Origin of the sequence: Flavobacterium sp. C3NV (assembly GCF_046825355.2) — a bacterium.
Lineage (GTDB): Bacteria > Bacteroidota > Bacteroidia > Flavobacteriales > Flavobacteriaceae > Flavobacterium.
The window spans coordinates 173,014-288,356 of the sequence record NZ_JBKQBJ020000005.1 but is presented as its reverse complement, the minus strand read 5'-3'; the positions used below and the strand labels follow the sequence as shown (position 1 = coordinate 288,356).

Sequence of the window (115,343 nt, the reverse complement as noted above, 5' to 3'; positions counted from 1 at the left end):
TGAGTACGACCCATCTAATGGAGAAGATTTCCAATCGATTAAAGTATTGGGTAAAATATTATTGAACGAATATATGGTTCCGTTTGAATTTGCTTCGATCTTGCTTTTAGTAGCGATGATTGGAACTGTACTATTGTCTAAAAAAGAAAAATTAAATAAATAATGGGTAATATATTAAATCAAATAGGTATTGAAAACTACATCTTTTTAAGTGTTGTACTTTTCTGTATTGGTATTTTTGGTGTATTGTACAGACGAAATGCTATTATCGTTTTCATGTCTATCGAAATCATGTTGAATGCTGTTAACCTTTTATTTGTTGCTTTTTCAACTTATCATCAAGATGCACAAGGGCAAGTCTTTGTATTCTTCTCGATGGCAGTTGCTGCGGCAGAAGTTGCAGTTGGATTGGCTATTTTAGTTTCGATCTTTAGAAATTTAGGTTCGATTAGTATCGATAATTTAAAAAATTTAAAAGGATAAATAGAAATGGATACCAATTTAGCTTTACTTTTAGTTTTATCTCCTTTTTTAGGATTTTTAATCAATGTTTTCTTTGGCAAGAGTCTGGGGAAAACAGTTTCAGGAATCATTGGGACTGCTGCTGTAGCAATTTCTTTTGTGGTTTCTCTTTTACTTTTTAATCAAATAACTTCAACTGGAAAAGGAATTGAAGTGACTTTATTTGATTGGATTCAAATTAGCAATTTAAAAATCAATCTTGGATTTTTATTAGATCAATTATCTGTTCTTTGGTTACTTTTTGTAACGGGAATTGGATCTTTGATTCACTTATATTCTATCAGTTACATGCATGATGACGAGAACATGCACAAATTCTTCTCTTACTTGAATTTGTTCGTTTTCTTTATGATTACGCTTGTAATTGGAAGTAACTTATTAGTTTTATTTATTGGTTGGGAAGGCGTTGGACTTTGTTCGTACTTATTAATTGGATTCTGGCATAAAAACCAGGATTACAATGATGCTGCGAAAAAAGCTTTCATCATGAACAGAATTGGAGATTTAGGTCTTTTGATCGGAATGTTTATTCTTGGTTCGATGTTCTCGACTTTAGATTATGCAACTTTAAAAACTGCAATTGCCGGAGCAACAAACTTAAATGTACCGTTGCTTTCGTTAGCAGCTTTATGTTTATTCATTGGAGCTTGTGGTAAATCGGCACAAATCCCATTATATACCTGGTTACCTGATGCGATGGCTGGACCAACTCCGGTTTCGGCATTGATTCACGCTGCAACAATGGTTACGGCTGGTATCTTTATGATCACCAGATTAAACTTTGTATTTGATCAGGCACCAGATGTTCAAACTATTATTGCTGTTATTGGAGCTATCACTTCATTAGTTGCTGCAACGATTGGTTTAGTTCAGACAGATATTAAAAAAGTATTGGCCTACTCTACTGTTTCTCAGTTAGGTTTAATGTTTTTAGCCTTAGGATTTGGCGCTTATGAAGTAGCCGTTTTCCACGTAATTACTCATGCTTTCTTCAAGGCTTGTTTGTTCTTAGGATCAGGTTCTGTTATTCACGGTTTACACGGAGAACAGGATATGCGTAAAATGGGTGGTTTGCGTAAAGCAATGCCAATCACTTTCTGGACGATGTTGATTTCTTCATTGGCAATATCAGGAGTTCCATTTTTCTCAGGATTCTTTTCTAAAGATGAAATTTTGTTAACGGCTTTCCACCACAGTATTCCATTATACGTTGTAGGATCGATTGCTTCAATCATGACAGCTTTCTATATGTTCAGATTAATGTTCCTTACTTTCTTCAAAGAATTTAGAGGAACTGAAGAACAAAAACATCACTTACATGAAAGTGGTTCATTAATTACTATCCCGCTTATCATTCTAGCAATCTTAGCTACTTTTGGCGGACTTATCAGTTTACCTGGAAATAGCTGGCTGAATGAATATTTAGCTCCCCTTTTCACGAAAGTGGCAGGAGAAGAACATCATTTAGGTACAACAGAATACACTTTGATGGGAGTTGCTGTTTTAGGAGGATTGTTAGGTATTTTGATTGCTTACATTAAATACTTTAAACAAGATAATGTTCCGGAAGCAGATGAAAACATTACAGGTTTAACCAAAGTTTTATACAACAAATATTATGTAGACGAAGCTTACGACGCTGTATTTGTTCGTTCTATTAACGGATTATCAAGATTTTTCAGAGACTATATTGAGACGGGTTTATCTGCTCTTGTTTTTGGATTAGGAAAAGTAACTAACGAATTAGCTTTTCAAGGCAAAAAATTACAAAACGGAAGTATCGGATTATATCTTTTTGCATTTGTTTTGGGGCTTTGCGCCATTGTTTCCTATATATTTTTAGCTAAATAATTTTACAACTATGAACGTTTCTCTTATATTAATTATTCTTCTAATTGGTGCATTTGTCACTTATTTTGCTGGCGACAAACTAGCATCTAAAGTAGCTTTGTTCTTTAGTTTGGCGGCTTTAGGTTGTTCAATTGTATTGCTAAATCATTTTTATGCAGGCGAAAATATCAGTTTAATCAACACCTGGATTACTAAACCTAATATTTCATTTGCTTTAAATGCTGATGGATTAGGAATTGCAATGTTATTATTGACTGCTGCTTTGACCCCAATTATTATATTCTCTTCTTTTGGGAATGAATATAAAAATGCAAAAGGTTTTTACGCTTTAATCTTATTTATGGCTTTTGCTATGACAGGAACTTTCCTTGCAGCAGATGGTCTATTATATTATATTTTCTGGGAGTTAGCTCTTATTCCTATTTACTTTATTGCTCTTATTTGGGGTAATGGTGATGCTGAAGAACGTAGAAAAGCAGTGGTTAAATTCTTTATTTATACACTTGCAGGTTCATTGTTCATGTTAATTGCTTTTATTTATTTATACCAAAAAGCAGGAAGCTTCTTAATCGAAGATTTGTACAAATTAAATCTATCGGCTAGTGAACAACTTTGGATTTTCTTAGCTTTCTTTTTAGCGTATGCGATTAAAATTCCAATTATTCCTTTCCATACATGGCAGGCAAACGTTTACCAAAAAGCACCAACTGTTGGAACAATGCTTTTATCTGGTATCATGCTAAAAATGGGATTATATAGTGTTATTCGTTGGCAATTGCCAATTGCACCATTGGCTGCAAAAGAATACATGAATATTTTCATTGCTTTAGGAATTGCCGGAGTAATTTACGGATCGATTGTAGCTTTAAGACAAAGAGATTTAAAGAAATTATTGGCTTATTCTTCTCTTGCACACGTTGGATTAATTGCTGCAGGAACTTACACTTTAACCATTGATGGTTTACGCGGAGCTGTTTTGCAAATGATTGCTCACGGTTTTGTTGTAGTAGGATTGTTCTTTGCGGGTGAAGTTATCTTTAGAAGATTCGAAACGAGAGAAATTGGTGAATTGGGCGGTATTCGTACTCAATCTCCAAAATTTACTTCTATGTTTTTAATTTTGGTATTGGCTTCTGTAGCTTTACCAGGAACTTTTAATTTCGTTGGAGAGTTTACTGTTTTGTATAGTCTTTCTCAAATTAATATTTGGTTTGCTATTTTAGGTGGAACCACTATTATTTTAGGAGCTTATTATATGCTTAAAATGTTTCAAAATGTAATGTTAGGAGAAACCAATACTAAAACTTTTGCAGATGTTTCTGTTAATGAAGGAATTTCATTTGTAGTAATTATTGCAGTTTTAATATTATTCGGATTTTATCCAAAACCAATTACAGACTTGATTACACCAAGTTTAGAAACTATTCTAAACGTTATCAATAAAAATTAATATTTTAAATAAAAATAAATTAGGGCATCATTAGTTTGAGATTTCCTAAATCAAAAAAACAAAAATGAATACATTAATAGCTATAACAGGATTGGGTATTTTCTGCCTATTGTTTGAAATTCTTAATTTAAGAAAGGCCATCGTTCCTATAACCATTATTGGTTTATTGGGTGTTTTGGCACTTAACTATTACGAATTTGGATCAACAGCAAGTTACTATAATAATATGATTACGGTGAGCAAGTTCTCTACTACGTTTTCATCATTGTTTATTATTCTAACTATTTTCTTAGTAGCATTAAGTCATAATTTTTACGAAAATCATCCAACGAAAATCTCTGATTTTGTGGCGATAAAAATATTTTTATTGGCTGGAGGAGTTGCAATGGTTTCTTTTGGAAACTTAGCGATGTTTTTCTTAGGAATCGAAATTTTATCAATTGCACTTTATGTATTGGCAGCAAGTGAAAGATTAAATCTAAAAAGCAACGAAGCTGGTATGAAATACTTTTTGATGGGATCTTTTGCATCAGGAATTATCTTATTCGGAATTTGCTTGATTTACGGAGCAATGGGAAGTTTTGATGTTGCAGAAATTCATGACAGTTCTTTATCTGCTGAGTTACCAATCTGGTTTCCAATTGGAATGATTTTAATGATTATTGGTATGTTGTTTAAAGTTGCTGCAGTTCCTTTTCACTTTTGGGCTCCGGATGTTTACGAAGGATCTCCTGCTTTAACTACCGCTTTAATGAGTACTTTGGCAAAAGTAGTAGCGATTGCAACTCTTTATAAATTGGTTTCGGCATTAAACTTTGTTCCTTCTTTAGACAATCAGGATCTTTTGGGAACATTTGAAACTATCGTAGTGATCATTTCAATTGCTTCTATGACTGTTGGTAATATAATGGCGTTACGTCAGGTAAATGTAAAACGTATGTTGGCTTTCTCAGGAATTTCGCATGCAGGTTTTATGTTGATGACTTTATTAACCGTTGCAACATCAGCAGGTGTTTTATTATATTATACAGCTGCTTATGCATTGGCAGGAATTGCTGCTTTTAGCGTAATCTTATATGTTTGCAAAAATCAGGACAATGAAGATATTACGAATTTTCATGGTTTAGGAAAAACAAATCCATTGTTAGCGGCAATCCTTACAGGTTCATTGTTATCCATGGCCGGTATTCCTATTTTCTCTGGATTCTTCGCTAAGTTATTTTTATTCAATCAAACTATTGAGGCCGGATATATTGCTTTAGTAATTGTTGCTGTTATCAACTCTATTATTAGTGTTGGTTATTATTTCAAATTAATATTGGCCATGTACTCTAAAGAGCCAAACCAGGAACGTACAGGAAAACCATTCCTTATTTATGCAGTTGCTGTAATTTCGATTACTTTAAATATAGTTTTAGGTTTGTTTCCTTCATTAGTTTTAGATTTGTTAAACTAAAATTTCAATCAAAATATAAAGAAATCCATTCGTTATCGCGAATGGATTTTTTATTTTATGGACATTCTATTTCAGAAGAGAAATTCATGTTAAAAATTTAACTTAAACAATACGGGCTTCAAAAAAACTCCATATATTTGGGTTCATTTAAATGTATTAGAAATATGAACTTCAACTCAAAAAATCCATTTTTAAGCAACAAGCGTTTTTCATCAAATGCTGTTTCAAAAGCTGAAGAAGTACACCAAGCTCAAATTATTGATTACAATCAGGAAATGACTTTGTCAGGTACTATCAATAAAACAGCTATTTTATTTTTAATATTATGCGGATCTGCAATGGTTACATGGTGGATGGCATTTAACGGAATGAATGCATTATTACCTGCAATTGGCGGAGCAATAATAGGTTTTATTTTGGTTTTAGTATCAGTATTCAAACCTCACCTTTCTCCATATCTGGCTCCAGGTTATGCCTTGTTTGAAGGTTTATTTATTGGAGGAATTTCTGCGGTTTTTGAAGCTAAATATCCGGGAATTGTAATAAATGCAGTTAGTGCAACATTAGTAACCTTTTTAGTTTGCTTAGGTTTATATAAATTTAAAATTGTAAAAGTTACAGAGCAATTTAAGTCAGTAGTTATTGCGGCTACTTTAGCAATTGCGACTTATTATTTGATTTCATGGATAGCTTCGTTGATTTTTAACTTTACTCCTGTTCATTACGGAAACGGAATGATGAGTATCGGAATTAGTGTTTTTGTTATCATTATCGCTGCTTTGAACTTATTTTTAGATTTTGATCAAATTGAAAAAGGAGTTCAGGAAAGAATGCCAAAATTCATGGAATGGTATGGCGCTATGGGATTAATGATCACTTTAGTTTGGTTATACATCGAATTCTTAAGATTATTATCGAAATTGTCAAGTAAAGATTAATTCTTTCTATTCTATAAATACAAAGCCTTTTTGAGAAATCAAAAGGGCTTTTTTTATGATCCAATATTCTTGTCCTCTATCTTTTATAGAATTTGTAAATAACTTTCGATAATAAAATACAAGCAATTTAAAACGTAAATTCTATAATAGCTTTTTACTTTCTTACTTCAATTTTTATCTGGATTAATACTTTAATTCTTTTATCTGATAAATTAAAAATAAATCTGCATTTAGACTTTCAAAATAGAGAATTGCATCCGTTTTTGCATCGAATATCTTCATGCATTTTTTATTTAAGAGCTAATTTTAAATAGAAAACACAACAATTTAATTCAAAATTGTAGCTTTTTACTTATTTAAATAGTATCGCATTCAAATACAATCGAATCTTTAATTTTGATATTAATTTGCTGCATTCTCTATCTCTACATTTTTACAAAATTCAACAAAACCTCACCCTGAGAAGCTATTTTATAATTATGCAATAAATTGCATTTAGTGTAATTTATTACATAATACTTATTAAAACTAAATAATTTTGTGTTTTATGTTTTTTTATAGGCGGTTAATTACACATTTAAAAAAATTAATATACTTTTGTGTAATCGATTACAATTACTTGAATAGTTTCGATACCCAAAAAACTTTATTAACAAAAAAACCACAATTATGAAAAAAAACCTACTTATCCTGACACTCTTTCTTGTCAGTATTCAAACATGGGCGCAACAAGTTCAAATTAACGAAGCTTCTGGCTGGTTGGAATCTGTTTTTGTAAAATGGCAACCTGTAAGTAATGCCCAAACATATAATGTTTATTACACTGGGAACGGTTTAGTTGACAAAAAAATAGACGATCAGCTTATAAGAAGTTATGGCTCCTATTTTCGTGCCGATATTCCGGGTCTAAAAGCAGGAACATATACTGTAAAAGTAAAACCCGTAATATCTGGAACTGAAGGAACTGGTGCTACAACAAGTACTCTAACTGTTTTAGCACATGATCGTAATGGTTTTGCATTTGACGGAGGACGTGTTCCTGGCGGTTACAACGCCGACGGAACGCCAAAAGCCGGCGCAGTAATTCTTTACATTACTCAAAACACTAAAAATACAATATCAATGGATATTACGGGTGCAAGTTCTAATCCGTGTGTTGGCTTACAAAATATTTTATATGCGATTAAAAAAGGAAAGGATACACGTCCGTTTATTATTCGATTAATCGGAAATATTACTGATATGACTGTAATGGAAGGCGGTGATGTTGTGATCGAAAACTCAAACAACGCTTCCAGCTATCTTACTCTTGAAGGAGTTGGAACCGATGCCGTTGCAAATGGTTGGGGAGTACGTCTTAAATCTGCATCTAATATTGAAATTAGCAATATAGGCGTTATGAATTGCAACAGTACAGCCGGCGATAATATTGGGATGCAGCAAGATAATGATCACGTTTGGGTTCATAATTGCGATTTATTTTATGGAAATGCGGGCAGCGATGCTGATCAAATAAAAGGAGATGGGGCATTAGACAATAAAACTTCAACTTATATTACACTGGCTTACAATCACTTTTGGGATAGTGGTAAAGCAAGTCTTTTAGGTTTAAGTGAAGGTACGACAAGCGGTTTGTATATTACTTATCATCATAACTGGTTTGATCATTCAGATTCACGTCATCCACGCGTTCGTTACTATTCGGCACACATTTACAACAATTATTTTGATGGAGTTTCAAAATACGGATCAGGCTCTACTTTAGGCTCTTCTTTATTTGTTGAAGGAAATTATTATAGAAATAGTAAATACCCAATGCTGACCTCTTTACAGGGAAGCGATATCTGGGACGAAGCCAATCAGGTAAATAATGCCGGAACTATGGGAACTTTTTCAGGCGAAGCAGGAGGTTCGATCAAAGCATTCAACAATACTTTCGACGCTGATATTGCCACAAACAATATGCGTTTTGTTGCTTATGGTGATACGAATCCTTTATACAACATTTCAGGAAAAATAAGCTCTACAACAGACTTTGATGCTTATGTAGCAACATCAAGAGGAGAAGTAGTGAGCAGTAACGTAAAATCTAAATCTGGAGCAAATACGTACAATAACTTTGATACCAACGCAGCTTTTTATGTAAAAAACTTAGTAATAGATCAACCGGCAGTTGCAAAAACAAAAACAACGCAATACGCCGGAAGAGTTTCCGGAGGAGATCTAAAATGGACTTTTGACAATAGTGTAGATGATAAATCGTCGCTGGTAATTACAGCATTGAAATCTGCACTTACTAATTATACCGGATCATTAGTAGCTGTACAAGGCGAAGGAACTTCGCCAGCAAACCCGCAAACCCTTACTTCGACAACAAACAATAATCAAACCGTAACAAGCGGAACAGCTATAGGTGCTATTGTTTTTACCTGGGGAGGAAGCGCAACAGATGCAACAGTAACCGGATTACCGGCATCGGGAATTAGTTTTGTAAAAAATACAACCGCTAAAACCATTACTATTACAGGAACTCCTACAGCTACATTATCTTATTCTATTGCTACAATAGGAACAGGGACAGTTGCAACAGGATCAGGTACAATTACAGTTTCGGCAACAAGTGGTCAAACCCTTGCTTCTACAGCTAATAACAATCAAACTGTAGCAAACGGAACATCCATTGCTTCGATTGTTTTTACCTGGGGAGGCAGCGCAACTGACGCAACAGTAACTGGATTACCTGCATCCGGAATTAGTTTTGTAAAAAATATATCGGCAAAAACGATCACTATTACCGGTACACCAACAGCAACTGTATCATATTCAATTGCTACAGTCGGGACAGGAACAGCCGCTACGGGATCAGGAACAATTACAGTAACAACAAATAATCCGGGTAATAATCAAATTCACAATTTTACTACTTCTGGAAAAACAAGTTCATTCTACAACATTACCGGAAACATGAATTCTACACCTGGGTCTGTAACCTATAACGGATTGACTCTGACTGAACGCTTAAAAATTGAATCAAGTACAACGATTACTTACACCACAACAAGTGCTTCAACATTGACTTTGGTTTTTGATTCGAACTTTACAGGAACAGTTAAAATAGACAATGTTTCTTATACTGCTTCTGCAGGAATCGTTACGGCCTCAGTTGCTTCGGGTTCGCACACCATCGCAAAAGGATCTGTTGCCAACTTATTCTATATAAGCACAGAATATGCGGGAAGTACTTTACGTGCAGCAAATTTTGAAGCAACACAAACAGTAGAAATTGCAAAACCGGTATTATATCCTAATCCTGTTACCAATTCATTATCAATCACAAGTGCTTCTCAAAATATAGAGAAAGTTTTGATCTATAATATTTCAGGTATGCTGATAAAAACAGCTGATAAAAACCTGGAAAATATAGATGTTAGTTATCTGGTTCCTGGAACTTATTTAGTAAAAATATATACTACAGATGGTTCATTTAATCAAACTATTTTGAAGAAATAAATCTAAAATCTAAAAAGCAAAAGGCTTCCGAAAATAGACGGAAGCCTTTTATTTTTTAAAAATTATCTGACCTTGGTAAATTTTCTAAAACGATGTTTGGATTGTCTTTTGTAAATAACATCTGTCGCTTTAATTCAAATTTTTTGATTTCATGCTTATCTGGCATACTATCATTTAAAGTATTTGTGACTTCATGTTCAGCCACTCCTTTTATTAAATTATAATCACTGGACAAATGAGAACCTGCTCCGGCATTAAAAGTATGCATCTCTATAAGAACAAAATCACTATTAACATATTTGTATAATGTTTCTCTTGTACCAGCTGGTCCTCCGCCACTTTGAAGCATAATGTGCAATACTTTATTCTCGATATAAATCTCCTCTGATGTATATATCTGGTAACCAATTTCTGTATATTCGGGATCAACAGCTTCCCAAGAAATATCCTGAAGTTTATACTCTCCGGTTTCTTGTTTTAAAAGTACCAACGTTGCACGTGAATCTGTATTATCATCTTTATTTTGTAAAACAATTACAATATCTTTAAGGTTATCATCATTTAGAAAACCTTCTGCCTTCATTTTTATTTCACAAGGTTCTAAAACGAAGGCTTCAACATCTTTTCCTGTTTGTGGAAATTTAAGTTCTTTTAACAACATTTCAGATTCATCTCCTTCATATTCTTCTTCCGGAATAGTCTGATTCAATGTCTCTTTATTTATAACTACAGTTTTTCCATCTGTTTTTTTACTACAACTCAGGATAGAAATTGCCAGTAACAACAAAAATATTTTTGGATTCATTTTAGTGCAATTTTTCAATCAAAAATAAGCAAACTACTATAAATTAAACATAAAAAAACCGCCAATTTCATTTATTTGAAATCAGCGGTTTAAATTGAATTTATTTACAATTACAAATCAAATTTAATTCCTTGTGCCAAAGGTAAACTCGTTGTATAGTTAATTGTATTAGTTTGACGGCGCATGTAGATTTTCCAGGCATCAGATCCTGATTCACGTCCGCCTCCGGTTTCTTTTTCTCCACCAAAAGCACCACCAATTTCAGCTCCTGAAGTTCCGATGTTTACGTTTGCAATTCCGCAATCTGAACCTACAACTGATAAAAATCTTTCGGCTTCACGTAAATTATTCGTCATAATTGCAGAGGATAATCCTTGTCCTACTCCATTTTGAATTTCGATTGCATTATCAACATCTCCAGAATATTTAACTAAGTATAAAACCGGAGCAAATGTTTCGTGTTGTACAATGGCGTATGAATTTTGAGCTTCAGCAATTGCCGGTTTTACATAACAGCCACTTTCATAACCTTCACCTGAAAGTACTCCGCCTTCTACTAGAATTTTTCCACCTTCGGCAACCACTTTGTTCAAAGCTACGGCATACATTTCGACAGCATGTGTGTCAATTAGCGGTCCAACGTGATTGTTTTCATCAAGCGGATTTCCTATTCGTAATTGTTTGTAGGCTGCTACCAAAGCATCTTTTACTTTATCATAAATGCTTTCGTGAATGATTAAGCGGCGTGTAGATGTACAACGTTGTCCGGCAGTTCCTACTGCACCAAAAACAGCACCAATAACTGTCATTTTTATATCAGCATCCGGAGTAACAATGATCGCATTATTTCCTCCAAGTTCTAATAATGATTTACCTAAACGTCCCGCAACAGCTTGTGCAACGATTTTTCCCATTCTAGTAGAACCAGTTGCAGAAACTAACGGAATACGGGTATCAGCCGTCATTAATTCTCCTATTTTATAATCGCCATTTATCAAACAAGAAATTCCTTCCGGCAAGTTATTTTCCTTAATAACCTGAGCAATAATATTTTGACAGGCAATTCCGCAAAGAGGTGTTTTTTCAGAAGGTTTCCAAACGCAAACATCACCGGAAATCCACGCTAAAGCAGTATTCCACGACCAAACTGCAACCGGAAAGTTGAATGCAGAGATAATCCCAACAACTCCCAATGAATGATATTGTTCGTACATACGATGTCCTGGTCTTTCTGAATGCATTGTTAATCCGTGCAATTGACGAGACAAACCAACTGCAAAATCACAGATATCGATCATTTCCTGCACTTCGCCATATCCTTCTTGTAAGGATTTGCCCATTTCGTAGGAAACCAGTTTACCAAGAGCTTCTTTATTTTCACGTAACTTTTGCCCAAACTGACGAACAATTTCTCCACGTTGTGGTGCAGGAATCAAACGGAAAGTTTTAAAAGCTTCTGTCGCTGAATGCATTACCTTTTCGTAATCCTCAGGTGTTGACATTTTTACTGAAGCAATTAATTTCCCGTCTACTGGTGAAAAACTGTCCAGAATTTCTCCTGAAGAAAAGTTTTGTATTCCTGTTGATGTTCCTTCATTGATCAGTTTGATGCCCAATTTTTCCAGAGCCTCATTCATTCCAAATTGTGATGCTATTGTTGTCATTGTAACTTTTTTAGTTAAAATTGTTATATTTTTATGTAAAGATATTATTTCGTGTTGAATTTTAATTGAATTAAACCAGAAATTGTAATAATGCTTCTTAATCAATTAATGTGTTTATTTCTCTTGATAAGAAAAACCAAAATTATTAAAAGAAGAGTAACGACTACACCAGATAAAAGATAGATTATTAAATTTTTACGTTTTAAACTTTCTTCAAAAGAATTCTTCACTAAATCAATTTGATATTCTGTATTATTTTGAAATTTAATAATTCGTATTTGCTTTCTATTCTTAAAATCTTCTTTTTGCAAATCTGCTATAGCATTCAATTCCTCTTTTGAAACATTATTTAATAAATCTGTTCTTGAGCAGAGAGAGCAATTAAGCACGAAATTATCCTGCTTAGCATAAATTAGATATTCACCACCTATGGCAAAAGGAAAATCACAAGCAGCAGTATCTACATATAAAATAGTTCTATAATCTCTGCCAGAATAAATATCTCCTTTAAACGATTTTTTTATTTTAATTGTGAATGAGTAGACTTTTTCTCCATAACCTCCATAAAGCAAACTATCTACTTTGATTACATTTCCAATAAAAACCTGATTTGCACTTTCCCAATTTTTTCTAATCGAAGGCTTCTCTAAACAATCACAACAATAAGCGCTTGAAGCCATTAGACTCAATAATAAAATCAAAAAGAACTGCTTCATATTTATAACTTTTTTATAGCTGAAAGTAAATTTAGGGTTAATTAACATCAATTAGAAAAAGATACGGCAATTTATTCGTCTTAATTCAGGAACTTTGCAGCAACAAAATTATTTAAATATGTCTGTTTTTAATCGCCTTTTGATTTGTTTCGTTTTAATCTCTGCAAATGCATTTTCTCAAAAAGAACAAAAATCTGCTTTTCAGGTTGTTCCGTTAGGAATAAAAGGTGGAATAGACGAAAAAAATCTTTCGGCTTATTTAGTCGCTCCAACAAATACGAATGATTTTATTGCTTTGGATGCGGGAACTATAAATGCCGGAATCGAAAAAGCGATCGAAAATAAAGTATTTAAAGTTTCGACAAGCGAAGTTTTACGAAAGTACATTAAAGGATATTTTATTTCACACGCACATTTAGATCACGTTTCGGGTTTGATTATTAATTCTCCTGCCGATTCTTCAAAAACGGTTTATGCTACTGATAAATGTATGGAAATGATGGAAAAGCATTATTTTAATGATGAAACCTGGGCCAATTTTGGTGATAAAGGTCCCGGAACTCCATTAAAAAAATATCATTTTCAGACTTTAAATATTGGTGAAGAAACTCCAATTACCAATACTACAATGACGGTAAAAGCATTTCCGTTAAGTCATGTGAATCCGTTTGAGAGCACTGCTTTTTTGATTAAAAACGGAGAATCTTATGTGCTTTATTTAGGAGATACGGGACCTGATGCCGTAGAAAAAAGCGATAAACTGAAATCACTTTGGACAGCGATTGCGCCTCTTGTAAAAAGTAAACAATTGAAAGGAATTTTTATTGAAGTTTCGTTCCCTAATGAACAGCCTGATCAATTTTTGTTTGGACATTTAACGCCAAATTATTTAATGAAAGAACTTCACACTTTAGAAGATTTATCAGGAAAAGGAACTTTAAAAGGTTTTAATATTATCGTGACACATTTGAAACCGCCCACTAAAAATATCATCAAACTGAAAGAACAATTGCAAAAGCAAAACGATCTTGGATTGAAAATTATTTATCCGGAACAAGGGAAAAAGCTTGAGTTGTAATTTTTTTTGCCACACACAAATATTTATTTGTAAGTTTATTTTTATAAATTAGCCAAATAAAAATTCAGTAAATGAAAATTGTTTGGTCAGTTCGAGCTAATTATACTTTTTATAACACACGAAATTATTTACTTCAATATCGAAGTAATGAAATTGCTCAAAAATTTGCAAACGAAGTGTTACATATTCTTGATTTAATTGCAATAAATCCTCATTTAGGAAAATTTAGACGCGATCTAGAATGCAACGAAATCTTAATTTCAAAGTATACTTCTTTATACTATATAATAAATCAGGATTTTATTCATTTAATCAGATTTTATGACAACCGTCAGAAGCCATTAACAATTTTAAATTTTTAAATTAAATAATATTTTTACTTTTTAGTTCAAGTAACATATCCTCATGAGTCATAAAATTACCTTCTTCATACTCACGTTTAGCTTGTTCAATTTCTGCTTTTAGTTCTAATCGAAAATTTTCTTCCGGAGAAAGTATTTTTGCAATAGAAAGCATCTCATCCGGAGTAAAAGACTGGGTTTTTAGTTTTCTATAAAAAGTAGGACTAGGTATGCCTGCTTTTTCAATAATATAAGCTTTTTTAAATGGAGACTTATCCATTAAATCTTCAATACTATTTAGTATATTTTTATATGTGATAATTTCTTGTATCATTTTTGATTTAATTTTATATCATTTATGATGCAAATATAGTAATATTCTTTCTTTAAAAGCACAATCATTCTTATGAAAACTAATGCCCTAGCCCCGATAGAAGTGGAAATCCTTTTTCTGGCTTCTTTAGCCAGGAAAAGATTGAAACGGATAGCGGGAAATAGCTCCTAACAAACTAAAATTTAAAAGACTTTTATTTCTATTGCTAATATTATAATACCTAACAGGTTTTAAAAACCTGTTAGGATATGTTTATTTCTTCGCGACAAATCTAGGATCAGATTCCATTACGGTTCCGCAATTATCACAAGTTCTTAATTCCTCTGAATTATAGAAATGCTCGAAATGCGGCAGGAAGTCTTTTTCGATATTGTGCAATTCAAAAAACACTTCGTAGAGTTTATGATTGCAATTGTCGCAATGCCAAAGCAATCCGTCAGTATATCCTTTTCCGGCACGTTTGCGTTCGATTACCAAACCTATAGAACCTTCTGAACGAACTGGAGAATGAGGAATTTTAGATGGATGAAGGTACATATCTCCGGCATTCAATTCCATTTCCTTACGTTCGCCATCTTCCTGAATCACAACTTTTATACTTCCTTCGAGTTGGTAAAAAAGCTCTTCGGTTTCGTTATAATGGTAATCTTTTCGGGCGTTTGGCCCTGCAACAACCATCACGATATAATCGCCGGAATCTACATAAAGATTTTTATTTCCTACTGGCGGTTTAAGTAAATGACGGTTTTCGTCGATCCATTTGGTTAGGTTGAAAGGTTTTGCTATTGACATTTTTAGTGGTGCTGGGTTTCTATGAAGCTAAGTTAGTAAAAAGTGATCAGTTTACAGTCCCAGTTTACAGTTACAATATTCTGAAAACTGGGACTGTAAACTGAAAACTATTTCATCTCTTTTATCAAATAAATATAAACGGGAAAATGATCGCTAAAACCTACTTCGGTCAAACTATGCCGAAGCGGATATCCTTTGTATTGTCCTGAAGTCGTAATGAGATAGGGTTTGCTAAAAATACCTGCTTTCCAAAATTTAAAGGTCGAAAAATCAGATTTTATAAGGGATTCTGTAATGATAATCTGGTCGAAAATATCCCATGAATCCCGAAAAGCGATCGTTCCCATACCTTTATTTGCCAGTTCTTCAAACGGGTTGTAAGTTCCAAATTCAGGAACTTCGCTCTTTTTTGCTTTTGCTCCCAAGGCTATTTTTACACTTCGGTTGAACGGGCCATCGTTTAAATCGCCCATTGTCATGACTTTTGCATTGGGATTTATTTGTTGCAGCGAATCGATAATTTTTCGGTTTAAACTTCCTGCCAATTCCCGAAACGGACTGCTCTTTTTTTCACCACCTGATCTCGATGGCCAGTGATTGACGATAATATGGATCTCCTCGCCTTCGAGAAAACCGGTTACTAAAAGCTGATCTCTTGTAAAAATTCGGTTATTGTTGGCTGTTTTTACTTCGATATCATCATCTGGTTCTTCTTTCTTTTCGTCTTTTACAATTGTATTATTTTTATAGATATATAAGGGAATATTAGAATAAGAAGTGGGTCTGAAATATTTCTTTTGATAAAGCAACGCAACATCAATTCCGCGTTTATCGGGAGAATCAAAATGAATGATTCCGTAGTCAAGATACTGTAATTTGGGTTGTTTTAGTAAATCTTCGAGAACGCCACGGTTTTCGATTTCAGAACCTCCAATTATTGTTGGTGCGTTGGGATTTTCAGGAGTTCCTATTTCAGATAAAACTCTGGAAAGATTTTTTAATTTCTGTTCGTATTTTTCTTTGGTCCAATGTTGCGCTCCATCGGGAGTCCATTCGTCATCATGGGTTGTAGGATCATTTATGGTGTCGAAAAGATTTTCGAAATTATAAAATGCAACAGTATGAATGGTATATTTTTTTGACTGTGCCTGTGAAACCGAAAGAAAAAACAGCGCAATAAGATATATCTTAGATATAATAATCTTCATCAACTAAATTTTTTAAAAAGTTCAATTTAAGGAAATTAATTTATTTGTAAGATTTTTCTAATTATTTTATTTTTTAAAATCTCTATATTTGTTTATCATTAATACTGAATTAGCAAAAGAACCATGAACATGAGCCCAAACCAATACTTAAAGAAACACTTTGCCAGTTGTAAATTCATATTTCTTATTTTTGCTTTGCATTCATTCACTTGTCAATCACAACAAAACATGATAACACCACCTTATTTACAAAAAGGAGATACTGTAGCCATTTTAGCAACTGCCAGAAAAAATATCGACGACAACTTAAAACCTACCATAGATTTATTAAAAAGCTGGGGATTAGAAGCTGTTGTGGGAACCTCAATTGGACTTGATTTTAATCAACTTGCCGGAACTGACGAACAACGTGCAGCAGATTTTCAACATCAATTAGACAATCCGAATATTAAAGCAATTTGGTGTGTTCGCGGCGGATATGGAACCGTGCGAATGATTGATCTTTTAGATTTTACCAAATTTAAACAACACCCAAAATGGGTTATTGGTTTTAGCGACGTAACGGTTTTGCACAATCATTTGAATACTATGGGTTATAAATCGATTCATGGTGTAATGCCGGTAACTATTCCGCGTGCTACTCCGGCTGCAATCAGTTCGATGAAATCGAGTTTGTTTGGCGAGCCATTATCTTATTCTGTAGCTCCGGATAAAATGAACCGTTTTGGTAAAGCAACCGGCGAATTGGTTGGCGGTAACTTATCTATTTTATATAGTTTGTTAGGATCTCCATCGGCTATTGACTGCAAGGACAAAATTTTATTTATCGAAGATCTTGATGAATACTTATATCACATCGATCGAATGATGATCAATTTAAGGCGTAATGGCTGTATTGAAAACCTAAAAGGAATCATCGTTGGCGGAATGACTAAAATGAAAGACAACGAAGTGCCATGGGGTAAAAATGCTGTCGAAATCATAGATGATGTTACTAAAAAATACAATATTCCGGTAATTTTCAATTTTCCGGCCGGGCACATTCAGGATAACAGAGCGCTTATTATGGGAAGTACGATATCGATCGACGTTAATGAAACCGGAAGTATTGTTACTTTTCAAAAATAATAATTTCTCGTTTTCTTTCAATTAAGAAGAATCCAAATACCACATAAAAATCTCGCAAAGACGCAAAGTCGCAAAGTTTTATTTAATTCTTTGCGACTTTGCGTCTTTGCGTGCAAAACAAACTCATAACTCATAACTTAAAACTCATAACATAAAAGTGGCTGAACACAATGAACTTGGAAAAAAAGGCGAAGAACTTGCTGTAGAATTTCTTCGGAAAGAAGGGTATAAAATTTTAGATCGAAATTGGACTTTTCAGAAGGCCGAAATTGATATTATTGCTCAAAAAGAATCTGTTTTGGCCATTGTTGAAGTAAAAACGAGATCGAGTTTAGATTTTGGTGCTCCGCAGGATTTTGTGAAACCGAAAAAGATCCAACTTCTGATAAAAGCAGTAAATGCCTACATAAACGATAGGGAAAAGGATTTTTGTGATGATTTAAGCATAAGATTTGACATCGTAGCCATACATAAAAAAGGCGAAACATTTGCAATTGAACATTTTACAGATGCTTTTTATCATTTTTAACATAATTTTTTATTGTTATATTTGTAACAAATTGTTTTTTTATTTATATTTGCAGGAATTTATAACATCCCCTATTAACTAAACCAACACAATTAAGTTACAAAAAAAAAGAAAAAAAACTATGAAAACTGTTTCTTCAATCGTCGAAAATTACATCAAAACAAAACCTTTTTTATTAAATGCGCTATCGCTTGGAATCATCAACCTGACGTCGCTTTCTCGGAACATTATGACCGAATTGGAAAGTGAATTTGGCAAAGAGGTGAAACAAGGTGCTGTTGTAATGTCGCTGAAACGACTCACGGAAGAATTAGATTTTAAACTGAACCATAAAATCAATAAAGTAATCAAGAATATTGGTGAAATCACGGTTCGTTCTGAATTGACAGATTACACTTTTGCAGCTTCTGAAACGGTTTTAAACAAACAAGCTGATTTAATTTCGGATATTAATGCTTTATCTGATATATTTTATACCTCATCTCGTGGTGTAAACGAGACTAATATCGTAGTTAGCAGCAGCGTAAATCATTTGGTTGAAAAGCATTTTATGCGCGAAAAACTAATTCAGAAATTAGATAATCTGGCTTCTATTACAGTAAAATTACCAAAAGAAAACATCGTAGTTCCGGGTATTTATTATTTCATTTTTCAACGTTTGGCCTGGGAAGGAATTATCATCAATGAGGTAATTTCGACTTCAAATGAATTCACCATTTTAGTTGGAGAAGATCAGGTTGATGTTGCTTTTAAGGTAATTAAAGACCTAAAAAACTAATAAATTTTTTAAATCACAAAATCATTACGATTCGTTATACTATCCTTTTATCTTTCTTCTCCAGAAAGATAAAAGGATTTTTTTTGCCCTTTAATTATCAAATCATCATTCTTCGTAGCCACAAATAAGAATATTCGCAATAAATAATTATCTGAATAATTAATTTTTAAGATATAAGTCAAAAACATATTGAACTGATAAAAAGCGCGTTACCATTGACTTTACTGGTATTCAGCATAAAATTTATTAAAAAATACAGAATTAAGTTTTTTTTAATAAAATTTGTTGCGAATAATATTTTTATATATTTGCTAACCCATCAGCAAATTAGAGTATCAATTTTGATAGTATCATAATATAATTAGATTTAAATACGGACTAATTAAATTAATGTTAGAAGCGAAGAACCATAGCGACAAATTATTGGTGAGTGAGCTCAGAAATGGCAACGAAAAAGCATTTCGTCAGCTTTTTGATTTATACCATCAGGATATTTATGGTTACAGCATTAGTTTATTAAAATCAAAAGAAGCTGCAGAAGAAAATGTTCAGGATGTTTTTATGAAAGTTTGGCAACATCGCGAAAACTTAAATCCGGAACAATCTTTTAAAGCCTATATTTTTACAATTGCCAGAAATCAGGCATTTAATTCTTTGAATAAAGCAGCAAATGATGCATTACTAAAAGAAGCCATTTTTTACGAAAGCCAGAAATCTCATGATTATGGCGATTATTCGATTCGTGAAGCCGATTGTAAGAAGTTACGAAAAGAAGCCATGGGGCAATTGCCACCAAAACGAAAGAAAATTTTTAAGATGTCAAGGAAAAAAGGAATGACTTACGAAGAAATCAGTCAGGAACTCGGCATCTCTATCAATACAGTCAGGAATCAAATGAGTAAAGCATTAGAATCGATGCGGGTCTTTTTTCAGGTTCATGACGAAATTATCTAAACCAAAAAACCACATTTAACCATTAAAATCACTCTTTCCGGGTGATTTTTTTTTGGTTTAACCGCAAAGATTTAGGCAATGTTGTCATCCTGACGCAGGAAGGATCACACGAGAAACTCCGCAAACAAAATCGCCAATCTTTGTCGAGCTACAAGTGTGATCCTTCCTGCGTCAGGATGACAAAACGGGTCGCTTCTCTAAAAAATTAAAAATATTTTTTTTATTAAACAACCTCAACAAAATCAATACTTCACAAGTTTTTTTTCTATCAACATGTTAAAATTGAAAAAATTACAACGTTTGAGTAGTACTCAACTTCCTTTCAACTGTATTATATAAAACCCGGACTTAAAAATCAATTCGTAATGAATTCAAATTCTGAAATGCAACCCCTTTTACAAAAGTTTGTTTTGAACCAATGTACACCCGAAGAAACAAACGAGGTAATTGCCTACTACAAAAAAAATAAGCTAACGGATGATTTTCCTTCTGTAGAGGATATTCAAAATCTTCTTGGCGAAATGCCTAAAATGGATCAACAAACGGCTGATTCTATTTTTGCTTCTATTTTAGCAAACACAAAAGAAGAGGAGACTGTAATAGAAATCAGTCCTAAGAAATCAAACTTTAGAAAATATATTGCAATCGCCGCTTCGGTTGTTGTTTTATTAGGAATTGGTTTTGCTTATCAAAAAAATGCTTTTAAAACTCAAACCGAACAAAAATTCGATTTTAAAAGCACAGATATCGTATTGCAACTAGAAAATGGAAATACGCAAATTATATCTGAAAACAATAAAGTTGAAGTTAGAGATGCAGATGGAAACATAGTAGGAAATCAGGATGGAGACAAAATTGTTTACGACAATAATTCAGATTTAGAGAAAATAACCTACAACACGATTAAGATTCCGTATGGCAAAAAATTCAGATTACAATTGTCTGACGGAACAATGGTGCATCTAAATGCCGGAACAACTCTAAAATATCCAGTGAAATTTATTGCCGGCGAAAACAGACAGGTTTTTCTGGATGGCGAAGCTTTTTTTGATGTTGCCAAGGATAAAAAACATCCTTTTATAGTAAATGCCGATGCTTTGAATATTCGTGTATTAGGAACTCATTTTAATGTTTCTAATTACCCTGAAGATGCTGCCACAGATGTTGTTTTGGTTGAAGGTTCTGTTGGAATGTATCGCTCAAACGAAGAATTTGATGCTACTACCAATACAATTTTAAAACCAGGATTCAGAGGAAGCTTCAATAGAGAAAATGCCCAGATTTCTACAAAACCTGTTATTACAGATATTTATACTTCATGGATCAATGGCGGTTTGACATTTAGAAATATGACTTTCAAAAATATCATTACAAAACTGGAAAGACGCTATAATGTTACGATTGTAAACAAAAACGAAAAACTGGCTAACGAAAAATTCAATGCGAGTTTTAGCGATGAATCGATAGAAAAAGTAATGAGTTATTTCAATGACATTCACGGCATCAATTACACCATAAAAAACAATCAAATACTAATTAAATAACCACTAAAACCAATGAAAAAATATGAGAGAATAAAAGTAAAGGAATAAAAAAATCGGAAAGAGCTGCGAACAATTTCCGATTAACTAAGTGATTGAATATAACGAATTAACTACAATCAATTAACAAAATTATGAAAAAAAAATCAAAGAATGTTGGGTTTAAATACCCAATGTTCCAATATGACCTAAAATTGAAACTAACTACACTACTTATTTTGGTCGCCATGTTTAATATTAGAGGGAATACTTATGCCCAAAAAACAAAAGTAACCCTTGAATTAAACAATTCAACAATCGAGAAGGTTATTGAGACCATAGAACAAAAAACTGATTTCAGGTTTATTTACAAACTGAACGATATCGACTTAGACCGAACGATTTCTATTTCTGTAAAAGACCAGCCGATAAATGTTGTTTTAGATAAACTTTTTAAAGGAACCCCAACAGAATTTAAAATTCGGGATACTCAGATTATCTTAAAAAAACCGGAACTAAAAACACAAAACATTCTCTATCAAAAACAAACTGTATCCGGAATTATTACGGACGAAAATGGTTTGCCTTTACCCGGAGCTTCGGTTAATGAAGAAGGAACAAAAAATGGTATGGTTACTGATTTTGACGGAAAATATAAACTTACTGTAGAAAGTCCATCTTCTGTAATCATTGTATCCTTTGTAGGTTATAAAGAGAAAAAAGTAGTGGCCAGTCAAAATGTGATCAACATTCAGCTTATGCCAGATGCTACAGATTTGCAGGAAATAGTGGTTGTAGGTTACGGCACAACCGTTAAAAAAGATATTACAGGAGCTGTTTCTTCAATTGCTTCAAAAGACATGAATCAAGGCGCTATTGTAAACCCATTACAATTAATTTCGGGCAAAGCTGCAGGTGTCAATATTACTCAAATTGGTAACGAACCGGGTTCAGGACCAAGTGTGCGTATTAGAGGAATTGGCTCTTTGATTGGAGGAAATGATCCCTTAGTAGTCGTAGACGGAATTCAGGGAAATCTGGATTTGTTAAATCAGGTTCCGCCAAGCGAAATAGAAAGTATCGATGTTCTTAAAGATGCTTCAGCAACTGCTGTTTATGGTTCAAGAGGAGCACCCGGAGTAATTATCGTAACCACTAAAAAAAATAAAGCAGGAAGAACAACATTGGAGTATACCGGATCTACTTCTTTAGATTTTATTCCAAAAAAGCTAAATATGCTGAGTGCTGACCAATGGTGGCAAACTGCTCAGACTGTTGGCGTTCCGGCATCTGCAAACCATGCTTCAGATACCGATTGGTATGGTCTTTTGACCCAAACCGGTGTAACACAAACACACAGTTTAGCATTTGGCGGAGGAACAGATAAATTTAGCTATAGAGCCTCTATAACAGCTATTTTACAAGACGGTGTAGTAATAAACACGGGAAATAAAAAATATATTGGCCGTGTTCAGGCAACACAAACAGCCCTTGATGATAAATTAAAATTGTCATTTAATTTAACTAACGGAATTAACAATACTGATAGCAGTATTGGGAATATTGGAACAGCTGCTTATATGTCAAATTTGATAACAAATGCTTATTTAATGCGACCAACAGATCCTGTTTTTAATCCTGATGGAAGTTATTTTACAGATCCAAATGTGTTTCAATACCTGAATCCTTATGCAGCTGCACAAACCGTTACTAATGAAAGACAAGAAGACAATTTATTTGGAAGCCTGAAGGCTGATCTGGATTTAGCTAAAGGCTTAACCTTTGGCTGGTTTGGCAGCTGGAGAAAAACAAACAGTTCTGTTGGATATTTCCTTCCGGTAGAATCGACAAATGCCTATGCAGTTAGTCAAAATGGATATGCTAACATTAAAAATGAAAAGCAAAACGAAAGATTGATGAATGCAAGTCTTACTTACAAGAGAACATTTGGCATTCACAGCATAAATGCATTGGCTTTATACGAATGGCAAAACCAAGCTTATCAGGGTAATTATACTCAGGCAAAAGGTTTTATAAGTGATAAAACTACTTACAATGCATTGCAGTTAGGTGATTTATCGAAAGTTACGTCTGGAGATATAGAATCATATAAAAATGACAGAACATTAGTATCCTTTTTAGGACGTGTAAATTATTCATTACTGAATCGTTATTTATTTACCGGAAGTTTTAGACGAGATGGTTCATCTGTATTTGGTGTAAATAACAAATGGGGAGATTTCCCGTCTGCATCTGTAGCGTGGCAAATAAACAAGGAGTCCTTTATGGGAACCCAAAATTTATTTAATGAACTTAAATTACGTGTTGGATACGGTGTTACAGGTAACCAACAAGGTCTTTACCCTCAAAACTCTCTTTCATTAGTAGGCAGACAGGGATCAGCTTATTTTGGAGGTTCCTTAATTACTAATTTCGGTATTAGTCAAAATGCGAATGCTGATTTACAATGGGAAACCAAAAAACAAACCAACATTGGTCTTGACTTCGCTCTTTTAGACAATAGATTAAGAGGAACTGTAGATGTTTATGATGCTACAACAGATAATTTATTACTTGATTACACAGTACCACAGCCACCTTATGCTTACAATACCATCAAAGCAAATGTTGGGAGTATCTCCAATAAAGGTTTAGAGGTGTCTTTGGCATATGATCTTATCAGAACCGAAAACAGTACACTTACATTAGGCGGTAACGTTTCGTTTATGAAAAATAAAGTACTTAATTTAAGCGGAAGTATTAATGGCGTTCCTTTAAATACAGATTATGTGGGATGGGGAGCTCCAAACTCTTTCCTTGTTGAAGGAAAACCTGTGGGTGCATTTTATCCTTTACAACACACAGGCGTAAATTCTAATGGAGTAGAAACTGTATTAGATCGTAACGCAGATGGTGCTATTGATCAGGGTGTTACAAGCGCCGATCGTTATTATGCAGGAACTGCGTTACCAACTTATACGTTTGCTTTCAACCCAACCTACAGATACAAAAATTTTGATGTTTCTATGTTATGGAGAGGTTCAGGAGGCAATAAAGTTTACAATCAGCTTAATCAAACCCTAAGCATGCTTGAAAATACAGGTAAATCAAATCTTTTACAAAGCGGTGTTGATAAAGGCATTCGTACTTCACCATACGCATCAGACATATGGTTAGAAGACGGTTCTTTCATACGATTAGAGAATGTTACAGCAGGTTACAGTTTCCGTTTTACAGATAAATATGTTGATTCGATCCGACTTTCACTTACTGGAAATAACTTATTACTAATTACTGATTATACAGGTATTGATCCGGAATTAAATATAAGCGGAAGCGGAAAATCTGAAGACAATTTTGGAGGTGATAAAGGAATTTATCCTCGTACCAGAAGTATTGCATTTGGTTTAAGTGTAAAATTTAAATAGTAAAAGAAATGAAAATTAAAAATATATTGTTGGCAGGTATCTCTTTACTTGCCTTATTTAGCTGTACTGACGTTGATGAAAATGTATACGACAAATATGCCGCAGATGACTTTTACTCCACTCCTGAAGGAGCCAATAGTGCCTTAGCAGGTATTTATGCACAGATTCCGGGAGAATTTACAAGAGATGGAGCTACCGGTGTTGGTTATGCGGGTGCAGATAACGGCTGGTATGATATGAACTGTATGGCATCTGATGAACAGGTTATCCCACACAGAACAGATGGTAACTGGCAGGAAGATTATGCCCGTTTGCATAAACACACATGGTTACCAACCGAAGGTATTATAAACAATACCTGGAATTGGTTGTACAAAGGTATTTTCAATGCCAATTTAGCTGTAGGATTATTAGAAAAATCAAATGCCGAAACAGCAAAAATTGCAGAAGCTAAAGTATTGCGTGCTTTTTTCTATTATTTATTAATAGATGATTTTGGAGACGTTCCTTTTTATACAGACAACAATGTTACTGTAGATAAAATTCCGCAAGCCAGCCGTAAAGAAGTATATAACTTTATTGTAAAAGAACTTACTGAAAATGTAGAATTACTTTATGGTACAAAAGGAGGTGATTTTTATGGCCGTTTCAACAAATGGGCAGGATATACCTTATTGGCGAAAGTGTATCTTAATGCAGAGGTTTATACTGGTGAAGCAAAATGGAGTGAGTGTTTAGCAGCTTGTAATAAAGTAAGTGATGGTGGATTTTCATTACACTCTGGCGAAGCAAGTGCCTCTAGTCCACTTGGAAATAAATACTACGAGTTATTTGGAGATGTATCGCCTCAGGACGAAACTATTTTATCCATTTTTGCTACTATTGATATTTTATCCCGTAATGTTTATGCGGTTAGAAGTCTATCCGGACCAAATGCAAAAGCTTTATTTGGATATGACGGTTGGAACGGGACTATTGTTCCCAAAGAATTTTACCTGAAATATGCTGACAATGATATTCGTAAAAAACAGTTTTTGGTAGGCGAACAGCCAGGTGGTGTTAATTATACATTAGATGTTCCGTCTTTAGATAATCCTGGAGCACCTCCACAAGCTGGTGTTCGTAATATTAAATTTTATCCGGCCGGATCAAATACAGGAGGCGGAGCTTCAAATGATTTTCCAATTTACAGATATGCCGATGTTATTTTAATGATGGCAGAATGTAATGTTCGTTTAGGAAATACAGGAGCTGCAAAACCTTTTATAGACCAAATTCGAGTACGTGCGGGATTAGATCCATTAAACGCAAATCCAACTCTTGATGATGTGTACAACGAAAGAGGTTTTGAACTAAACTGGGAAGGACACAGAAGACAGGATATGATTCGTTTTAACAAATTTTTACTGCCAAACCAGTTCAGAGGGGAATCTCCTGCTTTCAGAAAATTATTCCCTATTCCAACATCTGCTTTAAATGCTAACAGAGGGTTAAAACAAAATCCAGGCTATCCGGGATAATAAAAAATAAAACTATTATGAAAAAATATATAAATAAATTATTTGTATTGGGCACACTGCTTTTTTTAGGTGCCTCCTGTGAAAGTGATGCAGAATTAACGACCTTAAAAACGGTACCTTTTTCAAGTAATATTGAAGCTTCTTCTACCACATTGGTTCTAAATGAAGAGACAGAAGATCAATCTGTAGAATTAATTTCATGGCCTGCTGTCGCATTTCCTGTTGGTACGCCTGTTACTTATGCATTGCAAATTGATATAATTCCTGACATTACCGGACCAAAGGCGTGGTTAAAATCGAAACGAATAGAAGCCGGTGAAGATGTTTTAAGCAAAGCTTTAATAGGGAGAGACTTAAACAAAATTGCTATAGACTTAGGCCTTTTACCTAATGTAGCGGGGAAATTAGTGGTTCGTGTAGAAGCCAGTGTAGATCATAAAGTGTACTCAGATTACATCACATTAACGGTTACTCCTTATGAAAAAAGTGTCGTTTTTGGTGAAATTTATATGCCAGGATTTTATCAGGGAGAATTTAATGTAGGAACTGCTGCGGCTTTAACCGCTATTTCAAAAGGTGTTTATCAGGGTTACGTTACACTTCCTGCTGGTAATGGTACTGACTTTAAATTGAATACTGCCAGAAACTGGGATCAATATTACGGTGCAGGAAATAGCAATAATGATTTAAAAAACGGAAGCGAACCTAATTTTCATTTGCCTGGAGCAGGATCATACCAGATCAAAGTAAATTTAAATACACTAAAATGGACCTCTATTCCGTATGCTTGGGGAATTGCAGGAGATGCAACACATGCACCAACACCTGAAGATAAAGATTATGGTTGGAATAACGCTATTCCGATGTCATATGACCATCAAACCAAAACATGGAAAATTACTGCCAACTTATTACCCGGAAGTGTAAAGTTCAAATTAAATAATAATTGGTCAGTTAATTACGGACCTGCAGATTCATCTACAAATACCGTAAATCTTGACAATGGAGGTGCTTATGGTATCAGTGAAGCAGGAACATATGAAATCACTTTTAAAATCGATGAAGTTGATCCTGTCTCAAACGGTTATCCGGCAACTGCAACATGTACAATAGTTAAAAAATAATCTATATCAGTATTTAAAATTACAGTTTAGATTAGTTTGAGTTGATACCTGCCTTTTTTGAGCGAAAGGCAGGCTATCTTAAAATTTTTAGAGGTTATCATCTCAAAACAAACTCTGGACGTATTAAAAAAATTAAAATTATGAAATCAAATATAAACATCGTTTATGCACTACTGCTTACGTTAGCGTTTGTTTCCTGTAGTTCATCTGATAACGATTCAGATTCAAATACACCTCCTCCTTATCCGCAATACGGCGCCTCATTCGATAAAATGCCTAATAAAGAAGATGCCATTATTTATCAGGTAAATATCCGTTCTTTCAGTCAGGCCGGAACATTAAAAGGTGTTCAGGATCGCCTAACTCAAATTCAGGAATTGGGTGTAAATGTTATTTATTTAATGCCCGTTTTTCCGGTTGGAAAAGAAAAAGTTGCGGCAGGACTGGGTTCTCCTTATGCTGTAAAAGACTACAAAGCAATAAATCCGGATTTTGGAACTTTACAAGATCTTCAGGTGCTGGTTGAAGAAGCGCACAAAAAAAATATGGCTGTTATTTTAGACTGGGTTGCCAATCATACTGCATGGGACAATGCCTGGATTACCCAACATCCTGATTGGTATCAAAAGGGCCCTGACGGGAAAATCATTATTCCTCCGGGAACCAATTACAATGATGTTGCCCAATTGGATTTTACCAATAGACAAATGAAAGATGCCATGATTGATGCTATGGAGTACTGGATTTATACTGCAAATATTGATGGTTTCAGATGCGATTACGCTGATTTTGTCCCACAGGATTTTTGGACTGAAGCCGTTTCAAAACTAAGAAAAATTAAAAAAAATCAGAAAATATTAATGTTGGCAGAAGGTACAAACGTGAATCTATTTAGATCTGGTTTTGATTATACTTTTGGATTTAATTTTTTCAGCACTTTAGAAAAAGTATTTAAAGAAAATTTATCTGCAAGTACAATACAAAATGCAAATGCTGCAGAATATTCGACAAATTACAATGAAGATTATAGAATCGTAAGATATACCAGCAATCATGATGTCAACTTTGCCGAAGGAACTCCAATTGAGCTTTTCGGTGGTAAAAAAGGATCTATAGCGACATTTGTTGTTGCCGCTTACATGAAATCTGTTCCAATGATTTATAACGGACAGGAAATTGGATATGCACAAAGGATTAATTATTTCGAAAAAAATACAATTGACTGGTCAACTGCAGATCCGGAAATGCTGGCTCAATACAAAAAAATAATTGCTTTCAGAAACTCAAGTACTGCTATCAAAAAAGGAACTTATACCGGATACAGCAGCGATGCTGTAAGTGCTTTTACAATGGTAAAAGATGCTGAAAAAGTTTTAGTGCTTTCGAACTTAACTAATAATGATGCAAAATATCTTGTTGCAAATTCATTAAAAGGCACATGGAAAGATGCTTTTACAGGAAATGCAGTAACTCTTGGCACTGAAATCACATTACTTCCTTTTCAATACTTAGTATTGAAGAATTAATACTGCGCAACTTTAAAATTAAATTAGATTTGCAAAAAACTAAATAAACATGAATTTTCAATCCCAAAAATCCTTTTTCCAAATTCGTTTGGGCAAAAAAATCGCGCTGTTACTTTTTGTCTGTGCCAACTCATTATGGCTTCAGGCGCAGGAAATAACTTCGCCCAACAAAAATCTTTCTTTAAAATTTGAATTAAAAGAAGGCGGAATTCCGTCTTACCAATTATCATACAAGCAAAAAGCAGTTATAAAACCAAGTTCTTTGGGTTTAGAATTAAAAGATCTGCCTTCGTTTATGGATGGTTTTACCGTTACAAATACGGCACAATCTTCTGTAGATGAAAATTGGAATCCTGTTTTAGGCGAAGAAAAAACAATTCGTAACAATTACAACGAATTGGTTGTCACTTTGGCTCAAGCCAAAAATAACAACAGATACATTCGCATACGTTTCCGTTTATTCAACGACGGATTGGGTTTTAGATATGAATTTCCAAAGCAAAATGATCTGAATTATTTTGTAATAAAAGAAGAACGTTCTGAATTTAACCTGGCAGGAAATCATAAAATCTTCTGGATTCCGGGAGATTATGATACTAATGAATATGCGTATACGACTTCAAAGATTTCTGAAATTCCTTCGCTGATGAAAAAAGCAACGATCGAAATCAATTCGCAATGGCCTATCAAGGAATTATCAGTACAAACTCCTTCGATGATGAAATCTGATGACGGTTTGTACATCAACATTCACGAAGCTGCTTTGATCAATTATCCGGCAATGTATCTTGAAGTTGACGCTGTAAACAACAAAATGAAAAGTCATTTAGCACCTGATGCCGTTGGTGCAAAAGGTTATATGCAAACTGATGCACAATCGCCGTGGAGAACCATTGTGGTAAGCGATAAAGCAACAGAAATTTTGGCTTCAAAACTAATTCTGAATCTTAATGAACCAACAAGTTACAAAGATGTTTCGTGGATAAAACCGGTAAAATACATCGGGATTTGGTGGGAATATTTTGTTGCCGGAAAAAGTACCTGGGCTTTTGGAAAAGAAAACAACGTAAAACTAACGGATGATTTTACCAAACTTACGCCAAACGGAAAACACGGAGCGACAACAGAACGCGCAAAAGAATACATTGATTTTGCTTCTAAAAATGGTTTCGATGCAATTCTTATTGAAGGCTGGAACATTGGTTGGGAAGACTGGATTGGGAACTGGAAAGAAGAAGTTTTTGATTACGTAACTGCATATCCTGATTTTGATGTAAAAGCGGTTCATGCTTATGCCGCTTCAAAAGGGGTAAAAATTATTATGCACCACGAAACTTCAGGATCAGCAACCAATTACGAACGTCGTTTGGATCGTGCTTTCCAATTCATGAATGACAACGGTTACGACGCTGTAAAAACAGGTTATGTAGGTAAAATTATTCCGCGTGGCGAACATCATGACGGACAATGGATGGTGAATCATTACATCAATGTTGCCAAACGTGCCGCCGATTATAAAATCATGATCGATAGTCACGAAGCCGTTCGTCCAACAGGTTTAAACAGAACTTTTCCAAACTGGATTGCTCAGGAATCTGCTCGCGGAACAGAGTTTGAATCTATGGGAGGTTTAGCGCCGGATCACACAACCATTTTACCATTTACCCGTTTAATGGGTGGCCCAATGGATTATACTCCGGGGATTTTCCAAACTGATTTATCTTATTACGGAACCGGAAGTTCGCAACGTGTAAATACGACTTTGGTAAAACAATTGGCGTATTATGTTACGATGTACAGTCCGTTGCAAATGGCGGCTGATATTCCGGGTAATTACGAACGTTTTCCAGATGCTTTTCAGTTCATCAAAGATGTTGCTGTAGATTGGGATAACAGTTATATTCTCGAAGCTGAACCTGGAGATTATATCACGATTGCCCGTAAAGCAAAAGGCAAAAACGAATGGTTTATTGGCGGAATTACCGATGAAAACGCAAGAACAGCAAACATTACTTTTGATTATTTACCTGCCGGAAAGAACTTCATTGCTACTATTTATGCTGATGCAAAAGAAGCGAATTGGAACGTAAATCCACAAAAATATACCGTGACTAAAGTTGTAGTAAATTCTAAAACAATTCTAAAACAGTATTTAGCTCCGGGTGGTGGCGTTGCCATTAGCATTAAAGAAGGAAATCCTGCAGAATTAAAGGGATTGAAAAAGATATAGTTTTTTCGCCACGAATTTCACGAATTAGCACGAATTAATATTTTTTAAAAAGTAAATGCCGGATGAAAATTTCATCCGGCATTTTTATTTTGAAATAAGTTTTTTACCACAGATTAAAGGATTAAAATGATTTTCTAATCTTGGAGAATCTTATAATCTATGGCAAACTATATTTTTAAATTTTACCTCTTTTTTCTAAACCTGCAATAAAATCCTGTGCAAATTCTGCAGGATGTAATGCATATCCTAAATGTCCTCCGGGAACAGATAAAACTTCGGTCCCAAATTGTTTTGCCAGGTTTGTAACGGGCCAAGCCGGCATTGTATTTATCGAATCTCTTCCTACGCAAAAAAGGATTTTATCTTTGTTTTCTTCTAATTTATTAGTGTCAAAATCAGTTGATGGATATTGTCTCACTTCATATTTAAACCAATAAGTTGTATTTGGTGTTTCCGGTCCATTTCCTGCCTTCATGAATTCTCCGTCTTTTGTATTAGGAATAAGTTCATTTACAAATTTTTCTTTTGCAGGACCTTGACCTTCTTTAGTATAAATATCATAAATTTCCTGAACAGTAGTCTTCCATTTTTCGCCATCTGGTAAATATTTTAAAGCCGTTGGTTCATGCGGAACAAGCGCTTTAATTATTTCCGGATGAAGTGTCATCAACTGAAGCGAAACCAAAGCTCCTGAACTGCTTGCAAATACAAAAGCTGGCTCGCTTGTAAGATGTTTGATTAAACTTGCCGCATCATTGGCATCTGTATCGATACGATGGGTATAATCTTGTTCTCCAATAAGTTTAGAACCCGAAAATCCTCTACGGTCATATGTTACAACCGTAAACGTTTTTGCTACTATTTCGCGAATGGGTGTAAAAATAAAATGATCTCCATTTGCCCCCGGAATCATTAATAAAAGAGGTCCCTTTCCTTTTGTTTCATAATACAATTCTGCGCCTGAAACTTTTAATATTCCTGTTGTAACACCTTCTATGGGTTGTTTAGTATTTTCCATATTTATTTATTGTAATGTTTTATAAATTCAGTAATTTCTCTACATTCAAATGGCCTATTTTTGCTTTGTTTTCATCAGAAATTGAAGCATTTTTAAGGAAATCACCCGTGTCGTATTTTATTAAATAAGGATAATCTCCCGAGTAAATAATATGATCTGCACCCATTTGTATGATTGCAAATTGCAGTTGAGTTTCAGAAAAAATTCCGCTTGGTGTGATGTAAACATGTTCTTTGTAATATTCTGAAATGGCACGTTTCAAATTTGTCATTTCAGGATAAAGTGTTTCATCTAATCGTTCCAGAAAAACAGGCACAAATTCTCCCCAGTGTCCTGAGATTATTTTTAGATTCGGCAGCTTGTCAAAAACTCCAGAAAGAATCATTCGTAAAACATGAATTCCACTATCCATATGCCAGCCAAAACCCGCTGCGGGAAAAACTCCGTTTACCAAATTTGACCATCTTTTATCTTTAAAATAATGATCTGCTACTCCTTTATCAATAATTCCCGGATGCAAATAAACCGGTACATTTAATTCTGCCGCTTTTTCTAAAATGGGAAAAAATTCAGGAGCATCAAAAAATTTTCCCTGAAAAGTTCCTGCCAATAAAGCGCCTTTAAAACCAAGAGTTTTTACTGCACGTTCTAATTCTGCCGCAGCGGCAACAGGATCAACAACCGGCAAAGTTGCAAAACCGGCAAAACGAGTTGGATTTTGTTTTATTAAATATGCTAATTCATCATTGGCTTCTGCACAAAGTTCAACTGCAATTTTAGGATCTGCAATTCCCTGAGGGCTTCCGCTGCCGTATGAAATGACTTGCATGTCGATACCGGCTTCGTCCATAAATTTAATTCTGCGTGCGCCAACATCTTCAATATCATCATTGTTTGGCAAAAAATGTTTTATTAATTCTTGTATGCTTTTATCTTTTTCAACATCACCATTTTTTGGCTGAAACTGTTTCATTTTGGCACTTATTTTCGGTGAGCTAAAATGTTCTTCTATTGTGATAATTTTCATTTTGTCTAGTTTTTAAGAATTCAACCAATTTTCAGATTCCTGATACAATTTTTCTACCATTTCAGGTTTATCAATTCCCGGTAAATTAACATCAACATCATATCCGCTTTTGCTTAAAGCATAAGACATATTAGCATAACTGGATCTGAATTTGGCGATTTCTTCTTTTGGAATTACAATGCCATCGGCTGGAGAAACGGGAGTTAAAGAATCTTTTTCATAAATTCCTTCCATTGAAATTATCGACCAAAGCCCTTCAATCTTCTGCGTTTTATATAAAAGTTTTGCATCTGATTTTAACTCTAATAAATGGCCCTGAATTTCCATTCTCATTTGTATTGTTGCCATTGTAATGGAAACCGCTTTATCATTATTCAGCCAAATCAAAGTGTCGTATATTTTGTGAGGTGCATAGGTTTCCATTTTGCTTGAAGCGTCGATAAAACCATATCCCGAACCGTTGAACCATGAAATTGTTACGGTTGAATTTTTAGCAAAACATTTTTTCATTTCTTCCCATTGGGCATTGTCTCTGCAAAAACGTTCAAATTCTATTAGTTCTTTAATATTGAATTTATCGATTACATTTTGAGCTGTATTTACCGAAGGTTTTTTTAAAAGTATTTTCATATCGTGAAGTTTATTTTTATTTCTACAATTGTCAGTTTTTCATTTGATAATTATTTGAAACAAAATTAGGCCGATATAAAAACGGGTGCATTGACAAATGTCAAAATCGTTATTTTGATTTTAAGCGGCTCAAGGTTTCCTGAGAAATTCCTAAATAACTGGCGACAATTCTATTTGAAAGGCGTTGAATGTAATGCGGACGATCTTGCACTAATTTTTCGTAACGTTCTTTGGCTGATAAAGTTACAAGATCTTCAATTCTGTTATTTTGAAAATTAAAAGCTAATTCTAACATTCTTCTGTAAAACAAAGCCCAACTCGGAATTTCATTTAAAAGCATAAAAAAATCATCGTGAGAGATAGACAGTAATTCGGAATCTTCTAAAGCATCAATATATTCAACAGAAGGTTTTTGATTGATAAAACTCGTAAGTGCTGTAACCGGAGTATTATCAAAAGAAATTAATCTTGTTTTTTCCTGACCTTCTTTTGTGATGTAGTAAGTTCGCATGCATCCTTTTTCTAAAAAATAAAGATTATTACAAACTTGTCCCTGAGATAAAATGATGGTATTTCGTTTTACATTGTGAGTGGTTGTACAGGACATGATTTTATTCATATCCGGCTCACTAACTTGTGCAAGTTTGGTAATAAAATCTCTAAATATATCGGTCATAAGAGCAGTTTCTTTATTCGACTAAATAATAAATTGAATTAAGATTTAAGCGATTTAATGACTTCTAAATATATAACAAATTTAGATCGTAAAAAAATAAAATGTAGGAAAAAGAAAACAATATTATACACGAAAAGTATGTGTCGATTTAAAATGAATAATTCAAAGCTACTCCAAAATTATTTTCAGACGTTAAGGTATTTCTGTCGATAGCCGGTTTTAAAGCTAATTTCTCACTTACATTAAATTGAGACAAAGCGGCGTCGATATTAGCATCTATAATATTTAAAACATAAAAACCCACGATAAACAGCGCTGATAAATCTCTGTTTCTTTGAAATTGCTTTTGAGCAGCAATTAGTCTGCTGTCATCCAATCTGGCTAAAGTTGTAGAAGCCGGATTTCCTGCAAGTCTGTTTTTATATTCGTCTCTGTAAAGTTTGTAGTTTTTTTGACTATCTATATAAAAATAAGTACTTGTACCAATTGCGCCATAAACCAATGGAAGTTTCCAATATTTTTTATTGTAAATCTGACCTAATCCCGGCACAATAGCCGAATAGAAAGCCGCTTTTGCCGGACGAAGCGGATCAATGGTTTCAGATTTTAAAGAATCTATAGCTATAATTAGTGGTTTTTCCTGTGCAGAAATGGAGGTTAATCCAAAAAATAAAAACAAAAGAATAAAGTGGTATCGCATCGAAAAATTAGTTTGGAATTTTCATCCAAAGAAACCTTTTTAGCTCTAAGTTTTTTCTTAATTAAAAGATAAATAAAACTTAATTATTAACAATGAATAGGTTATGATTATACGTCGGATTAGAGCTGATAGTTAAATAATATTAATAATATTTTATTATTCAACATTTTAGAAGTTTCTTTGTAAAATGAAACCTACAATAGTAAATAAAGAGTCCGTAAAAAAATTAATCATCAAAATGAGAGATGATAAAGTAGCTGTACGCTCTTTTTTGCAAGGCAAAACTTCTATTGAAACCTTAACTTCAAAAGGTATCAAACTTGTTAAAACAATATAATTACACTTTTCATCCTAATTTTGGTTATTACAGTTTTCTTACAAAAAGACAAATTGAATATCGAGTTGCTTTTTATGAGGACTTTACACTTGCGTCTTGTGTAGGTAATGGTGTTGAAATTGGACAAGTCTATCAAATAACAATAGATAAAATAAGTAGTGAACCTGCTCCTTTTGATGCTAGTGTTTCTGAAACAATTAGAAATATTGTGTCAGCTTTTTTTAAAAACATTCAGGATGCATTAATTTATATTTGCGATGATAATGATAAAAAAGCTTATCAAAGATTTTATGCTTTTGATAGATGGTATAATAACAGTAAGATGACAAATTTCGTCACAAAACTTAATAATATTATCGAATTTGATAATGATGAAGGATTTCTTAAACTTCACACCTCTTTGATGTTTCACAATGATAATAACAATGTTGATAACATCAGATTAGCGTACGATAATTTAAAAAATGTAATGAACGGAGACAAACCGTAATTATCTTAAATTATTAAGATATTATTGAATATTTTCTCTAAATAATTATTAAAAGGTGAACTGAATTAATAAACTTCTTGCCTAGCCCCGATAGAACTGGAAATCCTTTTGTCCGCAGCGGCGGACAAAAGATTGTAGGGAATAGCGGGACTAATGTTCTTCTGAAACGTAATTTTTCTGCTTCTAAAAAATAAATTACTCCCCCAACATTTCCATCAATTCCAAAGCACGTTTGGTCGATTTTACATTCTCGAAAGTCAATAAAAGTCGTAAACCGTTTGGCGTTTGCTTTTCTTTCATTTGGCAAAGGTTGCTGTATTTTTGTACAAATTGTAAAACCTTTCTAAACTTAGACGACTGGTAATAATCAGATTGTTGATCTGAAACAAAATAGCCTATCATTTTACCTTTTTTCATCACCAGTTTCTCTATACCAACAGCTGTGGCAATCCATTTGATGCGAATACTATTCATCAAGGCATTGGCGCGCGGAGGCATTGGCCCGAAACGGTCAATTAGTTTATTTTGGAAAATAACAAGTTCCGCTTCATTTTTTACAGAACCTAACTCGTTGTATAAACTTAGACGTTCGGTAACATTATTAATATATTCATCAGAAAACAACAATTCAAAATCAGTATCGATTTGTAAATCTTTTACGTATTCTTTGGTTTCAATATCGTTCTCTTCAGGATATAAATCTTTGAATTCGTTTTCTTTTAATTCTTCGATAGCTTCGTTCATGATTTTTTGATACGTATCAAAACCAATTTCATTAATGAAACCGCTTTGTTCGCCACCTAATAAATCTCCTGCACCACGAATTTCAAGATCTTTCATGGCAATGTTAAAACCACTTCCGAGTTCGCTAAATTGTTCCAAAGCCTGAATACGCTTTCTGGCATCTTCGGTCATCGATGAATACGGCGGACAGATAAAATAACAGAATGCTTTTTTGTTGCTTCGCCCTACTCGACCACGCATTTGATGCAAATCTGACAATCCGAAGTTGTTGGCGTTGTTGATGAAAATCGTGTTGGCATTTGGTACATCCAAACCACTTTCGATGATTGTGGTTGCAACCAAAACATCAAAATCTCCGTTCATAAAACCTAACATCAATTCTTCCAATTTTGCGCCTTCCATTTGTCCGTGTCCAATTCCGACTCTGGCATTTGGCACCAAACGCTGAATCATTCCGGCAACTTCTTTTATGTTTTCAATTCTATTATTGATGAAGAAAACTTGTCCGTTACGCTGAATTTCATACGAAATTGCATCACGAATTACTTCTTCATTAAAACTAACCACATTTGTTTCTATCGGATAACGGTTTGGAGGAGGCGTTGTAATTACAGATAAATCTCGTGCTGCCATTAACGAAAACTGAAGCGTTCTCGGAATTGGCGTTGCGGTTAATGTCAGTGTATCAACATTTGCAGCAATCGTTTTTAATTTATCTTTTACGTTTACACCAAACTTTTGTTCTTCATCGACAATCAATAAACCAAGATCTTTAAAAACCACATTTTTGTTTACCAATTGATGTGTTCCAATGACGATATCCAGTTTTCCTTCGGCTAAATCTTTTAGGGTTTGTGCTTTTTGTTTCGCAGTTCTAAATCTGTTTAAATAGCCAATAGAAACTGGCATATCTTTTAATCGTTCTGTAAAAGTTCTATAATGTTGATACGCTAAAATAGTTGTAGGAACTAAAATCGCCACTTGTTTGCTATTATCAACGGCTTTAAAAGCGGCACGAATGGCAACCTCAGTTTTTCCGAAACCAACATCGCCACAAACCAAACGATCCATTGGGCGATCGCTTTCCATGTCGGCTTTTACTTCCTGTGTCGATTTGGTCTGATCCGGTGTATCTTCATAAATAAACGAACTTTCTAGTTCGTTTTGTAGATAACTGTCCGGCGCAAACTGAAAACCTTTTTCTAAACGACGTTTTGCATACAACTGAATCAGGTTGAAGGCAATATGTTTGACGCGCGCTTTGGTTTTTTGTTTTAAAATTTTCCAGGCGTTCGATCCTAATTTATATATTTTTGGAGGCGTTCCGTCTTTTCCGTTGTATTTGGAGATTTTATGCAGCGAATGTATGCTTACATAAACAATATCATTATCGGCATAAACCAGTTTTATGGCTTCCTGCGTTTTGCCTTCGACCTGAATTTTCTGCAATCCGCCAAACTTTCCAATTCCGTGGTCGATATGCGTTACATAATCACCAACCGAAAGTGCGGTTAATTCTTTCAGTGTAATATTTTGCTTTTTAGAATAACCGTTTTTGATATTGAATTTATGATAACGTTCAAAAATCTGGTGATCGGTATATGCTGTAATTTGATTTTCTTCGTCGATAAAACCCTGATATAAAGGCAGAACAATGGTATGATATTGCTTGCGGATATTCTCTGAATTGGCTTCGTCTAAAGTCTCGAAAATATCGTGAAAACGCTTCGCCTGCGTTTCATTCGAACAGAACAAATAATTCTTGTATCCGTTGAAATGATTGTCGCTTAAATTATTCAATAACAAATCAAATTGTTTGTTGAAAGATGGCTGCGGCTGAATATGAAATTCAAACTTTGAAGTAGTTTTAAAAATGGGTTTTGAAGACAGTTCTACTATCGAAAAATCTAATGCGCGTTTTATAAACGATTTCTGATTTAAGAATAATTGCTCTGGTTCAGCGTGTTTTATTTCTCCCGAAAGTTTTCCAAAAGCTTCTTCTGCCCTTGCGAATTGTTTGTCTAACTGACTGAAAAGTCCGTCGGTATTTTGAATAAAAAGAACGGTTTTCTCGGCAATATAATCTAAAAAGCTTTCTCGGTTTTCCTGAAATATCTTGTTCTCAACATTCGGGATAATCGTGATTTTTTTATGGGTTTCTACCGATAATTGTGTTTCGACATCAAAACTTCGGATGCTGTCTACTTCATTACCAAAAAACTCTATTCTATAAGGATGATCGTTTGAAAATGAAAATACATCGACAATACCTCCACGAACCGAAAATTCGCCCGGTTCTGTAATAAAATCGACTCTTTTAAACTCGTATTCAAATAAAACTTCGTTGATAAAATCTATTGAAATTTTATCGTTCAAAGCGACTTTCAATGTGTTTTTATCTAATTGCTGACGCGTAACCACTTTCTCGAATAGAGCTTCGGGATAGGTAACAATAATCGCTGGTTTTTTGCGGGAATTTATTCGGTTTAAAACCTCAGCGCGGAGTAATACATTAGCATTATCTGTTTCATCAACCTGATAAGGGCGGCGAAATGATGCGGGATAAAATAATACATCTTGTTCCCCGATCATTTGTTCGAGATCGTTCAGATAATAAGCGGCTTCTTCTTTATTGTCTAAAACAACTAGAAAAGGCAGCTCGGCTTTTTTGAAAACAGCTCGTAAAACAAATGAAACTGCAGATCCTAACAAGCCGTTAAGATGCATTTTTATCTGATTTTGTTCTAATAATTGTGTGGCAATCTGCTGATTTTTTGGCAGATTATCATACATTGTATATAAGGCGTTTTTACTCAACTCTTTGTATTTTTTTATCTAAATTTTGTGCCTGAACCGGAACGGGAACTGGATTCGAGTTCGGAATTGCACGTGTTGTATCTAACATTTTCAGGAAGTCTTCTTCTCCCTGTTCCTTTGGAATTTTACTTTTTACAAAAATATTATCCATTTGTCTTTGTAAAGACACTAATTCTTTATTGATGTCTCCAACTAAAAACGTCACTTTATCGGCCGGAATTTGATTGAGATGAATAAACAAATCCATCATTTTGATTTTAGTTATCAAAACAGAAATTCGGCTTTTTATAGCGGGAACATTCAATTCTGCTGGAATATTGCTGTTTAGCGCCATCGCTTTTTTTGAAATCGCAGTTGACTTTTTCTGGAATGCTCCAATTGTTTTTCTTGGCTTATCTCCAATTTCTTTTAAAAATTCACGCCATTCATTCCATGAACTAACTTTTTGTTCTGAAATTTCATTAATTGGCTCGTCAATAAACACCCAGCCTTTATTGATATTATTAAAAATAACTTCCTTTTTTTTAGCTTCTTTTTCGTTTTCAGCACGGCGTTTTTCATCTTCATTTTGACATGAATTTAATACAAAAACAAAAAGCAGAAAAAGAGATATTTTATATTTCATTTGGTAAAACATTAAGCTACAAAGTTACAAAGTAAATTTACAATTACGAATGCTGTTTTTTGCTAAAGATTCTATAAATCATGGTTGTTTTTTTGTCTGGAAAATTTAACCGCAAAGAGCGCAAAGTTTTATAATTTAATTTGTTTTATAAAAACACAAAGTTCGCAAAGCTTTGCATTGAACCAGCTTTGCGAACTTTGTGTTTTCTAAACTTACTCCTAGATAAAAAATCTTTGCGCTCTTTGCGGTAAAAATATTTACGTGCTTTTTTTAAAATAATTAAACACCTCAACGGAGAATAATCCAAAAAAGCATCTTCATCATTGTTAAATTTATAATTTGTTGTTGTGAAAAGTAAAAATATTTGCGAAAACGTTATATTTGTACATCTAAAAAAACATCACAAATGAATCCAAAAATATTGATCATTGGCGCTTGCGGTCAAATTGGGACAGAACTGACTCAAAAACTGCGTAAATTATACGGAACAGACAATGTAATTGCGTCTGACATTCGAAAATTAAATACAGACGTTGTTAATTCGGGTCCGTTTGAAGTGGTCAATGCTTTAGATTTTAACCAAATTGAGCATCTTGTCGAAGTACATCAAATTACTGATATTTATTTGATGGCGGCACTTTTATCGGCTACAGCCGAGAAAAATCCTGCGTTTGCCTGGGATTTGAATATGAATTCGTTATTTCACGTTTTGAATTTAGCGAAAGCAAAAAAAATAAAAAAGATTTTCTGGCCATCTAGTATTGCGGTTTTTGGACCTACAACTCCAAAAGAAAACACGCCTCAATACACGATAATGGAGCCTTCTACAGTTTACGGAATTAGCAAACAAGCGGGAGAAAGATGGTGCGAATATTATCATAATATTTATGGAGTTGATGTTCGAAGCATCCGTTATCCTGGTTTAATTAGCTGGTCTACGCCTCCGGGCGGTGGAACTACAGATTATGCTGTTGATATTTTTTATAAGGCTATTGCCGATAAAAAATACGAATGCTTTTTATCCTCTGAAACAAAAATGCCGATGATGTATATGGATGATGCAATTGAAGCTACTATCAATATCATGAAAGCTCCGGCTGAAGATATCAAAATACATTCATCTTATAATTTGGCTGCAATGAGTTTTACTCCTACTGAAATTGCTGCTGAAATTAAAAAACATATTCCTGAATTTACGATTACTTATGAGCCTGATTTCCGTCAGAAAATTGCGGATAGCTGGCCGGCAAGTATCGATGATTCATCTGCAAGAGAAGACTGGGGCTGGAATCATACTTTTGATCTTGAATCTATGACAAAAGATATGCTGGAGCATTTAGGATAAACGAATCTTAGCTTTTTATAAAGAACTTTTTTCGAGCTGAAAATTTTAAGCAAAAAAAATACCGAAGTGTTCATCTTCGGTATTTTTTTGTTTGTACTTTTTTCTAAAATTCAAATTCTCCAATCAGAATTTTGCTGTCGTTTTCGCGTTTATTTTCTTTCTGACTTTGGAAAACAGCAATTTTACGTTCTTGTCTTCCATCAGAATAGTACAAATATACTTCTGCCATCACTGTTGTTGGTCCGGAAAGTAAATTCTGTCTCTCGCCATAAAAATTGGTTTTAATTTTATATTTACCTTTTATGGCTTTTTTTAGTAAAAACTGTTCAGGACCAAAACCCTGAGTAAAATCATTACTTAATCTTCCTCCAATTTCTGTAGATTTATGAGAATACGAACACTCTTCTCCTCTTGGATCTGTAACCCAAAGATCTATATCTGTATTGTCTTTATTCCAGTTAATCACAACTCGAATGTCTACCGGTAGATTTGCTTTTAGACGATCATCAACTTTGCTTGCGTCAACATTTTTATTCTGACTCAGAATATTATTAATTTCCATAATCAAAATCTCTTCTATACCATTGTCTCTTACTGAAATTTCATCGGTATATTCCTGATAAAGCATCGATTTATAGACATTAAGAGCTTCCTGAGGTTTTTTATTATCAATCAGGGCCAATGCATAATCTCTGTGACTTTGAGAATCAAATGGTCTCCATTCCAGAATTTTCTGGGTAATCCATAATTCTTTTTCATAATTACCTCTCTGTTTCAATAGATAAGATATCGTTTTGTATAATTCTTCATTTTCCAGATCAAGCTCTGCTAATGTGCTTAAAACCTTTAGAGAAAGTGCTTTGTCTCCTTTTTTGAATAACAATTTAGATACATCAAAATAGTACGTTACCAGCTTTTCATATTTAGGACGATTTTCAAGATACTTCTGGTAGATTAACTCAGAGGACTGTAGATTCTGAAAATCTTTCATATACTCTTCGTTGCTTTCTACCTCTATCAAAGTTATTTTACCTGTGGATTTTGTTTTATCGGCGGAGCTACTTTCTGCAGAATATACAGCATTGTCGCTAACAATACTTTCTTGTCCTGACATTTTTTGTGACTGATTAGAAATCTTAGGGTACTGCTTTTTTTCAGTAGGTTTAAAATCGGTATTCCACCAGGCTACCAGTTCGCGCGTTATATCAAAAGATTTGGATAGAAGATTTTTTCTTTTTTCTAAAATTTCTTTTTTGTTTCTTGAAACTATTTTGTTGTATTCAGCTAACAATTCCTGGGGAGGTTTAATTCCGTAACGCACATAGTCATTTACGTCATCCAATACAATAAGGCTGGTGTTTTTACTTACTACGCCAAACTGCTCGCTCAGATTTCTGATTTCATCGCGGTTTTGAGTTGAATTGAGTTCAAGATCATTAATTTTTCTTTGTGCCCAAAACTGCGCAATTGGCCAGTTGTCAACTTGAACAGCATTATTGAAATCTACGGGAACTTCAAATTTTTTATTTCCTACAGAAAAAAGAGCGGTTAGTTTACTCAAATTTGGAGATACAATTCCAAATATATTGACTGGTTCATTTACTGCAGTTCCTACATTTGGAAATAGCTCCTGAATATTAGTATTTTCTTTAAATCCTAAAAATATAACAGGCTGTTTATTGTATGTTTTTAGAGCAGACTGAGTATCTAATTCATTCAGATTGATAAAATTTCCACCAGATTGTGATGCTAAAAGTTTAAGCAGGTTAAAATCTGAAGTAGGCGTGCTTACAATACTATTTACAGGTTTTTTGAATTTTAAAGTCAAATCACCAAAATTTGAAATTCCGTCAGAAAACAAAAGATATTCTTCTATTCCTGAAATCTCCTTTAATGCACCAAAGTCGGTTCCTCCATCATATTTTAAGTCAACAATTCTATTTTTTAATGCACTCCAGTTTCCGCCAGAAACAGTAAATTCTTCTGTTTTTTCCAGAACATTATTCAAAAGGACAAATGATACCGAAACATCTTTGTTTTCTAAAAAATAAGCATTTAGAAAGTCAAACTCTTTTTGACGGTTTCTCTTTGATCCGCTAAATGAATTATCCCATATAATGGCAATTTTATGAGATTTTGATTTTTCCTTTACAGGGAAGTCTGTCGAAACACTCGCTGCAAAATAAAATTTATCACCAGAAGTTTTTTGAAGCAATACATTTGACTCGTTTACTTTTGGAATAGTTATTTTAAGATTTTCATTTGGCGTAAAATTGGCTTTGTTTATTTCAGCAATCCATTGATTTCCTTGTTTTTGAAAAGTAAAACTTCCATCTGGATTTTCCGTAATTTTAGGAGTTGCCAGACTTTCATTCAGCAATACTTTCAAATTAAATTTTGGAATATTGACTGCATTGGCAAAACTTAAAAAATACTGATAATCTGTAGCGGAATTTTTCAGTTCCTGATTGTATGTAATCTTAATGAATCTGGTACCTCTGGCCGTAATTGGATAAATTCTGGTTCTAAAATTATTTCCGTCTACTTTTTCAATAATACCGGGATCTATATTTCTTTTTTCAATACTTTCAAATACTTCTTTAGCTCGTTCTTTAGGAACAGGAACTGCATCTCTTAAGGTTCCATTGATGTCTAAAGCATAGCCGCTTATACTTACTCCTTCTGGTAGCGGAAGTGTAAATTTTCCTTCTAAAATTCTGTCCCCAGGATTATAAAATACATAAGTTGCTGTAGTTGATGCAAGATTTCCTAAAATTTTAGTTTCAATTTTTACTTCCTGCAGGATTACTGAATTTTTTTTCTGATTTTCGACATCCAGAGTTGGAATCTGCGAAAACACGGCACTAAAGAACATTAGTGCACATATTGTAAAAACTTTATTCATATTATAAAAGCGATTATTTAATTATAAAGGAGAAAAAACAATAAATTATTAAGAGGTTCTAATTAGAAATTGCGAATGTGCTTGGCAACAATTCCAAAATTAAAACCCTGTACCTCATCTACTCCGCTAAAATTGACTGCGATTAACTGACCGCACTCATTGAATACTGGTGCGCCACTGGCACCATGCGTAGAAGTGATACTGTATTGAATTTTATTCCCGTCTGATTCTTTACTTATTTTACCATCGTACAGCTGCACTTTTATACCTGAATCTGTTTTTGCCAAATCCATTCCTAAAGGATAACCCACCATTATTGCTTTTTGTCCGGGATTTAAAGAGGCATCATCTTGAACGGCATTGTCAAGATTGATGACGTTTGCAACACTTTGTGGGGTTGTATGAGCTGCTAGTCGCAAAATACCTAAATCAATATTAGTATCTTCTGAAACTTTTTCGATCGCGCAACTAAGCCATTGGTCATCTGAATCATGAAGTGCAACCGAAATATCTACCGTTTTTACATATACTTCAATATCTTCTCTCGATACATATTCTTTAACCGGAATAGCAGCTGCAATATCTGTTGCGGCTGTATCAGTTTCTGTATCATTTGAACTCACAAATTCTTCACCAGCTGGCTCTTCACTTCTTTCTTCACCTTCACCTTCGTAGTCGCCTTCACCTTCGTCGTAAGCAGATGCAATTTTCCAGTTTCTTTCAATAAAACTTTGATACTCATCTTCTGAAACATCTGTAGTAAGAATTGAAGCAATTTTTAATCTTAGATTTCGTATAGTGGTATTTACTTTTTCCTGCTCTTCGTTTGATGAATTCCATGGCTGCAAAACGTGGCTGTTGGTCAATATTTTTCCTTCTCTGTCTACAAAAAAACCAGTTCCAAAAACCGTTTCTTCTTTTACATCTTGATTCGTAAGCTGAATCTCTGTTCCCTTAATTTTTGCAAAATAACCATAGCTGTGTTTTATCAGTACAACTGCGTCTTTGTATTCGTTATAAACTTTTGTATCTGAATCTAAACAAATAGCGACAGGTGGCTTTTTAAAATATTTAAAGCCGAAAAAAGCTGCTGTTGAGAGTATGATTACAGCAAAGAAGATAATATTATAAGGTTTTCTTTTTTTATTATTAATCTCATGCAAATCATTGTTGGGGCCGATTTTTCTAATTTTCATTTGTAAATAGGTAAGTTTTGTTCGTTTGGTTATAGATTGTCAATTCAAAAAAATATTTAACATTTGCTGTTTTAACGGCCCGAAGGTAGTAATTTAATTATTAAATTTTAACAGTAAATATCATCATATTTAGCATTGATGCTATTTATTAAGCAGCCCATTATTTTTTGATTCTTTTTTAAACAAAAAAAATCCAAAGCCATAACAGCTTTGGATTTTATCTTAATTGAAATTTAAATTCTTTACTTAACTTCAAAAACATTATTGGCAGGTTTTACATCCGCCATTAATCCGCTTGGATCTATGGTGATTTTTTTGATCGCCGTTTTGTTTTTGTCTATTGTAAAGCTATAGTTTTGTTGTGCCCAGGCCCAATCTTCTAAAACTGTTCTTTTTACTTTAGGATTTGGATTGGGTTTAATGAAATTCATCATTCTTAACGGAATGTAGAAACTTTCAGAAGTTCCATCAGTATATTCAACCGTTAGATCTATTGGCATTGGCATTCTTCCAATTCTTTCTAAACTTACAGTCGTTTTTCCCGCATTATCTGCAACGTCTTTGATACCGTAATCTATTGTATTTAATGTTTCTGTCCAATCGATTAAATACCAGTCTAATTCTGCTCCCGAAACTCTTTCTGCAGTTCTCTTGATATCGTTTGGAGTTGGATGTTTGAATTTGAAATCGTTAAAATATCTTTTCAAAGTCGCATCTACATTCTCTTTCCCAATTACATATTCTAATTGCGACAAAAAGATACTTCCTTTTATATAAGCCGAAATACTATAAGGTCTGTTTTCGTCGTAACGATCTCCATGAGTTCCTTGTGGTTGTTCTTTTCCTGAATTTACCAATTGATAGTAAGCGGCGTAATTTCCTTTAAACGGATTTACTTCTTTTTTATCTCCTTTTAATTCATTCAACGCGCCATCTTCTATATAAGTCGTGAAACCTTCATCCATCCATGGGTGTTTTGACTCGTTTGAAGCCAAAATATGCTGAAACCATGAATGTCCTAATTCATGTGTTGCAGTTCCCAAAATTCCCTGAAGTGTTCCGTTTCCTAACATCAAAGTACACATTGCATACTCCATTCCGCCATCTCCACCCTGAATAAACGAGTATTGTTTGTACGGATATGCGCCAACTCTTTGATTGTAATACTCCATTACTTTTACCATTAACGGCTCTAATTGTTTCCAATTTTCGGTCGTTTTTGGATTGTTTTTGTAAAAGAAATGCAAATCGACATCGTTTGGTCCTTTTACAATATCATGCGTATATTCTTTATCGGCAGCCCATGTAAAATCGTGAACATTTGGTGCGATAAAATGCCACGTTAATGTTTTTGCTTTCTTTGGATATACAACCGTTACACCTGCATCTTCATACCCATGACCAATGGCGTTTTTGTCTTGCAGATATCCTGAACCTCCAATCGTATAGTCTTTATCGATTGTAATTTTTACATCGAAATTACCCCAAACACCGTGAAATTCTCTCGCAATGTATGGATCTGCGTGCCAGCCTTCAAAATCAAATTCGGCTAATTTAGGATACCATTGTGACATTGAAAGTTCTACTCCTTCAGAATTATTACGTCCTGAACGACGAACTTGTACCGGAACTTGTCCGTCGAAATCTAAGGTAAAAGTAGTTTTCGAATTAGGTAAAATTGGTTTCGCCAAAGTTACTTCCAGGATTGTTCCTGAAACTCTGGTTTGAGCCGTTACACCATCCTGCTTTAAGTTGGTGATCTTTAGAAACCCTATTTCGTTTGGTTTTAAAGTTTCAATTCGGCTTTGTTTTGTTTCCTTTCCGTCGGCACCTTTTATCTTGGTTACCATTCTTCCGTCAGGATCTTTTATAAAATGCAAACGCGCATCCATTTCACTTCCTGGCTGAAATGCATTTGGAAATAAATGATAAAATACCTTTTTTAAAGTATCGGGAGAATTATTGGTATACACCAATTCTTGTTTTCCTTTGTACTGGTAGTTTTTTACATCCATAGCAACCTCCATTTTATAATCGGCGTGCTGTTGCCAATATGGAGCACTTTGTGCAAATGCTGAGTTTAAACCTAAACTCAAAAAGGAAAGTAGTATTATTTTTCGCATTGTTTTTTCAATAAAAATGGAAGAGTTGCCACTCTTCCATTAGGTTACTATTTTGTGTGTTTTTATTTTTTCGACATTTTTTCTGCCATCAGTAAAGCATTATAAGCATTTACCATTTTAGCAGATTTTGATGATTCTGCAGAAGAAACTGCCACCGGTTTTTGGTCGGGATTTGGATTTTCACCCAAAATGATCATTGACGGAAGTGCTACTCCTGAATCTATTAAAATTTGTTTTACCTGAGCTGCTTTCAATTTAGGATAGTAGGAACGAATTAATGCTGCGACTCCTGCTGCATTTGGAGACGCCATCGAAGTTCCCTGCAAATACTTGTATTTATTATTAGGAACAGTTGCATAAATCTCTTCACCCGGAGCAAACACATCAACATTTATTTTCCCGAAGTTTGAGAACGGAGCTACAACATTTTCTCCGTATGCTTTGTTGATTGCACCAATTGTGATTACGTTATTTGTAAATTCTTTTACGTTATCTTCAGAATCATTTGGGTAATTAATGTTTTCTGTTTTATCGATATTGTATCCGTCATTTCCTGCTGCGTGTACAATTAAAACATCTTTTTTAGCCGCATATTTTATGGCATCATAAACCCATTTTTTGTGCGGAGAAAAACTTTTACCGAAACTTCCGTTAATTACTTTTGCTCCGTTATCAACTGCATAACGAATCGCCAAAGCGATATCTTTATCATACTCATCTCCGTCAGGAACTGCTCTCACGGTTAATATTTCGACATTGTTTGAAACGCCGTCTCCGCCTAAATCATTACCACGAATTTGTGCAATAATTCCAGCAACGTGAGTTCCGTGCAATGCTTTTTCCTTATCTGGTCCAAAAACAACATTATTTCCGTAATGATTGTCTTTGATATCTTCCGGATTATCACCTACGATTTTTCTTCCGTCATACTCTTTGTTCAAATTATAATTGAACTGATCGTAAACTGATTCTCTATAATCTTCTAATTCTGCTTCAGGGTCAAAAGTTGGCCCTGCATTGGTCAAAATTTGAGTCATCACCATTTTACTTCTCGCTACTTTTGGATCTGTTGAAGTAACTTTGCTTAGATCTTCTAGTTTATAAGTCGTTTTATTTAACTCTTTTTTTATAGTATTATGCACATCTATCAAGAAGTCTACTTGTTCTTTGTCTTCTAAAACTTTTTTAGACTTTTCTTCGTATTGTGCTAAAGCTGCTTTGTATTGTGCTGATCCATCATCTCCTTTTTTGACAATACGTGTCAGTTCAAGATTTTCGTGAACGGCATCTCCAAGAAAATTCCATCCGTGAACATCATCAATAAAACCATTTTTATCATCATCGATTCCGTTACCCGGAATCTCTTTAGGATTGGTCCAGATCATTCCCTGTAAATCAGGATGCTCGATATCTACACCAGAATCTACAATCCCTACAATTACTTTCACGCCTTTTTTTCCTTGCAATAATTCGGCGTAAGCCCTGTCAACGCTCATTCCCGGAATCGAATCTTTGATTAAATCAAGATGACTCCATCTTTTTAGTTCATTTTCGCTAAGCGGCGCTTTTTTAACTACTGCCAGAGGAGCAGTAATCAATTCTTTATTCGAAGAAGTCTGTGCTTGCAAAGTAGCACTGCAACCTGCAAGTACAAGTAATGCAAAAGTCGATATGGTATTTATTTTTATAGGACTCATGTATCTATTTTTGATAAAAGTTAAAATATGGGCCTAAATTATGATTTTTTGTTACATAAAACTAACGATTAACACTGTGTTATGATTTTTATTTTAACGTTCAGGTAAGCTTAAGAGCATTATAAAAGGTACAAAAACAAGTAATTCTTTTAATTTGAAAGTAAAATTCTTACCTGATTTATTTTTATCCAAAATAGATTAAAAAAAAACATACTCGTTACGTGTTCCCGTAATAAAATCACGTATGTAATTTGTACACTTGCGCATGCTAATTATAAATTAAATCTATGAAAACAAAACTACTTTTATTTTTACTTCTACTTTCTTTAACCATTACCGCCCAGACCAATTTGGTGCCTAATGGTAACTTCGAAACCTGGTCTTCCTCTTCTCAACCTGACAATTGGTATCGTTTTTTTAGCGGTTATGTCTCTCAGAGCGCAACTGCCCAAAATGGCAAATCAAGTACAAACATGATGGTTGCCACGGGAACTTTTAATTATATTAATAGTGAATATTTTGCTGTACAAGCCAACAAAACGTATCGTGTAACCTTATATCACAGAGCGGTAAAAGGAACTTTTTCTTCTATAGATTTAAGTTTATATCACAAACCGAGCACTTTTAAAGAAGAAATAATCAAGAAATCTGATGTTACTTTTTCTACTACAGAATGGAGAAAAATTGAATTTGAATATACCTCAAAAGTTACTGAAAATATCGAAGTCGATATCTGGACAAACGGATCGCTTAATTCTGAAATTTTGATTGATAATGTGTCTGTTATAGATGTTGCAGATGTGCCAGTACAATATACCCTTATTCCTGATCCTGAATTCGAGAGACGTTTAATTTCTCTAGGATATGATAAAGACGGTGTTAACGGAAAAGTACTTACAAGCAACATTGCTAATGTAAAATCTTTCGAAGTTTCTTATTTACAAACCAACATTAAAGATTTAACCGGGATTGAAGATTTTGAAGCACTTGAAAACTTGATTTTTAGAGGCAATACAGGAAAGTTAACTTCTTTAGATGTTTCAAAAAATTTAAAGCTTAAAAGTTTAGACTGTAGCTCAAATGAATTAACATCTTTAAATCTTTCTAAAAATATTGTGTTAGAAAGTCTAAATTGTGGTTCTAATAAATTAACCTCCTTAGATATTTCTCAAAATACTGCCTTAAAAAGTTTAACATGTTCTTCTAATAAATTAACTTCATTAGATCCTACGAATAATATTAAACTTACTTTTATAAGCTTAGAGAATAATTTACTTGAATCGCTTAATTTATCAAACAATAAAGAATTAACTACCCTTACCTGTTACAGTAATAAAATAACAAGTCTGGATTTTTCCGGAAAACCTCTTTTATCTATTGTAGATTTCAGTTTTAACAAACTTACCAACTTAGACGTTACCGAAAATCCTGCTTTAAAAACTTTAATTTGTAAAAGCAATCAATTAACAGCATTAAATCTTTCTAAAAATATAATCTTAGAAAGGTTATCCTGTTCTCAAAACTCTTTGACAACACTGGATTTAATAAACAATGTAATTTTAAAATCTCTTGAATCTACTAATGATAAATTAGTAAGTTTAAATATTACCAAAAACCCTGCATTAGTTTATTTAGATTGCTCCGCAAATGCCTTAACAAAATTAGATGTTTCTAATAATAAGGAACTTTTAAGCCTAAACTGCTCATCGAATAGTTTACAAACTATAGATGTATCTAACAATTTATTACTAACAAGTTTACAAGCAGACCGCAATAGGTTGTCTAATATTGATATTTTAAAAAATACTAAAATTGAGGATTTAGATGTAGAAGCCAATAGCATTTCAGTATTAGATGTTTCTAAATTACCTAATTTAGGTGTTTTTTCGTTTGGTAATAACAACATAAAAAGTATCGATGTTAGCAATAATTTAAACTTACGATATTTCTACTCTTCAAACAATAAACTTGAAAGTATCGATCTTTCAAAAAACAAGGCTCTATTAGCTATTCAGCTTTCAAACAACAAACTGTACGATTTAAATTTAAAAAACGGGAATAATGCCAACTTCATAGCTTATTTAGATTTTACCCACAATTCTGGATTAACTTGTATATTGGTTGATGACGAAGCATATGCTAACCAAAATTGGAGAACATATAAAGATTCCTGGGCTAGTTTTTCTACAGATTGCAGAAAATATACCGCTATTCCGGATGCCAATTTTGAAAACAAACTAATTGATCTTAAAATTGATACTGATGGTAAGAATGGAAAAGTATTAACTTCAAGTATCGAAACTATCAAAACTTTAGATGTTTCCGGAAGTAATATTGCGAGCTTAGCAGGAATTCAGGATTTTAAAGTTCTGGAAGTTTTAAACGCTAAAAACAACCTGATTACTTATTTAGATTTATCTAAAAACCAATCTTTAAGTTCAATTGACTGTTCAGAAAACAAACTCGTAAGTTTAGATTTAAAAAACGGAAAAAACACTTTATTAAACAAGAATACTTCATTTTTTAGCAATAATCCAAGTTTAAAATGTATTCAGGTAGATGATGAAAATTATTCTAACACAAACTGGTCGGCTTTAAAAGATGCCACTGCAAATTACAACACACTTTGCAACTCTTTTACCGCAATACCTGATGCCAATTTTGAAAATAAATTAATCGCTTTAGGAATTGATATCGATGGTAAAAATGGAAAAGTGTTGACTTCAAGCATTTCTTCAATTACAACTTTAGATATTTCATCAAGTTCTATATCGAACTTAACAGGAATAGAAGGATTTACTACTTTAAAGCAATTGAATATTTCTTCAAACAACTTAAAAGCTATTGATTTGACTAAAAATATTTTACTAACTTCTGTAAATGCTAAATCAAATCAGTTACTAAATTTAGATCTCTCAAAAAATACTGCATTGCAGGAAGCAGATTTTTCTGCTAATAATTTGTTTAGCCTAAATTTAAAAAACGGAAAAAATGCCACTTTAACTGCTGGTAACTTTAAAAGTAATCCTAATTTAACTTGTATTCAGGTTGATGACAAAGGTTTCTCAGATGCCAACTGGTCAAATTTTAAAGAGACAACGGCTTCTTACAACTTAGTTTGTGACAATAATAATTTTACATTAATTCCAGATACTGTTTTTGAAAATAGATTAATTACCCTTGGTATTGATAAAGATGGCTTAAATGGCGGTGTTTTGACTTCAAGCATTTCATCTGTTAAAGAATTAAATATTTATATAAGTCAAGGATCAAAGGATCTTGCCATAAATGACCTGACAGGAATACAAGATTTTAAAGCTTTAGAAAAACTAAATGTTTCTAACAATCAATTGAACGAACTGGATCTTTCTGGAAATGCGAACTTAAAAGAATTAAATTGCAACTATAATCGTCTGGAAAAGATTAATTTATCTAAAAATATTTTGCTTACTAAGGTAGATTGTTCAAACAATATTTTTACACAAATAGATTTTTCTAAAAATGTGCAGCTTTTAACTGTTAATTGTCAGGACAACAAATTAACAGGATTGGATTTTTCTAAAAATCCACAATTCAATTATTTATATGCCAACAATAATAAACTTACCAGCTTAAATTTAACAGCTAACCCAAATATGGGATATTTAAACTGTGCTAATAGTTTGCTTGAAAATTTAGATCTATCAAACAATAAGTACATAAATTATCTTTTTTGCGAGGGCAACCGATTGAAAAGTTTAGACGTATCAAATGTTATCTCATTAAATCAGTTTGGGTGTGATGATAATTTATTAACTACAATTAATGTTTCTAAAAATGCTAATCTGTCACAATTTTCATGCAGCAAAAATCAGCTAACGAATTTGGATTTATCCAATAATGCAGAATTATGGACATTACGTTGTCATGAAAATAAATTAACGACTTTAAACATTTCAAAAAATAAAAAATTAGCGTCTGTTAATTGCAGCTCAAATAATTTAGTGAATCTAAATATTAAAAATGGCAATAACGCTAATTTTACAGGTTTCGACAATGATTATGCTCTTAATTTTAAAGGCAATCCTGATTTAACCTGTATTCAGGTTGATGACATAACTTACGCTAACACAAAGTTGGAATCTAGAAAAGATGCAACAGCTTCTTTTAACACAAACTGCGGAATTTCTCTTATTTTGCCAAATGACAATTTTACTATAGAAACTAAAGGAGAATCTTGTTTAGGCGAAAATAACGGAGAAATAAGCATAACTGCAAAAGCAGCTTATTCGTATCAAGCAGTCATTAATGGAAAAACGTATCCTTTTACCAACAATATTATCAAAATAGCAAGTTTGACTCCGGGAGCGTATAGCATTTCTATCTCTATTGTTGACGAGAGCTTTGAGCAGAACTTCAATTTTACGATTACTAAAGCAACAACAGTTTCAGGAAATTCAAATACCAGCGGTAAAAAAGTCAATCTTGAAATCACAGAAGGAACTGCACCATTTACCGTTTTTATTGACGGAACAGAGCAATTTCAAACCAATGAAGCGGCATTTTCTGTAGATGTTAACAAAGCGGCATTAGTCGAAGTGGCTACTGCAAAAGCCTGCGAAGGTATTTTTGCTAAGAAGGTTTCTGTTTCAGATTTTGATGCTAATTATCAAATTTTATCTGCTTACCCTAATCCTACTTCAGGAAGTTTTGAAATCGAAATTCCAACTGCTAAAAATGAAGTTACAATAGAATTGTATAATTTTTCAGGTCAATTAATTTCGGCTAAAACGTATGCTGTCGAAAGCGGAAAAGCACAATTGAATCTTGAAAATCAACCTTCAGGAATTTATGCTGCCAAAATTTATTTAGATACTCCGGAATACATTAAAATTATAAAAAAATAAAAATGAAGAATTTTATATACCTATCAATCGTTGGTTTTTTATTCGCAGCTTGCGGTGGCGGTGGCGGTGATGATTCAGAGCCAACTCCTGAAGCAAATGTAGCACCAACAGTACCTGCATTGGTTCTTCCGGCAGATAATAAACTATGTGTAGACAATACTGTTTCGTTTCAATGGAAACTTTCTACAGATGTCAATAAAGACCTTATAACATATCAAATTCAGGTAGCAAAAGATAATACGTTTACTCAAATTGTAAAAACAAACGAAGTTACTGGCGACAATTCTTCGATAAGTTTAGATAAAAACACAGCGTATTACTGGAGAGTAAAAGCTACTGACAGCAAAGGATTATCTAGCGCTTATTCGCCTACTTACAAACTGTATACAACTGGTGAAGCCGTAGTAAATCATTTGCCATTTTCTCCGGAATTGGTGCATCCGTCAATAAATTCTGATTTGAATACAACAACTGCAAATTTAAAATGGATAGCAACAGATGTTGACGCAACAGACGTTCTTACATATGATGTTTATTTTGGAAAAACCAATCCGCCTACAGTAAAAGTAAGTGAGAATACAGGTGCAATTTCTTTTGATGTTACAGTAGAACCTGCAACACAATATTTCTGGAAAATTGTTGTAAAAGACAATAAAGGCGGAGAAACTGTTGGTCAGGTTTGGAAATTTAAAACCAACTAAAATTTTAGAATTATAATTTGTTAACTAAAAAATCCCATTGTTCATTTGTTTGAAAATGGGATTCTTTTAGTTTAAAAATTCCTGACCTAAACTCCTAAAAAACAATAAATAAACACTATTTATCAGATAAGAAAATAATTTATAATTTGTATACTTGTACTACCAAAATCTAAATATAATTTATGCGAACAAAACTACTCTTATTGCTGTTATTGAATTCTTTACTTTATGCACAAACCCCTAATGTTCCTACGTATGTATCTACAAATGGTTTAATAGCTTATTATCCATTTAATGGTAACACGAATGATCAAAGTGGAAACGGAATAAATGGAACTCCGACAAATTTAACATCTACAACTGATAGATCCGGAGTTATTAATTCTGCTTATAGCTTTAATGGTACAAGTAGCAATATTCAGGCAAATCTTTTTAATTTTCCTCAAAATACTAATTCGCGAACCATTACCGGATGGTTTAAAGCTGGTAGTCCTGTTAATTCTAGCGAAAATGATTTTTGTATTTTTAACTATGGCGATACTCCCACTTCTGGATTTAAAATAAGTCTTTACAGAAAAGGTTATTTAGATCTAAAATTCGGTTCTGAAACTTTTTCCACTCAGGAAAACTATTTTAATAATCAATGGACTTTTTTCGCATTGGTCTTCAATGGCAACAATCAAACATTTTCATTATACATAAATAATGTTCTGAAACTAAATGGATCTGCCAGTACATTTTCTAGTAATTTTGGAATTTTTAGAATAGGAAAAAATAATTCAGATAACTATTTTGAAGGATCTATTGATGATATTGGACTATGGAATCGCACACTAACAGTTCAAGAGATCAGCAGCCTATATTATTCAAACACAGCAACTCCAACAATCACTGCAGCAATTTTTGCTAATAACTCCACAACTGTATGCGGGGGGCAGCTTGTTTCATTAACAAGTACAATATCTCCTACGGGATCTTATACCTACAAATGGATGAAAAATGGAGTTATTATACCCGGACAAACATCTGCCTATTATTCAGCTATAGAAAGTGGAGATTATACTCTAGAAGTAAAAAACCAAAATAATACTACCGCAATATCTAATAAAATTACTGCTATTGTAACCGAAACTGCTCCTCCAACTGCTGTTGCACAAATTTTCGATAATAGTGCAACAATTGCTGACTTAAAAGCGACAGGAGTTGATATAAAATGGTACGGTAGTCCGGTAGGTTTAAATCCCTTGCTTTTATCAACACCACTTAAAACCGGATATTATTATGCTTCTCAAACTATTAATGGCTGTGAAAGTACAACAAGAATAACTGTAGGGGTAACTATTATAAATACCCCCCCTGAGTATACACTAATTCCCGATCTTAATTTTGAAAATGCGTTAATATCACTTGGTATAGACTCAGGTATTCCTGACGGAAAAGTTCTTACATCAAATATATCTACCGTTAAAGAGCTAAATGTCAATGCAAAATCTATCAGTGATTTAACTGGAATTCAGAATTTTAAATCTTTAACCAACTTAAGCTGTAGCAGTAACAAATTAACAGAGTTAGATGTTACTAATAATACCGCCTTGATCTTTTTATCTGTTGGATATAACAATATAACAAGTTTAAATGTTTCCAAAAACGGTGCATTAACAAGCCTACATTTTCCTTATAATCAAGTAACAAGTATAGATGTGTCTAACAATCCTATATTAGGGACATTGTACTTTTCCAGAAATTTTGTAACCAATTTAAATCTTTCTAAAAATAGTGCTTTAACAAATTTGCAATGTGATTACAATTTATTAAAAACAATAGATGTTTCTAAAAACACTGCTCTAATAGAACTAGTATGTGAAGGAAATCAGATAACAGATTTAGATATTTCTTCAAATACTTTATTAAAGGGGCTATATTTTAATCTTAATCAGTTAACAAATTTAAATGTTTCTAAAAATACAGAACTAACAACTTTGCAATGTGCTTCTAATAAACTTACAAGTTTAGACGTCTCTAATAATACTGCTTTGACCCTTTTGTATTGTGATTCTAACCAGTTAATAAATTTAGATGTTTCTAAAAATACTGCTTTAAAAAATATAAAATGTAGTTCTAATCAATTAACTAGTTTAAATTTAAAAAATGGGAATAATGCTAATTTTGGAAAAATTAATTTCATTAATAACCCCAATTTAACTTGCATCCTGGTTGACAATGTCAATTACTCAAATGAAAATTGGAATACTGCAAAAGACGCAACTGCAACTTTCAATATAAATTGCAGTCAGGAATATACCTTAATACCGGATCCAAATTTTGAAGAAAGATTAATCATGCTAGGCATAGATAAGGATGGTAAAAATGGAAAGGTATTGAATACTAGTATCTCTAAAATAGATCATTTATATGTTGGTAAATATTCCATAAAAGACTTAACGGGAATAAGTGGTTTTACTTCACTTAGAGGATTAACAGTTTCCGAAAATGAACTAACTTCTTTAGACTTATCAAAAAATACTCTTTTAGACACTTTAGATTGTTCTAAAAACAAACTTAGAACTTTGAATTTGAAAAATGGAAATAATAAAAATTTCTACAGCAACAGATCTAATTTTTCAGACAATCCAGATTTAACCTGTATTCAGGTTGATGATGTAGCATATTCTAATGCAAACTGGGCAACTATAAAAGATGCTTCAGCTACTTTCGATACTAATTGCCCAATTGAATATGTAACATTGCCAGACTCCAATTTCGAACAAAAATTAATTGATTTAGGAATTGACACTGACGGTTTAAACGGAAAAATTACCATTACAGATGTAAGTTTTATTACTTCTTTAGATCTCTCTAATACTAATATTAAAGATATAACGGGTATTGAAAACTTTACCGCATTAACAACTTTAGATCTTAGCAATAATCAAATAACAACTTTAGATCTTAGTAAAAATGTTTTATTAGAAACACTAAATGTGTCTTCAAACCAAATTACAACATTAGATTTATCTAAAAATGTAAACCTTAGAATCGTTTATGTTGTCAATAATCCGCTAATATCATTAAACCTGAAAAACGGAAATAATAAGAACTTTGTTTTACCTGTAGAAACAGGAAAAAAATCTGCTTCTTTATACACCAGCTTTTTAGGACTTACAACTCTTGGTTGCATACAAGTAGATGATGCAGATTATTCAAATGCTAACTGGTCAAAAATTAAAGAAGCAAACACAACGTATTCGAACACTTGTAAATCATTAGGCATTGAAGACAATACTTTCGACAAAGTTGCAATCTACCCAAACCCTACAAAAGGCGAAGTAAATATTAGCAATATTAAAGTAGAGAAAGCAACCGTTTATAATTCGTTAGGACAATTGGTAAGAACCTTTATACTTGATTCAAGTAATAGCAATAATACGATCAATTTATCTGGTTTACCAAAAGGAGTTTATTATATATATTTAATCAATCAGGATGCAGCTTCTGCGAAAAAAATCATAGTAGAATAACGACAATTAGTTAAACTAAAAATCCCGTTTTCATAAATATCTGAAAACGGGATTTTTTTATTTCAATTTCTTTGGCTTAAAGAATTTCTTCGCAAGTAAAAACTTCTTTCAATCGAACTCCTTTTTCAGTATGTTCAACCGTTATAATTTGATTATGTGCATCATGTTCTAAAAACAAATAATAATTATTGTCTGCTGCTGCATTCAAAAATTTTGATTTTTCCGGCATTGTCAATAAAGGTCTTGTGTCATAACCCATAACATAGGGCAACGGAATATGTCCGGCTGTCGCCAGTAAATCGGCACAAAAAATAATAGTTTTATCCTGATATTGAATGTGCGGAATCATTTGCTTTTCGGTATGACCGTCTACATAATAAATTCCGAAATTCATTTCTTCCGAAAAGCCAAAATCAGATTCAGGACGTTTTATAAAATTCAATTGTCCGCTTTCCTGCATGGGTAAAATATTCTCCGATAAAAATGATGCTTTTTCGCGGGCGTTGGGTTTTGTTGCCCAATTCCAATGATTTTCGTTCGTCCAAAATTTAGCATTTTTAAAAGCCGGCTCATAAAATGTTTTATCCGAGTTCCATTGTACACTTCCTCCACAATGGTCAAAATGCAAATGCGTCATAAAAACATCGGTAATATCATCCCGGCTAAAGCCATATTTTGCTAATGATTTATCTATCGAATGAGATCCCCAAAGCGAATAATAGCCAAAGAACTTTTCAGATTGCTTATCGCCCATTCCGGTATCGATCAAAATCAGTCGGTTTCCATCTTCGATAAGTAAACAACGTGCGGCAATATCAATTAAATTATTATCGTCTGCAGGATTGGTTTTGTTCCAGATTGTTTTTGGCACAACACCAAACATAGCGCCACCATCTAACTTAAAATTTCCGGATTCTATTGGGTAAAGTTTCATAAGAGTACATTTCTAGTATTGAAAACAAAGCTAGGAAATCCAATCTCTTTATACTAAGTATTCTTTAAATAATGTTTTTTATGTATATAAAGATTGCCCACTGGTTAAACTGATTATACTGATTTTTTAGTTTAATCAAATTTTCAAACTTTGGCACAAATAAAAAAATCTGTGTCAATCTGTTAGATCCGTAATCCCGATAGCTATCGGGAGTGGATTAAAAGTCATCCATTATTATTCCAGCGTAATCGAGGTGCTTCCCATTATTTCCTCTTTGTCGAAGAAGTTGACAAAATAAGTTCCTTTTTTAAAGGCACTTTCATCTGCATTTAAAATCCCGTAAACATTTGCCGCTTTCCCCTGAAAATCTACGGCCACAATAAAACTGTAAACCAAAGCTTTATCGTTTCCAAATTCGATTAATTTATTTTCACCCAGAACTTTATTTTTCTGATCTAAAACCTGAATATAAAAAACTTTCTTTCCCGTTTTTGCAACAGCATTTCCATTAACAGAAAAACTTACTTTCAGCTTTTTAGTATTTTTTGCTTTCTCTGTTTCCAGTTCCTGTCCGGATTTTTTCTCCTTAAGCGCTATTACATTAAAATTACTTGTTACCAGCTTCGAAGCATCTTTTAAGGTCGATTCTAATTTTTTTTGCTTAGAAACCAAAGTGTCATTCTCTGTCTTTTGTTTGTACATCACGACATTCTGACTTTCTATTTCACTCAGTAAATTTTTATTTTGAGATTTTAGTTTTTTAATTTCAACCACTTTAGATTCTAGTGCGGTTTTCATATCCGAAAACTGTTTTCGATATATTTGAATTTGCTTGGCAGAAGGATTTTTAGAAGCTTTGATAATTTCCATCAGGTTTTCGATGTTTTTCTTTTCAAGTTCTAATTGTTGCGACAAAGAAGTTTTCTCTAAAATAGCTACATCATAAGCTAATTTTAAAGTCGTTAAAGAATCTAAAATATTTTTTTGAGAAAGTGATTCAGGACTAGATTCACTAAATTTCTGATCATTTATTTCTTTGTTTTTATTATCAGTCTCATTTGATTCTTTACTAAAAATAAAGACTGTAGCACCTATTCCAAAAACAAAAAACACTGCTAAAAGTGCTTTAACCCACTTATTTTTGTATTGCTTCTTCATAATTACTGCCAATTTTCTGCAAAAGTAATAATAAAAAATTGGCTGCAACACGTATAAATACGCTTTTTTAACACTTAATTGCAACTATTTACAAGCAAACCCTACAAAAATAGCAGCTTTTTAAATTTTCGATAAAAAACGCTAATAAACAAATAAACGACATTAACAATGATATTTGGTTTAGTAATATAACTAATATCTATTTTAACATTTGTTATAATAATGTGAACCGTTATGGAAAAAGGTTTTTAAGTCGTATCTTTGCAGATAATTTCATTTCAACATTGAAAGACAGCACTTTAAAATGTAATAATTTGATTACTGTTTTGAATGCAAATTCGAATGAAAGCAAAAACAAATACCATAAACAATGATAAAAGTTTCTGATACAGCCAAAAAGAAAATCATCGACTTAATGAAAGATGATGGTTTTGATGCTGCACATGACTACGTAAGAGTAGGCGTGAAAAGTGGCGGATGCTCTGGTTTGTCTTATGATTTAAAATTTGACAAAGCCAAAGGCGACGACGATAAAATATTTGTAGACAACGACATAACAATTGCAGTTGAAAAAAAATCATTTCTATATTTAGCCGGAACAATTCTTGAATTTTCAGGCGGATTAAACGGAAAAGGTTTTGTGTTTAACAATCCAAATGCAAGTAGAACTTGTGGTTGCGGGGAATCATTTTCGCTATAAATTAAAGTCAAAAAGCAAAAATTTAAACGCTTAAGATCTTAAATTTTAAGCGTTTTAAAAAACTAAAAAATGTCAAAATACACTGAAGACGATTTAAAAATCGAACTCGAAACTAAAGAATACGAATACGGATTTTATACTGATATAGAATCGGAGACATTTCCTATTGGCTTAAACGAAGATATCGTAAGAGCTATTTCTCTTAAAAAAGAGGAGCCGGAATGGATGACCGAATGGCGCATCGAGGCTTTTCGTGCATGGAAAGAAATGATCGAACCGGAATGGGCAAATGTTCATTATCAAAAACCGGATTTTCAGGCAATTTCATACTATTCAGCTCCAAAACAGGTAGATCCAAACAAAACTTTGGATGATGTAGATCCGGAACTTCTTGAAATGTACAAAAAGTTAGGTATCTCTGTCGATGAACAAAAAATGATGAACAATGTCGCTATGGATATTGTTGTCGATTCTGTTTCTGTGGCGACTACTTTCAAAAAGACATTGGGAGAAAAAGGAATTATTTTCTGTCCGATTTCAGAAGCTATAAAAGAGCATCCGGAATTAGTTCGTAAATATTTAGGAACTGTTGTACCTCAAAAAGACAACTTCTACGCAGCATTAAACTCAGCAGTTTTCTCTGACGGAAGTTTCTGTTATATCCCAAAAGGCGTTCGTTGCCCAATGGAACTTTCAACTTATTTCAGAATCAACCAGGCAGGAACAGGACAATTCGAAAGAACGCTTGTAATTGCTGATGCCGGAAGTTATGTTTCATACCTTGAAGGTTGTACAGCGCCAAGTCGTGACGAAAACCAATTGCACGCTGCTGTAGTTGAATTAATCGCTTTGGATGATGCTGAAATTAAATATTCTACCGTTCAAAACTGGTTTCCTGGAAACAAAGAAGGAAAAGGTGGGGTTTATAATTTCGTAACCAAAAGAGGTTTATGCGAAACAAACGCTAAAATTTCATGGACACAAGTAGAAACAGGTTCTGCTGTAACCTGGAAATATCCTTCTTGTGTACTTAAAGGAGACAATTCGGTTGGTGAATTTTATTCAATCGCCGTTACCAATAATTACCAACAAGCAGATACGGGAACTAAAATGATCCATTTAGGTAAAAACACTAAATCGACTATTATTTCTAAAGGTATTTCGGCTGGTAAATCACAAAACAGTTACCGTGGATTGGTGCAAATTAGCCCAAGAGCTGAAAATGCAAGAAACTTTTCGCAATGTGATTCATTATTAATGGGGAACAATTGCGGGGCGCATACTTTCCCTTATATCGAAAGTAAAAATCCATCGGCTAAAATAGAGCACGAAGCAACTACAAGTAAAATTGGAGAAGATCAGGTTTTTTATTGTAACCAAAGAGGTATCCCGACTGAAAAAGCGATTGCCTTAATTGTAAACGGTTTCAGTAAAGATGTATTGAACAAATTACCAATGGAATTTGCTGTTGAAGCTCAAAAATTATTAGAGATTTCTTTAGAAGGATCTGTAGGTTAATTGTAAGATGGAAGGAAAGAAAGTCATTATTTTAGGTTCATCCAGAAAAAACGGAAATACAACAAAAATTGTAGACGAGATTTCTAAAGAACACGGAATAGAGGTAATTAATTTGAGTGATTTTAACATTTCCTATTATGATTACGAAAGCAAAAACAGAGAAGATGATTTTTTGCCTCTAATAAAAGGTATTATCGAAAATTACGACACTTTAATTTTTGCAACGCCCATATATTGGTACAATATGAGTGGAATCATGAAGGTTTTCTTTGATCGTATTTCGGATTTAATCCGAATTGAGAAAGAAACCGGACGAAAACTTAGAGGAAAGAAAATTGGCGTGATATCAAATTCACACGATAATGAAATCGAAGAAAGTTTTTACATTCCGTTCAAAAAATCAGCCGATTATTTAGGCATGGAATATTTAGGACACGCGCATTTTAATGCTAACATCTTAAACCAAACAACAAAAATAGAATTGACATTTATATAAAATAAAAAAACAATGTTATCAATAAAAAACCTTCACGCCTCAATTGGTGATAAAGAAATCCTAAAAGGAATTAATATAGAAGTTAAAGCTGGCGAAGTACACGCTATCATGGGACCAAACGGTTCTGGAAAAAGTACACTTTCGGCTGTAATTGCCGGAAACGAAAACTACGAAGTTACTGACGGACAAGTTTTCCTTGACGGAGAAGATCTTGCAGATCTTGCTCCTGAAGAAAGAGCACACAAAGGAGTTTTCCTTTCGTTTCAATATCCTGTAGAAATTCCCGGAGTAAGTGTAACAAACTTCATGAAAACTGCCATCAACGAAACTCGTAAAGCAAACGGTCAGGAAGAAATGCCGGCTAACGAAATGCTAAAAGTAATTCGCGAGAAATCTGAATTATTAGAAATCGATCGTAAATTTTTATCTCGTTCTTTAAACGAAGGTTTTTCCGGAGGAGAGAAAAAAAGAAACGAGATTTTTCAAATGGCAATGTTAGAACCAAAATTAGCTATCCTTGACGAAACCGATTCTGGTCTTGATATCGATGCTTTAAGAATTGTGGCTAACGGAGTTAACAAATTAAAAAGCGAGAAAAACGCAATTATCGTAATCACGCACTACCAACGTTTGTTAGATTATATCGTTCCTGATTTCGTTCACGTTTTATACAACGGAAGAATCGTAAAATCAGGAGGAAAAGAACTGGCTTACGAATTGGAAGAAAAAGGATACGACTGGATTAAAGCAGAAAACTAGTTTACAGTTACAGTTTACAGTTTACAAAACTCATAACTTATAACTCATAACTCATAACTACAGAAATGGATTTAAAAGAAAAATTAGTATCGTCTTTTATGGCTTTTGAAGAGCGTGTCGATGTACATTCAGATTTGCATGACATACGCACAAATGCCTTAAAGAACTTTGAAAATAAAGGTTTCCCAACCAAAAAAGAAGAAGCTTGGAAATACACATCGCTAAACGCCATCTTAAAAAATGACTTTACGGTTTTTCCTAAGCAGGAAAATGCAATCGAATTTAATCAGGTAAAAAAATACTTTTTACACGAAATCGACACTTATAAATTAGTGTTTATTGATGGTGTTTTCAGCTCGCATTTGTCTTCTACTACGCATGACGGAATCGATGTTTGCTTGATGTCATCGGCATTGACCAAACCAAAATATAAAATGGTTATTGATAAATACTTCAACCAAATTGCAAGCAAAGACGAAAGCTTGACTTCGTTGAATACTGCTTTTGCAAGTGAAGGCGCTTTTATCAATATTCCGCAAAAGAAAGTTGCTGACAAACCTATCGAAATCATGTATTTCTCGACAGGAAACGAAGCTGCATTGTTGGTTCAGCCTAGAAATTTGATTATTGTGGGAGAGAATTCTCATGTTCAGATTATCGAACGTCATCAGAGTTTGAATGAAAATCCAGTTTTGACCAATTCGGTTACAGAGATTTTCGCTCAAAAACGTGCGATTGTAGATCACTACAAAATTCAAAACGACAATATCGAAGCGAATTTAATTGACAACACTTACGTTTCGCAACAACAAGAAAGTCACGTTTATGTACATACTTTTTCGTTTGGAGGAAATTTAACCCGTAACAATTTGAACTTTTACCACTTTGGTGAAAGATTGACAAGTACGCTAAACGGAATCACCATTATTGGCGAAAAGCAACACGTAGATCATTATACTTTGGTAAACCACGCAACGCCAAATTGCGAAAGTTTCCAGGATTATAAAGGAATTTTCGCTGATCGCTCAACCGGAGTTTTCAACGGAAAAGTGTTGGTAGAAAAAGAAGCTCAAAAAACAAATGCTTTCCAAAAAAGCAACAATATTTTATTGAGCGACAAAGCTACAATCAATGCAAAACCACAATTAGAGATTTTTGCTGATGATGTAAAATGTTCTCACGGTTGTACCGTAGGACAACTTGACGAAACAGCTATGTTCTACATGCAATCTCGTGGAATTCCTAAAAAAGAAGCTAAAGCTTTATTGATGTACGCATTCTCGAATGCTGTTATCGAAAGCATTAAAATACCGGAATTGAAACAAAGAATTACTAAAATCATTGCCATGAAATTAGGTGTGAATTTAGGATTTGATTTGTAGATTTTCTTAACCGCAATCCCGATAGCTATCGGGAGCTATGATTTACGCAAGGTTCGCAAAGTTTTTATATAAGCTTTGCGAACTTTGCGGTTTTATATCCTTGCTCCCGATAGCTATCAGGATTGCGCATCAGTTTTCTTTTCTTACGTAAACCCATGAATCTAGATTATTAAGCTTAGCAATTATTTCATCAGAAAAAAAACATTTTTCTTCTACTTCAGAAAAATTAATATCTGCTAAAACCTCTGCTGTTACATCACTAATATTTTCAAAATCGTCACTACTAGGCTCTCTGTCCAGATAATAAATCACAGTTAGTTTTCGTAATCCTTCAAATCCAACCGCAATAGCTCTAATTTCAGGATATATCATTCCCAATAGTGCTTTTTGAATTGACAATAATACAATTCTTCTTATTTCAAGATATTCCATTAGATTATTTCTTCACACTATCAATTATCCCTTTCAAAAACCCATTAAAATCAAATCCCTGATCTTCTTCTTTTAATCCCATTCTCACGATTACCATATCTAAAGATGGAATAATCGCCACCATTTGTCCTTGATATCCGCTGCAATAAAACATATCACGAGGAACATCCGGAAATTTTCCTCCGGCGTTTAGCCAAAATTGTGCTCCGTATGCTCCTTTAGAAGTATTTGTTGGCGTTGCAGAATATTTTACCCAGCTTTCATCCAGAATTTGTTCTCCTTTCCAATTTCCTTTGTGCAGGTATAACAATCCAAATTTTGACCAATCTCGCGCCGTTGCCCAGGCATATGACGAACCAACAAATGTTCCTGCCATATCTTGCTCAACAATCATCGAATTCATTCCTATTTTATCAATTACGGCACTGTACCAGAAATCAAGATATTCCTGTTGTGTTTTAAACTGACTTTTTAAAATTCCGGATAATAAATTGGTTGTTCCTGACGAATAATTCCAATGTGTGTTGGGCTTAAACTGAGCCGGTTTTTCGCGCTGTACTTTTGCCATATCTCCAGATTGAAAAAGCATTATTGTCGCATCACAAATTTTGCTGTAATTCTCTTCCCATTCTAAACCCGAATTCATATGCAGCAAATCGTTTATAGTAATGATTTTACGCTCGTCATTTTGCCATTCTGCAATTGGCGCAGGTTTGTAAATATCAATTTTTCCTTGTTTGGCCAACACTCCAAAAGCAGAATTGGTAATACTTTTTGTCATCGACCAGCCTAAAATTTTACTATTTTTATTGAAACCCGTATCATATTGTTCCGCAATTAATTTGTCTTTGTATAAAACGACAACGGCGCGTGTTCTTTTTGCTTTTCCTCCGTTTTTATCGAAAGAATCATCAACTGCTTTTTTCAGTTTTGAATAGTCAATATTTGAGAACACCGTATCTTTCGGATCAATACTTCCGTAAGGAAAAGGCAAGGCCTTAGATTTTGCTCTTTTAGGCAATAAATACGGTTTCGAAATATCATAATCATCATCTATTAAAGTGGCTCCTAGACCTTCGCGGTAAATTGCTTTTCTTTCTTTTAAACCATAAACAGAAGATGTTGCAAATTTCCCGGCTTCATCAATTGTATTTGTTGCCAAATCCATTAACTTAATATCATTATCGCCTTTTTCAATCAATTCTTTCGATCGATGATCTAAAAAATGTCCCGAAGCAATACTTTTGGCCGAAAAGCCAGAGATCAATTCAAGCTTTGGATAAGTGGTAAATCCAAAATAAAAAATTACAATCAGTAAAACAAGTGCCAGCAACCTGATGATTTTTTTCATATTCTTAAAAGATATTTTTACTGCAATATAAATAATTTATGCTCACGATTTTAGCATCTAATTTACATTTTGAATTCACATTATTTACAAAACGCAACTTAATTTTACAGAATCAATATTCAAACCTTCGATTGATAGTGCCATAAAAGGAAATTATAGTTTTGATGGATAAACCAATTTAGTTTTAGTACTTTTGTAGATAGAATTTTTCTAAATAAGACATGTTAGACATCCAAAAAATAAGAGCTGATTTTCCGATCCTTTCGGAAAAAGTAAACGGAAAACCATTGGTATATTTCGATAACGGAGCAACCTCACAAAAACCACAAATTGTGATCGATGCGATCGCGACATATTATCAGGAAATAAATGCCAACATTCACCGTGGTGTTCACACACTAAGTCAATTGGCAACTGATGCTTACGAAATTTCAAGAGTAAAAATCCAACATCATATCAATGCTAAGTTTTCTCACGAAGTACTTTTTACTTCAGGAACAACACACGGAATCAATTTAGTAACCAACGGTTTTGCTTCAATTTTAAAACCTGGCGACGAAGTTGTGGTTTCTTCTTTAGAGCATCATAGTAATATTGTGCCTTGGCAAATGTTGTGTGAGAAAACCGGAGCAACGCTAAAAGTTATTCCGATGAATGAAAACGGTGAACTGATTATGGAAGCTTTTGATGCTTTACTTTCAGAAAAAACAAAAGTGGTAACCGTAAATCATATTTCGAACGCATTAGGAATCATCAATCCTATCAAATATATCATCGAAAAAGCACACGCTGTTGGTGCTGCTGTTTTGATCGATGGCGCGCAGGCTGTTCCGCATTTAAAACCGGATGTTCAGGATTTAGATTGTGATTTTTATGCTTTTTCCGGGCACAAAATGTGCGGTCCAACCGGAACCGGGATTTTATACGGAAAAGAAGAATGGCTAAACAAATTGCCTCCTTATCAGGGTGGCGGAGAAATGATCAAAGAAGTTACTTTCGAGAAAACGACTTATGCTGATCTTCCTCATAAATTTGAAGCCGGAACTCCAAATATCGCCGGCGGAATTGTTTTAGGAACCGCTGTTGATTATTTAAACAACATAGGTTTTGAAAATATTCAGAAACAAGAAGAAGCATTATTGGAACATGCTACAAAACGTCTTTTAGAAATTGAAGGTTTAAAAATTTACGGAACAGGAAAAAATAAGGCTTCTGTAGTTTCGTTTAATATAGATGGAATTCATCCTTACGATATTGGTTCTATTATCGATAAATTAGGAATTGCCGTTAGAACCGGACATCATTGTGCACAACCCATCATGAACTTTTTCTGCATTCCCGGAACGATCCGTGCTTCATTTTCTTTCTACAATACAATAGAAGAAATTGATGTAATGGTTGAAGCGGTGAAGAAAGCAAAAACCATGTTAAGCTAAAAAAATTATGCGAATATTATCTTTATTGCTCTTAACGATTTTCATCGGAACAAGTTGCTCAAGCCAAAAAACCAGCGATATGACATCAACACAAATGGAATATTCGGCTGTTTCGAGAGGCCTTTACAAATTGATAGTAGTTCAAAATAAAACAGTTTCTGTTACCAATGGTAAAAACACACAACCAGTAGTAACGAAAATAAGCGATGCTAAATGGAAAGAGATTTTAGCAGAGTTTTCAAAAATTAATTTAGAAAGTATTCCAGCATTAAAAGGACCTACTGAAAAACGTTTTTACGACGGTGCGGCAATTGGAAATTTAAAAATAGTTCAGAATCAGAAGATCTACGAAACGCCAGGTTTCGACAATGGTTATCCTCCAAAGGAAATAGAAAAATTGGTAAATTTGCTGGTAGATTTCACGAAAGAATAATTATGACAATAAAAGAAATACAAAACGAAATAATAGACGAATTCTCGATGTTCGACGATTGGATGCAACGTTATGAGTACATCATCGAATTAGGAAAAAGTCTTCCGTTGATCAAAGAAGAATACAAAACCGAAGAGAATTTAATCAAAGGCTGTCAATCGAAGGTTTGGTTACAAGGTGAACAAAAAGACGATAAAATTGTTTTCACTGCAGACAGTGATGCGATTTTAACCAAAGGAATTATCGCCATTTTAATCCGCGCTTTCTCTAATCAAAAAGCAGAAGATATTATAAAAGCTGATACTGAATTTATTGATGAAATTGGTTTAAAGGAACACTTATCTGCCACCCGCGCAAACGGATTGGTTTCGATGATAAAAAATATCAAAATGTACGCTTTGGCTTTTGATGCTAAAAACAGAAATTAATTAGCCGATTTTTAACCATATAAGTTATATAAGAAATTATAAGCTTGTTGGTTAATTATTAAAAGAGAAAAAAGCGATATTGAACTAAGAGAATATAAGCATAATATTTAAATGAACTTATATAGCTTATATTTTTAATGTAGGTTTTATCTTTCTTTTTTATTTGTTATTATTGCTAAAAAAAGTATAATGACAAAGAAATATTTGACTGATTTAATTTATAAGGTAAATGGCGCGGCAATTGAAGTTCATAAAAATATTGGAGCTGGACTTTTAGAAAATATTTATCATCAGTGTATGATTAAAGAATTATCTCTAAGAGGAATTAATTTTCAATCTGAAATGGTAATTCCGGTTGAGTATAAAGGTCTAGAACTTGAATCAGACTTAAGATGTGATTTATTCATTGAAAATTGCCTGGTTTTGGAATTAAAAGCTGTTGATCATATTATACCAGTCCATATTGCTAAACTGATGTCTTATATGAAACTTTTAAAGTCCCCAATAGGATTAATGATAAATTTTAACGTGACAAATATCTATCACGAAGGACAAAAAACATATGTCAACGAATTATATCGCTGGCTAGAAGATTAAAGGGTTAATAAAAATTAAACCATATAAGTTATATAAGAAATTATAAGCTTGTTGGTCAATATTACACAGAAGAAAAACCATATTGAACTGAGAAAATATAAGCACATTATTTAAATGAACTTATATAACTTATATGGTAGAAAAAAAACAAAAAACAGAAAAATGGAACAAGAAATAGACACAAACGAATTAGGAGAATCAATTGTAAAAGTTTTAAAAAGCATTTACGATCCGGAGATTCCTGTAGATATATATGAATTAGGATTAATTTATGATGTAATGGTAAACACAGATTACGAAGTAAAAATCCTGATGACATTAACATCTCCTAACTGCCCGGTTGCGGAAAGTTTACCAAGAGAAGTAGAAGAAAAAGTAAAAACAATCGAAAACATAAAAGATGTCGATGTTGAGATTACTTTTGATCCGCCTTGGAGTAAAGATTTAATGAGCGAAGAAGCAAAATTAGAATTAGGAATGCTTTAAAAAAGTATACAGTTTACAGTTTCAGTCACAGTTCTCAACTGCGACTGAAACTGTGACTGAAAACTAAAGAAAATGGAAGAAATCATCAATAAAGTTGCCAATAGTGCCTTAGAAGTTTTTGATCTTGAGGATTATTATCCAAAAGGAGCGCGTGTGCAAATTGACATTTCGCAATGGCTTTTAGAAGGTTTTTTATTAAAAGAAAAAGACTTTAGAGAACACTTAAAAAATCACGATTGGTCGCAATATCAAGATCAATATGTGGCTATAAACTGTAGTACAGATGCTATTGTTCCTGCCTGGTCGTCTATTTTGGTAGCGATTCAATTGGCACCTTATGCAAAAAAAGTAGTCAACGGAACTATCGAAGATTTAGACGCAAGTTTGTATGAAGAGATTTTAAGCAAACTTGATTATTCTGAATACAAAAACAAACCGGTAATTGTAAAAGGCTGTTCGAAAAAACCAGTTCCAACGCGTGCTTATATTTTAGCAGCAACTTACCTGCAACCTTTTGCAAGAAGTATTATGTATGGCGAAGCTTGTTCAGCAGTACCTTTATACAAAGAATCTAAGAAATAACTTTCTTTTACGGTCGATAATCCCGAAGCTTTTAACGGTTTTTTAGTATATTTGTTCTTACACATTTAAATTATATACCATGAGAAAGCTAACGTTATTACTTTTTATTTTAGCGAACTTAACTTTTGTTCAAGCCCAAAATTCTGAAAAAGAATTAATCCAAAACACTGAAAAAGCAGTAAAGAAAATAAATGATACTATCGAGGGAGAAGGCTGGAAAGCCAAAGGAACAGTTTCTCTTTTACTAAACCAATCAAGCTTTAATAACTGGATTGCAGGAGGTGAAGACAGCTTTTCGGGAACTCTGGGAATCAACTACGATTTCAATTACAAGAAAGACGATCTTACCTGGGATAATAAAGTTTTAGCTTCTTACGGACTTTTACAAACTAAAAATGCCGACTACGAAAAAAAGACTGATGACCGTCTTGAATTCAACTCAATAGTTGGAAAGAGAGCTTTTGGCGAATGGTACTATTCTTTTTTCCTGAATTTCAGGACTCAGTTTACAACCGGTTATTTGTATGGTAAGGATGAGAACGGAAAGGAAATTAGAACCGAAAATACCAAATTTATGTCTCCGGGTTATCTTACTACTGGTCCCGGTATTTACTGGACAAAAGATGATAATCTAAAAATTAACTTTGCACCTCTTACCTCTAAATTTACTTTTGTAGATGGAGCCTATACATCAGGAATCGATCAGGGAACTGGTTTACCATATGTTAGTGGTGATTATTTTGGTGTAGATGCCAACAAAACCATGCGTTACGAATTAGGTTTTTATGCATCTGTTTATTACAAATTGGCGATCATGACCAATGTAACTGCCGAAAACACTTTGAATTTATATTCTAATTATTTAGAAGATCCACAAAACGTAGATATCAATTACTCTTTGAATATTATCATGAAAGTAAATAAATTTTTATCTGCTAATTTATCCTTCCAGGCCATTTATGATGACAATGCTTTTCAGGGCTTTCAAACCAGAGAAGTATTTGGTTTAGGAGTTAATTTCGGATTTTAGTTTATATAAAATTTTACCGCAAAGAGCGCAAGTTTTTTTTCTGGGTTGAAATAATCGCGCAAAGACGCAAGGACGCAAAGATTATATTATGGATCACTTCTGCTTCTTAGCAAAATTAATCCCTACATTAAGAACATACGCTTAAAAAACTTTGCGACTCTGGTCTTTGCGAGATGAAAACATTTCAGCTTACAAATTAATTGTATAGATAGACATAAGAGCAAGCAAATACTTTTTTATATACGGATTTATAAAAAAAACAAAGTTCGCAAAGCTATATAGATTTAGCTTTGCGAACTTTTCATTTTTGAAGTTACTTTATATATAAAAATCTTAGCGCTCTTTGCGGTAAAATTTTTATTTATTATTCCTCATCTTGTTCTTCTTCTTCTTTCTCGATTGCATCTTTATAATCCGGATACAAAAATTTATTATAAGGAAATCTCGTGATATGTATTTGACGAACTGCTTCGTAAACTATTTCTCTAAATTCCTCAAAATTTTCTTTTTGTGTAGCCGAAATAAACAATGCTTTATTCTGACCAACATTACTCATCCAGGTTTGCTTCCATTCCTCAAGAGTATAATGTCGTCTTGTTTTCTCAGTAATCAAATCATCCTCATCAATTGTCAAATGTTTGTAGGCATCAATTTTATTAAAAACCATAATCGTTGGTTTATCATTACTCTTGATTTCTAACAAAGTTTGATTTACAGATTCTATATGATCTTCAAAATCAGGATGTGAAATGTCTACAACATGCAAAAGTAAATCCGCTTCGCGAACCTCATCCAATGTGCTTTTAAAAGAATCTACCAGTTGAGTCGGCAATTTTCTAATAAAACCTACTGTATCTGACAATAAGAAAGGTAAGTTTTTAATCACTACTTTTCGAACTGTGGTATCAAGGGTTGCGAATAATTTATTTTCAACAAAAACATCACTTTTACCTACTGCATTCATTAATGTCGATTTCCCAACATTGGTATATCCTACGAGAGCCACACGAACCATTGCACCACGATTACTGCGCTGCACGCCCATTTGCTTGTCGATTGTTTTTATTTTTTCTTTTAAGAGCGAAATACGATCACGAACAATACGTCTGTCTGTTTCAATCTCCGTTTCTCCAGGTCCACGCATTCCAATTCCTCCTTTTTGACGCTCAAGGTGAGTCCACATACCAGAAAGTCTAGGCAATAAATACTGACATTGCGCCAACTCTACCTGTGTTCTTGCATACGATGTTTCGGCTCTTTGCGCGAAAATATCCAGAATAAGATGGGTTCTGTCTAAGATTTTACAATCTATAATTTTAGAGATATTCTTTTGTTGTGATGGCGATAATTCATCATCAAAGATTAAAGTCGATATGTCGTTTTCTTTTACAAAAAGATTGATTTCTTCAATTTTCCCTGTTCCAACAAAAGTCTTGGGATTTGGGCGTTCCATTTTTTGCGAAAAGCGTTTAATAACTTCACCTCCTGCGGTAAAGGTCAAAAACTCTAATTCATCAAGATATTCGTTAAGTTTTTCTTCACTTTGATTTTGGGTCACAATACCAACAATGGCAGTTTTCTCAAAATTTATAATTTCTTTTTCTAACATAGCTTTGAATAAGGTGCAAATTTAATGATTTGTAAGGTACTAATGCTTATAGAATTCCGTTTTTAAGTTCTATTTGGGAAATTAGTGATGCTATCAAAAAGCAAACCACCTAAAAATTAAGAATAGACTTAATTTCCAGATGGTTTTTAACTAAATTGAGAAGTTGTATTTATTCGTAAATAAAAGTCTTTTCTGTTTTTACAATTCCGTTTTCTTCAATCTGAGAACAAGAGATTGGATAGTTTAATTTATTGTATTTGAATTTTCTGCTCACACCAACTAAAACTGCTGAAGATGGACTGAAATTCATTTCGTTGTTATAGGATATTGCTTCAAAACTAAACTCTTCTTCGTGATAGGAAATCATCGGTACAATTACTTTATAATTATCACCAAACAAATTTTGAACAATTAATTGATCTACTGATTTTTTATCATCAAAAGTATACGTTTTAGAGATTTTATCTCCCACAAGACCTTTATGTTTAGCAACATTATCATTGATATAAACATATTCAATTTTACCAATTATCGCTTTGTTTCTGTCTCTTGTAGTACGTCGTACAATAATACCGTTTTCTACAATATATTCGTTATCATCAACAATATTCTGGTGATTGGTACTTTTTTTGGTAATTACTTTTACTCTCGCTCCCTCGTAACCAAAAGTTACTGTTTTGGTAATATAGTCGTTACCTTCCTGATATTTTTTAACAAATTTTGTAATGTTATTATCTGCATCATAAGAGTAATTTATTACTTCTTTCCATTCGCTTCCAACTTTGTCTTTTACGGTCTTATCCAACAATCCTTTAGTGTTATAAAAAAAATGCTGAACAACATCTGAAGTTGTAATGGTTTGTATTTTACCGTCTTTAAAAACAACTGTTTTGTTTACAATTTCACCATCTTTCGAATTTTGGTAATTTGTTTTTACAATATTGATTTGTTTTAATCTAACAGGAGCATTTTGATCCTGACTGTGCAACAAGCATGGAAAAACCATCATCATGATGGCGATAAAGTAGGTTTTCATGTAGTATTTGTATTGATTTGGGATGACCAAAATACAAAATTCAATTAAATTTTAACAGTTTAAAACTTAAAAACAACATAGAATTAAATTATCACTTAAAAATCAGCACTTTAATTTCATTTTTAAAAATTGAACGCCTTACTTTTCTCCAAAAATTTTAACATCATCAACCATAAAAGCACCATTCAGCGTTTTGTCTTTTCCTGAACCTATGTATTTGAATGCAATATGAATATTTCCTGAATAAGCAGATAAATCTATTCCGCCGGAACTTATAAATTGTCTTGTTGGCGTTGACAATGAAGGTAAATTTGCCTCTAGTTTTGTCCATTTTGCTTTAGTAATACTGGAACCATCAAAATTAGTTGAGATATAAACTTCTAAAGAATTTAGGGGTGAATCTACTTTAAGGTCATGTTGGGCACTTCTAAAAGATAACACAGCATTTTTATATCCTGACATATTGATCTTTGGTGTAACTAACCATGCAATATTTTCTGCAGCTGTTGTACTGGTGGTATTAAATTCTGCATAACCATTTCCGGCATACAGCATACTTTTCCATATTTTTGACGCTTTTTCAACTATGTTGCTCCAACCCGGCAATGTAAAATTTACATTGTTTTTTACCGATTGAAAATCTTCTGAAAAAAACGGAACGGTTCTTTTTCCGTTCATTACCAAATCTTTTTCTGACCTGATCATCAACTGATAATCTGATCCAAATTTGGTCAAAATTCCTCTTACTTTTCCGCTTCCTTCAGGTACGATATGATCTGCAAAACTAGCATAACTGCTTGTTCTGAAAATAATCTGATTACCTGTTTTATCTCGTAAATTCCAATTGGTTGAACCTCCTACATTATTGGACTCTTCAAAATAATGGCGACCAATTGCTTCTTCGGTAAACTGGACATCCGTTAACTCTACCAAAGTATTGAGTTTATCATCGTTTAGTGCTTCTTCAATAGAAATAGACTTAACCAATAGGCTTTCATCAATTACTGTACACGAAGCATTAAGGACATTTTTATAATCATTTTGCGAAACTCTGCCAATAGTGGGATCACCAGCATTACTTACGTACAGACTTCCTATTCGCAATCCTCCAAAATATAAATCTGTAAACTGGTTTTTGGCTTTTATATACACTTTATTTCCAACTCGAAAATCAATATAAGTGTTCGAAACATCTACAGGAATGCTAAATCCTATTGCAGGTACTTTATCCGTGGCTAATGTTTGAAAAGAAATTGCTTTAAAAAAATTACCTCCTTCATCACTCGATACCACATACGCTTCAATGATATCATTGTAATTGTATTGTTTTGGAACTGAACCTGAAAGATCCTTCACTTTTTGAACCGATTGATTTACTGCTAAATCAGGCTGTGTACATTTTAGTTTTGGAATTTCAACTTCATTATTACAACCATAAAAAAAGAAGACTGACCACGCTAAAAAAGGAATTAAAAATCTATTTTTCATTTCGAATGTGTATTAAAATTTTATAAACTAATAGTAAGATTCACGAAATAAGTTCTTCCGTATCCGTAATAATATTTGGGGTCAAATGATGGTGTTCCGCTCGAAACATCCTGATTTAATGCTCTGAAATTCGCATTTCTTGCCTGCTCAAAACCTCCTGTTTTATAAGTCTTGTCAAGAACATTATTTATACTTGCAAAAAGTCCGACATATTTGCCAGAAACACGCCAGGATTTACCGCCTGTAATATTTAGTAACGAAATTGGATCGAATTTTTCTTGTTTTAATAAAGCGGCTGCACGCTCTTCTGTAGCTTCAGGAAAAACTAAACCGCTGATCGGATTTTTATAAAAACGGGCTGTTCTGGCAATTGGCGAAACATCAATATAACTTTCGGTCAAATAATTGATGTTGGCTCCCAACCACCAATATTTAGGATCTCGATATTCTAACCCAAAAGAGTAAGCTTGTTGTGGCATACCAGGTTGTTTGTAATTTTTGAGATATGATTCGCCAAAATCAAAAGTAGTTTGTATATCACCTTTCGCAGCGTTGGCATCATTTGTAACCGAAACATTTGGATTACTGTTATAAGTGTAATTACCGTAAGCTACAGATAATGTACTTTTTAATGTAGATGAAATTTGATATTCGAAACTCAGCTCTGCTCCAATATTTTTCTTGTCAAGATGCGTTAAGGTCTGACTCACAAACGCATCTGTATTATTGTAACTTGCGCCTCTGTCAAAAATTCCTTCGGCATAGAAAAAGGAAGTTTTAGTGGTGTTTTTGATTAAAGTATAATAAACCGTTGTGCGGATTTTAAGTTTTGGAGAACGGAAAACATAATTACCTTCGACACTACTGATATTTTCATTTTCGATTCCGTCTACAACTGAATTATTCAGGCGTGAATTCGCAAAAGTATTTCGAAGTGATGGCGCTCTTGTAAGATGCATTCCGTTAAAGAACAACCATTGTTTTCCTGAAATCTTATAAGTGAATCCGCCTTTGAAACCAAAATTTTCAAAATGTACTTTTTCACTTTTCCCCAGAGAAGTTGTTGGGTAAATTCCGTTTTGATACAAACCTTCTCTTTGATAATTGGAAATTGAATACGACTGCCCTACATAAAAATCGATCTTATTATAACTAAATTTAAACTGCGTAAAAGCATCAATTGTCGTAGCGAGAAGATTATAATTGTAACCATAAGTATCTCCTTTTTTTACCTGACGATTTGGATTCTGAAGATCTGATTGCGCCTGATCTCCAATGTAAAACGCATCGATATCTTCAAAATATTCACCTCCCAGCAGATCTAAAAGATATTGAAATTGATGTGATTTTAAATTCCGAAAAGTTATTCCGCCATCAAAAGAACTGTTTTCTGTAATTTGTATATTTAAGTTTGAATTGGCAGCAAACGTTTTATCATCTGCTCTGTCTTCATACAAAACATAATGACTCTGTGAAGGCTGATAACCTATAATCACGCCATCAGAATTTAATATTGGTTGCTGATTGGCCTGATACATTTCATCCCAATTGATTTGCTGATTCTCCAGAAATAGTTTTTTATTGAGTTCCGCATTTTCATAATCCGGTGTAAACTCTCCTGAAAATTCTCCGATATCTTTTCCGTAAAGTGAAGTGTAATAGCTGGGTAATTTTCGATAATAAACAGGATCCGGACTATTTGCATTTTGATAATCAATGGTACTGTTTCCTACTTTACCAAACTGATACATTACACTGGAATTCAGGTTTGCTTTTTCATTTATCTTGTAATAATGATTAAGCATCAATAAAGGTTCTTCTACTTTTTTTACCCTTGCATTTCGTTTTTCGCCATCCTGAAATCCCCAATACGAATTGTATTTTTCGTTGGTCAATTCGACTACTTCATTGGTATTGGCTGAGTTTTTTCCTCTTGAATTTGGCGTATAAAATCCTGTAAAATTCAGCGCATGCTTGTTACTTAATTTCTTTTCGACACTTATAAAAAACGATTCGGCATCGAAACTCGTTCCTTCAAAATAACCTTCATTACCAATGCGTTTTCCTGCCGATACTACATATGCCCAACCCGAAGAATTCATTCCGGAAGCATAGGTCGCATTGGCACGCCAATTATAAGTAGTATTACTTCCTGAAAAAGTAAGCCTTGCTCCTTTTCTATAAGTTGATGCGCGAGTCGATATTTGCTGCGTGCCCAGTATTCCTCCAAAAGTAAAATTTGAAGCTGCAGCGCCAACAGAAAATTCCTTATTTCTAAGTACATCATTCAAACCTCCCCAATTGCTCCATTGAGGTCTTCCGTCATAAATTTTATTCATGACCATGCCATTGAGCATCATTGTTCCGTTTTCGCTGTCCAGACCCCGAATTCTAAATCGGGCTTGTCCCCAATTGAAAGCGGAAGCTTGCATAAAAACATCTTTTGAAGATTGTAAAAGTCCTGATGTCATTTCTGACGAACTGTTATCATCTGATAATTCACTGTCTAATAAGGTGATTAACGTTGCAGGAACATCATCTGAAAAATTATCTTCTAATTGTAATATTCCGAGATTGACTGTTTGTTCCGGATTTGAGTTTATTTTTAAAAGTAAATCCTTATATCCCTGACTGTGCAGTAATAATAGTTGTTCTCCTTTTATAGCTGAATGCAATTCGAACTTTCCGTTTGTATTAGTAAGTTGTGTGATCGAAGAATTCTGGATACTTACAACAACATTTTCAAGAGGACTTTGCGTTTTTGCATCAATTACTATTCCTTCGAAAGTAGTTTCTTGTTGAGCAAAAGCAAAACTAAAAGACGATAAAATAAAAAGCAACATGTATTTCTTTCCCATGAAAAACCCAATTTACTTTGATAAATAGTTTTCAGATTAAATAGCTTTGATTTTCAAAACTTTCAACCCTTACATCAAAAGATAAAATTGGTCTTTGGAAAAGACTTTCGATAAATACGAAACTTAATTTTCAACCTCAAATATAAATAAAAAATAACAATAAAGTAATTTTCTTACAAATTTTTATTTTATAAATAAGATTGCTTTTTAAAAATCAGTAATTAATTTGGGCATTTGCTAGTTTTATTATAGCCACAGATTATAATGATTGAAATGATTTTTTCTCATTTAATGTTATTTTCGACAAAGGAGGCCTGAGCGATAGCCAACGTTCGCCACAAAAGATTGGAACGTATAGCGGGATTAGCTCCTGAAAAAAAATTATGCTTCGGTAGTTCTAATTTTCGAAACCATAAAGGCAATCAGAACACCAAAGATTCCGATAAAGGCAAAAGAAAACTGAAGTCCGAAAGCTTCCGCAATATGTCCAATAACCGGAGGTCCCATCAAGAAACCTAAGAAACTTACACTCGAAACAATGGTTAAGGCTTCTCCGGGAGGAACGGTAGGATTTTTTCCTGCCATACTATAAACGGTAGGCACAATGGTCGCAACTCCTAAACCAACAAGCATAAAAGCAAGGGTACAAGGAATAATATAAGGAAGAAAAACTGCGGTAAAAAGCCCAACAGAAATCATGACACCGCTAATTTGCATCACGCGTTCACGACCAAATTTGTTGATGAGTCCATCGCCTAAAAATCGTCCGCTGGCCATCATGATCATGAATGATGTATAACCTAAAATTACTAAAGGTCCGGGAGCTTGTACAATATCTTTAAAGTAAACTCCGCTCCAGTCGAACATTACACCTTCGCTGGCCATACTGCAAAAACCAATTACACCAAGCCAAAGCAAAGAGCTGTCGGGTTTTACAAATAGCTTTTTCTTTTCGGATGTTTTGTTTTTTATTTTTTCTTTGGCTTTGACCAAAAATTTAAAATTGAAAGCGACCATTAAAAGTACAATTGCGCCCACAACCAGAAAATGATGAAATGGTGTGAGTTTTAAAGTCAACATTCCTAAACCTACCAAAGCTCCGGTAAATCCGGCGAAACTCCACATGCCGTGAAAAGAGGACATGATTGTTTTTTTGAAAAGTACTTCGGTATAAACTCCTTGAGTATTTACGGCGATGTTGGCTAGATTTCCAAAAACTCCAAACAGAAATAATCCTAGTGATAATTGCAGTGCTGATGTTGCTAATCCTAAATTAGCCAAACACAAAACATACATTATTAAAGAGAAAATAAGGATGCGATGACTGCCAAATTTGGTTACCATTTTTCCTGAAAAAGGCATAATGATCAATTGTCCCATTGGCAAAGCAAAAAGAATCGAACCCAAATCGCCTTCGGTTAGATGTAAAGCAGTTTTTATGTCGGGAATTCTGCTCGCCCAGGTTGCAAAACTTAATCCCATTCCAAAATAAAACATTCCTACGGCAAAACGAATTCGGTTCAAATAAGAGGCCTTTGCTTCTCTATAAACTTTCTTGATTTTTCCTTTGGTTTGGAATAGCGATAATGGATTGAAACTGATCAAAGTGATTTATTTTTGGATTCTAGTATAAAAGTACTAAAAAGCTACTTTATAGACTATAAAACCCTACTAGTTCCTAAATTTATAACGTTATATGTTTATAAATTTATTTTTTAAGGGACTAAGGTTCTGAGGTGCAAAGGTTTTTTTGATGCCCACAGATTAGACGGATGAAACGGATTTACACAGATTATTTTTTGCTTTTATGTAGAGGCGCACTATAGTAGTAGTTGTTGCAAAAAAAAGACGCACTGCCGTGCGTCTACGATATAGTTTAAAAGATATAATTAGAATAAATCTGTGTTAATCCGTTTAGATCCGTAAAACCCGTGGGCAATTTTACGTTACAAATTAATTACCTTTTGTTGTGCATTACTTGCGATTGCGGCTTCTATAATTTGCATCACTTTTACACCATCTTGTGCTGTAACGGGTTCTATTTTATTATTTGCAATAGATTCGTAAACGCCATCAAAAAACGAAAAATAATTTCCCTGAAGTGTTGGGATTTTTTCTCTTATTTCTTTTCCGTCTATTTCGGTATGCAATAATCCTTGTAAGGTTTCTGATTCTGTTCCCCAAGCTTCTAAGTTTGGCTTTTTACCTAGTTTTAACTCATCTTCCTGAACATCTCCTCGAGGTTTTAAAAACGAACCTTTTTTTCCGTGAATGCTATATGCAGGATTGGCTTCGCGAACAAAAAAACTGGCTTTTAGTCGTACTCTGAAATCTTCATAAATCAACAATAAATCGATCCAGTCATCGACCAAAGAGTTTTCTCTTGTAAAGCGAATATCTGCAAAAACTGACTTTGGTGAACCAAATAGACAAACGGCCTGATCGATTAAATGCGGACCTAAATCTTTCAGGATTCCGGCTCCGTCATTTACAGTTTCTTTATGTGCTTTTGCACTCAATAAAGGATTATATCTGTCAAAATGAAATTCGGCTTCGACAATATCTCCCAAAGTTCCTTCTTTGATTATTTTTTGAACGGTTTTAAAATCACTATCCCATCTTCTGTTTTGAAAAACAGCCAATTTCAATCCTTTTTCTTTGGCTATTGCTGCTAATTCTTCGGCTTCGGCAACTGTTGTTGTAAATGCTTTTTCGACAACGGCGTGTTTTCCTGCCAATAAAACTTTTTTGGCATATTCGAAATGGGTTCCAACCGGTGTGTTTACAATTACCAAATCGACATCATCTGCTAATAAATCGTCTATCGAAGGATAACTTTTTACGCTTGGATAATCTTCCTGAATGAGTTTTTTGCTTCTTTCCCAAGATCCTAAAAGTTCAAATCCGGAGTGAATGTCTAAAAACGGAGCATGAAAAACTTTTCCTGACATTCCGTATGATAATAGTGCTGTTTTTATTTTTTGCATTTTGTATGTTTTTACAATTAAGTTTAAACATTTTATTTTTTTCTAACCATTAAGAGATTAAGATTATTAAGCATTCGAACTTAATTTTTCTTAATCTCTTAATGGTTCAAATCAAAAAAACTTATGTTTTTAAATTTTATTTAATCTTAGCGCGTTCGTATTGTTTTGGCCATTGAATATCATCATGTAATTCTTTGGCGAAATCTAAAGGTAAATTCGGATTTCTAAGAGATGCTCTGGCAAATAAAACCAAATCGGCCTGACCGCTTTCTAAAATTGCTTCGGCTTGTTTGGCTTCGGTAATTAAACCTACGGCACCTGTTGGAATATTTGCTTCTTTTTTGATTTGTTCTGCGAAAGCAACCTGATAACCCGGACCAACCGGAATTTTTTGGTGCGAAACCAATCCGCCTGATGAAACATCAATTAAATCTACTCCTTTTTCTTTTAAGATTTTAGAAAGTTGTACAGATTCTTCGGGATTCCATCCTCCTTCTGCCCAGTCTGTGGCTGAAATTCGCACGAATAAAGGTAAATTTGATGGCCATTCTGATTGTACTGCTTCAACAATTTCTAAGGTAAAACGGATTCTGTTTTCGAAACTTCCGCCGTATTCATCGATTCTGACATTCGTTAAAGGAGATAAAAACTGATGTAATAAATAACCGTGTGCTCCGTGAATTTCCATCACCTGATAACCGGCCTGAACCGCTCTTTTTGTCGCTGCTTTAAAATCTGAAACTACTTTCTGGATTCCGTTTTGGTCTAAAGCTTCCGGAAGAAATGGTTCATCATCATGATACGGAATGTTACTCGCAGAAACCGTTTGCCATCCGCCTTGAGCGAAATCTAATTTTTTATTCCCTTCCCAGGGAGCCGAAACACTTGCTTTTCGTCCGGCATGCGCCAATTGAATTCCGGGAATCGCATTTTGAGAAACTATAAATGCGTTGATCGTTTTTAATTTTTCGATGTGTTCGTCTTTCCAGATTCCAAGATCTGAAGGTGAAATTCGGGCTTCGGGAGAAACTGCTGTCGCTTCCTGAATAATTAGCCCTACTCCGCCACTGGCACGACTGCCTAAGTGAACCAAATGCCAATCGTTTGCAAATCCGTCGATTGCTGAATATTGACACATAGGCGAAATAACGATTCTATTTTTTAAAGTGATTTTTTTTATAGTAAGTGGAGAAAATAATAATGAAGCCATGTTGTAACTTTTTATGGTTTTACGCTACCTATTGAGTATGATAGTGTTTAAAAAAGTAAAGTTAAAGCTTCTTGATAAAAGGAGAAATCTAAATGTTTATTAATTAACAAACATTTAAAACCTTATGTATTATATTGCACTATCAAATTAAAATAGAAACGTTACTTTTGTGCGTTAAATTACGAACTAAAAATACAAAATGGATATAGTTATCAAACTCTCTCAATTTCTATTGAGTTTATCTTTACTTATTATTCTTCACGAATTAGGGCATTTTATCCCTGCAAAATTATTTAAAACAAGAGTCGAAAAATTTTACTTATTTTTTGATGTTAAATATTCTCTATTAAAAAAGAAAATTGGCGAAACCGAATATGGAATTGGTTGGTTACCACTTGGAGGTTATGTAAAAATCTCCGGAATGATCGATGAAAGTATGGACAAAGAACAAATGTCTTTGCCACCTCAACCGTGGGAATTTCGTTCTAAGCCAGCCTGGCAACGTTTGATTATTATGTTGGGTGGTGTTACTGTAAACTTTATACTGGCATTCATTATATATATAGGAATGGCGTTTGCTTATGGCGATACCTATGTAGCTAATGCTGACTTAAAAGATGGAGTTTTAATCGAAAACCCAGCAATGCTTAAAGCTGGTTTTAAAACTGGTGATAAACTTATTTCTATAGATGGAAAAAAAGTTGAAAATTTCGACAAAGAGTTAAACATGAATGTTATAATGGCGAAAGAAGTCCTGATCGAAAGAAATGGGCAACAACAAACCATAAAAATGCCAACTGATTTTGTTGATCAGTTATCAAAACAGGAAAAAGGACTTCTTGTAAGCATGAGGGTTCCTTTTGCAATTGCTGCTGTTACTCCTGAATCTGGAAACACGGCTTTAAAACCAAAAGATTTAATTATTAGCCTTAACGGACAAGATGCAAGATATTTTGATCAGGTTAAAACGATTTTAGAAAATAATAAAGGAAAAACAATCCCTGCTGTTGTTTTGCGTGATCTAAAGCAAGTACCTGTTACCGTTAAAGTTTCTGAAGCTGGTGTATTGGGTGTTAATGTTGGTGGCTTAAACATCGAATCTCTAGCAAAACTAGGCTACTATAAAGTAAGTACTAAAAACTATAGTTTCTTTGAATCAATTCCGGTTGGGTTAACAAAAGGGAAAGATCAATTAGTAGGATACGGAAAACAGCTTAAAATGATTTTTAATCCTGAAACAAAAGCTTACAAACAAGTAGGTGGTTTTGCAGCGATTTTTAACATTTTCCCTAGTACCTGGAGTTGGGAAACTTTCTGGTCGATTACCGCTTTATTATCGATTATGCTTGGAGTTATGAATTTATTGCCAATTCCGGCACTTGATGGTGGTCATGTGATGTTTTTATTATACGAAATAATTAGCGGCCGAAAACCAAGCGATAAATTCCTTGAAAATGCCCAAATAGTTGGTTTCGTTCTACTTATAACATTACTTTTGTTCGCTAACGGAAATGATATTTATAAGGCAATTGTTAAGTAGTAAAATATTTTAAAAAAAGTGCGAAAATGTTTTTGAGAAACTAAAAAATCCTTTATATTTGCACTCGCTAAAAAGAACAACAACTTCCTCCTTAGCTCAGTTGGTTAGAGCATCTGACTGTTAATCAGAGGGTCCTTGGTTCGAGCCCAAGAGGGGGAGCAACTTTTTTTAGCAAACATATTTACCTTTAAGGTGATTCCTTCTTAGCTCAGTTGGTTAGAGCATCTGACTGTTAATCAGAGGGTCCTTGGTTCGAGCCCAAGAGAGGGAGCTTAAAAAAAGACTTTACAGCAATGTAAGGTCTTTTCTTTTTTAACACCATAGCCAAATCAGTACTTCACGATAATTTATAAAAAAATGGAGATTTTGTCATTTGACAACTTTGACAGCTTTTTTAATAAAAAAGGTACCCATCGTAAATCTTGAGGTACCCATTTTAAAATTCCGAATTGTCATGCCAATTGTTTAACTCAAAATCAATTGAAAACATGCACCACGAAAAAATCACAAATCTGTTTGTAATTAGCACAAGCAAAAAGAATCAAAAAGGATTATGTCCTCTTAATTGCATCATTACTCTCAGTAAAAACAAAAACAATTCACTACAGGACTTTTTATAAATCCAAACTACTGGGAAAATAAACTTCAAAAAGTCAACATCCAAGCTTGCTATAAATCTGCATCGGAAGCATCAAGAATTACGGTAATATCTAAAACTTGTATAACTAGATGTTGTAGAGAAGAAAGAGAGAGTTCTGCAGGATTTATCTGGAAATATTTATAAAAATTAAGACGGCTCAAAAAGGCCGTCTTAATTTTTATAACATATCACGCAAAATTTTTGAAAACCATTTTTTAAGCCTTTCCCATCTTGAGATTTGATAGGTCACGGTTCGCTCCATTTCATCATAGTATTCCTTACGCTGTTGCTCTTCCGCCAATCTCCCAGCCTCAATTTCCTCATCTGACCACTTATTAGACCACAATATTTCTCCTCTACGAATCCAATAATGTGACTGACAAGGTAATTGCCAATTTCCAATTGATGGTTTTAACGTTGGCTTTTCTTCAATTACCGAAAGCGACCATTCATTTATTCCCAATGGGGTGATAATTTTACTTTCACAGCCACAAGGACATAAATGTCCAGCAATTTCAAACTCTTCTGATACATATAAAACATTAGCGTCCAATTTAATTGGTAAATGAGTAATCAACTTTAACGAAATTGTACTCATTCTCCCAGTGATTGAAAATTGTCTAATGTGAACAATATATTATAATAACTACTGTCGTCCACGTAAAATCCACGTAACTGTTTATATCGAACAACTGCCAGACAAGCATTTAATGCATTGAGTTCAGAGATTTGGATATTGTTTCGATAGACATCCTCAGGGATATTAGTAACAGGAACAACATTTTTTCCAAATATACTTTGTGCTTCATTCTCTGAAAAATAAGTTGTCCGTAAAGTTCCGCTAATTGCTCCAGCATTTCTGTCAAGCCCCATGCCCACATCGATGAATGGTATTTTCAACCTTATTAATAAATCAAAAATTTCCTTACGTGAAGATCCCTTGTCAACACATACAAACGCGAAAGTCACCCCAAACAGATCTTTGTCAGAATCTGACTGGATATACTTTGGATAAATGTTTATATTTTTTCGGAAATGACTATACCTTTTCCGATAAACTTCTGCCTTCTTTTTTCCAAACTCATTTGCAGAAGTTTTTCCCGGAGATCGATATGCATTATGCACATGAAAATCATCTAAGTCAAAAGCTTTAATTTCTTTCACAGGTGTATTTACCAAAAAGTCTAGAAGATATGAACCGGTTCCGCCCAATCCAATTATAGCTACAACATCATTATTTAATTTTGCCGAAAGATCTCCAATCCCTGCTCGACTTGTTAATGTATCATGAAACTTAAATACTGATTCGGAATTTGTCTCGACCAATCTAAAAGTAAAAGGCGTGATATCAAATAGAGACATAGCAGGACCAGAAAAAAGACTTACATAACTTTCTATTTTTTCAAAGAAATCCGTAAATCCACCATCCGGTTTATTTGAAAAACTACGTTGTACGACAATACCACCCTCTGACAAATATAGATTCGTTGCTCCCCCACCTAAATTTGCGATCGGCTTACCCGTTAGCTCATGTGGATGAGAACCACAGAAGAAAATCTGATGGTCCTCAAGTCGTACATGAACTTCATCTATGAAGATTACTTTTGAAACAATTTCGCCAATATGAAGATTTTTTTTATCATCTAAATACGGAATATCGCGAACGACCAAATAGTTATCAATCATTGAAACTGCGTATCCTTTGTCTACGAGTTTTTTAAGGTCTTCGTTATGACTGACCAGTGTGCTTAACTTTGAATTGGATTCCATCTTTTACTTTTATTGAAGCACCAGGTGACAAAATACCCTCAGGTTTGCCACTTTGACCATTCTTATAGGTTACTGAATAAGTTCTCTCGGGATGTTGCGGAAAATCTGGAAAGGCTAACGTTACAACTTCTTCGTATGTAATTCTATTATTTTTAAATTCGAAGGGCGTACTGTTGACATAAATTGTTACCTTAAAATCTACCGGAACACTGTAGAAATGTTCAATCGTTGGCCTTGCGAGATCAATCTCTTCATCATCTTCAATCATATTGTCTTTATAAGGCTTCTCATTGTCGAGATAAATAAGGTCGTCGGAATCGATGCCCGCAACATCTCGAATTTGTTTACCTGTAATAAATTGTTCAACCCATTGATATGATATTCCATTTACTGTAAATACCAATTTTTCGGTTGAATAGAATTTTTCAATTCCCTGACGCGCCAAATTTACTGTAGTAGAAGATAATATTAATTCATCCAACCACGGTTCTTCTACACTCAAGTAAAGCCTGTCACCTTCCTTAATTTCTCCAATTTCACGGATTTGTTCGCCACTGATATATTGGTCAAACCAATCATAGCTTTTTTTATTGACTGTTAGCTTCAGTACCGGCTTACCGGCATTTTTGTTGATGTCTTCCATCTTCTTTGTAATTCTCCCCGGATTATTTCAGTCAATTGCAGGGGATAGTAATACAATTGACTGTGCAGAATGTATTACAGTTGCATAATCCAAAAAGAATTATTACTTTCGTAGTACAGAACAAAGGGCTTGAGATATAAAAATACCTCAGAAAGATGTCGTCAACATTAACCCTTATAAGTTACCCAATTAACCACTGCAAATGGATAATTGGGTTTTTGTTTTTACACGAAAAACATATCGAATACAAATATAGTATTATTTTCAATATGTTTGCTATAAAAACATAAATAAAAATGTTTATTAGATAAACAGCCGATTTAATCGATGAAATGTTGATATAGCAAACAAAATTCTTATTTTGTTTACAAAACACACTTTATATGATTGTAATTAGGTAACTTTGTATTCATTTTAGAAATCTAAAAATTAGGTTATGTTAAATTTTAATTCAGTTTTATATAAAATTCTTGGAAATAGAATTAAAAATCGCCGTGAAGATCTTAAGATTAATCAAACTGATTTAGGAGAAAAAGTAGGTATTGGACGTAGTTCTATTACTAATATAGAAAACGGAAGACAAAAGCCTCCTTTATCAATAATTTACAAAATATGCAGAGAATTGGACATTGATGTTCATACAATATTACCTACTTATGGTGAAGTTGAAGAAATTATTAATTCGGATAACGACAAAAGCTCTTTGAAACCATATTATGAAAAATATGGATTAGATGAAAATTTACAACGTGAGATAGATAATTTATTTAATAAAAATACTGATGATATATAAACATATAGAAGAAAGTTCTGAAATTCTTTTAAAAGAAAATGGGTTTTATAAAGTTGGATTTGATATTGACAAGCTAGTAAAACATTTGAAAATTGAATTAGTTAAAAAGCACTTTGATTTTGAGAGTGATATTTCAGGATTATTAGCTATAAATAACAATATGACTGTTATTTCTGTAAACATAAACGAAAATACTCAACGTCAAAGGTTTACAATAGCTCATGAACTAGGACATTTTGTTTTGCATTCAAAAGATCAACCTTTTTTTATTAATAAGACTGCCAAAGTAATGTATAGGAATAATGCGTCAGCAAGTGGAGAAATACATAAAGAAAGAGAAGCAAATGCGTTTGCGGCTGCTCTCCTTATGCCTAGAGGTTTGATTTCCTTGGAAGTCGAAAATTGTCAACATGAAGGCGATGAAGCTGTGAAATACCTCGCGAAAAAATTCAAGGTTAGCGAACAAGCTCTGTCTTTTCGTTTATCAAATCTTGGATATTATATAGGTTAGTTCCCTAAATTTATAAATAATAAATAAACAGCATGCAATTCAGATGCCTAAATAATACTAGCACCCTTAAGGACTAGAAAGAGAATTGCATAGTGAGTTCACTGAAGAAAGAGCCCAAATGGGAGCACAGAGAATACTTAAAACCTTATATACATTTTGTTTGTAAGGCTTTCTTTTTTCTAGGGGACGAAATTATTTAAGTTATATTAAAAAAAAGAACCTCAGATAGAGATTCTTTTATATTTATATTGTTTTATTAAGCTGCGGAGACTGTTAAAAAGTGATTTTCTATAAGGCTAAGAATTTCATCTGTTTCAATTTTTCTGATAGGTGCTTTTGTATAAAATGAAGTTGAAAACATTTCAGAAGGCAATATTCTCTTTAGCTTATCTTTATTAAATAATTCGTCAATACTTATTCCTTCGGTAATTGATAAATTATGTAAATACGCTAAAAATCTATTTTTATTGTCTCCTAACGAGTCTAAAGAAGTTATATTCCAATCAGCGGTTTCTAAGTATGGAGTTTTTAAAAAGCCGGTAAGAACTTTTATACAGAATCCAACACAAGTCGTGATGTCAATTTTGGCATTTTTAAGGTAGTAATCTCCATTACTATCATAATATGATTCATCAAAAAAGAATCCATAGGTTGGATTTGCTTCAGTTGATAGTTTTTCACAATGCCATAAAAAAGAGCAGATTAATTCTTCATCTATTAAATCTATTTTTTTCAAGTATAGATTTGCTGGTAAAGTGTCTATTAGTTCAACTTTTTTTCCAGTATAGTGAAAGTATTTTAATTCGCCTTCAAAACATACTAATAGACCTGAATGATAACAATTTCCTTTTTCGTCAATTTCAGTAGTACAAGCTACAAAATCTTCTTCTTTGCTGATTTCTGTTGATTTAAGAACATTAGAAGCAATAGTTTTTTGAGTTATTTTTTTTGCCATTTTACTACTTTCTAATTTTTTTATTTAATAATTGTTCTAGCTCACTTAGAGAATCAATAAAAGATTTATTTAGAGCAGGGTCTGCATATTTTTCTACATTTTTAGATATAACTAAAATAGTTTTTAAGTAATTAGGATTGACTTCTTTATTTTTAAAAATTCTCAAAAACTTTGCAGCATTGTCAAAATCTTTGTTATTGTAAAAGGCTTCTAATTTTGAGCTTATTTTATGCAATGGGGCAGTTCCTTTTAAAGTAGCGATTTCCTTAAAGAAATTTTCAAATTCTAAAAAGTATTTTTTAGCACTATCGGTCATGTATGAATCGCAAAATCGGTATTCTCTTTTTCCTTTTTTCTTTTTGTCAACCCAAGCAGAAATGTAAATTTGTTTATACAGAAAATTTACTTTTTGAGCCTCTTCTTCAGTGCAGGCAATTGTTATAATTCCAGAGGGTATTTCTAGATGAAAATTTGGATTAGTTCCACCATTCTGCATTAATTTTCCCTTAATAAACTCAACTTCAAAATAATTTGGAGTCAAATCGCGTTCTCTCTTACTTTTGAAACCGTTATCGAAATAATCGGTTATTTCTATTCGTGAATTATTGTTTATGTAAAATATTTTGAAATCTTTTTTCTCGTGAATATTGTCTCGAATTATATTTAATTTTTTTACATAAAAATTGTCTCTTGTTGATTTGTTTTGAACAACATCTTCAATTTTTTTATGAACAACTCTTAAGTCATTATGCTGTCCACTTAATAATGGACAAGCACTTCCTTTTTTTACCCCAATTTTTAAATCAATGTTGTTAATCTCTTTTTCATAACGAGCAATTGAAATCATTGATTCTAAAATTTCTTTTAGGGACTCGGTTGCACCAATAGACATACCATCTAAATCAATATCTCTATTGTTGTTATCTTTTTTAAGAACAATTTCTATACTATCCATTGTTTGTGTTTTATGTTTTATAAAAACATAACACTGATAATCAATAATTTTATCAGTGTTTTTTGTGCGAATTTATGTTTCAAATATACCTTTAAAGTTTTAATTGAATTGTAAAATTTAATAAATTTCGAAATATTATTTAATTAATCGGCTAAGTCTCTAAACCAATTCCTTAATTTACTTTAAATATTATAGACTTAAAATTCCACTTATTGCAAAAAGACATTATTTAATTTAATAACCATTTATAATCTTAACTTAAGACATACAATTCGGCAACATAATAATGTAAGACAAGTTAAAGTATTATTATTACTAACATAACTGTCCTTGGTTCGAGCCCAAGAGAGGGAGCTTAAAAAAAAGACTATCAAATGATAGTCTTTTTTTTTGTTACAATAGGAAAGATTAATTCCTCACCAATTTATTATGCTTCACTACATTGTTGCCTGTATTTTTACTTTCAAATAAAAGCATTGCTTCATTTGCTTTACCCATTTGATTGATTCCTTTTAGAGATTCTGCGTAACGATAATAATACATAGCATCTAAATCTGTTTTCATAATAAAAAGCTCTTCGTAGTATTTAGCCGCCGTGGCCAAATCACCATCAAAATAAGCCCTGTCTGCGACTTTTGTAAGCATCTCTACAGATTTATAGCCTTTATCTAAAACTTTAGCATAGGTGTCGACTACATCAATGGTTACATATTTTAAATCTTCGGCTGGAGCGATTACCTCGACTTTGATGGGCTCAATATTTGTAACACCATTATCAACGACAGCTTTTGACTGTAATGCTATATCACCTCTTTTTACTCTGGGTTTTCTATATATTGGAGTTACAACCCTGGTGTTATTTGGCCCCAGATCATTTGTATAAACCATGTCTAATTTTGAAACTTCGTATTTGGTAATTCTTTTCCCGAAAGTCATATTGATGGTTTCCTCTACATAATAGCCTACAATTACCAGATTTTCTTTAGAGGAATTATCAGAACGCACTGTTGCATTTTCAATTGATGTAATGGCGGCAGCATTATCTTTGCTTTGACCAAAACAGTTAAAAGAAACAGCTAAAATGATTATAAAGTATTGTACATAAGCTTTCATAAAAAATCTATAAAAGTGAGACCATCTAAAAACATATAAATATACTGATTTTTAAATACTTACAATTTATTTTTACCGTAAATTACCCGAAAAACCGTTTAAATGTTAATTTTACTGATTAAAGCACAACAATCTCTCTTTGCAATAGATTTAGTTGCTAGATGTACGAAAAATTGTATTTTTGTTGTAAACATTGCAATTGAGCAATACAAATTATTGAAATCTTAAAATGTATCGTACAAAGGCAAACTTGTATTTTACTGTAAAGATAATTTCTCAAGAATTTTAAATATCTTTGAACTATGAGCACACTAACAAAACCAAATCATATAGGGCGAAAAATAAGCCGTATTCGTGAACTCCGTGATATGAAGCAGGAAGCATTAGCTCAGGCTTTAGGAACGAGCCAGCAAACCGTTTCTGCTATTGAAAACAGCGAAACCATAGATGAAGAAAAACTTCAGGAAATAGCTAAAATTCTTGGTGTTACCGTTGAAGGAATTAAAAATTTCTCTGAAGAGGCTGTTTTAAATATTATTGGTAATACCTTAAATGATAACAGCGTTATTAATGGAAATGCATATAACTGTAATTTCAACCCACTTGATAAAGTTATAGAACTTTATGAGCGTTTGGTTTTGGCTGAGAAAGAGAAAGTGGAATATTTGGAGAAGCTGTTGAAGGAAAAATAGATTACTTCTGTGGAAATATATAAAAAAAGAGATCTCGTTTGAGATCTCTTTTTTTAGAATCAGATTTTAGATTCTATCTTTTCAGATTTTTGCAAAAGCATATTTAATCTTGTTTGTTTTCTAATAATATCTAAAAACACTTTATTTCTTGCTTCTGCATCATAGATTAAAGTTTTTATACTTACAACATAAATAGAAATTCCCATCTTATCATAATATCTATGATAAATAGGAGCTTCAGAGGAAAAAAGAGGTGTATAGCCATCTCCTATTAATCTTTCAGAAAGTTTATCATCAATATCTGTAATAAGGTAACCGTAAACCTCTTGAATATTTTCTCGGGTCTTAAATGCATTAACGTAATCAATAAGCTGTTGCACTCCGTTAAATTTTTTTCGATCAGATTTTGACGCAAAATCAAATGGTTTTAACTCCACCAAGACGGATTTTAATCTTTCAGGATTTTTTGGATTGTGAGAAAAAAACAAAGACAAATCAGGCTTATCTTTTAATATATCGATATCTTCTATTGATTCTTTAATATCATTTAAAACATCTACAATTCTTTTATCACTTGCAGCGTAACTATATGTTGTAAACCTATCGTCTAACAACCATAAATTATTTTTACCAACACTAAAGTAATCGTCTTTAGTATACTTTTTCATAAACAAATTATGTATAACACTCTCTACACGCTCACTTCTATCTACTAAGGACTTTAATCTTTCAATAACTAGAACCCTATCATTTATATATGATACTAATTCATTTTGAGCTAATTGTATTGCTTCATTTAATTCATCATCTGAATACTCTTCTTTCCCTGCATTTATAAGTACTTTTTCTTTAGCAATGTCAAAACGTTTTTTAGCTTTTTCTATAATAATTCTTTTATCCAAAAAGCCAGCCATCTCTATATCTTCGGGTTCAATATACTGAACTAAATATGGTCTTTCTTCTTGAATTTGCTGTAACTTTTCCTTGTTAATTTTTTCTGTATCAGGAACTCCTTTCTTAACTAATTCTCCGATCTCTTTCTTTAATTTTGAATTGATCATTTCCCAAGACAAGCTAGAAACTAGATCCGTTCTTATTGGAAAGATATCAAAATCATTTCTTTCATTATTAACTTTTTCGTCAAAGTAATCTGATTCTAGTAGCATAAAACCAGAATAGCCGTAAGGCATTGAAATTTTTAAATCTTGTTTTTCAAAATCACAAACAGTTCTATTATTTGCACAATAATAAGCATACATATTACCACTCTGATTATAAATTATATGATGCAAATAAAATTTAAATACATTACCATCTCTATTTTGCACTTCAAAGTTTTTCTTCGTGAAACTAGGAATATCATCAGGTGTAATTTGCACCGAAAAATTATCATATTCGTTAACAAAATCAATAATTATATTTACACCCTTTTGCTTATAAAAAAATAAAGTTGGCACAAGATTCATAAGAACCTTTTCCTTTATTTTATGCAAGTCAAGTTCGATTCTTCTATCTAATTTCTTGTCACTATCAAAGTACTGTTTTGTTAGCTTTGTCAATAAAATTTCCGTTTCATTATTTTCAACTTTTCTTGATTCTTTTTTTAAATCTTCTGTATCAAAATTAATATCAAAATTAATAGTTCTTTGTTCTTGAGTTGATTTTATTTTACTATTATATTTAGCAAATTCATATAATTTTAAAAACACAAACCTACCAACACCTTTACACCCTAAAGCCTTTTTATATTCTGTTCTATATTTAGAAAATGAACTGTAATTTTCATCCGTTAGACCATCCCCATTATCTATAACTCTTATAGTATCAACTCTAATTGAACCTATTTCCCTTCCTTCATCATTTAACAAATTATCATTCGTATTTAAATAACATCTAATATTTGTTGCATTTGCATGAATAGCATTTGTTATTGCCTCAAATAAAACATCATATTGAGTTACTCTAGAACTTATATCTTCATTTACAATTCTACTAATTTCAGCTAACATTTGACTCATAAAAAGACTATTTAAATTTTTATTATCCGAATTTGATTAAAGCATAAATTCTAAACATTACAAGAAAACTATATATTTATTTTAAAATTTGCTAATCTTCAAAGATAATGTTTATTGTTAAAAAAATCAGTTAGAATTGGAAATACAACAATTAGAATTAAATAAAACTTTCTTGACTAGAAAAATAAAATTATTAAAAATCTTATAATTTTAATTACATCGAATTCAATGTAATTAAAACAAAAAAAAAAACGCCGCAATTACTTGCAGCGCTTTTTCAATATTATAAAAAACCTAAAAATAATTAAACCCCTAACTTCTTAGCAATTTCAGTAGGAATTCCTCCTTTGTTTAGTAACAAAGCAGTTGTTTTATATTTCACAAAGTTTTTAGTTACAAACAAGTATCCTTTGTAGTCGTTTGTTGCTCCCCATGAATTTTTTACGATGTAATATTCTTTTCCGGTTTGATCTTTTGCAATACCTATAATGTGCATTCCGTGATCGTCTGTTGTAGTGTAGTTATCAAATGCAGCCTGACGCATTTCTGGCGTGATTTCAGGTTCAGCTTTTGGTCCGTTGAACATGTCTGCTTTTTCTTCGGAAGTCATATCATCAAATTTCTTTGTTGGCACATACGCAACACCATTTTTCCAGCTAAAGCTTTTCTCGCTTACATCTGTTGCCCATGCTACCGTGTATCCTTTTTTCAAAGCATTGTCGATAACATCAGTCATGTCGTTTACTTTTACGTTATACACCTGATCAAATGACCAGTTGTCCGGTACCATCATGGTTGTTTTTTCGTAATACGGAGAGGTTGTAAACGATGAAATTTCTACATACTCATCAGGATTAATTCCTACTACTTCTTTAGCAAAAGTTTGTGGTGTGTAATTTTTCCCTTTGTAGGCAAAGTTTTCCGGCACGGTTCCTAAATACGAATCGATAACTGCAGCGTAGGCTTTTTTCCAGTTTGGGGTTAATTCTCCATTCGGGTTTTTAACTACAGCTGTCAAAACACCTTCGATCATTGCGGCCATTTCACCAAATTTATTTTTATCTGTTCCGTAGTTTAATCCTGTGTAAACTTCTCTTGGTACAGTTCCGTATTTTTTATACATATTAATTACATCGTGCAATGCTCCACCATCACCTAAAGTAACAGCTCCGTGCATACGTACATAATTAACTCCTTTTTCTACATAAACGTTTCTTGCAGAGTAAATCTGAGACAATTCTACCGGTTGTTTTCCTAAACGAATCATTTCTGACTCTAAGAAAGAGTTGGTAGAATAACTCCAACATGTTCCTGATGAACCCTGAAGTTTTACAGAAGTAGTTCCTAAATTGATTACGTCAGTGAATTTAAAGTTTTCTTTACTTTTTTCGCTTGCATTCAGTTTTAGTGAATTCACTAAAATGTCTTGTGCAAAACAGCCGATTGCTCCAACAAAAAAAACCGAAGCAGCAAGTACTGATTTGAATGAAAATGTATTCATAATTTATATTTAATGATTTGATAAATAGTTGCTTTAATTTACAATTTGTTACAAAACAATTAAATTTTAGTTAATAAAACTAACCTTGAACCGTTAATATTTACAAAATGTTTTTATTAAGCTATAAAAACTTACAAAATATGCAAAACCGTAACTTAAAGAGAATCAAAAACAAATGATTTTTAATTTTAGCAAATATGTAGTAATTTGGTTCCTGCAAAGCCACTCATAATCCTGAAAAATGTTCGAACTCGAAAAAGAAAAATATTTGGGCAATACCAAAAATATCTTCAACAACAAGCAAGGCATTGCGGTTGTCGAAACGGAGTATCAGCAAAAGGTTTACGAAGGATGGCATTCGCATAATAATGCGCACATAACGCTTTTCCTGAAAGGCGGAACGGCCGAAAAACGAAAAAACTCCAGTACGGTTGTAGGCCCGGGCTCTTTATTATTTTACCACAGCGACGAATTACATCTTAATCAGGATACTCTTTTCCCTTCTAAAAACATCAATATAGAAATAGAAGAAAACCTGCTGAAAGAACTTCAAATCTCTGAAGCTATTATCGAAAAATCTACCCGGAATACTACGCTTACTAAATTTTTGATCCTCAAGATTTTTAAAGAATCGATGGTGGCTGATCCTTTTTCCGGCGATACGATCAATATGTTATTTGCACAATTATCGAATGCTAACACGCATTTAGAAAAATATGAAAAAAGTCCGTTTTGGGTAAAGAGTTTAAACGAATTACTGAATGATTGCTGGAACGAAAATCCAAACCTGCAGGATCTCGCTCAGGTTTTAAACTTAAATCCTATCACGATATCCAAGCATTTTCCTAAATATTTTGGCTGTACTTTAGGCGAATATATGCGCCGCATAAAAATAGACCGTTCGCTTTCGCTGATAGAGTCTAACCAAACTAATCTGACCGAAATTGGTTTTCAATGCGGATTTGCAGATCAAAGTCATTTTATAAGAACCTTCAAAAATCAAACGGGATTTTTACCCAAACAATTTCAAAAATTATAAGAGAGGCAAATTTCATTCTATTTTTTGGTTTTGATGTCGCATACATTTGCTTCATCATAAATCATAAAACACAATCAGATGGAAACGCTTACTTTAAAACAAAGAACTTTTAATTCTCCTGTAACCAAAATTATTCTTGCCTTATTGACTTTTTTGGCGGTGGTTATTATTGGTCAGCAAATTGCCGTAAAATTACTGGATTTAACTTCGCTCGATAAAGATTATCGAAATCTTCTCAAAGGTCTTTTTGTGTCGGCATCATGCGTTTTGAGTTATATTCTATTCTTTAAAAAATATGATAAAAGAGCCGTAACCGAGTTTGCCGCAAAAGGTCTTGCAAAAAATCTTATCATTGGTGCTTCAATTGGTTTTATCCTGCAATCACTTACTATTTTAGTGATTTACCTTAACGGAAGTTACAGCGTTATCAGCATCAACCCTGTTTCGTTTATCCTGATTCCGTTTGCCCTTATGTTTACCGTTGCCATTATCGAAGAAATATTGGTAAGAGGTATTATATTTAGAATTATGGAAGAAAAATTGGGAAGTTATGTTTCTTTGATCATTTCGTCGGTACTATTTGGCGCTTTGCATTTGGCAAATCCTCACAGCACTTTGATTTCGAGTATCTGTATTACTACTGCGGGTTTTTTGATGGGTGCTGCTTTTATTTACAGCCGTAATTTATGGATGCCTATTGCTTTACATTTTGCATGGAATTTTACCCAATCAGGGATTTTTGGAGCGATCACTTCCGGAAACGACAAAACAAAGAGCTTATTAGAAGCCAAAATACAAGGTCCGGAATTTATTACCGGTGGAGCATTTGGTCCCGAAGGATCGATAGAGGCCATCGCTTTTTGTGCTATAGGAACGATTATAATATTGATTTTGAGCCGCAAACAAAACAAAATCATCAAACCATACTGGAAGCAATAAACATACTGAAAACCTTGTTAGTAACTCTTCTTTTTTTTTAAAATCTGCAAGCTGAAACTTTCATTTATCAACTAAAACAAAAAGTCTCAACAGATCATATCTATTGAGACTTTGGCTTTATAAACTAACTAATTGTAATGCTAATTATCGCAACCAATTGCTGCCAAATACTACATAATAAGCCCAATCTTCATTGCCTTTTGCAACGTCGACTCCCATACGGAGTTTGAATTTTCGGGCCAGTAAATATCTAAAACCTGTTCCGTAACTGTAAACGACGGGTTTGGCAAAAGCTTTATCCCAATCGTTAAAAGCACTTGCAACGCCGCCATATCCCATAAGACTCCATCTTCTGTATAAATCCCATCTTAATTCCCCTTCGGTAACAATACTGGTTTTACCCTGATATCTCGCAGCAGGAATTCCTCTTAGGTTAATTCCCGGTCGCAGATAAAAAGCCGGATTTCCAAATGCCTGTTCTCCTTCGATCCTGAGTCCTCCAATTAATTTTTTAGTAAGAGGATAATAACCTATGGCGGACAAATTTACGCGCCAGGCCTGGTAATCACTGCCTATTGCTTTATCTGACCAAAAAAAGTCTGACTGTAGTCGTATTCCTTTATCGGGAGTAAAAATATTATCCCGTCCGTCGAACTGAAGCGCTGCCCCTAACTGACTAACGGTACTGTTGACATCTTTGAGATTGGCAAATAGAGGAAGATTATTTAAATCCGGAAAATTAATTTTAGAATCTAATAAAAAATATTGTGGGCCAGCACTCCATTTTCCGTTTCGAAACTGCTTCATAACGCGGGAATAAAAAACAAACGATTTAAAATTAAGGTCGATTTCTTTATCATTACCATTGGGTAAATTTTCATAAAAAGACATGTTTACATCTCCGTAACCAGCTCCTACACGATACATTATTCTTGATTTTATGAAACTTCCTGCCCTAAATGCACCTGCAACCCAGCTCTTATTTCCGGTGTACATTCCCATTGCTCCGGTAATATCAGGATCTACAAATCTTTTCTTTCCGTTTTCATCAATAACGGGCGCATGTTTTTTAAGAAAAATAGGTACAACCGCGCCTCCAATTCCGCCTAATGCAGGTTCTGTAATTAATGTTGGAACCACAATAAAACCATGTGCATAAATAATATAATCGCTTAAATCGAATGCTCCATCGAGAGAATCTTTTACGCTAATATGTGGTTTTTGTCCCATCATGGTAGTACATGATAAGATAAAGAAAAGATTGGCGAGAATAATTTTCTGAAAGAGTTTCGTACTTTTCATAGTAGCATCTGAATATTTATTTCTCATTTAAAGTAATTTAGATTGTATGGCATTCATCAGAAAATATTCACTCAATAAAAAAACAGTTGCTTAGTATTTGCTCACTATTTTTTCTTGAAACTAAACACATGGGCGAGTGTGAGAAAAAAGGTATTTCCCTGAAATCTATTTACGGCTTCGACCTCAGCAATCCATCGAAATCCTGCAGAAGTACTACAGCCAATATGGTAGTAATTGATCTCGGCTCCAATACCTCCAACGCGATCTTTATCGGTTTCAATAGTTCCAAATACAGGAACCGGTATCTGATCGTTTGTCACTTTATATTGTAGGTAATAAATTAATCCTGCGTTTAATATTCCTTTAGGCGCTGTTTTTTCAGGATTCATCATATAAAATGTTTTTCCTAAACCTCCTTCAATACTTAAAAGGTCTCCCGTTTTAATATCGGTATCTTTCTTTTTTCCGTTGAGTTCATAAGAAGCCAAAGCTGAAAAATGTACTGTCTTTTTATCATTAAAAAATAAAGTTGTTCCGGCCGAAAATTCATTCATAAACATTCCTAAACCGCTATTATCCGAAGCTCCAATATCAAATTTACCTGTTGGCAAATAGATTTGATAGCTAAAAACAAAATCGGCTCTTTTATTGTGCCAGCCTAGTTGAACCGGTACTATATAAGTATCTGTTAAGGCAAAAGGACTTTTGGAGTCTACGGTATTTCCCTGAATTCTATTGGATGCAAATGCAAGCAAAACAGTTGCGCCATAATTGGCTCCTAAAATTTTAAAATCACTTACGTAGGATGCTCCAACACCTGTAATAAACATGTTCAGGTCAGGATTTGCAATAGATTTATCGCCATCGGCATTTCGTAAAGATGAAGCGCTGTAAATATATCCCGGTACATAAACACTTAAGGTATTTTCCGGAGTCTGCGTTCCGGATTGTAGCCCCATTGCGCCAAGAATATGACCTCCTTTAAGCTGTGCATGACTAAACAAAGAAATCAAAAGAAGTAAAAATGTAAAAGATAATTTTATGGCTTGTCTTTTGGTATTAAATTTTGTTTTCATAATTGCTATTTTAAAAATTAATGAGACTCCACAACTTCTTTTTACAAACTATCTGTTTTTAATTTGAAGCTTGTTTAAAATAATAAGCATTGTTTTCCTCAGGATTAATTTTAATTACTTTAAAATATTCAGAAGGTGATTTTCCGGTATGTTTTATAAAGGCTCTAAAACAGGTGGTTCTGGACTTAAAACCAGATCCCCAGGCCATACCTTCAAGCGAGAGATCTTTCCATTCGGGATCATTTATTTTATCTTTAAAATATTCTATTCTTTTAAGATTGACGTAGTCCTGAAAATGAAGATTAAATTCTGAATTGATTAAATTTGAAATATGATGTACTGACATTCCTGTTTCATCAGCAATATCGCGTATTACTAAATCTTTTTTCAAAAAGAGTTCTTTAGATTCAAAAATGCTTTCTAATTTATTGAGATATAATAATTTTTTTTCGGGAGTTAATTCTTTTACAATTGGTAAAACCGTTTTATTTTCAATTTTTTTTACTAGTGCTGATCTTGTTTCAGCAAACTCAATAGTTTCACTTGTATCATAAAAAATTTGAGGTTTAAAATAGAGCCATGCTCCTGTAAAAACTAAAACTGATGATATTAATATATAAGAAGAGAAATCAATTCTATCCACGCGTGCCATCAAAAAATAATGTACAAAGAGGGCTGAAAACAAAAACAGTATCATTAAATTATATACTCTGATCCAGCTTAAAATTTTTATTCTGTTAAAGTGATTTTCCTTAAATTTTTTCAAATCATAATTCAAAATCATCATGGTCTGACAAAAAGCATATAGAAGCCAAACACTAAGACTTAACATCGAAAAAGGGCTGTTGATTTTTATAGAAATATCGTCGATAATCTTAAGGTCAATAAAATTTCCTATCCAGACAAAAAGGGTTAAAGTAAAATATATCAGAAAAGGTAAAAAATGCACCCAATCGTATTTTTTAAACAATCTGCCCGAAAACAACATGCTTCTTACATACAAAAAGGCAGAAGGAGCAACCAAAAAAATAAATGATTTTGCAATCATAAATAAATCAGGAAATTCTTTGAAACTATTTGCTGATAAATAAAAATTATATACGCTAACAACCGCAAGACTGAACAAAAACAATCCTAGAAAAAAGCTTTTTGAATAATTTTTCTTTGAAAAAAGAACCATAAACGAAGTTGCAAAACCAACTATTGTCGCTATAAAAAAGAATAGCGAAAGTACTATATCTACCATGCTCTAATCTTGATTTGTTTGAATTATTCCGTTTTCTTTTTAAAATAAGTTTAAAAAGATGCGCGTAGTAAATTATGAAACACCATACTTATCGGGGGAGATAAGTATAGTATTTATAAATAATAAGTTATACGCTATTTTTTTGCTAAGCCAGGAGGGAAACCTTCCAGAATTTTTTTGATAGAAGCACTAACAAACTCTTCCGGATTGTCTGGTTTACTATCAATTTGAGCGTTGCCAACTCCCTGCCAAATCAGTTTTTCTGTTTTTGATGAGACAATATCAATGATCAGTGAGCCATCAACATAATCGTAAGAGTTAAATGTTGTATTGGCACCGCCCATCATTGCACCTCCGCCCCAATATCCGTAAGGGCGATACATACCGCCGTAACCGTAAAAATCAGTGTTTGCAGATACAGAGGTTTTGTTTTTTAAGATCGTAATCGCATTTACTTTTAAATCGGGATTAGCGGTTGTTTCAGTAAATCCTTTATTGATCAACTCTGCACGAATTGCTTTTGTGATACGATCTACATTTAACTGATTTATCTGGCCTTCCTGTGCTTTTAAATCATAAAATGTAAAAGTTTTATATTCGCTAAAATTAGCCGAATGGTCATAATCAGTTGTAACTTTTACAGTTGGAGAGCAGCTGAAAAATAAACCCAAAAGAAATATTGGGATTATACGAAGATTCTTTCTTTTAATATTCATCTTGTGGTATTTAAATTAATGATTAAATTAGTTTAACTTGAAATTCTTAAAATCTTTCTTAAATCCTGAATATGGGGGAAATCATGTTAAATAATTGCCTAAATCATCACAAACAACTACTAACCAATATCTTACTCTATACTCAAAGATAAATCATTTTATTTAATTAGCATTACTTAATATATAAAATTCTTACTTATTTAATCTTAATGCTTAGTTTAGTTTTAAAAATAGATTGTGCTGCTCTTTTTAAGTTCTTTTTTCTTAAATAGCGACAAAACTATCATTATGGTACATTGATTTAAACTTCTGCCGAAATTGGCAATCTTCCCTCTTTTATGGCTTCTAACATTTTATTATAATCTAATTCATTTTGGTTGGCATATGAAACAGAAAATCTCGAAATTGCACTGGCAAATTCATTACTTTTCCCCATATAACCGGACAATACTGATGGATCTCCTGTGCGTGCATGTGCTCTTGCAAGTGCCCATCCGCAGGCTTTTGCATAATCATTCATGTTTTTGGCTTTCATGATTTCAAGAACAGGTTTTACCTTGGCATCACGAAGCTGGCGGATATAAAAAAACTTATTCTTGTCGTCATTTGTCCATCCTAAAAACATGTCTGATGCAGATTGCATTAGCTTTTGTCCTCTTACAATGCGTTCGCCCTGATGCGAATATTTGCCTTTTGCTTTTACATTATCTTCGAGTACACTTTTTCGGGCTTCTTTAAATTGTAAAAAAATAGGTTCTCCTGTAGCCGACATCAATAAACTAATACCGCAAAGCGTTCCTACACTGCCTACACCCACTACTTTTATGGCCAGATCATGTAATGTATATCTACTTAACAATACTTTTTTTTCATCAGATAAGGTTTCCAGATAGCGATTATGTACGGTTTCTGCCTCCAGTAAAATTTGTTTTCCTTCATCTCCTGATGGATGATAAATCAAGGGCGGATCATCTTTTATTCTTGCCCTTGGTCCTTCCTGATAAGTCATTTTTGCAAATTCTTTTTCGTGAGCGGTATATTCTGCCGCTTTTTTAATTCGCTTTTGCTGAAATGATTTTATTTCTTCATCTTCACCCCTTTCAATAAGTTCGGCCAAATCTATATGTGCATACCATATTTGAAGTGCCGATAACTTACTGTATTCCAGCATATGTCTCTTGTAACTATCTGCAACGTTCAAGGCAAAATCTTTACAGGTTTTATCCGAAAATTTTCTCCATCGCCCTGCAATTACAAAACTTGCCGCAAGCCTTTTCAAATCCCATTCCCACGGTCCGGGAAATGTTTCATCAAAATCATTAATATCAAAAACCAACTGCCGTTCCGGTGTTGCAAATCCTCCAAAATTCATAAGATGACAATCTCCGCAAAGCTGAAGATCAACTCCCGTATTGGGCGTTTGTGCTAAATCAGCAGCCATAATTGCAGCAGCTCCCCTAAAAAATGCAAAAGGCGATTCCATCATTCGACTGTATCGAATGGGGAGTAAACTTTCTATTCTTCCAATACTTGTTTGAATTAAAATATCTACCGGATCTTCACGATTCGCTGACGGATTCCATTCTTGCTGTGTTGATCGGGGCGTAACTTTTCTTATTGCAACGCCTTTGTCAAAACGTTCCGCTTTTGATGCTACAGGATCAAAAATATTTTCGCTTTTATCGTTAAATTCGTCAGTCATAACTTTTAATTTTCTTTTCTTTTAAAAGGCAAATCGGTCGTTAGTGTAATCCGGATCGTATGATTCATTCGGCTAAGACCGCTTTCTGTATCCGGTGATTTCCAAAAAATCTGATTCATGTATCCCAATTCCATTCGAATTTCTCTACGTTTATCAAGACTATAAGCCGTTCCTAAATACAACCTGTTTTGATCCAGATAATTTTCGTTGCCACTTGCTGCATTTGTTCTTATGTGAACCTCATCATACACCACAGCTGCCCATCTTGGTTTAAACCATAATTGATATCTCACCTGATATCGAAATGTGTTTTCGAATTTGTAATAATCAAAATGATCGCTTGTACTGTTTGGGTCGTCTTTTCGTCCTAACCAACGCTGCTCCATTCTAAAGCGCTGCGACCAAACTTCGTTTCCTTCTTTTTTGACAATACGCCAAATAAATTGCTCGTAAATTCTGTAATCCGGATTATTGTATGGCAATGAAACTTCATCATAAGGCAAATCCCATTGGTAGGCAACTCCGGCTCCTAACCTGTTTCCGTTTTTAAGATAATAGTTGGCTCCAGCCCTGTAAAAAGATCCCTGAAGTTCTGATACAAAATCATTTCCTTTTGAATATCCTTCAAGCAGCAAACCCCATCTTCCATCTTCCTTAAAAGGCAAATACATTTCGTAACCTACCCAGGCTGCCACATTTTGCGCCATTTTCTGGGCATTTGTTTTTATGCCAGACAGAGTGAAAACAATTACAAATAGAATTTTATAAATATTTATTCTCTTCATGGAATCAATCAAATTAGTTTTTAGCTACTTAAATCACTGGCAGAATTAACTTTTATTTCACTTCTTCAACATCTCCCATCTTCCAGGTTTTGTCAAAAAATCCTTTTTCAGGTCCGTAAAAACGAGCGAGTAATTCAAATTGTCTTTTAGGATCAGTCGGCACCCAATTAGACTCTTTTCCCTCCGGAGCTTTTGCCCCAAAATAAATATCCACAGAACCATCTGCATTTTTTTGAAGTCCCGGACTTGTAGATGCACGACTAGAGTATTTCATTCCTAAAATCAAGGCATGTGTTTCGCGATCATAAGCCGTTACAGACCAATATAATTTTACCGGAACTTTTGCAGGCAAATGAAGTTTGTATAATTTAGAACCATCAAATGATTGCTTTTTATCATCTTTAATAGACATTAAATAAAATTGTCCAGTACCGAGTTTTTTAGCACTGAAATAAGCCATAGAATAACTTATTGCTCTTTCATCAACAGGATAAAGATTGGGTGCCATATAGTTTGACATTATAGCCTTAACTACATCCGGAGAAGCTGGTAATGCCCAGTTTGTTCCGTCATAAAATGGAGGTGTAAATATTTTTTCATACTTTTTATCAATCCAGCTGTGCGCATCTTTGATGGCTGCATTGAGGATTTCCTCTCTTCTGGCATCGGCCTGAAACGTTTTTCCTTTTTCGATTCCGATAGTTTTTAACTGATCGATCATCGCCAAATCTCTTGTTAACCAAGGTTCTCTTTGTACGAACTGATTCAATACTTCAAAGAAATGTACATTGTATGGAATCGTATTGCTAAAATCAACATTGATCAAATCAACAAATGTTGTTGCCGGCGGATTATCAGCTTCAGAAAGCGGATAAATTTTTACTTTTTTTCCGTAATCAACAGCTCTTTTAATATCGTTTGCACTTCCGTCTGTAAGATTAGAACGAAGTATCGCATAACCCGTATAAGTCGAAGATGGCATTGGTATATAACCCAATGGAACGGGATCTTTATAACCAGGCGGCAAAATAAGATATTTACCTCCCTTTCCTTTATCTACTCCCGCCGGACCAATATCTTCTATCGCAGTTTGCCAGCCATCATCCAGACTACCAGTCAATGATGAAATGCCTTCTACAGCAGGAATTTCTAAAACAACCGGACCTTGTCTGGTATCATAAAATGGATTTATATAAATCACATCCGGATTGGGTGTCAGGGTTTGGTTTTTTGAACTAATAAGCCCCGACCAAAAAACAACTTGATTATAATCGCCTTTTGCTTTGATAAGACTTTCATGAAACAACTCTGAATTTACTGCCGGCATTCCCCAAATAACGGCTTCGACTGCACGATTGTAAATCAGTTGTTCTTCAAAATCTACAGGTTTAAATGCCGCTGTTTGTGTAGTATCTGCAACAGTTGTCGTTTCATTTTTTTTTGTAGAATTAGTGCAAGACCACAGCATGCAGATTATTGCAATTGATACTATTTTTGATTTCATGATTGTTTTTTTTAATGAAAGAAACTTAGAAATGACTTATGAGCCCGGAAATACAAAAGCCACAACTGCTCTTAATCCCCAATCGGGTCTTATATCTGAATGACCTACAATTGGTATTAAAGGCATAACGGCAAATTGCATCGTTTGACCACCTAATTTTGTAATGGCTCCAACATTTGGACTAATCGTAATCAGTGTTGTATTTCCTTCCCAGTTTTGTGTAATCTCTGAAGTAATACCTAAACTTGCACCGCTTTTGTAACTATGAGTTAAAAATAGCTGTGTGTAAAACTGATTAAAATCGGCTCTGTTTTCGTTTCCTGCTACTGACCAGATCTGATTAGCAATGAAACCTATAGAAAGTCCTTTTCCCTGATGCATGACCAAAACACTTGGTCCGACTCCAAATTTTTCTGTTCCAAGAAATTTTTCTGTAGCCGTTGGTACTAGAAAAGCAGGACCAACTCCCAAAATAATTCCCTTTGTTTTAGGGGCGAAAAACGCTGTTACGGTTGCATCGCTTAAACCAAATTCATGCGTGTTTTCTCCAATAACATCCTGCTGATCTACAACCGGAAGAATATATCGTGTAATTAAATTTAGATTTTCACTCAATTTAAAAGGAATTACAGGCTGAATATTTATTTGGTATTTTGATCCATTGTAGGGACCAATTCCATAAGTTAAATTATTTTGCAAAGGCACGCTTATAAGACTTGCTACAGGATTTGCAAGCTTATCTGCCAATTCCTGAGCGCTGGCACCCGCTTTTTCTTCCTGAGCATAACTATCGATACTTAAAAGAAAAAAAGGTAAAGCCAATAGCGATTTTATTAAAATTGAATAGGATCGTTTCATAATTTTCTTTTAAAGATTAAAGATTTTTAAAATCAAATGAAACAGCTTTTAACTAGCAAAAGCTGTTTCATTTTCAATTCAAAATATTATTTTAATGCTTTTATTATCATCCGCCACCGCTTCTTTTAGCAGTTGATATGGATTTTAATTTTTCTTGTGCTTCTTTAAGTTTCAAATAATTATCAATGGTAATTGGACCAGGATATAGGTTACTTTGCACTACATGAGGTGGATATTTTTCATATGTTTTAGCAAACTCTCCAATAATGTTCTGAACAGTTGGCAAGAACCAGGTTTTCTCTGTAAAGTTGTTCATGAATAAATCGTAGCGCTCTTGCGGATCTGCCCATAAGTCAAATATTTGTGGCACAGTTGCTACATAACTCGATCCCCCTTTCCAGCCTAAATTAGAATCTACCGCTAAACCTCCTGTTGCTTGTCCGTTATCACCACGTAAATTAAAGACAGCTTTAAATTTTCCAATTCTTAGTGCCCCCGGCAATAATTCATCTTCTGTAAAATAAAACCACATTGTTCTTTTTGATTTTCCTGTACCAAATAAAACCGGAGACATATCATAACTGTCAAAAATGGTTGGTTTACCTTCTCTGTCTACAGTTGGCAGTTCTTGTCCTGATAAAGCAGCAAATGTTGCCATGAAATCCAGTGTTCCTAAAATATCATGGTTTTGGGTTCCTGGCTTAATTTTTCCAGGCCACCATGCCAGCGTCGGGATACGGCTACCGCCTTCACGGTCTGTTCCTTTTGTTCCTCTAAAAGGTGTATATCCGCAATCAGGGTAAACATCCTGCCAAGTACCATTATCTACTGTGTAAATAATTAAGGTATTTTCAGCAATTCCCAGATTTCGAACTTCATCCATAATACGGCCAATTCTTGTATCCAATTCTACAATACAATCGGCATATTTATTTTTTCCTGCAGATTTACCTGCAAAATCAGGATGTGGAATATTTGGCTGGTGGTTTTTTGCAAAAGAAATTTCCATAAAAAATGGTTTATCTCCTTTTTTGCCATTTTCTTTCAGCCATTTGATAGATTCCTCTTCTGTATATTGATCGAGATACGGAATTACTTTTCCATCAATTTTTCTAACTTCTCTGTAAGGTTTTCCAGCTTCACCTTCTAATGCTCCTTTAGTTCCTTTTGCCCATTGTGCACGAATATCATCCGGCATATCAGCATTCCACTCCGGATCTGTATACGTATAAGCATTTAAGTGATATAAGGTTACATTTTTCATCACATCAAATCCCTGTGCAATTGGCATCGAATAATCTTCTTCGCCAAGGTGCCATTTTCCGGCAAAAAAGGTGTTGTAGTTTTTACGTTTTAATATAGACGCCAATGTCCACTCTGCTTTTGGCAAACCACCTCCATCTCCGGGGAAAGCAACAGTTGTCATACCGCTTCGGTTAGGAATTCTTCCTGTAATAATCGCTGCTCTTCCCGGTGTACAGCTTGGCTGTCCGTAAAACGACCAGAACTGCATTCCTTCTTTGGCCATTTTATCTATGTTAGGTGTTGCAGCACCACGACCTTCACCTCCTCCATAGGGACCTAAATCTCCCCATCCGGTGTCATCTGATAGTAAGATAATAATATTGGGGCTTTTTTGGGAATAGCCAATACTGACTATAAAAAAGCAACACAGCATGCCAAAAAATTTTGCTAAGCTGACTGCTTTAGTTCGTACTAAATTTGTTTTCATAGTTCTTTGGTATAAATTAATATTAAAAATCAGTTCTACTTATAATTTGTTTGTGTAACATGAATTAAAACAAAAGGTTTATTCCTTCTCTAAAGCACTATTATTTATCCGGAAATATCGTTTTCCAGTCATCTTTCATACTGATTACATGATATTTGTATTTTGCTGCAGTATTTAAGGATAAATTATCTTTTTCCTGATAATTGTATTCTCGGATAGAGTCATTATGGTTTACAATCATTTGAAAAGAAGGATATTTACTTCCTGAAGAATATCTTAACATGGCAAGATCACCTGCTCCGCCTTCGTTTCCGCAGGCAAAAACCGGTCTTTGACCAATGTGTAATTGTATCCCGATTGGTTTCCCTGCTTTATCATTAAGAAGATCTAAAGCCGGTTCTCTTTTTACACTATTGGTTGCATCATCAAAAGAGTATTTAAAAGAAGTTCCTACTACTTGTTCTTTTGGGATTCCGTAAAAATCAGCTGATATTGCTCGTACTAATTCAATAGTTCCTCCGGTTACAATGAAAGTTTTGAAACCATTTGCACGCAAATAATTCAAAAGCTCCAATTGTGGCTGATATCTAATTTGTTTTAGCGGAACGTTTTTACCAGGATATTGGGCACCAGCAAAAAACTCTTTTGTAGAAGCTTCAAATTCATCTTCGGTCATGCCGGTATGTGTTGCAGCCACTAATTCTATAAGCGCTTTTTCGCCTCCTTTTTCAAAAAAAGTTTTGTCTTTTTCGACTACGGCTTTAAAGGGTTGTTTTTTGGCTAATTCAGGTTTAGCTTCAATCATTTTCTTAACTCTATAGAAAGCAAATAATTCCTGAACATATGGTTTTTCAGCCCAAAGCGTTCCGTCATTATCAAAAGTAGCTATTCTGTTTTCTATAGGAATAAAATCCGGACTTCCTTCTTTTGTAACCTTAGTAACATAAGCAATTATATCTTTTTTCAAAGCTCCGTCATTCCAGCTTGGTAGCGGATCCCCACTTGTTGCAACAGTTTGCGTACTATCTTTAGGATTAGTGGTAGTGATAGTATCTGATTTTTTGCACGAGCCCAACAATAATAAAAACAAGGGCAATATATATAGTTTTTTATACATGATATTGATTTTTAAATTATTGAAAAGCTTGAGTTATGAGGGTAACTCAAGCTTTATTATTTAGTAATACTATTTTTTCTTTTTAGCTTCTGTTTCATCCTCTTTTAGTTTAGGAAGAACATTTTTCTCAATATATTTTTGCGCTTTAATATCTTTCATCGCTTCTTCCATAATAGTGTAAGCAGAGAAACTTGGCGGAATTGATCTTGGCGGATATTCTTTAAAAGTTTCGGCAAATACCACTACATCTTGTATGGCACCATACATTAGCTGCACGTGATTTAACTGGTAGTCCCAAAAAGTATTCGAAGTAATATCAGCTCTTTCAAAGGGATCCTGATACAAATTGAATATTTTTTGTAGACGCAGTTTGGTAAAAGGTTCTGCCCAAACTCCCATTGTACCGCCTAAACGTTGTTCTGCAAATACATATTTGTAATCTCCTTCTCTTAAACCTACTAAAAGACCATCATCATCTGTATAGAAAAACTTATCTCGGGCACTTTTTTGTGTTTTGCCAAGCAAAAAATTACTTTGATCAAAACCGTCTAAATGCACTTTATACGTTTTTCCGTTTGCGTTGTAACCCTTTAAAAGTTTATTAGTTAAGTCTGGCTCACCAGCAATTGTTGCTAAAGTTGGAATCCAGTCGTTGTGACTCATTAATTCAGTTGTAACTTGTCCTGGTTTGATTGCTCCCGGCCAGCGAACTATACATGGAACACGGAATGCACCTTCCCAATTCGTATTTTTCTCTGAGCGAAAAGGTGTCATTGCACCATCAGGCCATGTATTCATGTGAGGGCCATTATCTGTAGAATAAACCACAATTGTATTATCAGCGATTCCTAAATCATCTAATGCTTTTAAGATATCTCCAATAGTTAAATCATGTTCGATCATACCATCTATATATTCACTGTCTCCATGTGTATATCTTCCTCTATGCTCTGCTCTAACGTGTGTACGAAGGTGCATACGTGTAGCATTGAACCAACAGAAAAATGGTTTTCCGGCAGCGGTTTGTCTTTTAATAAAATCAATAGCAGCTGCCGATGTTTCATCATCTATAGTTTCCATTCTTTTTTTAGTAAGAGGACCTGTATCTTCAATTCTTTGTTTTCCAACTCTACCAAAACGAGGGTCAGTGGTTGCATCATCAGAATTTGTTGCAATACATTTTAATACTCCCCTTGGACCAAATTTTTTCAAATATTCAGGATCTTTAGGATAATCAGGCAATTCTGGTTCTTCTTCTGCATTTAAGTGATACAGATTTCCGAAAAATTCGTCAAAACCATTTACAGTCGGTAAACTTTCGTTACGGTCACCAACGTGATTTTTACCAAACTGACCTGTAACATAGCCCAAGTTTTTCATGATACCTCCAATGGAAGGATCTAACTGACTCATACCCATAGGTGCCCCTGGAAAACCTACTTTTGTAAGCCCGGTACGAAGACCATGTTGTCCTGTTAGTAACGCAGCACGCCCTGCGGTACAACTTTGTTCTCCATAATAATGTAAAAAACGCAATCCTTCATTTGCCAAACGATCGATATTAGGCGTTGTATATCCCATTAATCCATCGCTATAAGCACTAATATTGGTAGTACCAATATCATCACCCCAAAGTATAAGAACATTGGGCTTTTTTGTATTCTGTGCATTCGTTATCGAAAAACAAGCTAATGCAAACAGCATTATCGAATTTCTAAATCCATTTTTAAGTCTACTTTGTTTCATGGTAATAAAATTTGTTAATAATTTTTTTATTAATTTATATCAAATATAGGAAAAATATTACTTATTTATATTTGTGGAGAAATGTTAAATTCTATTTGCTTCAGTTTTTGAAATTTATTTGGGGGGAATTTGAAACAAGAATTTTCTTAACTTTTATTTAACTATCTCAAAATTAACCAATAAAAAAACTAAGAATAGCATTTATATGGCCTGACCTTGTTTCATTTTATAAAATGAAACAATAAAAATGGTTTATTTTGTTCCTGATTGTTTGATTTTATAAAATACAGTGTCTAAAATGATTTAGTCACTAATAAGATTTTTGAATTTTATTCTGATAAAAAAAAAGCGTTAGAACAACACTTTTAATTTGATATGATTTTTTATTAAAATTTAAACGAAAGATTTCAAATTTTAAATGGTTCGAAATTTTCAATCTTTTTTTGATCCGTTATTTCAAGACAAAATTTTAAAATTTTTATCTTAATTATTTAAAGCAAAAGCTGCTTAAAAAGATTCAGCATATTATTTTTATAATTCATCTCTGAAAATAAATTCATTAGCATCTAAACAAAAAAGACTCCTGATTTTATCACAAGTCTTTTACAAATCAAAAAAGTTTAAACCAAAAAAAAGCCATTCGATATCGAATGGCTTTTTTATATTATCAATAAAGATTACTCTATTTCAGAAACTCTCATGGTATTTACCATTCCTTTATCTTTAATTGGCATAGCTGCAAGGTTAATTAAATAATCACCTTTTGTAGCATATCCTTTTTCAACTGCAATTTTATTTACATCTGTTACAGTATCATCCGTACTTACATCTTTATCATAGAAGTATGATTTTACTCCCCATAATAAATTCAATTGAGTTAAGATTCTTCTGTTTGAAGTAAATACTAAAATGTGTGCAGATGGTCTCCAAGCCGAAACCTGGAAAGCAGTGTATCCGCTATTTGTTAAAGTACAAATTGCTTTAGCTTTGATTTCGTTAGCCAATAAAGCTGCCTGATGACAAACTGTTTTAGTAACAAAACGTTTCGTTTTAATTTGTGGAGTATTTTGTGGAACCTGAATTAGCGGAGAATCCTCTACAGCTTCACAAATTTGTGTCATTCTCTGAATTACCTGTACCGGATAATTTCCTGTAGCAGTTTCTCCAGACAACATTACAGCATCAGCTCCATCCATTACAGAGTTTGCAACGTCGTTTACTTCAGCTCTTGTTGGTGTAAGACTTGTAATCATTGTCTCCATCATTTGTGTAGCAACGATAACAGGAATTCTTGCAATTTTTGCTCTGCGGATCAAATCTTTTTGAACCAATGGTACTTCGTGTGCAGGAAGTTCAACTCCTAAATCTCCACGTGCCACCATTAAAGCGTCGCAATAAGCTACAATTTTATCCATGTTCTCAAGAGCTTCCGGCATTTCAATTTTAGCTACAATCGGAATTTTATATTCTGAATGTTTAGCGATCAATTCTTGTAAGTCTTGTAAATCGCGAGGTGTTTTTACAAACGAAAGTGCGATCCAGTCTACTTTTTGCTCAATAGCAAAAATAGCATCTGCAATATCTTTTTCAGTCAAAGCTGGTAAAGAAATCTTAGTGTTTGGAAGATTAACTCCTTTTTTAGATTTTAATTCTCCACCCTGAATTACTTTGGCAACAACTTCAGTCTTTTTATCAGTAGAAATAATTTCGAAAATCAATTTACCGTCATCAAGCAAAATACGCTCTCCCGGATTTACATCATTTGGAAAATTTTGGTATTTCATGAATACTTTAGAAGCAGTTCCTAAAATATCTTCTGCTGTTGTAAAAGTGATTAAATCACCATCATGAACAACAGTTCCTTCCTCCATTACACCAACTCTTAGTTTTGGTCCCTGTAAATCGCCAAGGATTGCAGTTGTGTAACCAAACTCTTCGTTTAGTCCTCTAATAATATTAATTTTCTCTTTTACACCTTCGTAATCAGCATGCGAAAAATTAACTCTAAACACATTAACCCCTGCATCGATCATATCTTTAATGATCTCTCTCGTACCACATGCAGGACCAAGTGTAGCGACAATTTTGGTTTTTTTGTTTGTTAACATTTTTTTTAAAAAATTAGATTGTTTTTTGATTTTATTTTATCAGTATCTACAGCATAAATAGCTGCAATACTCTCGATGGTATTTAATTGTTGTTGAATTTCTGAAAAATCGAGAGCCTCTTCGCTATTCTCTATTTTCAGGAAAAAATCTACTTTTTTGAATTCAGGAAGTAAATGAATTGTTGTTGAAACCTCACTTGTTTCATTGGAAAACAAATCCTGGGAATCATTTCTACTCGTTGAAATGATTTCATTTTTATTCTGAATTAAATTCCATGAAACTGTTTTCTCAGCATCATAATAATAGAATCTCGAAAAATTTGCCTCGCCTTCTTTAGTCTGAGCATGGATCTCGTTTTTGCTCTTACTTAAGTTTATCGGAAGGTTTTTATTGATAAAATAGGCCAATCTATAATCTTCTAATGAAGTATGAATTGCCATTAAATAATAATCAATTTCGTCAAATTCGTCTAAATCCAATCTATGAATAGCCATGTCATGAAAAATCAAGGTGTAAATATACTATTTCTAGCGGAGCTTAAATAGTTAAGATGTGCTTGTTTTTATTAATTTATAAACGAAAACGTTATAGCTTT

91 protein-coding genes and 2 tRNA genes (1 of these 93 running past the window's edge) are annotated in these 115,343 nt (G+C 33.5%); 44 read left to right on the top strand and 49 right to left on the bottom strand.

The window, feature by feature from the left end:
* From ACIDC4_RS09865 to ACIDC4_RS09835, 7 genes are all read left to right on the top strand, one after another.
* Positions 1 to 163, top strand: the 3' portion of a protein-coding gene (locus ACIDC4_RS09865; protein ID WP_173969071.1) for an NADH-quinone oxidoreductase subunit J family protein. 377 nt of this gene lie to the left of the window's left edge; the window shows 163 of its 540 coding nt (coding positions 378-540); the start codon falls outside the window, past its left edge; it ends in the stop codon at positions 161 to 163.
* Positions 163 to 483, top strand: a complete 321-nt coding sequence (nuoK, locus tag ACIDC4_RS09860; protein ID WP_017494599.1) for an NADH-quinone oxidoreductase subunit NuoK — start codon at positions 163 to 165, stop codon at positions 481 to 483. Before ACIDC4_RS09865 ends, nuoK begins: the two co-directional genes overlap by 1 nt.
* Positions 484 to 489: 6 nt before the next feature.
* Positions 490 to 2,373: an NADH-quinone oxidoreductase subunit L gene (nuoL, locus tag ACIDC4_RS09855; RefSeq protein WP_412042672.1), complete on the top strand. Its 1,884-nt coding sequence runs from the start codon at positions 490 to 492 to the stop codon at positions 2,371 to 2,373.
* Between the two features lie 10 nt (positions 2,374 to 2,383).
* The gene (locus ACIDC4_RS09850; RefSeq protein WP_230034453.1) at positions 2,384 to 3,823 is read left to right on the top strand and encodes a complex I subunit 4 family protein; all 1,440 of its coding nucleotides are present in this window, start codon (positions 2,384 to 2,386) and stop codon (positions 3,821 to 3,823) included.
* Between the two features lie 64 nt (positions 3,824 to 3,887).
* Positions 3,888 to 5,279 carry an NADH-quinone oxidoreductase subunit N gene (locus tag ACIDC4_RS09845; RefSeq protein WP_230034451.1) on the top strand — a complete coding sequence of 464 codons (1,392 nt, stop codon included), beginning with the start codon at positions 3,888 to 3,890 and terminating at the stop codon, positions 5,277 to 5,279.
* 164 nt (positions 5,280 to 5,443) lie between these two features.
* Complete coding sequence (locus ACIDC4_RS09840; protein WP_412042673.1) at positions 5,444 to 6,217, top strand: Bax inhibitor-1/YccA family protein; 774 nt, start codon at positions 5,444 to 5,446, stop codon at positions 6,215 to 6,217.
* A 669-nt stretch (positions 6,218 to 6,886) separates the two neighbouring features.
* On the top strand, positions 6,887 to 9,727 hold the full coding sequence (locus ACIDC4_RS09835) for a pectate lyase family protein (RefSeq protein ID WP_412042674.1): 2,841 nt from the start codon (positions 6,887 to 6,889) through the stop codon (positions 9,725 to 9,727).
* A gap of 55 nt (positions 9,728 to 9,782) precedes the next feature.
* On the opposite strand, the gene ACIDC4_RS09830 is transcribed toward ACIDC4_RS09835, so the two are convergent.
* From ACIDC4_RS09830 to ACIDC4_RS09820, 3 genes are all read right to left on the bottom strand, one after another.
* Entirely contained in the window at positions 9,783 to 10,532 is a 750-nt protein-coding gene (locus ACIDC4_RS09830) for a hypothetical protein (RefSeq protein ID WP_412042675.1), read from the bottom strand.
* Positions 10,533 to 10,642: 110 nt separating this feature from the next.
* On the bottom strand, positions 10,643 to 12,196 hold the full coding sequence (gene amaB, locus ACIDC4_RS09825; RefSeq protein ID WP_412042676.1) for an L-piperidine-6-carboxylate dehydrogenase: 1,554 nt from the start codon (positions 12,194 to 12,196) through the stop codon (positions 10,643 to 10,645).
* Between the two features lie 101 nt (positions 12,197 to 12,297).
* Entirely contained in the window at positions 12,298 to 12,912 is a 615-nt protein-coding gene (locus tag ACIDC4_RS09820; RefSeq protein WP_412042677.1) for a hypothetical protein, read from the bottom strand.
* A 118-nt stretch (positions 12,913 to 13,030) separates the two neighbouring features.
* Between ACIDC4_RS09820 and ACIDC4_RS09815 the strand changes: the two genes are divergently transcribed.
* The gene (locus ACIDC4_RS09815; protein WP_412042678.1) at positions 13,031 to 13,990 is read left to right on the top strand and encodes an MBL fold metallo-hydrolase; all 960 of its coding nucleotides are present in this window, start codon (positions 13,031 to 13,033) and stop codon (positions 13,988 to 13,990) included.
* Between the two features lie 363 nt (positions 13,991 to 14,353).
* Here the strand turns inward: ACIDC4_RS09815 and ACIDC4_RS09810 are convergent, their stop codons facing one another.
* The 3 genes from ACIDC4_RS09810 to ACIDC4_RS09800 all read right to left on the bottom strand — a co-directional run bounded on the left by ACIDC4_RS09810 (position 14,354) and on the right by ACIDC4_RS09800 (position 16,665).
* On the bottom strand, positions 14,354 to 14,665 hold the full coding sequence (locus tag ACIDC4_RS09810; protein WP_412042680.1) for a hypothetical protein: 312 nt from the start codon (positions 14,663 to 14,665) through the stop codon (positions 14,354 to 14,356).
* A gap of 252 nt (positions 14,666 to 14,917) precedes the next feature.
* The gene (locus tag ACIDC4_RS09805) at positions 14,918 to 15,457 is read right to left on the bottom strand and encodes a 3-hydroxyanthranilate 3,4-dioxygenase (protein ID WP_412042681.1); all 540 of its coding nucleotides are present in this window, start codon (positions 15,455 to 15,457) and stop codon (positions 14,918 to 14,920) included.
* Between the two features lie 107 nt (positions 15,458 to 15,564).
* A complete protein-coding gene (locus ACIDC4_RS09800) occupies positions 15,565 to 16,665 on the bottom strand; it encodes an endonuclease/exonuclease/phosphatase family protein (protein ID WP_412042682.1) in 1,101 nt (366 codons plus the stop codon).
* A 228-nt stretch (positions 16,666 to 16,893) separates the two neighbouring features.
* Between ACIDC4_RS09800 and ACIDC4_RS09795 the strand changes: the two genes are divergently transcribed.
* From ACIDC4_RS09795 to ACIDC4_RS09750, 10 genes are all read left to right on the top strand, one after another.
* Entirely contained in the window at positions 16,894 to 17,793 is a 900-nt protein-coding gene (locus tag ACIDC4_RS09795) for a S66 peptidase family protein (RefSeq protein WP_412042683.1), read from the top strand.
* Positions 17,794 to 17,950: 157 nt separating this feature from the next.
* On the top strand, positions 17,951 to 18,322 hold the full coding sequence (locus tag ACIDC4_RS09790; RefSeq protein ID WP_412042684.1) for a YraN family protein: 372 nt from the start codon (positions 17,951 to 17,953) through the stop codon (positions 18,320 to 18,322).
* A gap of 121 nt (positions 18,323 to 18,443) precedes the next feature.
* Entirely contained in the window at positions 18,444 to 19,100 is a 657-nt protein-coding gene (locus tag ACIDC4_RS09785; protein WP_008466087.1) for a hypothetical protein, read from the top strand.
* A gap of 390 nt (positions 19,101 to 19,490) precedes the next feature.
* Positions 19,491 to 20,054, top strand: a complete 564-nt coding sequence (locus ACIDC4_RS09780) for an RNA polymerase sigma factor (protein ID WP_072964774.1) — start codon at positions 19,491 to 19,493, stop codon at positions 20,052 to 20,054.
* A gap of 365 nt (positions 20,055 to 20,419) precedes the next feature.
* Positions 20,420 to 21,598 (top strand): FecR family protein, encoded by a 1,179-nt coding sequence (locus ACIDC4_RS09775; protein WP_412042685.1) that lies wholly within the window; start codon positions 20,420 to 20,422, stop codon positions 21,596 to 21,598.
* A 131-nt stretch (positions 21,599 to 21,729) separates the two neighbouring features.
* Positions 21,730 to 25,002 (top strand): TonB-dependent receptor, encoded by a 3,273-nt coding sequence (locus ACIDC4_RS09770; protein WP_412042686.1) that lies wholly within the window; start codon positions 21,730 to 21,732, stop codon positions 25,000 to 25,002.
* Positions 25,003 to 25,010: 8 nt separating this feature from the next.
* Positions 25,011 to 26,522, top strand: coding sequence for a RagB/SusD family nutrient uptake outer membrane protein (locus tag ACIDC4_RS09765; protein WP_412042687.1), 1,512 nt, complete (start codon positions 25,011 to 25,013; stop codon positions 26,520 to 26,522).
* 17 nt (positions 26,523 to 26,539) lie between these two features.
* A complete protein-coding gene (locus ACIDC4_RS09760) occupies positions 26,540 to 27,646 on the top strand; it encodes a SusE domain-containing protein (protein WP_412042688.1) in 1,107 nt (368 codons plus the stop codon).
* A 140-nt stretch (positions 27,647 to 27,786) separates the two neighbouring features.
* The gene (locus ACIDC4_RS09755; protein ID WP_412042689.1) at positions 27,787 to 29,172 is read left to right on the top strand and encodes an alpha-amylase family glycosyl hydrolase; all 1,386 of its coding nucleotides are present in this window, start codon (positions 27,787 to 27,789) and stop codon (positions 29,170 to 29,172) included.
* A 49-nt stretch (positions 29,173 to 29,221) separates the two neighbouring features.
* Positions 29,222 to 31,402 carry a glycoside hydrolase family 97 protein gene (locus ACIDC4_RS09750; protein ID WP_412042690.1) on the top strand — a complete coding sequence of 727 codons (2,181 nt, stop codon included), beginning with the start codon at positions 29,222 to 29,224 and terminating at the stop codon, positions 31,400 to 31,402.
* Between the two features lie 175 nt (positions 31,403 to 31,577).
* On the opposite strand, the gene ACIDC4_RS09745 is transcribed toward ACIDC4_RS09750, so the two are convergent.
* From ACIDC4_RS09745 to ACIDC4_RS09725, 5 genes are all read right to left on the bottom strand, one after another.
* Complete coding sequence (locus tag ACIDC4_RS09745; protein WP_412042691.1) at positions 31,578 to 32,420, bottom strand: alpha/beta hydrolase; 843 nt, start codon at positions 32,418 to 32,420, stop codon at positions 31,578 to 31,580.
* A gap of 19 nt (positions 32,421 to 32,439) precedes the next feature.
* Positions 32,440 to 33,447, bottom strand: coding sequence for an amidohydrolase family protein (locus ACIDC4_RS09740; RefSeq protein ID WP_412042692.1), 1,008 nt, complete (start codon positions 33,445 to 33,447; stop codon positions 32,440 to 32,442).
* A 12-nt stretch (positions 33,448 to 33,459) separates the two neighbouring features.
* A complete protein-coding gene (locus tag ACIDC4_RS09735) occupies positions 33,460 to 34,077 on the bottom strand; it encodes a hypothetical protein (RefSeq protein ID WP_412042693.1) in 618 nt (205 codons plus the stop codon).
* A 109-nt stretch (positions 34,078 to 34,186) separates the two neighbouring features.
* Positions 34,187 to 34,753 (bottom strand): Crp/Fnr family transcriptional regulator, encoded by a 567-nt coding sequence (locus ACIDC4_RS09730; RefSeq protein ID WP_412042694.1) that lies wholly within the window; start codon positions 34,751 to 34,753, stop codon positions 34,187 to 34,189.
* Positions 34,754 to 34,901: 148 nt separating this feature from the next.
* Complete coding sequence (locus ACIDC4_RS09725; protein ID WP_412042695.1) at positions 34,902 to 35,453, bottom strand: DUF5683 domain-containing protein; 552 nt, start codon at positions 35,451 to 35,453, stop codon at positions 34,902 to 34,904.
* A 187-nt stretch (positions 35,454 to 35,640) separates the two neighbouring features.
* On the opposite strand from ACIDC4_RS09725, the gene ACIDC4_RS09720 reads away from it, so the two are divergent.
* Both ACIDC4_RS09720 and ACIDC4_RS09715 read left to right on the top strand, forming a co-directional pair.
* Complete coding sequence (locus tag ACIDC4_RS09720) at positions 35,641 to 35,790, top strand: hypothetical protein (RefSeq protein WP_412042696.1); 150 nt, start codon at positions 35,641 to 35,643, stop codon at positions 35,788 to 35,790.
* Positions 35,774 to 36,280 carry a DUF6169 family protein gene (locus tag ACIDC4_RS09715; protein ID WP_412042697.1) on the top strand — a complete coding sequence of 169 codons (507 nt, stop codon included), beginning with the start codon at positions 35,774 to 35,776 and terminating at the stop codon, positions 36,278 to 36,280. Before ACIDC4_RS09720 ends, ACIDC4_RS09715 begins: the two co-directional genes overlap by 17 nt.
* Before the next feature lie 195 nt (positions 36,281 to 36,475).
* Here ACIDC4_RS09715 and mfd read toward each other — a convergent pair whose 3' ends face one another.
* The gene (mfd, locus tag ACIDC4_RS09710; RefSeq protein ID WP_412042698.1) at positions 36,476 to 39,841 is read right to left on the bottom strand and encodes a transcription-repair coupling factor; all 3,366 of its coding nucleotides are present in this window, start codon (positions 39,839 to 39,841) and stop codon (positions 36,476 to 36,478) included.
* A complete protein-coding gene (locus ACIDC4_RS09705; RefSeq protein ID WP_412042699.1) occupies positions 39,834 to 40,466 on the bottom strand; it encodes a hypothetical protein in 633 nt (210 codons plus the stop codon). The genes mfd and ACIDC4_RS09705 overlap by 8 nt, the downstream gene beginning before the upstream one ends.
* 406 nt (positions 40,467 to 40,872) lie before the next feature.
* Between ACIDC4_RS09705 and ACIDC4_RS09700 the strand changes: the two genes are divergently transcribed.
* Positions 40,873 to 41,811 (top strand): L-threonine 3-dehydrogenase, encoded by a 939-nt coding sequence (locus ACIDC4_RS09700; RefSeq protein ID WP_121318218.1) that lies wholly within the window; start codon positions 40,873 to 40,875, stop codon positions 41,809 to 41,811.
* Positions 41,812 to 41,914: 103 nt separating this feature from the next.
* Here the strand turns inward: ACIDC4_RS09700 and ACIDC4_RS09695 are convergent, their stop codons facing one another.
* The 4 genes from ACIDC4_RS09695 to ACIDC4_RS09680 form a co-directional block, all read right to left on the bottom strand.
* Positions 41,915 to 44,716: a DUF2135 domain-containing protein gene (locus ACIDC4_RS09695; RefSeq protein ID WP_412042700.1), complete on the bottom strand. Its 2,802-nt coding sequence runs from the start codon at positions 44,714 to 44,716 to the stop codon at positions 41,915 to 41,917.
* Between the two features lie 62 nt (positions 44,717 to 44,778).
* Entirely contained in the window at positions 44,779 to 45,912 is a 1,134-nt protein-coding gene (locus ACIDC4_RS09690; RefSeq protein WP_412042701.1) for a S1 family peptidase, read from the bottom strand.
* A gap of 242 nt (positions 45,913 to 46,154) precedes the next feature.
* A complete protein-coding gene (locus ACIDC4_RS09685) occupies positions 46,155 to 48,035 on the bottom strand; it encodes a M1 family metallopeptidase (protein ID WP_412042702.1) in 1,881 nt (626 codons plus the stop codon).
* Positions 48,036 to 48,097: 62 nt separating this feature from the next.
* On the bottom strand, positions 48,098 to 49,732 hold the full coding sequence (locus ACIDC4_RS09680; protein WP_412042703.1) for a S8 family peptidase: 1,635 nt from the start codon (positions 49,730 to 49,732) through the stop codon (positions 48,098 to 48,100).
* Between the two features lie 287 nt (positions 49,733 to 50,019).
* Here ACIDC4_RS09680 and ACIDC4_RS09675 point away from each other — a divergent pair, with 287 nt between their 5' ends.
* The 3 genes from ACIDC4_RS09675 to ACIDC4_RS09665 all read left to right on the top strand — a co-directional run bounded on the left by ACIDC4_RS09675 (position 50,020) and on the right by ACIDC4_RS09665 (position 58,837).
* On the top strand, positions 50,020 to 54,618 hold the full coding sequence (locus ACIDC4_RS09675) for a T9SS type A sorting domain-containing protein (RefSeq protein WP_412042704.1): 4,599 nt from the start codon (positions 50,020 to 50,022) through the stop codon (positions 54,616 to 54,618).
* A 2-nt stretch (positions 54,619 to 54,620) separates the two neighbouring features.
* Positions 54,621 to 55,319: a glycoside hydrolase family 78 protein gene (locus tag ACIDC4_RS09670; protein ID WP_412042705.1), complete on the top strand. Its 699-nt coding sequence runs from the start codon at positions 54,621 to 54,623 to the stop codon at positions 55,317 to 55,319.
* Positions 55,320 to 55,501: 182 nt separating this feature from the next.
* On the top strand, positions 55,502 to 58,837 hold the full coding sequence (locus ACIDC4_RS09665) for a leucine-rich repeat domain-containing protein (RefSeq protein ID WP_412042706.1): 3,336 nt from the start codon (positions 55,502 to 55,504) through the stop codon (positions 58,835 to 58,837).
* Positions 58,838 to 58,913: 76 nt separating this feature from the next.
* Here the strand turns inward: ACIDC4_RS09665 and ACIDC4_RS09660 are convergent, their stop codons facing one another.
* Complete coding sequence (locus ACIDC4_RS09660) at positions 58,914 to 59,771, bottom strand: MBL fold metallo-hydrolase (protein WP_412042707.1); 858 nt, start codon at positions 59,769 to 59,771, stop codon at positions 58,914 to 58,916.
* 234 nt (positions 59,772 to 60,005) lie between these two features.
* A complete protein-coding gene (locus tag ACIDC4_RS09655; protein WP_412042708.1) occupies positions 60,006 to 60,929 on the bottom strand; it encodes a hypothetical protein in 924 nt (307 codons plus the stop codon).
* A 370-nt stretch (positions 60,930 to 61,299) separates the two neighbouring features.
* Here ACIDC4_RS09655 and ACIDC4_RS09650 point away from each other — a divergent pair, with 370 nt between their 5' ends.
* The 5 genes from ACIDC4_RS09650 to sufD all read left to right on the top strand — a co-directional run bounded on the left by ACIDC4_RS09650 (position 61,300) and on the right by sufD (position 65,784).
* Positions 61,300 to 61,629 carry a HesB/IscA family protein gene (locus ACIDC4_RS09650; protein WP_065451634.1) on the top strand — a complete coding sequence of 110 codons (330 nt, stop codon included), beginning with the start codon at positions 61,300 to 61,302 and terminating at the stop codon, positions 61,627 to 61,629.
* A 69-nt stretch (positions 61,630 to 61,698) separates the two neighbouring features.
* On the top strand, positions 61,699 to 63,147 hold the full coding sequence (sufB, locus tag ACIDC4_RS09645) for a Fe-S cluster assembly protein SufB (RefSeq protein WP_230034387.1): 1,449 nt from the start codon (positions 61,699 to 61,701) through the stop codon (positions 63,145 to 63,147).
* A 7-nt stretch (positions 63,148 to 63,154) separates the two neighbouring features.
* Positions 63,155 to 63,643, top strand: a complete 489-nt coding sequence (locus tag ACIDC4_RS09640; protein WP_065451636.1) for a flavodoxin family protein — start codon at positions 63,155 to 63,157, stop codon at positions 63,641 to 63,643.
* 12 nt (positions 63,644 to 63,655) lie between these two features.
* Entirely contained in the window at positions 63,656 to 64,402 is a 747-nt protein-coding gene (gene sufC / locus ACIDC4_RS09635) for a Fe-S cluster assembly ATPase SufC (RefSeq protein ID WP_055097564.1), read from the top strand.
* A gap of 65 nt (positions 64,403 to 64,467) precedes the next feature.
* Positions 64,468 to 65,784 carry a Fe-S cluster assembly protein SufD gene (sufD, locus tag ACIDC4_RS09630; protein ID WP_072964781.1) on the top strand — a complete coding sequence of 439 codons (1,317 nt, stop codon included), beginning with the start codon at positions 64,468 to 64,470 and terminating at the stop codon, positions 65,782 to 65,784.
* 129 nt (positions 65,785 to 65,913) lie between these two features.
* On the opposite strand, the gene ACIDC4_RS09625 is transcribed toward sufD, so the two are convergent.
* Both ACIDC4_RS09625 and ACIDC4_RS09620 read right to left on the bottom strand, forming a co-directional pair.
* A complete protein-coding gene (locus ACIDC4_RS09625) occupies positions 65,914 to 66,216 on the bottom strand; it encodes a MafI2 family immunity protein (RefSeq protein ID WP_412042709.1) in 303 nt (100 codons plus the stop codon).
* A 4-nt stretch (positions 66,217 to 66,220) separates the two neighbouring features.
* Entirely contained in the window at positions 66,221 to 67,567 is a 1,347-nt protein-coding gene (locus ACIDC4_RS09620; protein ID WP_412042710.1) for a serine hydrolase domain-containing protein, read from the bottom strand.
* 221 nt (positions 67,568 to 67,788) lie between these two features.
* On the opposite strand from ACIDC4_RS09620, the gene ACIDC4_RS09615 reads away from it, so the two are divergent.
* From ACIDC4_RS09615 to ACIDC4_RS09585, 7 genes are all read left to right on the top strand, one after another.
* Positions 67,789 to 69,003 (top strand): aminotransferase class V-fold PLP-dependent enzyme, encoded by a 1,215-nt coding sequence (locus tag ACIDC4_RS09615; protein ID WP_412042711.1) that lies wholly within the window; start codon positions 67,789 to 67,791, stop codon positions 69,001 to 69,003.
* A 79-nt stretch (positions 69,004 to 69,082) separates the two neighbouring features.
* On the top strand, positions 69,083 to 69,436 hold the full coding sequence (locus ACIDC4_RS09610; protein ID WP_412042712.1) for a hypothetical protein: 354 nt from the start codon (positions 69,083 to 69,085) through the stop codon (positions 69,434 to 69,436).
* Positions 69,437 to 69,438: 2 nt separating this feature from the next.
* Positions 69,439 to 69,864 (top strand): SufE family protein, encoded by a 426-nt coding sequence (locus ACIDC4_RS09605; protein WP_194615143.1) that lies wholly within the window; start codon positions 69,439 to 69,441, stop codon positions 69,862 to 69,864.
* Between the two features lie 189 nt (positions 69,865 to 70,053).
* Positions 70,054 to 70,461, top strand: coding sequence for a GxxExxY protein (locus ACIDC4_RS09600; protein WP_131422036.1), 408 nt, complete (start codon positions 70,054 to 70,056; stop codon positions 70,459 to 70,461).
* 162 nt (positions 70,462 to 70,623) lie between these two features.
* Entirely contained in the window at positions 70,624 to 70,947 is a 324-nt protein-coding gene (locus ACIDC4_RS09595; protein ID WP_055097577.1) for an SUF system Fe-S cluster assembly protein, read from the top strand.
* 72 nt (positions 70,948 to 71,019) lie between these two features.
* Positions 71,020 to 71,529 (top strand): DUF2480 family protein, encoded by a 510-nt coding sequence (locus ACIDC4_RS09590; RefSeq protein ID WP_194615142.1) that lies wholly within the window; start codon positions 71,020 to 71,022, stop codon positions 71,527 to 71,529.
* Positions 71,530 to 71,608: 79 nt separating this feature from the next.
* The gene (locus ACIDC4_RS09585) at positions 71,609 to 72,559 is read left to right on the top strand and encodes a DUF3078 domain-containing protein (RefSeq protein WP_412042713.1); all 951 of its coding nucleotides are present in this window, start codon (positions 71,609 to 71,611) and stop codon (positions 72,557 to 72,559) included.
* A gap of 364 nt (positions 72,560 to 72,923) precedes the next feature.
* Here ACIDC4_RS09585 and hflX read toward each other — a convergent pair whose 3' ends face one another.
* The 7 genes from hflX to ACIDC4_RS09550 all read right to left on the bottom strand — a co-directional run bounded on the left by hflX (position 72,924) and on the right by ACIDC4_RS09550 (position 83,747).
* On the bottom strand, positions 72,924 to 74,168 hold the full coding sequence (gene hflX, locus ACIDC4_RS09580) for a GTPase HflX (RefSeq protein WP_412042714.1): 1,245 nt from the start codon (positions 74,166 to 74,168) through the stop codon (positions 72,924 to 72,926).
* A 169-nt stretch (positions 74,169 to 74,337) separates the two neighbouring features.
* A complete protein-coding gene (locus ACIDC4_RS09575; RefSeq protein WP_412042715.1) occupies positions 74,338 to 75,204 on the bottom strand; it encodes a hypothetical protein in 867 nt (288 codons plus the stop codon).
* A gap of 138 nt (positions 75,205 to 75,342) precedes the next feature.
* Entirely contained in the window at positions 75,343 to 76,692 is a 1,350-nt protein-coding gene (locus ACIDC4_RS09570; RefSeq protein ID WP_412042716.1) for a DUF5689 domain-containing protein, read from the bottom strand.
* A gap of 20 nt (positions 76,693 to 76,712) precedes the next feature.
* Positions 76,713 to 79,550 (bottom strand): carboxypeptidase-like regulatory domain-containing protein, encoded by a 2,838-nt coding sequence (locus ACIDC4_RS09565; protein WP_412042717.1) that lies wholly within the window; start codon positions 79,548 to 79,550, stop codon positions 76,713 to 76,715.
* 381 nt (positions 79,551 to 79,931) lie between these two features.
* Positions 79,932 to 81,155: an MFS transporter gene (locus ACIDC4_RS09560; RefSeq protein WP_412042718.1), complete on the bottom strand. Its 1,224-nt coding sequence runs from the start codon at positions 81,153 to 81,155 to the stop codon at positions 79,932 to 79,934.
* A gap of 341 nt (positions 81,156 to 81,496) precedes the next feature.
* Positions 81,497 to 82,537 (bottom strand): Gfo/Idh/MocA family oxidoreductase, encoded by a 1,041-nt coding sequence (locus tag ACIDC4_RS09555; RefSeq protein ID WP_412042719.1) that lies wholly within the window; start codon positions 82,535 to 82,537, stop codon positions 81,497 to 81,499.
* 136 nt (positions 82,538 to 82,673) lie between these two features.
* A complete protein-coding gene (locus ACIDC4_RS09550; RefSeq protein WP_412042720.1) occupies positions 82,674 to 83,747 on the bottom strand; it encodes an NADH:flavin oxidoreductase/NADH oxidase in 1,074 nt (357 codons plus the stop codon).
* 199 nt (positions 83,748 to 83,946) lie between these two features.
* Between ACIDC4_RS09550 and rseP the strand changes: the two genes are divergently transcribed.
* From rseP to ACIDC4_RS09535, 3 genes are all read left to right on the top strand, one after another.
* Entirely contained in the window at positions 83,947 to 85,287 is a 1,341-nt protein-coding gene (gene rseP / locus ACIDC4_RS09545; RefSeq protein ID WP_412042721.1) for an RIP metalloprotease RseP, read from the top strand.
* An 85-nt stretch (positions 85,288 to 85,372) separates the two neighbouring features.
* A tRNA-Asn gene (locus ACIDC4_RS09540) sits at positions 85,373 to 85,446 on the top strand.
* 38 nt (positions 85,447 to 85,484) lie between these two features.
* A tRNA-Asn gene (locus tag ACIDC4_RS09535) sits at positions 85,485 to 85,558 on the top strand.
* A 547-nt stretch (positions 85,559 to 86,105) separates the two neighbouring features.
* Here ACIDC4_RS09535 and ACIDC4_RS09530 read toward each other — a convergent pair.
* The 3 genes from ACIDC4_RS09530 to ACIDC4_RS09520 are packed head-to-tail and all read right to left on the bottom strand — an operon-like array spanning position 86,106 to position 88,340.
* Positions 86,106 to 86,525 (bottom strand): ubiquitination-like system serine protease family protein, encoded by a 420-nt coding sequence (locus ACIDC4_RS09530; RefSeq protein ID WP_412042722.1) that lies wholly within the window; start codon positions 86,523 to 86,525, stop codon positions 86,106 to 86,108.
* Complete coding sequence (locus ACIDC4_RS09525) at positions 86,522 to 87,697, bottom strand: ThiF family adenylyltransferase (RefSeq protein ID WP_412042723.1); 1,176 nt, start codon at positions 87,695 to 87,697, stop codon at positions 86,522 to 86,524. Before ACIDC4_RS09525 ends, ACIDC4_RS09530 begins: the two co-directional genes overlap by 4 nt.
* Positions 87,657 to 88,340 (bottom strand): multiubiquitin domain-containing protein, encoded by a 684-nt coding sequence (locus tag ACIDC4_RS09520; protein WP_412042724.1) that lies wholly within the window; start codon positions 88,338 to 88,340, stop codon positions 87,657 to 87,659. Before ACIDC4_RS09520 ends, ACIDC4_RS09525 begins: the two co-directional genes overlap by 41 nt.
* A gap of 436 nt (positions 88,341 to 88,776) precedes the next feature.
* On the opposite strand from ACIDC4_RS09520, the gene ACIDC4_RS09515 reads away from it, so the two are divergent.
* Together ACIDC4_RS09515 and ACIDC4_RS09510 are read left to right on the top strand one after the other, a co-directional pair.
* Positions 88,777 to 89,133 (top strand): helix-turn-helix domain-containing protein, encoded by a 357-nt coding sequence (locus ACIDC4_RS09515; RefSeq protein ID WP_412042725.1) that lies wholly within the window; start codon positions 88,777 to 88,779, stop codon positions 89,131 to 89,133.
* Positions 89,123 to 89,644, top strand: coding sequence for an ImmA/IrrE family metallo-endopeptidase (locus ACIDC4_RS09510; RefSeq protein ID WP_412042726.1), 522 nt, complete (start codon positions 89,123 to 89,125; stop codon positions 89,642 to 89,644). The genes ACIDC4_RS09515 and ACIDC4_RS09510 overlap by 11 nt, the downstream gene beginning before the upstream one ends.
* A 256-nt stretch (positions 89,645 to 89,900) precedes the next feature.
* On the opposite strand, the gene ACIDC4_RS09505 is transcribed toward ACIDC4_RS09510, so the two are convergent.
* The 3 genes from ACIDC4_RS09505 to ACIDC4_RS09495 form a co-directional block, all read right to left on the bottom strand.
* Positions 89,901 to 90,599, bottom strand: a complete 699-nt coding sequence (locus tag ACIDC4_RS09505; protein ID WP_412042727.1) for a hypothetical protein — start codon at positions 90,597 to 90,599, stop codon at positions 89,901 to 89,903.
* Positions 90,600 to 90,603: 4 nt separating this feature from the next.
* Complete coding sequence (locus ACIDC4_RS09500) at positions 90,604 to 91,554, bottom strand: hypothetical protein (protein WP_412042728.1); 951 nt, start codon at positions 91,552 to 91,554, stop codon at positions 90,604 to 90,606.
* A 408-nt stretch (positions 91,555 to 91,962) separates the two neighbouring features.
* On the bottom strand, positions 91,963 to 92,667 hold the full coding sequence (locus tag ACIDC4_RS09495) for a hypothetical protein (RefSeq protein WP_412042729.1): 705 nt from the start codon (positions 92,665 to 92,667) through the stop codon (positions 91,963 to 91,965).
* Positions 92,668 to 92,969: 302 nt separating this feature from the next.
* Between ACIDC4_RS09495 and ACIDC4_RS09490 the strand changes: the two genes are divergently transcribed.
* Positions 92,970 to 93,359 (top strand): helix-turn-helix domain-containing protein, encoded by a 390-nt coding sequence (locus ACIDC4_RS09490; protein WP_412042730.1) that lies wholly within the window; start codon positions 92,970 to 92,972, stop codon positions 93,357 to 93,359.
* Between the two features lie 59 nt (positions 93,360 to 93,418).
* Here ACIDC4_RS09490 and ACIDC4_RS09485 read toward each other — a convergent pair whose 3' ends face one another.
* Together ACIDC4_RS09485 and ACIDC4_RS09480 are read right to left on the bottom strand one after the other, a co-directional pair.
* Positions 93,419 to 95,377 carry an ATP-binding protein gene (locus ACIDC4_RS09485; RefSeq protein ID WP_412042731.1) on the bottom strand — a complete coding sequence of 653 codons (1,959 nt, stop codon included), beginning with the start codon at positions 95,375 to 95,377 and terminating at the stop codon, positions 93,419 to 93,421.
* Positions 95,378 to 95,681: 304 nt separating this feature from the next.
* The gene (locus ACIDC4_RS09480; protein ID WP_412042732.1) at positions 95,682 to 96,878 is read right to left on the bottom strand and encodes a C1 family peptidase; all 1,197 of its coding nucleotides are present in this window, start codon (positions 96,876 to 96,878) and stop codon (positions 95,682 to 95,684) included.
* Positions 96,879 to 97,119: 241 nt separating this feature from the next.
* Here ACIDC4_RS09480 and ACIDC4_RS09475 point away from each other — a divergent pair, with 241 nt between their 5' ends.
* Both ACIDC4_RS09475 and ACIDC4_RS09470 read left to right on the top strand, forming a co-directional pair.
* Positions 97,120 to 97,917: an AraC family transcriptional regulator gene (locus ACIDC4_RS09475; RefSeq protein ID WP_412042733.1), complete on the top strand. Its 798-nt coding sequence runs from the start codon at positions 97,120 to 97,122 to the stop codon at positions 97,915 to 97,917.
* Positions 97,918 to 97,995: 78 nt separating this feature from the next.
* Positions 97,996 to 98,856: a CPBP family intramembrane glutamic endopeptidase gene (locus ACIDC4_RS09470; protein ID WP_412042734.1), complete on the top strand. Its 861-nt coding sequence runs from the start codon at positions 97,996 to 97,998 to the stop codon at positions 98,854 to 98,856.
* A gap of 144 nt (positions 98,857 to 99,000) precedes the next feature.
* On the opposite strand, the gene ACIDC4_RS09465 is transcribed toward ACIDC4_RS09470, so the two are convergent.
* From ACIDC4_RS09465 to ACIDC4_RS09405, 13 genes are all read right to left on the bottom strand, one after another.
* Positions 99,001 to 100,185, bottom strand: a complete 1,185-nt coding sequence (locus ACIDC4_RS09465) for a BamA/TamA family outer membrane protein (protein ID WP_412042735.1) — start codon at positions 100,183 to 100,185, stop codon at positions 99,001 to 99,003.
* Positions 100,186 to 100,262: 77 nt separating this feature from the next.
* Positions 100,263 to 101,234 carry a SphA family protein gene (locus tag ACIDC4_RS09460; RefSeq protein ID WP_412042736.1) on the bottom strand — a complete coding sequence of 324 codons (972 nt, stop codon included), beginning with the start codon at positions 101,232 to 101,234 and terminating at the stop codon, positions 100,263 to 100,265.
* Positions 101,235 to 101,292: 58 nt separating this feature from the next.
* Complete coding sequence (locus ACIDC4_RS09455; RefSeq protein WP_412042737.1) at positions 101,293 to 102,480, bottom strand: helix-turn-helix domain-containing protein; 1,188 nt, start codon at positions 102,478 to 102,480, stop codon at positions 101,293 to 101,295.
* A 134-nt stretch (positions 102,481 to 102,614) separates the two neighbouring features.
* Positions 102,615 to 103,196, bottom strand: coding sequence for a DUF4136 domain-containing protein (locus ACIDC4_RS09450; RefSeq protein ID WP_412042738.1), 582 nt, complete (start codon positions 103,194 to 103,196; stop codon positions 102,615 to 102,617).
* Positions 103,197 to 103,497: 301 nt separating this feature from the next.
* A complete protein-coding gene (locus ACIDC4_RS09445) occupies positions 103,498 to 104,898 on the bottom strand; it encodes a DUF2252 domain-containing protein (RefSeq protein ID WP_412042739.1) in 1,401 nt (466 codons plus the stop codon).
* Positions 104,899 to 104,903: 5 nt separating this feature from the next.
* A complete protein-coding gene (locus tag ACIDC4_RS09440; RefSeq protein ID WP_412042740.1) occupies positions 104,904 to 105,683 on the bottom strand; it encodes a DUF2490 domain-containing protein in 780 nt (259 codons plus the stop codon).
* 52 nt (positions 105,684 to 105,735) lie between these two features.
* Entirely contained in the window at positions 105,736 to 107,187 is a 1,452-nt protein-coding gene (locus tag ACIDC4_RS09435; RefSeq protein WP_412042741.1) for a DUF1254 domain-containing protein, read from the bottom strand.
* A gap of 36 nt (positions 107,188 to 107,223) precedes the next feature.
* Positions 107,224 to 108,045: a hypothetical protein gene (locus tag ACIDC4_RS09430; RefSeq protein ID WP_412042742.1), complete on the bottom strand. Its 822-nt coding sequence runs from the start codon at positions 108,043 to 108,045 to the stop codon at positions 107,224 to 107,226.
* 106 nt (positions 108,046 to 108,151) lie between these two features.
* The gene (locus ACIDC4_RS09425; protein WP_412042743.1) at positions 108,152 to 109,777 is read right to left on the bottom strand and encodes an arylsulfatase; all 1,626 of its coding nucleotides are present in this window, start codon (positions 109,775 to 109,777) and stop codon (positions 108,152 to 108,154) included.
* A gap of 100 nt (positions 109,778 to 109,877) precedes the next feature.
* Entirely contained in the window at positions 109,878 to 110,894 is a 1,017-nt protein-coding gene (locus ACIDC4_RS09420) for an HAD family hydrolase (RefSeq protein ID WP_412042744.1), read from the bottom strand.
* Positions 110,895 to 110,963: 69 nt separating this feature from the next.
* Positions 110,964 to 112,640, bottom strand: a complete 1,677-nt coding sequence (locus ACIDC4_RS09415) for an arylsulfatase (protein WP_412042745.1) — start codon at positions 112,638 to 112,640, stop codon at positions 110,964 to 110,966.
* 677 nt (positions 112,641 to 113,317) lie between these two features.
* Positions 113,318 to 114,748, bottom strand: a complete 1,431-nt coding sequence (gene pyk / locus ACIDC4_RS09410; RefSeq protein WP_412042746.1) for a pyruvate kinase — start codon at positions 114,746 to 114,748, stop codon at positions 113,318 to 113,320.
* Positions 114,749 to 114,753: 5 nt separating this feature from the next.
* Positions 114,754 to 115,242 (bottom strand): IPExxxVDY family protein, encoded by a 489-nt coding sequence (locus ACIDC4_RS09405; protein WP_065451664.1) that lies wholly within the window; start codon positions 115,240 to 115,242, stop codon positions 114,754 to 114,756.
* Positions 115,243 to 115,343: the final 101 nt, after the last annotated feature.

Excerpts from the sequence above, each read along its gene's own strand:
- nuoK (WP_017494599.1), top strand. The coding sequence starts at position 163 with ATGGGTAATATATTAAATCAAATAGGTATTGAAAACTACATCTTTTTA.
- nuoL (WP_412042672.1), top strand. The coding sequence starts at position 490 with ATGGATACCAATTTAGCTTTACTTTTAGTTTTATCTCCTTTTTTAGGA.
- ACIDC4_RS09850 (WP_230034453.1), top strand. The coding sequence starts at position 2,384 with ATGAACGTTTCTCTTATATTAATTATTCTTCTAATTGGTGCATTTGTC.
- ACIDC4_RS09845 (WP_230034451.1), top strand. The coding sequence starts at position 3,888 with ATGAATACATTAATAGCTATAACAGGATTGGGTATTTTCTGCCTATTG.
- ACIDC4_RS09840 (WP_412042673.1), top strand. The coding sequence starts at position 5,444 with ATGAACTTCAACTCAAAAAATCCATTTTTAAGCAACAAGCGTTTTTCA.
- ACIDC4_RS09835 (WP_412042674.1), top strand. The coding sequence starts at position 6,887 with ATGAAAAAAAACCTACTTATCCTGACACTCTTTCTTGTCAGTATTCAA.
- ACIDC4_RS09830 (WP_412042675.1), bottom strand. The coding sequence starts at position 10,532 with ATGAATCCAAAAATATTTTTGTTGTTACTGGCAATTTCTATCCTGAGT.
- amaB (WP_412042676.1), bottom strand. The coding sequence starts at position 12,196 with ATGACAACAATAGCATCACAATTTGGAATGAATGAGGCTCTGGAAAAA.
- ACIDC4_RS09820 (WP_412042677.1), bottom strand. The coding sequence starts at position 12,912 with ATGAAGCAGTTCTTTTTGATTTTATTATTGAGTCTAATGGCTTCAAGC.
- ACIDC4_RS09815 (WP_412042678.1), top strand. The coding sequence starts at position 13,031 with ATGTCTGTTTTTAATCGCCTTTTGATTTGTTTCGTTTTAATCTCTGCA.
- ACIDC4_RS09810 (WP_412042680.1), bottom strand. The coding sequence starts at position 14,665 with ATGATACAAGAAATTATCACATATAAAAATATACTAAATAGTATTGAA.
- ACIDC4_RS09805 (WP_412042681.1), bottom strand. The coding sequence starts at position 15,457 with ATGTCAATAGCAAAACCTTTCAACCTAACCAAATGGATCGACGAAAAC.
- ACIDC4_RS09800 (WP_412042682.1), bottom strand. The coding sequence starts at position 16,665 with ATGAAGATTATTATATCTAAGATATATCTTATTGCGCTGTTTTTTCTT.
- ACIDC4_RS09795 (WP_412042683.1), top strand. The coding sequence starts at position 16,894 with ATGATAACACCACCTTATTTACAAAAAGGAGATACTGTAGCCATTTTA.
- ACIDC4_RS09785 (WP_008466087.1), top strand. The coding sequence starts at position 18,444 with ATGAAAACTGTTTCTTCAATCGTCGAAAATTACATCAAAACAAAACCT.
- ACIDC4_RS09780 (WP_072964774.1), top strand. The coding sequence starts at position 19,491 with ATGTTAGAAGCGAAGAACCATAGCGACAAATTATTGGTGAGTGAGCTC.
- ACIDC4_RS09775 (WP_412042685.1), top strand. The coding sequence starts at position 20,420 with ATGAATTCAAATTCTGAAATGCAACCCCTTTTACAAAAGTTTGTTTTG.
- ACIDC4_RS09770 (WP_412042686.1), top strand. The coding sequence starts at position 21,730 with ATGAAAAAAAAATCAAAGAATGTTGGGTTTAAATACCCAATGTTCCAA.
- ACIDC4_RS09765 (WP_412042687.1), top strand. The coding sequence starts at position 25,011 with ATGAAAATTAAAAATATATTGTTGGCAGGTATCTCTTTACTTGCCTTA.
- ACIDC4_RS09760 (WP_412042688.1), top strand. The coding sequence starts at position 26,540 with ATGAAAAAATATATAAATAAATTATTTGTATTGGGCACACTGCTTTTT.
- ACIDC4_RS09755 (WP_412042689.1), top strand. The coding sequence starts at position 27,787 with ATGAAATCAAATATAAACATCGTTTATGCACTACTGCTTACGTTAGCG.
- ACIDC4_RS09750 (WP_412042690.1), top strand. The coding sequence starts at position 29,222 with ATGAATTTTCAATCCCAAAAATCCTTTTTCCAAATTCGTTTGGGCAAA.
- ACIDC4_RS09745 (WP_412042691.1), bottom strand. The coding sequence starts at position 32,420 with ATGGAAAATACTAAACAACCCATAGAAGGTGTTACAACAGGAATATTA.
- ACIDC4_RS09740 (WP_412042692.1), bottom strand. The coding sequence starts at position 33,447 with ATGAAAATTATCACAATAGAAGAACATTTTAGCTCACCGAAAATAAGT.
- ACIDC4_RS09735 (WP_412042693.1), bottom strand. The coding sequence starts at position 34,077 with ATGAAAATACTTTTAAAAAAACCTTCGGTAAATACAGCTCAAAATGTA.
- ACIDC4_RS09730 (WP_412042694.1), bottom strand. The coding sequence starts at position 34,753 with ATGACCGATATATTTAGAGATTTTATTACCAAACTTGCACAAGTTAGT.
- ACIDC4_RS09725 (WP_412042695.1), bottom strand. The coding sequence starts at position 35,453 with ATGCGATACCACTTTATTCTTTTGTTTTTATTTTTTGGATTAACCTCC.
- ACIDC4_RS09720 (WP_412042696.1), top strand. The coding sequence starts at position 35,641 with ATGAAACCTACAATAGTAAATAAAGAGTCCGTAAAAAAATTAATCATC.
- ACIDC4_RS09705 (WP_412042699.1), bottom strand. The coding sequence starts at position 40,466 with ATGAAATATAAAATATCTCTTTTTCTGCTTTTTGTTTTTGTATTAAAT.
- ACIDC4_RS09700 (WP_121318218.1), top strand. The coding sequence starts at position 40,873 with ATGAATCCAAAAATATTGATCATTGGCGCTTGCGGTCAAATTGGGACA.
- ACIDC4_RS09695 (WP_412042700.1), bottom strand. The coding sequence starts at position 44,716 with ATGAATAAAGTTTTTACAATATGTGCACTAATGTTCTTTAGTGCCGTG.
- ACIDC4_RS09690 (WP_412042701.1), bottom strand. The coding sequence starts at position 45,912 with ATGAAAATTAGAAAAATCGGCCCCAACAATGATTTGCATGAGATTAAT.
- ACIDC4_RS09685 (WP_412042702.1), bottom strand. The coding sequence starts at position 48,035 with ATGCGAAAAATAATACTACTTTCCTTTTTGAGTTTAGGTTTAAACTCA.
- ACIDC4_RS09680 (WP_412042703.1), bottom strand. The coding sequence starts at position 49,732 with ATGAGTCCTATAAAAATAAATACCATATCGACTTTTGCATTACTTGTA.
- ACIDC4_RS09675 (WP_412042704.1), top strand. The coding sequence starts at position 50,020 with ATGAAAACAAAACTACTTTTATTTTTACTTCTACTTTCTTTAACCATT.
- ACIDC4_RS09670 (WP_412042705.1), top strand. The coding sequence starts at position 54,621 with ATGAAGAATTTTATATACCTATCAATCGTTGGTTTTTTATTCGCAGCT.
- ACIDC4_RS09665 (WP_412042706.1), top strand. The coding sequence starts at position 55,502 with ATGCGAACAAAACTACTCTTATTGCTGTTATTGAATTCTTTACTTTAT.
- ACIDC4_RS09660 (WP_412042707.1), bottom strand. The coding sequence starts at position 59,771 with ATGAAACTTTACCCAATAGAATCCGGAAATTTTAAGTTAGATGGTGGC.
- ACIDC4_RS09655 (WP_412042708.1), bottom strand. The coding sequence starts at position 60,929 with ATGAAGAAGCAATACAAAAATAAGTGGGTTAAAGCACTTTTAGCAGTG.
- ACIDC4_RS09650 (WP_065451634.1), top strand. The coding sequence starts at position 61,300 with ATGATAAAAGTTTCTGATACAGCCAAAAAGAAAATCATCGACTTAATG.
- sufB (WP_230034387.1), top strand. The coding sequence starts at position 61,699 with ATGTCAAAATACACTGAAGACGATTTAAAAATCGAACTCGAAACTAAA.
- ACIDC4_RS09640 (WP_065451636.1), top strand. The coding sequence starts at position 63,155 with ATGGAAGGAAAGAAAGTCATTATTTTAGGTTCATCCAGAAAAAACGGA.
- sufC (WP_055097564.1), top strand. The coding sequence starts at position 63,656 with ATGTTATCAATAAAAAACCTTCACGCCTCAATTGGTGATAAAGAAATC.
- sufD (WP_072964781.1), top strand. The coding sequence starts at position 64,468 with ATGGATTTAAAAGAAAAATTAGTATCGTCTTTTATGGCTTTTGAAGAG.
- ACIDC4_RS09625 (WP_412042709.1), bottom strand. The coding sequence starts at position 66,216 with ATGGAATATCTTGAAATAAGAAGAATTGTATTATTGTCAATTCAAAAA.
- ACIDC4_RS09620 (WP_412042710.1), bottom strand. The coding sequence starts at position 67,567 with ATGAAAAAAATCATCAGGTTGCTGGCACTTGTTTTACTGATTGTAATT.
- ACIDC4_RS09615 (WP_412042711.1), top strand. The coding sequence starts at position 67,789 with ATGTTAGACATCCAAAAAATAAGAGCTGATTTTCCGATCCTTTCGGAA.
- ACIDC4_RS09610 (WP_412042712.1), top strand. The coding sequence starts at position 69,083 with ATGACATCAACACAAATGGAATATTCGGCTGTTTCGAGAGGCCTTTAC.
- ACIDC4_RS09605 (WP_194615143.1), top strand. The coding sequence starts at position 69,439 with ATGACAATAAAAGAAATACAAAACGAAATAATAGACGAATTCTCGATG.
- ACIDC4_RS09600 (WP_131422036.1), top strand. The coding sequence starts at position 70,054 with ATGACAAAGAAATATTTGACTGATTTAATTTATAAGGTAAATGGCGCG.
- ACIDC4_RS09595 (WP_055097577.1), top strand. The coding sequence starts at position 70,624 with ATGGAACAAGAAATAGACACAAACGAATTAGGAGAATCAATTGTAAAA.
- ACIDC4_RS09590 (WP_194615142.1), top strand. The coding sequence starts at position 71,020 with ATGGAAGAAATCATCAATAAAGTTGCCAATAGTGCCTTAGAAGTTTTT.
- ACIDC4_RS09585 (WP_412042713.1), top strand. The coding sequence starts at position 71,609 with ATGAGAAAGCTAACGTTATTACTTTTTATTTTAGCGAACTTAACTTTT.
- hflX (WP_412042714.1), bottom strand. The coding sequence starts at position 74,168 with ATGTTAGAAAAAGAAATTATAAATTTTGAGAAAACTGCCATTGTTGGT.
- ACIDC4_RS09575 (WP_412042715.1), bottom strand. The coding sequence starts at position 75,204 with ATGAAAACCTACTTTATCGCCATCATGATGATGGTTTTTCCATGCTTG.
- ACIDC4_RS09570 (WP_412042716.1), bottom strand. The coding sequence starts at position 76,692 with ATGAAAAATAGATTTTTAATTCCTTTTTTAGCGTGGTCAGTCTTCTTT.
- ACIDC4_RS09565 (WP_412042717.1), bottom strand. The coding sequence starts at position 79,550 with ATGGGAAAGAAATACATGTTGCTTTTTATTTTATCGTCTTTTAGTTTT.
- ACIDC4_RS09555 (WP_412042719.1), bottom strand. The coding sequence starts at position 82,537 with ATGCAAAAAATAAAAACAGCACTATTATCATACGGAATGTCAGGAAAA.
- ACIDC4_RS09550 (WP_412042720.1), bottom strand. The coding sequence starts at position 83,747 with ATGGCTTCATTATTATTTTCTCCACTTACTATAAAAAAAATCACTTTA.
- rseP (WP_412042721.1), top strand. The coding sequence starts at position 83,947 with ATGGATATAGTTATCAAACTCTCTCAATTTCTATTGAGTTTATCTTTA.
- ACIDC4_RS09530 (WP_412042722.1), bottom strand. The coding sequence starts at position 86,525 with ATGAGTACAATTTCGTTAAAGTTGATTACTCATTTACCAATTAAATTG.
- ACIDC4_RS09525 (WP_412042723.1), bottom strand. The coding sequence starts at position 87,697 with ATGGAATCCAATTCAAAGTTAAGCACACTGGTCAGTCATAACGAAGAC.
- ACIDC4_RS09520 (WP_412042724.1), bottom strand. The coding sequence starts at position 88,340 with ATGGAAGACATCAACAAAAATGCCGGTAAGCCGGTACTGAAGCTAACA.
- ACIDC4_RS09515 (WP_412042725.1), top strand. The coding sequence starts at position 88,777 with ATGTTAAATTTTAATTCAGTTTTATATAAAATTCTTGGAAATAGAATT.
- ACIDC4_RS09510 (WP_412042726.1), top strand. The coding sequence starts at position 89,123 with ATGATATATAAACATATAGAAGAAAGTTCTGAAATTCTTTTAAAAGAA.
- ACIDC4_RS09505 (WP_412042727.1), bottom strand. The coding sequence starts at position 90,599 with ATGGCAAAAAAAATAACTCAAAAAACTATTGCTTCTAATGTTCTTAAA.
- ACIDC4_RS09500 (WP_412042728.1), bottom strand. The coding sequence starts at position 91,554 with ATGGATAGTATAGAAATTGTTCTTAAAAAAGATAACAACAATAGAGAT.
- ACIDC4_RS09495 (WP_412042729.1), bottom strand. The coding sequence starts at position 92,667 with ATGAAAGCTTATGTACAATACTTTATAATCATTTTAGCTGTTTCTTTT.
- ACIDC4_RS09490 (WP_412042730.1), top strand. The coding sequence starts at position 92,970 with ATGAGCACACTAACAAAACCAAATCATATAGGGCGAAAAATAAGCCGT.
- ACIDC4_RS09485 (WP_412042731.1), bottom strand. The coding sequence starts at position 95,377 with ATGAGTCAAATGTTAGCTGAAATTAGTAGAATTGTAAATGAAGATATA.
- ACIDC4_RS09480 (WP_412042732.1), bottom strand. The coding sequence starts at position 96,878 with ATGAATACATTTTCATTCAAATCAGTACTTGCTGCTTCGGTTTTTTTT.
- ACIDC4_RS09475 (WP_412042733.1), top strand. The coding sequence starts at position 97,120 with ATGTTCGAACTCGAAAAAGAAAAATATTTGGGCAATACCAAAAATATC.
- ACIDC4_RS09470 (WP_412042734.1), top strand. The coding sequence starts at position 97,996 with ATGGAAACGCTTACTTTAAAACAAAGAACTTTTAATTCTCCTGTAACC.
- ACIDC4_RS09465 (WP_412042735.1), bottom strand. The coding sequence starts at position 100,185 with ATGAGAAATAAATATTCAGATGCTACTATGAAAAGTACGAAACTCTTT.
- ACIDC4_RS09460 (WP_412042736.1), bottom strand. The coding sequence starts at position 101,234 with ATGAAAACAAAATTTAATACCAAAAGACAAGCCATAAAATTATCTTTT.
- ACIDC4_RS09455 (WP_412042737.1), bottom strand. The coding sequence starts at position 102,480 with ATGGTAGATATAGTACTTTCGCTATTCTTTTTTATAGCGACAATAGTT.
- ACIDC4_RS09450 (WP_412042738.1), bottom strand. The coding sequence starts at position 103,196 with ATGAATATTAAAAGAAAGAATCTTCGTATAATCCCAATATTTCTTTTG.
- ACIDC4_RS09445 (WP_412042739.1), bottom strand. The coding sequence starts at position 104,898 with ATGACTGACGAATTTAACGATAAAAGCGAAAATATTTTTGATCCTGTA.
- ACIDC4_RS09440 (WP_412042740.1), bottom strand. The coding sequence starts at position 105,683 with ATGAAGAGAATAAATATTTATAAAATTCTATTTGTAATTGTTTTCACT.
- ACIDC4_RS09435 (WP_412042741.1), bottom strand. The coding sequence starts at position 107,187 with ATGAAATCAAAAATAGTATCAATTGCAATAATCTGCATGCTGTGGTCT.
- ACIDC4_RS09430 (WP_412042742.1), bottom strand. The coding sequence starts at position 108,045 with ATGAAACGATCCTATTCAATTTTAATAAAATCGCTATTGGCTTTACCT.
- ACIDC4_RS09425 (WP_412042743.1), bottom strand. The coding sequence starts at position 109,777 with ATGAAAACAAATTTAGTACGAACTAAAGCAGTCAGCTTAGCAAAATTT.
- ACIDC4_RS09420 (WP_412042744.1), bottom strand. The coding sequence starts at position 110,894 with ATGTATAAAAAACTATATATATTGCCCTTGTTTTTATTATTGTTGGGC.
- ACIDC4_RS09415 (WP_412042745.1), bottom strand. The coding sequence starts at position 112,640 with ATGAAACAAAGTAGACTTAAAAATGGATTTAGAAATTCGATAATGCTG.
- pyk (WP_412042746.1), bottom strand. The coding sequence starts at position 114,748 with ATGTTAACAAACAAAAAAACCAAAATTGTCGCTACACTTGGTCCTGCA.
- ACIDC4_RS09405 (WP_065451664.1), bottom strand. The coding sequence starts at position 115,242 with ATGGCTATTCATAGATTGGATTTAGACGAATTTGACGAAATTGATTAT.